Origin of the sequence: Bacillus sp. NTK074B (assembly GCF_017303375.1) — a bacterium.
GTDB lineage: Bacteria > Bacillota > Bacilli > Bacillales > Bacillaceae_B > Rossellomorea.
Window position 1 is genome coordinate 114,978 of record NZ_JAFKOH010000001.1, and the last position, 115,343, is coordinate 230,320.

123 protein-coding genes, 1 other RNA gene and 1 pseudogene (2 of these 125 cut by a window edge) are annotated in these 115,343 nt (G+C 42.2%); 19 read left to right on the plus strand and 106 right to left on the minus strand.

Annotated elements, in window-relative coordinates; genetic code table 11:
• Positions 1-1,780 carry the 3' portion of a methyl-accepting chemotaxis protein gene (locus JI667_RS00650; protein ID WP_368077867.1) on the plus strand. The gene continues 11 nt to the left of window position 1, outside the view, so 1,780 of the gene's 1,791 nt are visible here — the last part of the coding sequence; its start codon lies off the left edge, out of view; the stop codon is at positions 1,778-1,780.
• Positions 1,781-1,848: 68 nt separating this feature from the next.
• Here the strand turns inward: JI667_RS00650 and JI667_RS00655 are convergent, their stop codons facing one another.
• Positions 1,849-1,995, minus strand: coding sequence for a YjcZ family sporulation protein (locus JI667_RS00655; RefSeq protein WP_206849016.1), 147 nt, complete (start codon positions 1,993-1,995; stop codon positions 1,849-1,851).
• 166 nt (positions 1,996-2,161) lie between these two features.
• On the opposite strand from JI667_RS00655, the pseudogene JI667_RS00660 reads away from it, so the two are divergent.
• Positions 2,162-2,712 (plus strand): annotated as a pseudogene (locus JI667_RS00660) (DUF502 domain-containing protein).
• 337 nt (positions 2,713-3,049) lie between these two features.
• On the opposite strand, the gene JI667_RS00665 reads toward JI667_RS00660, so the two are convergent.
• From JI667_RS00665 to rsgA, 4 genes are all read right to left on the minus strand, one after another.
• The gene (locus JI667_RS00665) at positions 3,050-3,550 is read right to left on the minus strand and encodes a PTS sugar transporter subunit IIA (protein WP_206850465.1); all 501 of its coding nucleotides are present in this window, start codon (positions 3,548-3,550) and stop codon (positions 3,050-3,052) included.
• Between the two features lie 107 nt (positions 3,551-3,657).
• Positions 3,658-4,080 (minus strand): peptide-methionine (R)-S-oxide reductase MsrB, encoded by a 423-nt coding sequence (msrB, locus tag JI667_RS00670; protein ID WP_206849025.1) that lies wholly within the window; start codon positions 4,078-4,080, stop codon positions 3,658-3,660.
• On the minus strand, positions 4,077-4,619 hold the full coding sequence (gene msrA / locus JI667_RS00675) for a peptide-methionine (S)-S-oxide reductase MsrA (RefSeq protein WP_206849028.1): 543 nt from the start codon (positions 4,617-4,619) through the stop codon (positions 4,077-4,079). Before msrA ends, msrB begins: the two co-directional genes overlap by 4 nt.
• Before the next feature lie 179 nt (positions 4,620-4,798).
• Positions 4,799-5,827 carry a ribosome small subunit-dependent GTPase A gene (rsgA, locus tag JI667_RS00680; protein ID WP_244668158.1) on the minus strand — a complete coding sequence of 343 codons (1,029 nt, stop codon included), beginning with the start codon at positions 5,825-5,827 and terminating at the stop codon, positions 4,799-4,801.
• Between the two features lie 323 nt (positions 5,828-6,150).
• On the opposite strand from rsgA, the gene JI667_RS00685 reads away from it, so the two are divergent.
• The gene (locus JI667_RS00685) at positions 6,151-6,891 is read left to right on the plus strand and encodes a DUF4397 domain-containing protein (RefSeq protein ID WP_206849030.1); all 741 of its coding nucleotides are present in this window, start codon (positions 6,151-6,153) and stop codon (positions 6,889-6,891) included.
• A gap of 360 nt (positions 6,892-7,251) precedes the next feature.
• Here JI667_RS00685 and JI667_RS00690 read toward each other — a convergent pair whose 3' ends face one another.
• From JI667_RS00690 to JI667_RS00700, 3 genes are all read right to left on the minus strand, one after another.
• Complete coding sequence (locus JI667_RS00690) at positions 7,252-7,836, minus strand: YpmS family protein (RefSeq protein WP_206849032.1); 585 nt, start codon at positions 7,834-7,836, stop codon at positions 7,252-7,254.
• Positions 7,833-8,663, minus strand: coding sequence for an SGNH/GDSL hydrolase family protein (locus JI667_RS00695; protein ID WP_206849034.1), 831 nt, complete (start codon positions 8,661-8,663; stop codon positions 7,833-7,835). Before JI667_RS00695 ends, JI667_RS00690 begins: the two co-directional genes overlap by 4 nt.
• Before the next feature lie 96 nt (positions 8,664-8,759).
• Complete coding sequence (locus JI667_RS00700; RefSeq protein ID WP_206849036.1) at positions 8,760-9,737, minus strand: nucleoside hydrolase; 978 nt, start codon at positions 9,735-9,737, stop codon at positions 8,760-8,762.
• Between the two features lie 222 nt (positions 9,738-9,959).
• Between JI667_RS00700 and JI667_RS00705 the strand changes: the two genes are divergently transcribed.
• On the plus strand, positions 9,960-10,445 hold the full coding sequence (locus tag JI667_RS00705; RefSeq protein WP_206849038.1) for a PCYCGC motif-containing (lipo)protein: 486 nt from the start codon (positions 9,960-9,962) through the stop codon (positions 10,443-10,445).
• A gap of 84 nt (positions 10,446-10,529) precedes the next feature.
• On the opposite strand, the gene JI667_RS00710 is transcribed toward JI667_RS00705, so the two are convergent.
• The 3 genes from JI667_RS00710 to JI667_RS00720 form a co-directional block, all read right to left on the minus strand.
• Complete coding sequence (locus tag JI667_RS00710) at positions 10,530-11,372, minus strand: DegV family protein (RefSeq protein ID WP_206849040.1); 843 nt, start codon at positions 11,370-11,372, stop codon at positions 10,530-10,532.
• A gap of 185 nt (positions 11,373-11,557) precedes the next feature.
• Entirely contained in the window at positions 11,558-11,809 is a 252-nt protein-coding gene (locus JI667_RS00715; RefSeq protein ID WP_206849042.1) for a DUF2535 family protein, read from the minus strand.
• A 94-nt stretch (positions 11,810-11,903) separates the two neighbouring features.
• On the minus strand, positions 11,904-12,566 hold the full coding sequence (locus JI667_RS00720) for an SOS response-associated peptidase (RefSeq protein ID WP_206849043.1): 663 nt from the start codon (positions 12,564-12,566) through the stop codon (positions 11,904-11,906).
• A 179-nt stretch (positions 12,567-12,745) separates the two neighbouring features.
• On the opposite strand from JI667_RS00720, the gene trhA reads away from it, so the two are divergent.
• Entirely contained in the window at positions 12,746-13,384 is a 639-nt protein-coding gene (trhA, locus tag JI667_RS00725) for a PAQR family membrane homeostasis protein TrhA (protein ID WP_206849052.1), read from the plus strand.
• Between the two features lie 64 nt (positions 13,385-13,448).
• On the opposite strand, the gene JI667_RS00730 is transcribed toward trhA, so the two are convergent.
• The 13 genes from JI667_RS00730 to JI667_RS00790 form a co-directional block, all read right to left on the minus strand.
• Entirely contained in the window at positions 13,449-14,171 is a 723-nt protein-coding gene (locus JI667_RS00730; protein ID WP_244668172.1) for a lysophospholipid acyltransferase family protein, read from the minus strand.
• A gap of 208 nt (positions 14,172-14,379) precedes the next feature.
• Positions 14,380-14,865: a dihydrofolate reductase gene (locus JI667_RS00735; RefSeq protein WP_206849062.1), complete on the minus strand. Its 486-nt coding sequence runs from the start codon at positions 14,863-14,865 to the stop codon at positions 14,380-14,382.
• Complete coding sequence (locus JI667_RS00740; protein ID WP_206849064.1) at positions 14,862-15,656, minus strand: thymidylate synthase; 795 nt, start codon at positions 15,654-15,656, stop codon at positions 14,862-14,864. The genes JI667_RS00735 and JI667_RS00740 overlap by 4 nt, the downstream gene beginning before the upstream one ends.
• A 22-nt stretch (positions 15,657-15,678) precedes the next feature.
• Positions 15,679-16,368: an anthrax toxin lethal factor-related metalloendopeptidase gene (locus tag JI667_RS00745; protein ID WP_206849065.1), complete on the minus strand. Its 690-nt coding sequence runs from the start codon at positions 16,366-16,368 to the stop codon at positions 15,679-15,681.
• A gap of 168 nt (positions 16,369-16,536) precedes the next feature.
• The gene (locus JI667_RS00750) at positions 16,537-17,127 is read right to left on the minus strand and encodes a YpjP family protein (protein ID WP_206849067.1); all 591 of its coding nucleotides are present in this window, start codon (positions 17,125-17,127) and stop codon (positions 16,537-16,539) included.
• Between the two features lie 266 nt (positions 17,128-17,393).
• Positions 17,394-18,179, minus strand: a complete 786-nt coding sequence (locus tag JI667_RS00755; RefSeq protein ID WP_206849069.1) for a class I SAM-dependent methyltransferase — start codon at positions 18,177-18,179, stop codon at positions 17,394-17,396.
• Positions 18,180-18,278: 99 nt separating this feature from the next.
• Positions 18,279-18,713, minus strand: coding sequence for a BrxA/BrxB family bacilliredoxin (locus JI667_RS00760; protein WP_206849070.1), 435 nt, complete (start codon positions 18,711-18,713; stop codon positions 18,279-18,281).
• Positions 18,714-18,734: 21 nt separating this feature from the next.
• Positions 18,735-19,862, minus strand: coding sequence for a conserved virulence factor C family protein (locus tag JI667_RS00765; protein ID WP_206849072.1), 1,128 nt, complete (start codon positions 19,860-19,862; stop codon positions 18,735-18,737).
• A 78-nt stretch (positions 19,863-19,940) separates the two neighbouring features.
• Positions 19,941-21,827 (minus strand): ABC-F family ATP-binding cassette domain-containing protein, encoded by a 1,887-nt coding sequence (locus JI667_RS00770; protein ID WP_206849074.1) that lies wholly within the window; start codon positions 21,825-21,827, stop codon positions 19,941-19,943.
• Positions 21,824-22,468, minus strand: a complete 645-nt coding sequence (locus JI667_RS00775) for an HD domain-containing protein (protein WP_206849075.1) — start codon at positions 22,466-22,468, stop codon at positions 21,824-21,826. Before JI667_RS00775 ends, JI667_RS00770 begins: the two co-directional genes overlap by 4 nt.
• Positions 22,469-22,566: 98 nt before the next feature.
• Positions 22,567-23,418 carry a DegV family protein gene (locus JI667_RS00780; protein ID WP_211201146.1) on the minus strand — a complete coding sequence of 284 codons (852 nt, stop codon included), beginning with the start codon at positions 23,416-23,418 and terminating at the stop codon, positions 22,567-22,569.
• A 46-nt stretch (positions 23,419-23,464) separates the two neighbouring features.
• Positions 23,465-23,962 carry a hypothetical protein gene (locus tag JI667_RS00785; protein WP_206849077.1) on the minus strand — a complete coding sequence of 166 codons (498 nt, stop codon included), beginning with the start codon at positions 23,960-23,962 and terminating at the stop codon, positions 23,465-23,467.
• Positions 23,963-23,990: 28 nt separating this feature from the next.
• Complete coding sequence (locus tag JI667_RS00790; protein WP_206849081.1) at positions 23,991-25,682, minus strand: formate--tetrahydrofolate ligase; 1,692 nt, start codon at positions 25,680-25,682, stop codon at positions 23,991-23,993.
• A gap of 206 nt (positions 25,683-25,888) precedes the next feature.
• Here JI667_RS00790 and JI667_RS00795 point away from each other — a divergent pair, with 206 nt between their 5' ends.
• Positions 25,889-27,019 (plus strand): MGDG synthase family glycosyltransferase, encoded by a 1,131-nt coding sequence (locus tag JI667_RS00795; protein ID WP_206849082.1) that lies wholly within the window; start codon positions 25,889-25,891, stop codon positions 27,017-27,019.
• A 193-nt stretch (positions 27,020-27,212) separates the two neighbouring features.
• On the opposite strand, the gene JI667_RS00800 is transcribed toward JI667_RS00795, so the two are convergent.
• Positions 27,213-27,887: a class I SAM-dependent methyltransferase gene (locus tag JI667_RS00800; protein ID WP_206849084.1), complete on the minus strand. Its 675-nt coding sequence runs from the start codon at positions 27,885-27,887 to the stop codon at positions 27,213-27,215.
• A gap of 203 nt (positions 27,888-28,090) precedes the next feature.
• Here JI667_RS00800 and JI667_RS00805 point away from each other — a divergent pair, with 203 nt between their 5' ends.
• Positions 28,091-28,309, plus strand: coding sequence for a DUF3892 domain-containing protein (locus JI667_RS00805; RefSeq protein ID WP_206849087.1), 219 nt, complete (start codon positions 28,091-28,093; stop codon positions 28,307-28,309).
• Between the two features lie 90 nt (positions 28,310-28,399).
• Here JI667_RS00805 and mntR read toward each other — a convergent pair whose 3' ends face one another.
• Complete coding sequence (gene mntR, locus JI667_RS00810; protein ID WP_206849090.1) at positions 28,400-28,816, minus strand: transcriptional regulator MntR; 417 nt, start codon at positions 28,814-28,816, stop codon at positions 28,400-28,402.
• Positions 28,817-29,101: 285 nt separating this feature from the next.
• Here mntR and cspD point away from each other — a divergent pair, with 285 nt between their 5' ends.
• Positions 29,102-29,302 (plus strand): cold-shock protein, encoded by a 201-nt coding sequence (cspD, locus tag JI667_RS00815; protein WP_206849099.1) that lies wholly within the window; start codon positions 29,102-29,104, stop codon positions 29,300-29,302.
• Between the two features lie 51 nt (positions 29,303-29,353).
• On the opposite strand, the gene JI667_RS00820 is transcribed toward cspD, so the two are convergent.
• Together JI667_RS00820 and JI667_RS00825 are read right to left on the minus strand one after the other, a co-directional pair.
• Positions 29,354-29,551, minus strand: a complete 198-nt coding sequence (locus JI667_RS00820; protein WP_206849101.1) for a zinc-finger domain-containing protein — start codon at positions 29,549-29,551, stop codon at positions 29,354-29,356.
• Positions 29,552-29,615: 64 nt separating this feature from the next.
• The gene (locus tag JI667_RS00825) at positions 29,616-30,314 is read right to left on the minus strand and encodes a reverse transcriptase-like protein (RefSeq protein WP_306465432.1); all 699 of its coding nucleotides are present in this window, start codon (positions 30,312-30,314) and stop codon (positions 29,616-29,618) included.
• Positions 30,315-30,368: 54 nt separating this feature from the next.
• Here JI667_RS00825 and JI667_RS00830 point away from each other — a divergent pair, with 54 nt between their 5' ends.
• Positions 30,369-31,049, plus strand: coding sequence for a queuosine precursor transporter (locus JI667_RS00830; RefSeq protein WP_206849111.1), 681 nt, complete (start codon positions 30,369-30,371; stop codon positions 31,047-31,049).
• 156 nt (positions 31,050-31,205) lie between these two features.
• Complete coding sequence (locus tag JI667_RS00835) at positions 31,206-31,592, plus strand: reverse transcriptase-like protein (protein WP_206849112.1); 387 nt, start codon at positions 31,206-31,208, stop codon at positions 31,590-31,592.
• 195 nt (positions 31,593-31,787) lie between these two features.
• On the opposite strand, the gene JI667_RS00840 is transcribed toward JI667_RS00835, so the two are convergent.
• From JI667_RS00840 to JI667_RS00875, 8 genes are all read right to left on the minus strand, one after another.
• The gene (locus JI667_RS00840) at positions 31,788-32,054 is read right to left on the minus strand and encodes a DUF6123 family protein (protein ID WP_206849113.1); all 267 of its coding nucleotides are present in this window, start codon (positions 32,052-32,054) and stop codon (positions 31,788-31,790) included.
• 34 nt (positions 32,055-32,088) lie between these two features.
• On the minus strand, positions 32,089-32,577 hold the full coding sequence (locus JI667_RS00845) for a divergent PAP2 family protein (RefSeq protein WP_206849114.1): 489 nt from the start codon (positions 32,575-32,577) through the stop codon (positions 32,089-32,091).
• 303 nt (positions 32,578-32,880) lie between these two features.
• Positions 32,881-33,780: a 5'-3' exonuclease gene (locus tag JI667_RS00850; protein WP_206849115.1), complete on the minus strand. Its 900-nt coding sequence runs from the start codon at positions 33,778-33,780 to the stop codon at positions 32,881-32,883.
• A 109-nt stretch (positions 33,781-33,889) separates the two neighbouring features.
• Positions 33,890-34,714 (minus strand): sulfurtransferase, encoded by an 825-nt coding sequence (locus JI667_RS00855; RefSeq protein WP_206850470.1) that lies wholly within the window; start codon positions 34,712-34,714, stop codon positions 33,890-33,892.
• Between the two features lie 204 nt (positions 34,715-34,918).
• Positions 34,919-38,536, minus strand: coding sequence for a dynamin family protein (locus JI667_RS00860; protein ID WP_206849124.1), 3,618 nt, complete (start codon positions 38,534-38,536; stop codon positions 34,919-34,921).
• 186 nt (positions 38,537-38,722) lie between these two features.
• Positions 38,723-38,893, minus strand: coding sequence for a hypothetical protein (locus tag JI667_RS00865; RefSeq protein ID WP_206849126.1), 171 nt, complete (start codon positions 38,891-38,893; stop codon positions 38,723-38,725).
• Positions 38,894-38,973: 80 nt separating this feature from the next.
• Positions 38,974-39,537, minus strand: a complete 564-nt coding sequence (locus tag JI667_RS00870; RefSeq protein WP_206850471.1) for an isoprenylcysteine carboxyl methyltransferase family protein — start codon at positions 39,535-39,537, stop codon at positions 38,974-38,976.
• A 2-nt stretch (positions 39,538-39,539) separates the two neighbouring features.
• Positions 39,540-40,610, minus strand: a complete 1,071-nt coding sequence (locus JI667_RS00875) for a type III polyketide synthase (protein ID WP_206849127.1) — start codon at positions 40,608-40,610, stop codon at positions 39,540-39,542.
• Positions 40,611-40,799: 189 nt separating this feature from the next.
• Between JI667_RS00875 and JI667_RS00880 the strand changes: the two genes are divergently transcribed.
• On the plus strand, positions 40,800-41,249 hold the full coding sequence (locus tag JI667_RS00880) for a chemotaxis protein CheX (protein ID WP_206849129.1): 450 nt from the start codon (positions 40,800-40,802) through the stop codon (positions 41,247-41,249).
• Between the two features lie 56 nt (positions 41,250-41,305).
• Here JI667_RS00880 and JI667_RS00885 read toward each other — a convergent pair whose 3' ends face one another.
• Positions 41,306-42,076 (minus strand): SDR family NAD(P)-dependent oxidoreductase, encoded by a 771-nt coding sequence (locus JI667_RS00885; protein ID WP_206849131.1) that lies wholly within the window; start codon positions 42,074-42,076, stop codon positions 41,306-41,308.
• 586 nt (positions 42,077-42,662) lie between these two features.
• Between JI667_RS00885 and JI667_RS00890 the strand changes: the two genes are divergently transcribed.
• Positions 42,663-43,139, plus strand: coding sequence for a cytochrome c oxidase subunit II (locus JI667_RS00890; RefSeq protein ID WP_206849132.1), 477 nt, complete (start codon positions 42,663-42,665; stop codon positions 43,137-43,139).
• Complete coding sequence (locus JI667_RS00895; protein WP_206849134.1) at positions 43,140-44,786, plus strand: b(o/a)3-type cytochrome-c oxidase subunit 1; 1,647 nt, start codon at positions 43,140-43,142, stop codon at positions 44,784-44,786.
• A 315-nt stretch (positions 44,787-45,101) separates the two neighbouring features.
• On the opposite strand, the gene JI667_RS00900 is transcribed toward JI667_RS00895, so the two are convergent.
• The 11 genes from JI667_RS00900 to JI667_RS00950 form a co-directional block, all read right to left on the minus strand.
• Positions 45,102-45,569 (minus strand): GyrI-like domain-containing protein, encoded by a 468-nt coding sequence (locus JI667_RS00900; protein WP_206849136.1) that lies wholly within the window; start codon positions 45,567-45,569, stop codon positions 45,102-45,104.
• 22 nt (positions 45,570-45,591) lie between these two features.
• Positions 45,592-47,106 (minus strand): carboxypeptidase M32, encoded by a 1,515-nt coding sequence (locus JI667_RS00905; RefSeq protein ID WP_206849138.1) that lies wholly within the window; start codon positions 47,104-47,106, stop codon positions 45,592-45,594.
• 202 nt (positions 47,107-47,308) lie between these two features.
• Entirely contained in the window at positions 47,309-49,234 is a 1,926-nt protein-coding gene (locus JI667_RS00910; RefSeq protein WP_206849140.1) for an ATP-dependent DNA helicase, read from the minus strand.
• A 192-nt stretch (positions 49,235-49,426) separates the two neighbouring features.
• Complete coding sequence (locus tag JI667_RS00915; RefSeq protein ID WP_206849142.1) at positions 49,427-49,594, minus strand: hypothetical protein; 168 nt, start codon at positions 49,592-49,594, stop codon at positions 49,427-49,429.
• 96 nt (positions 49,595-49,690) lie between these two features.
• Complete coding sequence (locus JI667_RS00920) at positions 49,691-50,827, minus strand: THUMP domain-containing class I SAM-dependent RNA methyltransferase (protein ID WP_206849144.1); 1,137 nt, start codon at positions 50,825-50,827, stop codon at positions 49,691-49,693.
• A gap of 150 nt (positions 50,828-50,977) precedes the next feature.
• An RNA gene (rnpB, locus tag JI667_RS00925) (RNase P RNA component class B) lies at positions 50,978-51,366 on the minus strand.
• Positions 51,367-51,426: 60 nt separating this feature from the next.
• Complete coding sequence (gene gpsB / locus JI667_RS00930) at positions 51,427-51,735, minus strand: cell division regulator GpsB (protein ID WP_206849149.1); 309 nt, start codon at positions 51,733-51,735, stop codon at positions 51,427-51,429.
• Between the two features lie 104 nt (positions 51,736-51,839).
• Positions 51,840-52,397: a DUF1273 domain-containing protein gene (locus JI667_RS00935; RefSeq protein ID WP_206849150.1), complete on the minus strand. Its 558-nt coding sequence runs from the start codon at positions 52,395-52,397 to the stop codon at positions 51,840-51,842.
• A gap of 309 nt (positions 52,398-52,706) precedes the next feature.
• Positions 52,707-53,009: a CotD family spore coat protein gene (locus tag JI667_RS00940; RefSeq protein ID WP_206849151.1), complete on the minus strand. Its 303-nt coding sequence runs from the start codon at positions 53,007-53,009 to the stop codon at positions 52,707-52,709.
• 339 nt (positions 53,010-53,348) lie between these two features.
• Positions 53,349-54,620 carry a ribonuclease H-like domain-containing protein gene (locus tag JI667_RS00945; protein WP_206849152.1) on the minus strand — a complete coding sequence of 424 codons (1,272 nt, stop codon included), beginning with the start codon at positions 54,618-54,620 and terminating at the stop codon, positions 53,349-53,351.
• Positions 54,621-54,638: 18 nt separating this feature from the next.
• Entirely contained in the window at positions 54,639-56,903 is a 2,265-nt protein-coding gene (locus JI667_RS00950; RefSeq protein WP_206849162.1) for a DEAD/DEAH box helicase, read from the minus strand.
• A 348-nt stretch (positions 56,904-57,251) separates the two neighbouring features.
• Here JI667_RS00950 and JI667_RS00955 point away from each other — a divergent pair, with 348 nt between their 5' ends.
• A complete protein-coding gene (locus JI667_RS00955; RefSeq protein WP_206849164.1) occupies positions 57,252-57,704 on the plus strand; it encodes an Hsp20/alpha crystallin family protein in 453 nt (150 codons plus the stop codon).
• Positions 57,705-57,742: 38 nt separating this feature from the next.
• On the opposite strand, the gene JI667_RS00960 is transcribed toward JI667_RS00955, so the two are convergent.
• Positions 57,743-58,240, minus strand: a complete 498-nt coding sequence (locus JI667_RS00960; RefSeq protein ID WP_206849167.1) for a YppG family protein — start codon at positions 58,238-58,240, stop codon at positions 57,743-57,745.
• A gap of 162 nt (positions 58,241-58,402) precedes the next feature.
• On the opposite strand from JI667_RS00960, the gene yppF reads away from it, so the two are divergent.
• Positions 58,403-58,633 (plus strand): YppF family protein, encoded by a 231-nt coding sequence (gene yppF, locus JI667_RS00965; RefSeq protein ID WP_206849175.1) that lies wholly within the window; start codon positions 58,403-58,405, stop codon positions 58,631-58,633.
• 26 nt (positions 58,634-58,659) lie between these two features.
• Here yppF and JI667_RS00970 read toward each other — a convergent pair whose 3' ends face one another.
• The 3 genes from JI667_RS00970 to JI667_RS00980 all read right to left on the minus strand — a co-directional run bounded on the left by JI667_RS00970 (position 58,660) and on the right by JI667_RS00980 (position 61,514).
• Positions 58,660-59,016, minus strand: a complete 357-nt coding sequence (locus tag JI667_RS00970; protein ID WP_206849177.1) for a YppE family protein — start codon at positions 59,014-59,016, stop codon at positions 58,660-58,662.
• Between the two features lie 70 nt (positions 59,017-59,086).
• Positions 59,087-59,341 carry a hypothetical protein gene (locus JI667_RS00975; RefSeq protein WP_206849179.1) on the minus strand — a complete coding sequence of 85 codons (255 nt, stop codon included), beginning with the start codon at positions 59,339-59,341 and terminating at the stop codon, positions 59,087-59,089.
• Between the two features lie 1,138 nt (positions 59,342-60,479).
• A complete protein-coding gene (locus tag JI667_RS00980) occupies positions 60,480-61,514 on the minus strand; it encodes a DUF2515 family protein (RefSeq protein WP_206849181.1) in 1,035 nt (344 codons plus the stop codon).
• A 114-nt stretch (positions 61,515-61,628) separates the two neighbouring features.
• Between JI667_RS00980 and recU the strand changes: the two genes are divergently transcribed.
• Both recU and JI667_RS00990 read left to right on the plus strand, forming a co-directional pair.
• Entirely contained in the window at positions 61,629-62,237 is a 609-nt protein-coding gene (recU, locus tag JI667_RS00985) for a Holliday junction resolvase RecU (protein ID WP_206849183.1), read from the plus strand.
• A 103-nt stretch (positions 62,238-62,340) separates the two neighbouring features.
• Entirely contained in the window at positions 62,341-65,064 is a 2,724-nt protein-coding gene (locus tag JI667_RS00990) for a transglycosylase domain-containing protein (RefSeq protein ID WP_206849185.1), read from the plus strand.
• 35 nt (positions 65,065-65,099) lie between these two features.
• Here JI667_RS00990 and JI667_RS00995 read toward each other — a convergent pair whose 3' ends face one another.
• The 19 genes from JI667_RS00995 to JI667_RS01085 form a co-directional block, all read right to left on the minus strand.
• Positions 65,100-65,615 (minus strand): YpoC family protein, encoded by a 516-nt coding sequence (locus JI667_RS00995; RefSeq protein ID WP_206849186.1) that lies wholly within the window; start codon positions 65,613-65,615, stop codon positions 65,100-65,102.
• On the minus strand, positions 65,612-66,268 hold the full coding sequence (gene nth, locus JI667_RS01000; protein WP_206849188.1) for an endonuclease III: 657 nt from the start codon (positions 66,266-66,268) through the stop codon (positions 65,612-65,614). The genes JI667_RS00995 and nth overlap by 4 nt, the downstream gene beginning before the upstream one ends.
• Positions 66,269-66,353: 85 nt before the next feature.
• Positions 66,354-67,064 carry a DnaD domain-containing protein gene (locus tag JI667_RS01005; RefSeq protein ID WP_206849190.1) on the minus strand — a complete coding sequence of 237 codons (711 nt, stop codon included), beginning with the start codon at positions 67,062-67,064 and terminating at the stop codon, positions 66,354-66,356.
• A gap of 149 nt (positions 67,065-67,213) precedes the next feature.
• Complete coding sequence (asnS, locus tag JI667_RS01010; protein ID WP_206849193.1) at positions 67,214-68,506, minus strand: asparagine--tRNA ligase; 1,293 nt, start codon at positions 68,504-68,506, stop codon at positions 67,214-67,216.
• Positions 68,507-68,647: 141 nt separating this feature from the next.
• Positions 68,648-69,838 (minus strand): pyridoxal phosphate-dependent aminotransferase, encoded by a 1,191-nt coding sequence (locus JI667_RS01015; protein WP_206849195.1) that lies wholly within the window; start codon positions 69,836-69,838, stop codon positions 68,648-68,650.
• A gap of 17 nt (positions 69,839-69,855) precedes the next feature.
• On the minus strand, positions 69,856-70,332 hold the full coding sequence (locus JI667_RS01020; protein ID WP_206849197.1) for a DUF5590 domain-containing protein: 477 nt from the start codon (positions 70,330-70,332) through the stop codon (positions 69,856-69,858).
• A 12-nt stretch (positions 70,333-70,344) separates the two neighbouring features.
• Positions 70,345-70,515: a YpmA family protein gene (locus JI667_RS01025; RefSeq protein ID WP_082051082.1), complete on the minus strand. Its 171-nt coding sequence runs from the start codon at positions 70,513-70,515 to the stop codon at positions 70,345-70,347.
• A 150-nt stretch (positions 70,516-70,665) separates the two neighbouring features.
• On the minus strand, positions 70,666-71,502 hold the full coding sequence (locus JI667_RS01030; protein WP_206849199.1) for a hypothetical protein: 837 nt from the start codon (positions 71,500-71,502) through the stop codon (positions 70,666-70,668).
• 76 nt (positions 71,503-71,578) lie between these two features.
• Complete coding sequence (gene dinG, locus JI667_RS01035; protein ID WP_206849201.1) at positions 71,579-74,371, minus strand: ATP-dependent DNA helicase DinG; 2,793 nt, start codon at positions 74,369-74,371, stop codon at positions 71,579-71,581.
• 108 nt (positions 74,372-74,479) lie between these two features.
• A complete protein-coding gene (gene panD, locus JI667_RS01040; RefSeq protein ID WP_206849203.1) occupies positions 74,480-74,863 on the minus strand; it encodes an aspartate 1-decarboxylase in 384 nt (127 codons plus the stop codon).
• Positions 74,856-75,725, minus strand: coding sequence for a pantoate--beta-alanine ligase (gene panC, locus JI667_RS01045; protein WP_206849206.1), 870 nt, complete (start codon positions 75,723-75,725; stop codon positions 74,856-74,858). Before panC ends, panD begins: the two co-directional genes overlap by 8 nt.
• Positions 75,722-76,561, minus strand: a complete 840-nt coding sequence (gene panB / locus JI667_RS01050) for a 3-methyl-2-oxobutanoate hydroxymethyltransferase (protein WP_206849208.1) — start codon at positions 76,559-76,561, stop codon at positions 75,722-75,724. The genes panC and panB overlap by 4 nt, the downstream gene beginning before the upstream one ends.
• 275 nt (positions 76,562-76,836) lie before the next feature.
• Positions 76,837-77,820 carry a biotin--[acetyl-CoA-carboxylase] ligase gene (locus JI667_RS01055; protein ID WP_206849217.1) on the minus strand — a complete coding sequence of 328 codons (984 nt, stop codon included), beginning with the start codon at positions 77,818-77,820 and terminating at the stop codon, positions 76,837-76,839.
• The gene (locus tag JI667_RS01060) at positions 77,805-79,001 is read right to left on the minus strand and encodes a CCA tRNA nucleotidyltransferase (protein WP_206849219.1); all 1,197 of its coding nucleotides are present in this window, start codon (positions 78,999-79,001) and stop codon (positions 77,805-77,807) included. The genes JI667_RS01055 and JI667_RS01060 overlap by 16 nt, the downstream gene beginning before the upstream one ends.
• Before the next feature lie 47 nt (positions 79,002-79,048).
• On the minus strand, positions 79,049-80,173 hold the full coding sequence (gene bshA, locus JI667_RS01065; RefSeq protein WP_206849229.1) for an N-acetyl-alpha-D-glucosaminyl L-malate synthase BshA: 1,125 nt from the start codon (positions 80,171-80,173) through the stop codon (positions 79,049-79,051).
• 4 nt (positions 80,174-80,177) lie between these two features.
• On the minus strand, positions 80,178-80,879 hold the full coding sequence (bshB1, locus tag JI667_RS01070) for a bacillithiol biosynthesis deacetylase BshB1 (protein WP_206849237.1): 702 nt from the start codon (positions 80,877-80,879) through the stop codon (positions 80,178-80,180).
• Between the two features lies 1 nt (position 80,880).
• The gene (gene mgsA / locus JI667_RS01075) at positions 80,881-81,288 is read right to left on the minus strand and encodes a methylglyoxal synthase (protein WP_206849239.1); all 408 of its coding nucleotides are present in this window, start codon (positions 81,286-81,288) and stop codon (positions 80,881-80,883) included.
• Between the two features lie 13 nt (positions 81,289-81,301).
• Positions 81,302-82,072 (minus strand): 4-hydroxy-tetrahydrodipicolinate reductase, encoded by a 771-nt coding sequence (dapB, locus tag JI667_RS01080; protein WP_206849241.1) that lies wholly within the window; start codon positions 82,070-82,072, stop codon positions 81,302-81,304.
• Positions 82,059-82,412, minus strand: a complete 354-nt coding sequence (locus JI667_RS01085) for a nucleotide pyrophosphohydrolase (protein ID WP_206849243.1) — start codon at positions 82,410-82,412, stop codon at positions 82,059-82,061. The genes dapB and JI667_RS01085 overlap by 14 nt, the downstream gene beginning before the upstream one ends.
• A 160-nt stretch (positions 82,413-82,572) precedes the next feature.
• Between JI667_RS01085 and JI667_RS01090 the strand changes: the two genes are divergently transcribed.
• Entirely contained in the window at positions 82,573-83,442 is an 870-nt protein-coding gene (locus tag JI667_RS01090) for a YitT family protein (protein WP_206849245.1), read from the plus strand.
• 67 nt (positions 83,443-83,509) lie between these two features.
• On the opposite strand, the gene JI667_RS01095 is transcribed toward JI667_RS01090, so the two are convergent.
• The 32 genes from JI667_RS01095 to JI667_RS24075 form a co-directional block, all read right to left on the minus strand.
• Positions 83,510-84,190 carry a zinc metallopeptidase gene (locus JI667_RS01095; RefSeq protein WP_206849248.1) on the minus strand — a complete coding sequence of 227 codons (681 nt, stop codon included), beginning with the start codon at positions 84,188-84,190 and terminating at the stop codon, positions 83,510-83,512.
• Between the two features lie 60 nt (positions 84,191-84,250).
• Complete coding sequence (gene ypjB, locus JI667_RS01100) at positions 84,251-85,042, minus strand: sporulation protein YpjB (protein WP_206849249.1); 792 nt, start codon at positions 85,040-85,042, stop codon at positions 84,251-84,253.
• A 63-nt stretch (positions 85,043-85,105) separates the two neighbouring features.
• Positions 85,106-85,705 (minus strand): DUF1405 domain-containing protein, encoded by a 600-nt coding sequence (locus JI667_RS01105; RefSeq protein WP_206849251.1) that lies wholly within the window; start codon positions 85,703-85,705, stop codon positions 85,106-85,108.
• Between the two features lie 60 nt (positions 85,706-85,765).
• Positions 85,766-86,536 carry a menaquinol-cytochrome c reductase cytochrome b/c subunit gene (locus JI667_RS01110; RefSeq protein ID WP_206849253.1) on the minus strand — a complete coding sequence of 257 codons (771 nt, stop codon included), beginning with the start codon at positions 86,534-86,536 and terminating at the stop codon, positions 85,766-85,768.
• Between the two features lie 35 nt (positions 86,537-86,571).
• On the minus strand, positions 86,572-87,246 hold the full coding sequence (gene qcrB / locus JI667_RS01115) for a menaquinol-cytochrome c reductase cytochrome b subunit (protein WP_032087896.1): 675 nt from the start codon (positions 87,244-87,246) through the stop codon (positions 86,572-86,574).
• 13 nt (positions 87,247-87,259) lie between these two features.
• Positions 87,260-87,769: a ubiquinol-cytochrome c reductase iron-sulfur subunit gene (locus tag JI667_RS01120; RefSeq protein WP_206849256.1), complete on the minus strand. Its 510-nt coding sequence runs from the start codon at positions 87,767-87,769 to the stop codon at positions 87,260-87,262.
• A 141-nt stretch (positions 87,770-87,910) separates the two neighbouring features.
• On the minus strand, positions 87,911-88,375 hold the full coding sequence (locus JI667_RS01125; protein ID WP_206849264.1) for a YpiF family protein: 465 nt from the start codon (positions 88,373-88,375) through the stop codon (positions 87,911-87,913).
• Between the two features lie 252 nt (positions 88,376-88,627).
• The gene (locus tag JI667_RS01130) at positions 88,628-89,167 is read right to left on the minus strand and encodes a ReoY family proteolytic degradation factor (RefSeq protein ID WP_206849266.1); all 540 of its coding nucleotides are present in this window, start codon (positions 89,165-89,167) and stop codon (positions 88,628-88,630) included.
• A gap of 123 nt (positions 89,168-89,290) precedes the next feature.
• Positions 89,291-90,550, minus strand: a complete 1,260-nt coding sequence (locus tag JI667_RS01135) for a tetratricopeptide repeat protein (protein ID WP_206849268.1) — start codon at positions 90,548-90,550, stop codon at positions 89,291-89,293.
• Positions 90,551-90,585: 35 nt separating this feature from the next.
• Entirely contained in the window at positions 90,586-91,485 is a 900-nt protein-coding gene (locus tag JI667_RS01140) for a hypothetical protein (RefSeq protein ID WP_206849270.1), read from the minus strand.
• A gap of 443 nt (positions 91,486-91,928) precedes the next feature.
• Positions 91,929-93,209 carry a 3-phosphoshikimate 1-carboxyvinyltransferase gene (gene aroA, locus JI667_RS01145; RefSeq protein ID WP_206850472.1) on the minus strand — a complete coding sequence of 427 codons (1,281 nt, stop codon included), beginning with the start codon at positions 93,207-93,209 and terminating at the stop codon, positions 91,929-91,931.
• A gap of 21 nt (positions 93,210-93,230) precedes the next feature.
• Positions 93,231-94,334, minus strand: a complete 1,104-nt coding sequence (locus JI667_RS01150; protein WP_206849272.1) for a prephenate dehydrogenase — start codon at positions 94,332-94,334, stop codon at positions 93,231-93,233.
• Positions 94,335-94,397: 63 nt separating this feature from the next.
• Positions 94,398-95,498: a histidinol-phosphate transaminase gene (gene hisC, locus JI667_RS01155; protein ID WP_206849275.1), complete on the minus strand. Its 1,101-nt coding sequence runs from the start codon at positions 95,496-95,498 to the stop codon at positions 94,398-94,400.
• 26 nt (positions 95,499-95,524) lie between these two features.
• Positions 95,525-95,899 (minus strand): chorismate mutase, encoded by a 375-nt coding sequence (gene aroH / locus JI667_RS01160; protein ID WP_206849276.1) that lies wholly within the window; start codon positions 95,897-95,899, stop codon positions 95,525-95,527.
• A 54-nt stretch (positions 95,900-95,953) separates the two neighbouring features.
• A complete protein-coding gene (aroB, locus tag JI667_RS01165) occupies positions 95,954-97,036 on the minus strand; it encodes a 3-dehydroquinate synthase (protein WP_206849278.1) in 1,083 nt (360 codons plus the stop codon).
• A 4-nt stretch (positions 97,037-97,040) separates the two neighbouring features.
• Complete coding sequence (gene aroC, locus JI667_RS01170; protein WP_206849289.1) at positions 97,041-98,213, minus strand: chorismate synthase; 1,173 nt, start codon at positions 98,211-98,213, stop codon at positions 97,041-97,043.
• A gap of 434 nt (positions 98,214-98,647) precedes the next feature.
• Positions 98,648-99,421 (minus strand): CheR family methyltransferase, encoded by a 774-nt coding sequence (locus JI667_RS01175; protein ID WP_206849291.1) that lies wholly within the window; start codon positions 99,419-99,421, stop codon positions 98,648-98,650.
• A 149-nt stretch (positions 99,422-99,570) separates the two neighbouring features.
• Complete coding sequence (gene ndk / locus JI667_RS01180; RefSeq protein WP_034758349.1) at positions 99,571-100,017, minus strand: nucleoside-diphosphate kinase; 447 nt, start codon at positions 100,015-100,017, stop codon at positions 99,571-99,573.
• A gap of 102 nt (positions 100,018-100,119) precedes the next feature.
• Entirely contained in the window at positions 100,120-101,082 is a 963-nt protein-coding gene (gene hepT, locus JI667_RS01185; protein ID WP_206849293.1) for a heptaprenyl diphosphate synthase component II, read from the minus strand.
• A gap of 27 nt (positions 101,083-101,109) precedes the next feature.
• Positions 101,110-101,805: a demethylmenaquinone methyltransferase gene (locus JI667_RS01190; RefSeq protein WP_206849295.1), complete on the minus strand. Its 696-nt coding sequence runs from the start codon at positions 101,803-101,805 to the stop codon at positions 101,110-101,112.
• A 6-nt stretch (positions 101,806-101,811) separates the two neighbouring features.
• Entirely contained in the window at positions 101,812-102,645 is an 834-nt protein-coding gene (locus JI667_RS01195; RefSeq protein WP_206849305.1) for a heptaprenyl diphosphate synthase component 1, read from the minus strand.
• A 196-nt stretch (positions 102,646-102,841) separates the two neighbouring features.
• Positions 102,842-103,063 (minus strand): trp RNA-binding attenuation protein MtrB, encoded by a 222-nt coding sequence (gene mtrB / locus JI667_RS01200; RefSeq protein WP_034758340.1) that lies wholly within the window; start codon positions 103,061-103,063, stop codon positions 102,842-102,844.
• 12 nt (positions 103,064-103,075) lie between these two features.
• On the minus strand, positions 103,076-103,642 hold the full coding sequence (gene folE / locus JI667_RS01205) for a GTP cyclohydrolase I FolE (protein WP_206849306.1): 567 nt from the start codon (positions 103,640-103,642) through the stop codon (positions 103,076-103,078).
• Positions 103,643-103,872: 230 nt separating this feature from the next.
• Positions 103,873-104,145, minus strand: coding sequence for an HU family DNA-binding protein (locus tag JI667_RS01210; RefSeq protein WP_034758336.1), 273 nt, complete (start codon positions 104,143-104,145; stop codon positions 103,873-103,875).
• Between the two features lie 618 nt (positions 104,146-104,763).
• The gene (gene spoIVA, locus JI667_RS01215; protein WP_206849316.1) at positions 104,764-106,242 is read right to left on the minus strand and encodes a stage IV sporulation protein A; all 1,479 of its coding nucleotides are present in this window, start codon (positions 106,240-106,242) and stop codon (positions 104,764-104,766) included.
• Between the two features lie 254 nt (positions 106,243-106,496).
• Complete coding sequence (locus JI667_RS01220; RefSeq protein WP_244668161.1) at positions 106,497-107,207, minus strand: hypothetical protein; 711 nt, start codon at positions 107,205-107,207, stop codon at positions 106,497-106,499.
• Between the two features lie 29 nt (positions 107,208-107,236).
• Positions 107,237-107,425 (minus strand): DUF2768 domain-containing protein, encoded by a 189-nt coding sequence (locus tag JI667_RS01225; RefSeq protein WP_206850475.1) that lies wholly within the window; start codon positions 107,423-107,425, stop codon positions 107,237-107,239.
• Positions 107,426-107,777: 352 nt separating this feature from the next.
• Positions 107,778-108,824, minus strand: coding sequence for an NAD(P)H-dependent glycerol-3-phosphate dehydrogenase (locus tag JI667_RS01230; protein ID WP_206849318.1), 1,047 nt, complete (start codon positions 108,822-108,824; stop codon positions 107,778-107,780).
• 17 nt (positions 108,825-108,841) lie between these two features.
• Positions 108,842-110,152 (minus strand): ribosome biogenesis GTPase Der, encoded by a 1,311-nt coding sequence (gene der, locus JI667_RS01235; protein ID WP_206849321.1) that lies wholly within the window; start codon positions 110,150-110,152, stop codon positions 108,842-108,844.
• A gap of 169 nt (positions 110,153-110,321) precedes the next feature.
• A complete protein-coding gene (locus tag JI667_RS01240) occupies positions 110,322-110,513 on the minus strand; it encodes a capping complex subunit for YIEGIA (RefSeq protein ID WP_206849328.1) in 192 nt (63 codons plus the stop codon).
• The gene (locus tag JI667_RS01245) at positions 110,510-111,406 is read right to left on the minus strand and encodes a YIEGIA family protein (RefSeq protein ID WP_206849330.1); all 897 of its coding nucleotides are present in this window, start codon (positions 111,404-111,406) and stop codon (positions 110,510-110,512) included. The genes JI667_RS01240 and JI667_RS01245 overlap by 4 nt, the downstream gene beginning before the upstream one ends.
• Positions 111,403-112,017, minus strand: a complete 615-nt coding sequence (locus tag JI667_RS24075; protein ID WP_422652898.1) for a YphA family membrane protein — start codon at positions 112,015-112,017, stop codon at positions 111,403-111,405. Before JI667_RS24075 ends, JI667_RS01245 begins: the two co-directional genes overlap by 4 nt.
• Before the next feature lie 107 nt (positions 112,018-112,124).
• On the opposite strand from JI667_RS24075, the gene JI667_RS01255 reads away from it, so the two are divergent.
• On the plus strand, positions 112,125-112,256 hold the full coding sequence (locus tag JI667_RS01255; RefSeq protein WP_206849334.1) for a YpzI family protein: 132 nt from the start codon (positions 112,125-112,127) through the stop codon (positions 112,254-112,256).
• A gap of 285 nt (positions 112,257-112,541) precedes the next feature.
• Here the strand turns inward: JI667_RS01255 and fni are convergent, their stop codons facing one another.
• From fni to JI667_RS01270, 3 genes are all read right to left on the minus strand, one after another.
• Positions 112,542-113,600, minus strand: coding sequence for a type 2 isopentenyl-diphosphate Delta-isomerase (gene fni / locus JI667_RS01260; protein WP_206849336.1), 1,059 nt, complete (start codon positions 113,598-113,600; stop codon positions 112,542-112,544).
• A 12-nt stretch (positions 113,601-113,612) separates the two neighbouring features.
• Complete coding sequence (gene rpsA, locus JI667_RS01265; protein WP_206850477.1) at positions 113,613-114,746, minus strand: 30S ribosomal protein S1; 1,134 nt, start codon at positions 114,744-114,746, stop codon at positions 113,613-113,615.
• Between the two features lie 119 nt (positions 114,747-114,865).
• On the minus strand, positions 114,866-115,343 hold the 3' portion of the coding sequence (locus JI667_RS01270) for a lysophospholipid acyltransferase family protein (RefSeq protein ID WP_206849339.1). Its footprint extends 104 nt past the window's final position; 478 of the gene's 582 nt are visible here — the last part of the coding sequence; the start codon falls outside the window, past its right edge; its stop codon occupies positions 114,866-114,868.

Consider the following 115,343-nt stretch of genomic DNA (forward strand, 5'->3'; position numbering starts at 1 on the left):
TAGAGAAAAATGGCTAAAAGCACCAAAAAGAAAAAAATTGGAGAAAGAAGGATCCAATAGGAATTTCGGTATCTTCTCCTATTTTCGTACCATAAGAGGAAAAGTGGTATTATCATTCGGGTTATTAACGATTGTATTATTAATCCTCTCAGCCACATCCTACTTCAATATGATGAAGTTGGAAAAAGAAATCGACACGCTGATCACATATGATATGAAAGTGGATACGAAGCTAAAGGACCTTTCCAAAGTATTGAATGATATCGAAATCGGGGAACAGGGCTACGTCATAACAGGAGCCACAGGGTTTCTGGCACCTTATCAAAATGGGCAAAGAGAAGTAGAAGGTCATCTGGAGGATTTGAATAAGCTCTTGAAAGATGATCCCGACCAGCTTGATAAGATGGGTAAGATACAAGCCCAATACGGATTCTGGATGCAATTTGTAGACCGGGTGATCGAAACCAGAAAAGATAGTGGACTTGAAAAGGCGGCCAAACTCGTTGAAACAGGCGTAGGCAAGAAATATCTGGATGGGATTCGTTCATACGTCGATATGATCGTCGTTGATCAGGAAAAAGATTTGAATGACCGGATCGACTCCCTCAATCAGCAGGTGTACATGTCTAAAATCGTCACCATCGGATTAGCGGCATTCGCCGTTCTGTTAGCGGTTTTCTTTGGAATCATTTTATCTCATACCATTAAAACCAATACAAAGAAAATTAGCACATCGATTTTAGAAATCGCGAATGCAGGCGGGGATTTGACGAAACGAATTAAAGTCAAATCCAAAGATGAGCTGGCTGGCCTTGCATCGGATACGAATCAGCTCATTGGCGGAATCGCCACCCTGGTGAAGCAGGTTTCTGAAATGGCCGAAAACGTTTCCGCAAGCAGTCAGGAGCTTCTTGCTTCCGCAGAAGAAACCTCACGCACGATCACTTCCATTGCAGAAACCAGCAGTGAAATTGCCGCTGGAAGTGAGCAGACCACCAATCGCATGTCATCGTCGTTAGAGAAGATGAATAGTCTTGAAGAAGCAGCACGCTTTTTATTTAATCAGGCGGAACTCGTAAGACAAACCGCACGTGATATGAGAGTCGTGGCGGAGAAAGGCGGAAAAACCGTCCAAGCTTCTTCAACTAAAATGATGCGTATCGAAGAAACCATGTCCAACACAAGTGAAACCGTTGAAGCACTGGGTCAGCGTTCATCACAAATCACCACCATCATCGGGACGATTACGGACATTGCCGAACAAACCAATCTTCTTGCACTGAACGCTGCCATTGAAGCAGCACGGGCCGGTGAACATGGACGAGGGTTTGCCGTTGTCGCGGATGAAGTCAGAAAGCTTGCTGAACAATCCCGACAGGCTGCCAAGGGAGTGACTGAAATCGTACACAGTATCCAAGAAGAAGTCAATATCATCATCAAGCAAAACTCAGACGGCGTAAAAGAAGTGATTGCGGGTGTAGAGATCACCAATGAAACCAATGCATCACTTGAAGATATATTAAGCCAAACAACAAAAACAACGGTTGTAGTGGATGAAATGGTGGACCACATCCAAGAAACCCTCTCTCTCAGCCAAGAAGTGGCCACTTCATTTGCCCATGTAAATGAAATCGCAGAATCCACCGCTTCTAATACAGAGACCACTGCGGCGGCTTCTGAAGAAGGGTCTGCTGCCATGGAACAAGTCACTGCAAGTGCGTCAGAACTTTCCCAACAAGCTGAAAAACTGAAAGAATTGATTTCAAGCTTTAAAATCTAATCCAAAAAGAGCTGCCGATTCGGCAGCTCTTTTTTTCATCATTATTTTCAAAGAATCGAAACTACAGATCAATTTCCGCAGTAACAAACGGCTCCAATAATAATCAACAGGATGAATAAAACAACGATCAACGCAAAGCCATTACCGCCACATCCAGCAACCGGATAAGCATACCCACCTTGATAACATGGATCACAACCGTAACCATAGTTCATACCTATCACTCCTCAGGGAATTTTATTTATTTACCTTATACTCTATGTCATATACCTAGAAAGTGTTTGTGCATTCGCCTATTTAATTCGGAGATACTCCTTTCCTCCATGAGCATCTTTCTTTATAAAGAGGAGAGTTTATAGAAAAGACAGGAGATATGGCTATATGAAATGGTTTTTCAAATCATTTATTAACGGGGTTCTGACGATTGTTCCAATCGCACTGGATGCCTACGTTGTATATAAAATGTTCTTACTTTTTGATGGATTGTCTGGAAATATCCTGAAGCCGTACCTGGATGAAAACTACATTCCCGGAATCGGGCTCTTTGCCACCATCATCCTGTTAACGATTCTTGGATGGCTGTCAACCAAATTTCTTACAGGGACCATTGTATGGATAGTGGATATCCTTCTACAAAAATCCCTCTAATCAAAACGATTTACTCGATCATCAAAGATACCATTCATTCTTTTCTCGGTGAAAAGAAGTCATTCTCAAAAGTGGCTTTCATCACAATGCCGGCACTTCAATGAAATGTCTTGGATTCATCACGACTGAAAACCTGGAAGACTTACATGATGAACTAAAAGATTCATGTAGCCGTTTATATTCCACAAACTTTTCAGGTGGCCGGTGTGACCTTCTTAATTCCGAAGATAGATATTGAAATCCTGGATATTAAATCAGAGGAAGCGATGAAATTCATACTATAAGGCGGAATGACGGCGAAGAGCGATAAATAGTGGTTGTATGGTTGTACAGGTTATGTCATTGCTGAGCTATAAAGGCAGTTTATCCCTACATTATGAAAGAGCTCAGTTATATTTGGGTTATTTCCATATTGAATTCCTGTCTTACATACCTACTATCTTTGCCATCCGGTCTATTTGCTTCGTTTTGGCAGGTTATTGCGTCTTTTTAAATTTTATTGCGTCTTTTTTGTGGTATTTGCGTCATTATCCATTAAGTGGAAGACGGATGCGATCTAAGAATAAAACTTCTTTTTCCATTAAAAAAGGACCGGCCATTTCGCCGGTCCTTCCGTATTGTTTATTTTGCAGAAATCTCAAATACGTCTTCCTGTCCTGCTGTGACACTATTTACCTCTTTTTTTAATAGGTCACCCATGTCATCCCCATTGGTGATGATGATAGGTGTGATCGTGCTCTTCGCTTTTTCCCTTACCAAATCTAAATCATACGTAATCAAAGGATCACCGATACTCACTTTTGAACCTTCCGAAATATGCGCCTCGAAACCTTCACCATTCATCGAAACGGTTTCAAGTCCGATATGAATCAGAATTTCAGCCCCGTTTTTCGCTTTGATTCCAACGGCATGTTTTGTAGGGAAGAGCTGCATAATCTCTCCGTCGACAGGAGAAACGACCTTTCCGATTGTCGGTTCAATGGCAATCCCATCCCCCATCATCCTTTGAGAGAATACAGGGTCCGGTACCTCTTCAAGGGATTTCACAGAACCCGATAATGGTGCGACGGCAGTGACCGTTTTAGGTGCTTCCTCTTTTTTCCCAAAAAGTTTCTTAAGCATCATTTTCACCTTCCTATTCATTTTTTATATACACATATGTAACTCATTGTAAACATGAGAAGTATATTTTAGCACATATGTGAATGCATTCACAGCAATTCATTATGTTAGAATAACTTCTTGTATGTCCCATACCCTTCTTCTTCCAATTTCTCAACCGGGATGAACCTGAGAGCGGCTGAATTGATACAGTAACGAAGTTTAGTCGGCCCGGGACCGTCATTAAATACGTGACCCAGATGTGAATCAGCTTCTTTGCTTCTTACTTCGGTACGTACCATAAAGTGACTTCGATCTTCCTTTTCTGAAACTTCCTCATCATCGATCGGTTTCGTGAAGCTGGGCCATCCACAACCGGCATCATACTTGTCCTTGGAACTGAAAAGAGGCTTCCCGGAAACGATATCCACATAGATCCCATCTTTGAATGTATTCCAGTATTCGTTCCGGAAAGGTGGTTCCGTGCCATTGTTTTGAGTGACATCATATTGTTCGGGTGTTAACTTTTTCTTCAATTCATCTTTACTCATTCTTTTCCCCCCCAGTGGTTTTCAATAAATGCAACTCTTCCGGATCCTCTGCTATATCGGTTATAATGTCCGGGATTCTTCTTATAATAATCCTGGTGGTATTCTTCTGCAGGATAAAATTCACTAGCAGGCAGTATCTCTGTGGCAATCGGATTGGAGAACTTCCCTGATTCCTCAAGCCCGTTCTTTGATTCCTCTGCCATCCTTTTCTGCTCTTCATCATGGTAGAAAATGACCGTTTTATATGATTGGCCCCTGTCAAAAAACTGACCGCCGGGATCAGTCGGGTCGATTTGCTGCCAGTACACTTCCAATAGCTTCTCATAAGGAAAAACAGCAGGGTCATATTCAATTTGAACCGCTTCATAATGACCTGTCGTTTCGTTGCACACTTCTTTATAAGTCGGATTTGGGACGTGTCCACCTGTGTAACCGGATGTCACACTACCGATTCCAGGCTGTTCATCAAACGGTTTCACCATACACCAAAAACATCCACCGGCAAACGTGGCTTTTTTATAGTTTAAGGTATCTGACATAAATCAACATCCTTTCTGAGATCATTCTCTTACACTATTCCCTTTGTATGAGATTTTAACGCATTCCTGTTCAAAAGGGAAAGTATTAAGCTTGCCAGATCGGTTTAATTGCCGCAAGCTATTTCTTTAAACCCATTTTGCACAAAAAAAGAGTGCCCTTAAATGGGCCACTCTTATAGTCAATATTTAAGCTTTCTTTGCTTTCCGATGTTTTTCCATTTTTTTCGTTCCAATGACTCCAACCGTTTGTTTCCCCGTCTTTCCATATATGCTATTTCTTTTTGGAGCTTCTGGAAATGTTCCAGCCTTTCTTCTGAAAGGGTCCCCTCTTTAATCGCCCCCTGTATCTTACAGCCCGGTTCATCTATATGGCGACAGTCAGTGAAACGGCAGTGAAGTGCTAATTCTTCTATATCATGGTATTGGGTGGATAAGCCTTCCTGCCCCTGCCACAATTGGATTTCTCTCATTCCCGGTGTATCGATGATCGAAGCTCCATTTTCTAATAAGAACAATTCACGATGAGTGGTTGTATGGCGACCTTTGTCATCGGACTCCCTAATTTCCTTCGTCTTCTGAACATCATATCCTACAAGAAGATTCGTCAGTGTGGATTTCCCTACACCTGAAGAGCCGACAAGTGCGACTGTTTTCCCTTCAGCCAAATAAGGCATGAGTTCTTCAACCCCGTCATGATTCACAGCACTTATTGTAACGACTTTCACACCAATTAATATGCTTTCTACTTGTTTTTTCTTATCTTCACTATCCGTGCACGTATCGGCCTTTGTCAAGACAATGACAGGGTTTGCCCCGCTTTCCCAACAGAGAAGCAAATACCGTTCCATCCTCTTACTGTTAAGATCATCATTTAATGATGATAGGATAAATACTGTATCGATATTTGTTGCGATAATTTGTTCTTCAGCTTCATTACCTGCTTTTTTCCTGGAGAATTTGCTCGTTCTAGGCAATACTTTTTCAATGATTGCTCCATCCCCGCTTAGGAGAACCCAGTCTCCTACGGCAGGCAGATCTTCACGCTGAACGGTTTCAAACCTGAGCTTCCCGGATATCTTGCATAAACCTTCACCCTTCTCGGTCATGACCATATAGGCTCCTCTTTGCTCAGTCACAACTCTCCCCAAAATGAAACCTTCTATTGTCATATGATTCATCAAATTAAATACTTTTTCTCTATTATTCAACTTATTTCCTCCCAAAATAAAAAATCCATTGCGTGGTTTCACACGTCAACGGATTTTTCGGGGTAGAAGAAATATAAAATCAAAGAATCCCGTTAAAAGTGAGTTGACGTGCAGAACCGAAATAATCCGTACTTCCTTTAGATAGAACAATTAATGATCGATTCATATGACATCACCCACTTTCTCTATTAGTACTTTCATTATCCAACATTTTCAATTGTTTGGCAAGTGATATTTCTGACTTTTTAAAAAAATAGGTACTTTCACCATTTTTTCCCCCCGGCATATTCTATTGTGTTAATACAGATAAAGGAGAGATACGGATGAGCCAACATGATTATTTAACGAAAGCGGCAATGTATGACTTATTATCCGGTTATTATAAATATACTGATCCATCCATGCACGTTCATTATTATCAAAAACACCTTAAATACATGAGACTTGCATTGCAGGCACAGAGAGCTGACATGACAACGTCGACCCAACCGTCTTACGTTAGGGTGCTGCATGCCGTCCCAGATGCTCCTAATGTAGATGTATATGTAAACGGGAACCGGGTATTACGGGATGTAGCCTTTAAAGATGTGAGCGATTATTTGACACTTCCTGCCGGTAAATACCATATTGATGTCTACCCGGCTGGAACGAGTGTGACGACGGTCATTAGTAAAAAGGTGAAAATTGATCCCGGAAAGATTTACACACTGGCAGCTGTGGGAACTCTTAATAAAATGCAATTACTGCCCTATCTGGATAACCCAACAGTTCCAAGCGGCGAAACAAAGGTGAAGTTCATTCACCTTTCCCCTGACGCCCCTGCCGTCGATATTGCGGTTAAGGGAGGGGATGTCATTTTCCCTGATATTTCTTTTAAACAAGCGACCGATTACCTCGGTCTAACCCCAATGACCGTAAATCTTGAAGCCAGGGTTGCCGGGAGTAAAAACAGTGTACTGAGTGTACCTAACGTTAAATTTGAGCAAAATCAAGCATACACCATTGTAGCTGTAGGATTGGCCAATGGAACACCGGAACTCGAAGCAATCCTTTTAAAAGGATAGATATTTCAAATGAAAGCACAAATGAAGAGGCTGGGACAAAAGGATTTCAGCTAAATAAAAATCCGAACGAGTGATTGGATGAAAGCCATACTCGTTCGGATTTTTAATTTTTAGTGCTAAAGCTTAATCCATGAAATAAGCAGGTTCTAACTGTAGCTGTTGATTGGAGTGCAAGACGAAGACTCCTTCGGGAAAAGCGGAATAGGTGAGACCCCGCAGGAGCGAAAGCTGCCTTTCGCCCCCCGGAAAGCGAAGTCTTGCACGGAAATTAACAGCGGTGTATCACGTGATATTCAAAATAATCATAGGCTTTGTTCGTATTAGAGCATATGGATTTAGTAATGTCCCAGCCTCTTTTTCTTATTGGGCACGGTCAACAGGAACCAGCAACCTGAACGAAATTTGATCTTCCTTCAGATTGAATTTATTTGCCCGCACCTTTATGTCACTTTTCAATTTCATATCCTTTAGAGAAACGTATATCAATTCATCATTAGGTTGTATTTTCACCCATTCAGGGAAATTATATGAATCCCTGATTACTTTCAGCACATAAGAAACGGGAAGATTCAGAGATCCCACAGAAATAGATTTCTGTTTCAGCAGGATGTCCCCATTCTCAAGAGCCTTCGGTTCGAAATCAAGCTTAAAGTCAAGATTTGATGTAAAGACAGGAACGGACCCCAGCAGTTCAACGTCATCTTTCAGTTGAACATCATAATCGACCGGCCCTCTCATTTCTTCCTGGATATAATGCTCAATGATCAGGTTTAAGTCATCTTTGTTGGTTTCCACATTGAATCCTACTTGTTGGTCTTCGTTTTTGGTGCTTTCAGGAAGTGCTTCATCCTTTACAGGCATAAAGATCATGGAGACGATGATGACGAACCCCAATAATACCGTGCCTAAAAGGACAAAAAACCCTACCTTCCATTTGTTCTTCATGACGGCTGCTCCTCTTCCTCAACAGAATCTCTTTTCTCTGTCAATGTAGCTAATGTTTTCCCTTTTGCAAGATCCGTAAACATCCGATCTGCGATCAATTTATACCCTTCATCATTCGGGTGAAAGTAATCTTCATATAACAATGTGTCTCCTGCATCAATAAATAAGTCCTCGATCTTAACGAATAATGTCCGATCATAATCGGTCAATACCCCAATGCTTGCTTCGTTCCAATTATGAATCACCTGGTTCACTTCATCTATATCCGAAAACCAGGTGTTAAAAGGATTATAAAGGCCGACCAGGACAATGCCTGCATCCTGATTATAGCTTCGGATCGTTTCGATAATTTCTTGTAACCGGAGTCGATACTGTCGCTTCTCCTCCTGGAACACTTCTAACTTCAGGTGTGAGAGGTTCTCACGAAAAATTTTCATAACATCGTTTCCACCGATGGTGATCATCACTAAGTCCGACTTTTCTATGGATGACTTTACATCTTCCTTCTTCAGTCTCTTCAATAATTGATCCGTCCGGTTTCCCCTTACTCCGTAGTTATGAAACTGGGCATCCTTTACACCGGCCATTGATTCAAGACTCTTTTCCAGATAAGGAACATACCCACCTTTTTTCGTACTGTCACCTACACCTTGGGTCAGGGAGTCCCCTATTGAAACCACCTTTAAGTTTTTAGGTATAAATGTTTCATTGGGACTTTCTTTCTCCCAGTTGGAGACTTCTCTTGTAATATGATCAGCAGCATCTTCTAACGAACATCCTGAAAGGAATAAAACAAAAGCGAGCATGAGTATGGATATTTTTTTCATATGCATCACCTCGCTTACTCTTTTATATATTATATCACGGTTGAACATCGGTAAAACATTTATTAACACTCATCCTTCAGTATGGTCCTTTCCCTTTCATCGGCTCGGTCCTGATTGCAAAGTCGCAAATACCTCTGAAATGAATTGACCGTAATGGAATTGCTTAGCGATTTTATGGACCGGCCAGGAAGCTTTATCCGGAGACTTCCTGAAATCACCGATGCTCTCCCCAAACGTACAGCCCGTATTGACAACAACACGTATTGGGACTTCCTCAAACACCATTTTCTCCCCATCTGCCAGTGCCCACATAGCCAGTAAATCATGAAGGGGACTGCCTGAAATATCGGGGTAGGTCTTTTTATAAAATTCATAATAATAATCGACCATCGGTTTGATGATTTGACCGACTTTATCATTGGATTTCACGTAGAAGTCATGAAGTCCATCGATCATGGCCGGAGTGAAGAGAGCATACATCGTGACATCCAAAGGAATAAGATGAATTTTCTTCGGAGCCAGTTGAATCAGGATATTCGCAGCATATGGGTCCCCGTAGAAATTGGCTTCTGCAATAGGGGTAACATTTCCCGGCACAAGGAAAGCCCCTCCCATCACATAAAATTCTTTCACCTTTTTCATAGTTTCAGGATATAAAATAAATGCAGTAGCAAGTGAGGTTAAACGTCCCGCGGAATAAATATAAATTTCTCCTGCATATTGATTGATGAGCTCCTTGATTTCATAGAAATTCTCACTGATGTCAGAAGAATCGAATTGAATCTCATCAGGTAAGATCGGTCCAAGACCAGCCACCCCATGAACTTCCGGATAGAACCGGGGCTGTGTTCCCGTCAAGGAAGAGACCGCTCCTCCTATGACTGGAATATCCGTTATCCCCGTAAGGCTTTGGAGGTATTTAACATTCTTCAGTGCAGCTTCTCTTGAAACATTTCCATAGTCCGATACAATCCCGACAATTTCTATCGTTTCGCTATAGTAAGCATACAAAATAGCGACAATATCATCGATTCCAAAATCTGAAATCACCAATACTTTCTTTTTATGAGACACCAACGCACACTTCCTTTCTCACGGATTCATGCATAATAAGCCAGGTATGATGTGAATCTTGTCGGTTACAGCAGATGGCGGCCTTTCCTACTATATTTTTATGATATGACCGATTCGGTTATGAGGTCGCAAGAATATTCATAAAATCAACAAGAACTGGTACGATCCCTCTTTTATGAAAATGGTACAATACTTTTATGATGAAAAGGAAAGGTGATGGATATGTCCAAAAATATGTTACTGTATTTCACACTTTTGATTGGTTTACTTGGAATTATTGCCGGCTGCTCTGATGATCGAAGCGAAGAAGCCCATCATAACCATACTGCGGATAATGGGGATATCCGGGAAGAAACAGCTTCTGTCGATATCCTTCCGACTTTTCTCGACGATAAGGATGACAATATGAAACTCATCTATTCTTCAGCAGCTAAAAATCCTGAACTTCTGAAGTATATCCCGTGTTATTGCGGCTGCGGTGATTCAGCCGGCCATGAAAGCAATCTTAATTGCTTCGTCTATAAGCTAGAGGGCAACAAAGTGGTCTGGGATGATCATGGTACAAGATGTGAACTTTGTTTGAAGATTGCAGCAGAGTCCGTTGTAAAGTATAAGAATGGTGAATCCATCAAACAAATCAGGACGTTTATTGATGAGCAATATAAAGAAGGTTATGCAAAACCTACCCCTACGCCGATGCCTTCCTGACTGACAGCAGGTTACTCCTGTTGTCTTTTTTTATCTCCACAACAAAAAGGACGAAAGGATGGATTTCCTTTCGCCCTTTTTTTATTAGTCTGTGTAATACATAAAACCAATCGCACCAACTCCTGTATGGGTGCTGATGATCGGAGTTGTCGGAGCAATTTCGATTTGATCATATCCGGTCTTTTCGATGATCTTGTTTTTCAGGTTTTGTGCAAGAGTAAGGCCATCCGCATGGACGAGTCCCACTCCCCGGATAGTCTTGCCTTTCACATCTTCAACAAACTGGGCAGTTAAGTACTTTACTACCTGTGAATGGCTTCTGACCTTCGCCACGGGAGTATACTCTGCTCCTTCCAAAGATGCAATCGGTTTGATATTAAGGAGGGAACCAATCATGGCACGCCCTTTTCCGATCCTTCCACCCTTCACAAGATTTTCAAGGGTGTCAACCACCACAAATAACTTCGTATTGGATCGAATGTCTTCGATCGCTTCAAGGATTTGTTGCATCGATTTGCCTTCCTTTGCAAGCTTGGCCGCCTCGATCACCTGAAAAGCCAGCCCTTTCGAAATAAAACGGGAATCCACCACTGTCACATCGGATGATGACATATCTGCAGCGGACTCTGCCGAACGAACGGTCCCGCTCATGTTACCTGTCATATGTATGGACAAAACGGAGGAACCGTCTTTTCCTAGTTCATCATAAAGTTCAACAAAGGACCCGGCAGGGGGTTGAGAACTTTTGGGCAGTTCCTTGGAAGACTTCATTTTTTCTATGAAGCTCAAAGGGGAAAGGTCCACTCTATCTAAGTAGGTTTCTCCATCAATTGAAATGGACAGAGGAACTACATGAATATCCAGCTCTTTTACAACTTCATCTGATAAATCAACTGTCGAGTCTGTTACAATCTTAATTTTGGTCAATTTTGCCACATCCTATCTCCCATATCATTAGTATTATATCGTTAAACGCTAAGGATTTAAATAGATAGTCAGCATTTAACTCATATGCAAACTCAATCGGCATTTCCCCGCTCAAAACCGTACTTACATAAAAAGGTCTGATCCTGCACAAACATTGTGCAATAGGATCAGAACCCCGGAAAAACTTATGCATTATTCTTTAACTCTTCTGATTGATAGATTTCTTCGTACTCTGACCATTTCGTCGTTCTCTTTAAATGTTCTCTAAAGCTGAAGATGGTCTTAGGCTCATTCTGGTTTATGACACTGGTAATGAATTGATTCAGCCTAAGATTTACCCTTAGGTAGAGCGGGCTATCTTTCTTCAATACAGGAACTTCTGAGATTTTGACCTTCCGTCCATACTTCGATTTGAACTCGATGGTTTTTGTCAGCAAAGTATCAATCCTCTTTTTCACCCGTTTATGCTTCTATTATACCCTATTTACCCTCGCGAGAATTGTCATATCGTGCAAAAATGCGAATATTTTTTCATATTTGAGGTGATACAGGGACGACGCATTCAGAACGATCGTTTTTAGGGGCGTTCACGATATCTGAAACCTGGTAACCCATCATCCTGTCATCAGGTAGGGACTTTAAAACAGAAGCCGCGTCTTTAAAGGAGTATTCTTCTGTATTGAGCCATTTCTCAATGGCTTCATCGTTAGTAAGCATTACTGGCATCCTATCATGAACGTTCCTTACGAGTGGATTGGCTTCGGTTGTCAGAATAGTGGAGGTTGTAACCTCCCCGTTGCGGTCCCATAATCCTGCAAACACAAATGGCCCCTCTCCTTTTAACTGGAACCTCACCGGCACCTTCCCTGACTCATTCTTCTTCCATTCATAAAAACCGTCTGCAAAAATCACCATTCTTTTTGAATGAACAAGTGTTTTAAAACTGGGCTTGTCAAGAAGCGTTTCACTACGGGCATTAATCAATGGTTTCCATTTAGAACGATCCGCCCAGTGGGGCACAAGCCCCCACGTTATTTCACCTGCTCTCCGACTCCCCTTATGGGAGATAAGGGATAGAATCCTCTGCGAAGGGGCAATATTGTATCTTGGCTGCCACTCTTCAATAAATTCGTCAATCAGGTATTGTTTCACCAATTCTTCTAAGGGAGTCGTCAAGGAAAATCTGCCACACATAGTGCCCACCTCTTTATAGTCTCTTTACATAGGAATATACAACATTCCATCGTAAAATCCAAATATAATACTTTAACCCTTTACTATGTTAATGATTGCACAATTATGAAAAGAAGATTATCATGGATATATGAATCACTCGTATAACATCCAATGATTTAAGAAAGGAAGGAACTTCTTTGACTTATGATTTCGATTTTTCCAATTGGAAAGAAGAAGTTGCGAACGCCATTACCCATGGTATCGGATTGATTTTGAGCATACCTGCTTTAGTCATGCTCATCATTTTTGCCGTACATGAAGGAACTGCCTGGCATATTGTGAGCTTTTCCATTTTCGGGGCTTCCATGATTCTCCTATACCTATTTTCAACACTTTTACATAGCTTTAAGCCTTCAAAGGTGAAGAATCTTTTTGCGATACTGGATCATTCTGCTATTTATGTGCTAATTGCAGGAACATACACACCCTTCATGCTCGTCAGTGTAAGAGGTGCGCTAGGATGGACATTGTTCGGAATCGTGTGGGGCCTCGCCATTGTAGGAATTATATTCAAGTGTTATTTCGTTCAACGCTATCAGGTGGTATCCACCCTCTTCTATCTGGTAATGGGCTGGCTCGTCATCATTGCGATTAAGCCGTTATATGCAAGTTTAACGGGAGCGGGATTCGGACTTCTGTTGACTGGGGGTATCATGTATTCTATCGGTGCCATCTTCTATGTGTGGAATAAACTCCCATACAATCATGCTATCTGGCACTTATTTGTCCTTGCAGGAAGCGGTTTTATGTACTTCTGTATCCTGTTCTACGTATAAAAAGGCATTTCATAAAAGAGTCCAGCCAGGTAGGTATCGACCCCACCTGGCTGGACTCTTTTTATTACGATACTCTTCTCATTTGGTCCAACGAAGCCTGTATAATTCCTTGAACCTCGATCGATAGTTCTTTTACATCTGTATCCCCTACATATTGAGCTGAAAGGGGTGAAAGGATTTCGACAAAGATGTCACAAGGTTTAATACCTCGAGGCTGATTCTCAAACATATCTGCCGTCCCCTGTATGACGACTGGCACAATCGGCACGCCGGCATACTTTGCCATCCGGATCCCACCTGTCTTAAAATCCTTCAGCTCTCCCCCTTTGTTTCGGGTCCCTTCAGGAAAAATAAGAAGGGAGTGACCTGCTTTCAACACCATTCCACCTTCCTTAATCGACTGGACCGCCTGCCTGCGATTACTACGATCAATGAAAATGCATGAAATCATGATCATCCAGTCACTTATGATTGGCAGTTTCTTCACTTCCATCTTAGATATGAATCCAAAGGGTTTCGGGATGGAACCCAACAGGACCGGAACGTCAAAGTCTCCCGCATGATTGGCGACGAACAGGACCGGACCTTCGGGAATGGATTCATGTCCACTAATATGTACGTTGCTCCCGGTTCGTTTCATGATGCCCCTGGACCATCTTTTAGGGAGGTCATGAATGATTTGATCCCGCATCCTGACTGACATAGAACTGTCCAGCTTTTTAACCTTTTGAAGTGTTGGGACACTATATAGAAGGTACAAACCCATATAAATCAATACATATATCATTCTGAACACTAGATAATCCTCCTTGATTTTCCTTTACTCTTATTCAACTGAGTTCACAAACCATCAAACCAATTCACCCTCCTGCACCACAACTTAAATGACAGAGCATCGTAAATCTTAGTTTGTATGAGAAAAGCAACAATCTTTGTGAAATCAGTCTTAAAAAAAGGTGAAGCTGATTGTTATGAGCTTCACCCTAAACTATCATCTATTTTCTTTTATATACTTTGAATTCATAGTCGTAAGGGTTTTTTTCATCCTTAATCCCTTTTTCTGAAGAAAGGCAAATGAATTCTTCCCATGGAATGGAGGGCATGGTCGTATCCCCTTCAAATTCATGGTGAATTTCAGTTACATAGAGTTTCTCTACAAGGGGGATGAACTGTTTATATATTTCTCTGCCACCCACTATAAAGATTTCGTCATCTCTTTCTTCTGACCATTTCACAACTTCTTCGACAGAATGCAGAACCATGCAGCCTTCCCGCTGGAAACTTGTGTTTCTTGTCAAAATAACATTATCACGATGTGGCAAGGGCTTACCGATGGAATCGAAAGTCTTTCTGCCCATTACAATCCCATGCCCATTTGTCGTCCGCTTGAAGAACTTCAGATCCTCGGGGAGTCTCCATGGCAGCCCATTATCTTTACCGATCAGTTGATTCTGATCCATTGCCCAAATAAATGAAATCATACACTCACGGCTCCTTTAATATGAGGGTGTGGATCATACCCTTCCAGTTTGAAGTCTTCAAAGCTGAATCCGAAGATGTCTTTCACTTCAGGATTGATTGTCAGGGCCGGCAATGCTTTAGGCTCCCTTGAAAGTTGTAATTTTACTTGATCAAGGTGATTCTGATAGATATGCACGTCTCCGAATGTATGAACGAACTCTCCTGCTTCCAAATCACAAGCCTGAGCTACCATCATCGTTAATAGAGCATAAGAAGCAATGTTAAATGGAACACCAAGGAACACATCTGCAGAACGCTGATACAACTGGCAGGACAATTTTCCATCAGAAACGTAGAATTGGAACAGGCAGTGACAAGGCGGCAAAGCCATATGATTCACATCAGCTACATTCCATGCGCTGACGATCATTCGTCTTGAATCAGGATTATGCTTGATCGTATCGATGAGATTTGAAATCTGGTCGATGGTTTCTCCATTCCCACCAGACCATGATCGCCACTGATGCCCGTATACCGGTCCAAGCTCTCCCTTTTCATCGGCCCACTCATTCCATATGCGTACACCGTTGTCCTTTAGATATGCTACATTCGTATCTCCTTTTAAGAACCAGAGAAGTTCATGGATGATGGATTTCACATGCAGTTTTTTCGTTGTAACGAGAGGGAATCCCTCCTGCAAGTCGAATCGCATCTGGTAACCGAACGTACTGATTGTTCCCGTACCTGTCCGGTCCTCCTTCTTTGTACCCTTTTCCAGTACATGTTTGCACAAGTCTAAATACTGCTTCACCTTGACCACACCTTTTATAAGTTTATAATTCTTTGAAAAATTGATATGTTGCGGGTGCCTTTTCCTTTAGTAAATTCCTAGTTTCAGAATTCAAATAATACATAGCAAATGTTTCAGCAAAATATTCTTCTTTGTATTGATTGAAGTAGGGATCATCCGGGAATAAAAGGGATGCCTCCCTCTTCCATATGGGCAGGAATTCAAGCTTATAATATAGATCTGATAGGACATAACTGTCAATGCTGTGGGCAGTCTCATGAAGCTCCAAGTTATATGAGTTGTGCCCCTGTCCCTTTTTACTATGACCAATCTTAACCAATACAAGCTTGGAACCACCTATTCCGGGGAGATCATCCCACGTAATACTTTTATTAGTGTACCCTCTGGGGGTGACTCCTTTCAAGTGACTTGTCGTAGAAAAATCGGTTAATTTGTTTTGGAACAGCCTTATTTTTATATCTTTCGATTCTGCAGACTCCAACAACGGTGTCGGAATATGGTCCAGTCTCTTGATCATATCAACGGCATCTTGTTTATTATACGGTGATTCTGGTAAAAGAATCATATTTTCCAACTGCTTGCCCGATTGAAGGTGTATATACGTTTTAAGGGGAGAGTGTTTTAAGAGGGTACCGTTGTAATCGGCTTGTGTGTGGGTCCAGAGAATCAGAAGAGTGATTGGAATCAGTAGGATAATGAAGGTTCGTTTCACTATAATCCTCCCTCCCTCCCTTCCTTTCAGGAAATATCCCTCGTCCTATTCTTTACTATTTTACCATAATGATAGATGGGGTTATAGGAAAGGTTGTTTCCAATATTAAAACGTCGACATAAAAAAACAAGCACGTTCAACCACGTACTTGCTTTGTTTAAATTTAGGTCAGGACACACTCATCCATTGAGGAGGGGTATTTTTATCCCAGTAAATGCTTCCCAGTTCATGGTGTGCATGGAATTTGTCGTGCGCCGTATGATAGTGAAAATTGAAATAGTAACCATCCTTTGGAGGATGATCTTTTCTTACATGAAATCGAATGATGTCTTCACCTGAGCGCTCGTCATATATATGAAAAATCTTTTCGGTTTTGGCATATTGAGGTACTTCTGAAATGGTAAGTGACGTTAAGTCTTCTTCTGGAAATTGTGCTGCTGTATCTTCTATCGCTCTTTCGATATTAGGAAGGATCAATGATCTGAACTCGTCTTCAATGAACGGCTTGATCTTTGTCCCAAACTTTTCATATGCATTTTTTTCAGCTTGTACCAGCATAGTCTCTAAAAATTCATCATGGGTTAGGACCGGTTCTTCTTCTCCTGACTCCTCGGGAGTCGCTTCAACGGAAGAAGGCTTGCCATTATTCTTCGCAAGGGCATGATTTTCTTCATTCAGAAAGGGTTGTGAAGGAGATACAAGTCCGAATGTCAGAATGGATAGTAGTACAAAAAACGATTTCTTGAGCCAAATCGACATAGATAACGTCCTTTCCTATGTATTACGTCTATTATTATACTACTTCTTACGAATAAAAAGTGAAAAAGGTTTCATTTTTTTGTAGGATATTAAAATCTTTCTGTGGTAGTATATTAATGAGGATACTTTGTAAGGAGGATAACTAAATGGATACTGGAATTATGATCAATATCGGATACATACTTCTGTTAGGTTATTTTATTGTACTGGGATTCACTGATTAATACTTATGAGATTAGACAGGCAATGGATGCCTGTCTATTTTATTAGGTCTTCTTTAAGTCAATCAACCCAAAATGAAACTTGGCGGATGGCCTTTTCAATACTTCGAAACCCATCTCTTCAAAAAGAGGGGACTGATAGTGTTCTTTTAATACTACACGATTTTTGGCCACCCTCTTCGCTTCTTCAATCCCTTCTTTTGTAACTCCTGTATAACTTGCCCATTGTCTGATAGGGTTGATTCCATGAGAATCGGCCAACGCTTCTTCAAACATCGGATCCAAATAAACGACATCGAAAGCGTCGTCGGGAATCTTCTTTAATTCTTCCTGAAATTGTCCGTTGAGGACGGTGATTCGATTCATCGCGCTATTTAATGCTTGAAGTGGAGATACCCATTCCTTCAATCCATGTGTGAGGATATGCGAAATATACTTATTGGCTTCAATGCCGGTTACATTCCCCGCTTCCCCAACAATATGACTGGCGATGATACTATCTGAAGCAAGCCCCAGTGTACAGTCGAGAAAGGTCATCCCTTCTTTCAGTCCGGCCGCTTCAATGAGTGGATCTGTCTCTCCCCGCATGAGCCTTTTGATTCGGAATGAGGCTGAATTAGGGTGAAAAAAGAATGGCTCGCCTTTCCCTTCCCTCGTATGCAGCTCCAACCGTTCTTTGCCGATGACGAGACAATCCTGGTCGGTGTTCTCCATATGGGAACGAATCGATCTTTTCTTTCGCGGGACATAAGGAATGGAAAGAGTATTCGCTGCCTGCTGCGCTTTTTCTATTACGCTCTGATTTGCTCTTCCACAAGTCGTGACAAACACTTGTTGATTCTCCTTTGATCTTACATTATTTTCATTTCCTTAACTATCATTATAAAGGAGCGGGCGAAAGAGTCACCCGCTCCCAATTAAACTATTCAATTAGCAGTGTTCGTTAAATGCGGTCACCAGATTCGAAATGATAGAGGAAATATCGTGGTCTTCGATTTCTTCTCTAGGAATAAAGTGAACGACTTTGTTTCCTTTCAGCAGAGCCATGGACGGTGAAGAGGGTTCATACACCTCGAAATATTCCCTCATCTTGGCAGTCGCTTCCTTATCCTGACCGGCGAATACCGTGACAAGATCATCCGGGGTTTTCTCATTATTCATGACGGATTGGGTTGCAGCTGGTCTTGCAAGGCCGGCTGCACATCCACAAACAGAGTTTACGACAACAAGGGTCGTCCCTTCTGCTTTCTCCATATAATTTGTGACTTCTTCTTCAGTGCCAAGCTCCTTGAATCCGGCTTGTGTCAGTTCCTGCCTCATTGGCGTAACCAACTGTCTCATATATTCTTCATATGCCATAGACATGTATCATCATTCCTTTCCTTTTTATTGGTTCCGTGCCTCAGTCATTTGTTTCCAAACAGACCCTTTTGCTTCTTCGCCGCCTTCGATTCGTTCAATCGCCATTTTGACCTGAAGCTTCACTTCAAATTCAGGATCATTTTCCACCTCTTTTAAACCAGGAAGGGCAGAGGAATCCCCGACCTCATATAGGAACATTGCGGCGCGCCATCTAACCAGTTTGCTCTTATCTTTCAATGCCTGAATCATTTCCGGGATGGCATCCTTAAATCCTAAATCAGAGAGGCAATCACCAGCCGTTCTCCTCACCGTTACCGATTTATCGTGCAGTCCCTTGTACAGTAATGGAAGGACTTTTACATTTTCTATCATTCCCAGGTACACAACAGCCAATCGGCGGATGGATACTTTCTCATCTCCAAGAGCTTTCTCTAATAGAGGTAAATCATCCAAAGTCGGATCCTCCATTGAATCAAGCTTTTGATATCTTGTTTGCCAATCAGGTGCTGCAAAATCCGAGACGTTCACCTTCTGCTTTCTCTTGTATATGATCGGCCCTTTTGAGTCGGTCGCTTCTTGTGCATCACTGACTATAGCTGCAAGCCTTTCAGAAGGGTATGCCGCAACAAGTTCTTCCGTCACATTATGACCAATCTCGTCCAAGTCTCCGTACCTGATGCCGTAATCCTTCCACTTCCGGAGAAGGACGACATTATCCCCTTCTTTTTGAGCATTACCGATCGCTTCAAGGAAAGGCGCTGGAAGTGAAAACCGCTTTTCTTGTTCACCGTCTGTCACTTTGACCTGCATTGGGACCCCTTTGAACATTTGTACACTGACATTCACTTCACCGAAGTGTTCTTCCATGGGAGATTCACTTTCCTGCTTGCTGGCATCTTCACCGAATGCTTCCCTTACCTTTGGCAGAAGCTCTTGCCAATCAAATTTAGCGTTTCTTTCAACAGCTAAGAAATCCGAAACATGGTAGACTCCCTTTATTCCGTCAATGGACAAAATGTCTTTAATGACAGGAGGTGCTCCCTCAGCTTCATCCTTTTTATAATTATTGCTCTTCCCGGCTTTCAATTCCTGATCAAGAAGAACTTTCATCGTATTGGGACTTGGAGTTGGTTCAATCGATAATATCTTCAAGCTTTTTACCCCTTTCAATTAACAATTCATATACTGTTCATTCTAACACAGTATGTGCGATGCCTTAAATGAAGTGGCCTATTCAGCAAATTCAGCTAGGTATGTCCACCTTTCAATGAGCTTTTCCAAATCCTCATTGAGCTTTTCACTCTCGTTCATCAGCTCTTGTGCCCGCTCGAAGTTGCTGCCGACACTTTGTAATTCTGCATTTGCTTCTTCAATTCTTTTTTCGATATCGGACATCTTATCATCGATTTCATCCCACTCTCTTTTCTCCATATAAGAGAGTCGTTTTTTCTCTTTTTCTTTGCCTTCTTTAACAGGTAAGGACTCCGCCTTCTTCTCTGTCTCCTGCTTCTTACTCTTCAGTTCATTTTTTTCCAGATATTCCGTGTATTCTCCGTAGTATAAATCGATCTCCGCTTCTCCATTAAAAACCAGCAATTGTTCTGCCGTTTTATCCAAAAAATATCGATCATGGGAAACGGTAATCACTACTCCGGTGAATTCATTGATATAATCTTCCAGTACTGTAAGGGTTTCTGTATCTAAATCGTTCGTAGGTTCATCAAGTAACAGTACATTGGGTTTTGACATTAAGAGCTTCAACAAAAAAAGCCTTCTTTTCTCCCCGCCGGAAAGCTTACGGATCAACGTCCCATGGGTGCTCATAGGGAATAGGAACCTCTCCAGCATCGATGTTACAGAGATCTGTTCTCCCTTATCCGTTGTAATATACTCTCCTGCTTCCCTAATATACTCAATCATACGCATATTCTCATCAAGCTCTTCATGACCTTGGGTATAGTAGGCAACCTTAACGGTCTGCCCTTTCGACAACCCGCCTTCAGTGAGCACATCGGTGCCTGCAAGGAGATTGAGGAACGTAGATTTTCCGCTCCCGTTTTTCCCCACTATCCCGATGCGGTCTTTAGGCTTGATGAGAAAGGAGAAATTGTCCAGTATTATTTTGTCTTCAAACCGTTTGGATGCGTTTTTGAACTCATAGACCTGTTTTCCTAAACGATTTCCACCAATCGCCATATCAACCTGTCCGTTAGATGGGCCGGAATTCATCGTATCCTCAAGGTGTTCAAATCGTTGGATACGGGCCTTTTGTTTAGTGGATCGGGCTTTTGCTCCCCTTCTCATCCACGCGAGCTCCCGGCGATATAGATTCTGCTGCTTTTCGGATAATTGGCGCTCGGTCTCTTCCCTGGAGGCTTTTGCCTCGATAAATGAAGCATAATTCCCTTTATAGGCATACAGGCTGCCCCCATCCAGTTCAAAGATTCGATTCGTGACTTTATCAAGGAAATAACGATCATGGGTTACGAGCATGACAGATCCATTATACTTCCCTAAATAATCCTCAAGCCATTTGATGGACTGATAATCCAGATGGTTGGTAGGTTCATCCAAGATTAATAAATCAGGAGTCTCAATGAGGACACCTGCAAGTGCCACTCTCTTTTTTTGACCCCCGGATAATTCTTTCATTTTCTTACCGAAATCCTGGATGCCAAGCTTGGTTAAAATGGCCTTCGCATTTGCACTTGCATCCCATGCGTTAAGGATATCCATTTGTTTTTGCGCTTCAAATAAGTCCTCTTGCACCCGGGTATCTTCGGGATTTCCCTCCATATCCATAAGAGCCATTTCATAATTCCTCATAGCTCCGATGATTTTCGCTTCACCCCGGAAAACTTGCTGAAGCACGGTCAATTCTCCGTCAAAGGCAGGTTCCTGTTGAAGGTACGAAATATGATAGTCGTTCGGCATTGTGAGTTCCCCTGTATCACATTCTTCCATGCCGGCAATCAGTTTCAATAAACTTGACTTACCCGTACCGTTCACTCCGATCAGTCCGACTCTTTCCTTTTCTGTAATAGAAAAGGATATATCTTTGAACAGAGTTTTCTCTCCATAGGTTTTAGAAAGATTCTCAGCTGTAAACATTCTCATTCTTGACCAGTCCATTCTCTATTAAATTGCTCTAGAAACCGCAGCAAGAAATCATGGCGTTCTTCGGCCAATGCCCTACCTGTTTCTGTGCACATCAAGTCTTTCAATTTCAATAATTTTTCATAAAAATGATGGATGCTCGAACTATCACCATTTCTGTATTCATCGATGCTCATATTCGTTCTTTCCTCAAAATCAGGATTATAGATCGATCTGCCTTTTCTGCCTCCATAAGCAAATGTTCTGGCGATACCTATGGCACCAAGCGCATCCAGGCGATCAGCATCCCTTACGATTTTTGCTTCTATGGAAGTCAGCTCGGCTTCATGACCACCTTTATATGAGATGGAAAAAATGATGGATTTCAGTTGTGAACTCTCGCTTTCACTAAGTGGAAGTCGTGATAGGAGATGATCGAGCTTTTTCTTACCTTCCATTTCTTCTATGAATTTCTCGTCCGGCACATCGTGAAGCAATGATGCCAATTCAATGATATATGTATCGGAAACCTGCTCTCCCCTGGCAATTCTTAGAGCCTGTTTCCTTACTCGCTCCAAATGGTACCAATCGTGTCCCGTTGCCTCACCAAGGTACTCGTGCTTCAAATATTCTATGATATGGTCCAGCTCTTTTCGATCCATATTTCCACCCTTTCCTCCATTGTACCAAAGATGTATTATTATCAGAATAAAAAGGAGTGGATGCTTGATTCTTCACATCACTCCTTTGTCCATTCGAATCATTCGTTCTCCGCAACAAACCAGCTTATCCCTATCGTGTTTTCACCAGCATGTACGCCGATCACAGCACCGAGTGGGTATGCACCAAATTCAATTCCTGGATACTTGGATTGCAACTCTACCATCCACTCTGTCGCCTCTTCACGATTTAACCCATGCAATATAGATACTTTCCTTACGCCTTTCTCTGCAATAGCCATCTCCAAACGTTGACTCATACTGGAAAGGCCTTTCTTTATGCTTCTTACTTTGTCCTTTACATGGAGTTTCCCCTCTTCAATGGAAAGCATGGGTTTTATTTTCAGTACGCTTCCCAGGAAGAATGAGAGACCGCCCATCCGTCCACTTTTATGAAGCTGTTCAAGACTTCCCACCATCACGAAGGTTTCGCAATCGGTGATTTTATCTTCAATGGCATCTTTAATCTGATTCGGATCCTTTCCTTCCCTAAGTAACCGCTGCCCATAGTGAATCAATTCCGATAAAGGGTTGGAAAGAATTTTCGAATCAATACAGATGATATTTGGTATCGTGTCCTTTAATAATTCCGCTGCCTGATGGGCAGATGAGTAGGTTCCGCTGAAATGGGATGAAACATGGATGGAAATGATATAATCATATTCCCCTGATAGCTGTTCAAATAACTCCTTAAAGGTGCCGATCGAAGGCTGGGAGGTTTTGACCTCCGCCTTCGAATCTCTAAGTTTTGCAAACAAGTCTTCGGGTGACAGGTCTATTCCGTCCTGATACTCCCTCTCCCCGAAGATGATGCTCATTGGTACCACAAAGATATCATATTTTCCACTGTCCGGAACATAAGCAGTGCTATCCGTTACCCAGGCTATCCTCATTATTAAAATCCCCTTTTTTCTGTATATATATGAGCTCTTTTACCCTCTAGAAGTCCTTTCGGTCAAGCTGTTTCAACGTTTCTACAGTGAATGCTATCATTTGCAGAACATCATCTACCATTTCCTCGGTTATCACCCGGTCAAAGGTTAGGACCCCCTCGTATGTAGTTGGGTTCTTAGAGGAATTCACTTCTTTCCATTCCCATTGTTTATCTTTTCCCCAAGCTTCCATGAGGAGATGGCGATTATGAAGAATTATTTCCTCCCCTTTGTAAACAACTTGGATGTCCGCACCTGCAGTGTTCTTTTTGGTCATCTGATGCCTTTCTGCAAGGAAATGTCCCATATCCGCCCTCATATGAAACTCTACAACACAAGATTTCTTAGATGGTAACGAATAATGGATTTGATAGCATCTTTCATATCGGGCGAAATCAAACAAGTCCTTGCGATCCACTATTTGAATTTCCCCTGTCAGATCAAGATCGTATACCGCTCCTTCAAAGACTACTTTTAAGTTATCAAAAGCTGTCGGGTCAAACATATTCTCCTCTCCTTCCTCTTACCAATCGTTAGAATAGACCGATTGCCCGTCCTTCTTCATCCACATCCATTCCATAGGCTGCCGGTTTCTTTGGAAGCCCAGGCATCGTCATTACTTCCCCTGTCAGTGCCACGATGAATCCAGCTCCGATTTTCGGCTTCAGCTCACGTATCGTAATGATAAAATCCTCAGGTCGTCCAACTTTTGCCGGATCATCGGAAAGGGAATATTGGGTTTTGGCCATACAGATAGGGAGTACGCCCCAGTCAAGGCCTTCAAACTCGTCCAGCTGTTTTTTCGCTTTGACGGTATAGTCTACCCCGCTTGCACCATATACCTTTTTCGCAATGGTATCAATTTTTGAATGCAGGGAATCAGACAGCTCATAGAGGGGGGTGAATTCTTTCTTGTTACTCTCTATTTCATGTAATACCTTCTGTGCTAAATCGATTCCCCCCTCTCCACCTTTAGCCCAGACATCGGTCAGTGAAACCGCAACCCCCTGGTTTTCACACCAGTTGATCAGGGAGGCGATTTCCATATCACTGTCTGTCACAAACCGGTTGACAGCAACGACAAACGGAAGATTGAAGTGTTCCAATGTTTCCATATGCTTTTTCAAGTTGGATAAACCTTTCAGGAGGGCTTCTAAATCTTCTGAATGGAGTTCTCCCTTAGGTTGCCCCCCGTGCATTTTCAAAGCCCGTATGGTTGCAACAAGAACAACGGCATCAGGAGCTATGTCTGCAGCCCTGGTTTTGATGTTCAGGAATTTCTCCGCTCCCAAGTCGGCACCGAACCCGGATTCAGTGACTACATAATCGGCCATTTTCATAGCTGTTTTCGTAGCCATGATGCTGTTACAACCGTGGGCAATATTCGCAAAAGGACCTCCGTGAATAAGGGCAGGGGAATGCTCCATCGTCTGTACGAGGTTAGGCTTCAATGCATCCTTCAGCAACAACGTCAATGCACCTTCCACTCCAAGATCCTCCACCGTTATAGGTTGTTTTGACGTGTTATAGGCAACCACCATCTGACCCAGTCTTCTTTTTAATTCTCCCAGACTCTCCGATAAACACAGTACGGCCATTATCTCAGACGCCACAGAGATATCAAATCCGTCTTCCCTTGGAACCCCTTGTACAGGGCCTCCTAATCCTACAATGATTTGACGAAGAGCACGATCATTCATATCGATGGCCCGCTTCCATACCACTCTTCTTTGGTCGATATTTAATTCATTTCCTTGATGAATATGATTGTCCACTAACGCAGCCAGTGCATTATTGGCTGTGGAAATGGCATGTATATCACCTGTAAAGTGCAGGTTAATATCCTCCATTGGAAGCACTTGTGAATAACCGCCACCCGTTGCGCCGCCTTTTATCCCCATCGTCGGGCCAAGGGAAGGCTCCCTCATGGCGATGATGGTTTTCTTATTTAGTTGGTTCAAGGCATCCCCAAGTCCCACTGTCACCGTAGACTTCCCTTCACCCGCAGGTGTTGGATTAATGGAGGTGACAAGGATTAATTTTCCTTGGGAATGGTCTTTCAATTTATGTATCGCTTCAAAGGAAATTTTCCCTTTGTATTTTCCATAAAGTTCAATGTCATCTTCTACAAGTCCTATTCTTTCTGCGATTTCCAGGATGGGCTTGAGAGTGGATCCCTGAGCAATCTCAATATCCGATTTCACTTTCTTCTTCGTTGTTGTCATGTTCCTTCACCCTCTAATATTTATATTTAGCGTTAACGGCATATCCTGTGCGGCTAGTTATTCTTTACAAAAAATCATGTTTAACCATAAACAACCTTTACAATCACTTTGTAATCTTATCCTATAGTGTTTCTTTATTTTACACTATAAATGAATTCTTTTGTTCGAATCTCACCACCATTTTGCCTTTGATTGGAGGAAAAAACTTGAGACAAGAGAAGCCCGTTCTCATACTGACTGCACACTTTGGTGAAGGTCATATCCAAGCGGCAGAGACTCTTGCTGACGCTTTCGAACAACAAGGCAGGAACTCATACATCTGTGACTTATATGGAGAAGCCTACCCTGCCGTTCATTCATTGGCTCAACATTTGTTGAAAAAAGGATATTCTAGATTCGGCACTCCATTTTATAAAGCGTTTTATTATGGGACAGACAAACTCTCTTCCAAGGGATTAAGTTATTTTTATCAACACTTAGGCAAAAAAAGGCTGTTAAGATTGATTGAAACCTATTTACCATCTTTAATTGTAACGACATTCCCACTACATGCAGCACCATATTTACGTCTTCGACCTTCCTTTAACATACCTACATATACCGTTATCACCGATTACTGTGCACACCCGTTATGGATACATCCAATGATTGAGAAATATTACGTGGCAAGCGAGCATGTAAAGAGGACCTTGCTCCTTTACGGAGTAGACCACAAGAAGATCGTCGTCAGCGGTTTACCCATCAGATCAACATTCCAGCATAGGTATGAAATGGATTATAAAGAATTCGGTCTATCACCGGCCCGTAAAACCGTCACCTTGATGGGGGGTGGTCTTGGTTTGATTCCTAATATTGGACCTATACTGACATCCCTAGCCCGAAATCATGACCTACAGATTGTTGTCGTGTGTGGGAGGAATGATCAGCTTTTTTCCCGTTTAAAAACGTTTGTGACATTCCCCAATGTTCATATCTACGGGTATGTATCCCGGATAGAAAAACTTTACTCGTTAACAGATTGCCTGGTTACAAAGTCAGGGGCACTATCCCTAACGGAAGCAGCGTCTTATAAACTCCCGATCATCCTATTCAAACCGGCACCAGGGCAGGAGAATGAAAATGCCAACTACTTCCTTCAAAGGGGGGCAGCCCTAACGTATACATCCAACAAGGATTTCAAGGAGAATATCTACCGTTGTTTATACGATAAAAATATCAGAGATTCATTATCTAAAAATGTATATTCTGTTTATAAAGATCATGCCGGCCCCTTCATCATAGGTGATATCCTTCTTCATGAACAAAAAAAGAGTTATGCAATAGAAAGGAGAATGTGACGTGGAGTCATCAACAAATCTTTATCAGGACTGGCCCGGGTTCATTGGCATCCCTGGATCCATCCCACCAGAAACGTTATGCAGGCTGGTTTCATCATCCTACGCAGTTTAAACGAATCAAAACAGAAAAGGCAAATAAACTGAATAAAAAAGAAGTTGATCGACCCGAACTTTACTGGATCGATCAACTTCTTTATTTTTGGAACATAAACAGTGACGTAAATGTCAAAGCCTGCTTCAATTCATTTGAAAGAGTGTCTGCAACTGTTGGGTTCACACCTTTTTTGTAGATCCATTCTTCACCAATTTTCTTCCATCCTATGTCATCCGCCAGCTTCTCCAACTCCCATGGCATCATTGTATTACAAATCACCTCTTCACCATGAAGACGTGCATATGCATTTTCCCTCGGGTGAGCTGTTGGGCCCAAGAGGCCGATACAAATGTATCCATCTTCCGGAAGCACACGCCCTATCTCCTTCAGTGTGTGCAATGGGTTTTCCGTCCATTCTATTGAATTGATCGCCATGACAGCATCAAATTGACCATCATCAAATGGAAGTGAGCGAAGATCTCCCTGTACGAATGATAACGTTTCCCTCTCTTGCTTTCTCGCAATGTCTACCATATTTTGAGAAAAATCCAAGCCTGTCACAACGAATCCTTTATTATATAGAAGGTATGAGCCATATCCGTCGCCGCAGCCTAAATCTGCAACGGTTTTCACATTTTCTGTATACTCACTAAAGAAAGGGATGACAGCCTTTCTGCTTCCACTTGTCCACATTTCAACACTCTTTGAATGCCAATGATCTGCATTATTCTCCCAGCGGGTTTTGGCACTTGTATGCCATTCTGAACTTTTCATACGTACACCTCAATATTTTTTGTCTATTTATCTATATTCTCAATCCACAACTGAAATCCTTCTTTTTTCTACTCGATAAAATTCGCCAAAATGGATAAATAATAATATTATGTAAACTTATCTGTTCATTCATGTTCTGCTTATGCTTTCCTTCTGATTTGTTCATACTAAGCTTATAGAATGAATATGAAAGGTGAGGTCATATGGAAGGAATATCGAAAGTGCAGCGAAATTATCATGGAGACATCATAAGTTTCCAAACTAGTTCAGGCAGAATTATTTCCTATCGAAAAGCTGTACTGGAAGCCTCTGAAGGATTACTTCAGGGAGTGACTTTATATGAAAATGAATGGGGCGAAACGGAATTAACCAGTATGATGGTCGATGACGGAAGTTTTAATGATTATCCTACCATTTTTTAATTCAGATACCGCCTAAAAAGGCCTCTCATGATTGAAAGGCCTTTTGTTCATGACTGTCTATTCGTCTTGTAAGGACGTGAAGAATGGATTTTACTCACTTCTGTTTTGAATCGTTCTCAGCCCTTCTACCCTGTCCTTTTCTTCTTCGAAAAATTGTACTAGATCTCCAATACGGTCTATGGAATCCCAGCTAAGATGATGTTCGATTCCTTCCACATCTTCATAAATATGTTCTTCTTTCACACCAATCACACGAAGGAATTGTTCTAAAAGTTCATGTCTGTATACTAAACGCTTTCCTACTTTATTTCCTTTTGGAGTCAGAACCAGTCCCCGATATTTCTCGTAAATGAGGTAATCATCCTTATCTAACTTCTGCACCATTTTGGTAACTGAGGAGGGGTGGACAGATAAAGCTTCTGCAATATCCGATACTCTGGCATAACCTTTATTCTCAATTAACATGTAAATCTGTTCTATATAATCTTCCATACTTGGTGTAGGCATTCTTTACCCTCCAAATTCCCATAAATATCATTAAAAGTTTACTATAACTACAGAGTGAATACAACCCAGTCCCACCAGACGTCTTGTATCCATAAGGCACGGCCAAATACAATTCCTTTAAGATAAATGACAAATGTTGACTCGAAAAACTTCATATTGTATAGTAAAGACATCATTGAAATGGATGATTTTCATGCTTACTCTTAAGCCCTGAGGATCCATCATTTCATGAAAACTATTTTCCACAGGCACAGATGTGCCCGAACGATTTAGGAGGATTCTAACATGCAAAACGGTAAAGTAAAATGGTTTAACAACGAAAAAGGCTTTGGATTCATCGAAGTTGAAGGCGGAGAAGATGTATTCGTTCACTTCTCAGCGATTCAAGGTGAAGGGTTCAAATCATTAGAAGAAGGTCAAGAAGTTTCTTTTGAAGTTGTTGAAGGAAACCGCGGACCACAGGCAGCAAACGTAGTTAAATTATAATTGTACAAAACAATAGATCAAACATAAAAGGCAGCCATTCCTGGCTGCCTTTTATGTTTGATGCGCATCCTTCCTCTTCAATCGTTCTCCGTACTGTCGAATTTGTTCGCCAATGGTGCATTGTTCTATGCAAAAGCGGTGTGCATAGGTTTTGCCGTACTCTTTACGAAAATGTGCTTTAAGTAAGCAATCGTTACAATAGGTGTCAACAAGTTCATCCACTCTATCCACCACTTCTTTTCGATTCATGAAATCACTCCTAGAATTATAACAGTGTTCGTTTTATTTATAGAGTATATAATACACGGTGAAATTATTCTAACCGTTTGTTACTGTGAACCTTTGTACCCTGCAATGCCTGGTTGGCGAGCTTGTCGGCTTCTTTATTGTCTTTCCTGCCCAGGATAATGAGCTCGGGTTTCAGACCAAGCCTAAGGATACGTGCTTCAATCCTGTCAAGCCACCTGTTTAACCCTTCTTCATAACTTGGCCATTCTCCCTCCAACTGTTTCATCACCACTTGGGAATCCCCCTTAATTATACAAGGAACATTTTTCACCCCGATTTCTTCTAGGAGATCAAGGGCAATATGTAATGCTGCGTATTCTGCTTCATTATTGTTTTCGATATCCTTTAGGAGTTCATTTCTCCTGATTCGAAAAGATTCCCCGCCTTTATCATAATAGATGACAATTCCGGCACCTGCATAATTCGTTTCCTTATCATACCCACCGTCAAAGAACACTACGATGTTTTCTGGTTCTTTCTCCAACTCCTGATTCAATCTGAGGAACTCTTTCCTTGTCCATGTACTCCCCATTTCATCTACAATTTCAAGTTCAATAACTCTTCCTGTTTTCATAAGATCCTCCACATGAATCATGGTTTCTTTCCGTGGAAAATAATTGGATTCAAACCATAAATTTGAAGCCATTTTACTCTTATATTTAAATTTGATTTTCATTTCCATCGTCATCCACTCCGTTTTCTCCATTTTATTGTTCAAAATCATTTTTCTTTGTATAATGAGGACTATTGTTTCATTCACGATTAGGAGGACTTTTTTATGTTTAATATATGGTTTGGTTTTGTTTTTGTACTCATCACATTCTCATGTTTACTGATCATGTATAGAATGTTTGGACGAACCGGACTCTTTGTCTGGATTGGGATTTCCACCATTCTTGCAAATCTGCAGGTCGTAAAGACAATCGAAATCTTCGGGATGACCGCCACGTTAGGAAATGCGATGTATGGTACCGCGTTTTTAGTGACAGATATCCTGAATGAAAAGTACGGGAAGAAGGATGCTCAAAAAGCCGTATGGCTTGGATTCTTCACATTGATCGTTATGACTATTATTATGCAACTGGCACTCCAATTTCAACCACATCCTGATGACTTCGCACAGGAATCCCTGGCGACGATTTTTGGCATCATCCCACGAATTGCCCTTGGGAGCCTGGCTGCTTACCTGGTCAGTCAGTTAACAGATGTATATATCTTCACTTATCTAAAGGAGAAATTCCCGACAGACGCACAGTTTTGGATTCGAAACAATGGGAGTACGATGGTGAGTCAGCTATTGGATACACTTGTTTTTACCAGCATTGCTTTCCTGGGGGAATATCCAATGGATGTTTGGTTTGAAATATTTATTACAACCTATCTCCTCAAATGGATCATTTCCCTCATGGATACCCCATTTGGATACATCGCTAAACGATTTCCCAAAAATATCGACTAGCCGCAGGGAAACGTCCAGTTCCAATATACACTGGACGTTACATATGTTCTGTAATGCATACTGAGAGAGCATGATGAATATTCCTCTAAACAACATCCTGAATAGTATATATGCTACTATATGTTTATAAAATGAACTCGGATGAGGTGAAGAAAAGTGATAGAAGTGAATATTGATGGGGCAAGCGCAGGGAACCCGGGTCCAAGTGGGGCAGGAATATTTATTAAGAACAACGGGGTAGTAGAAAAACACTCCATTCCTTTAGGAGTGATGGATAATCACGAAGCCGAATTCCATGCTTGCAGGATTGCACTTGAAATGTGTTTGGAGAAGCAAGCAGATACTGTTTGGCTTCGAAGTGATTCTCAAGCTGTAGTTCAAGGGATTGAGAAAGAGTTTGTACGGAACAGTCAATATAAACCTTTGCTCCAAGAAATATTGAATCTCACAAGACAAATGAACCTTTTCTTTGTCAAATGGGTACCAAGTAAGGAAAATAAAGCAGCGGATGAATTGGCTCGCAAAGCCATCCATCTTAATTAAAGGGGAATTGTTTCCCTGATCGGGATAGCTCTTGTATGGTCTTTCAATTCGCCATTGAAATCCTTCCCCTTCCCTTAAAGTGAAACAGAAGAGCCTTTATAAGGCCCTTCTATTTCTTTAATCCATTCTAAAGACCACCGGAGGAGCTCTCCGGTGGTCTATTTTTGACGCAGATCAAATCTTTTGTTTCAATCCCTATGCCAAACCCTGCCTCTCCATCCATCTCAATGCTTCTTTTCTGGAAGAAATCTGTTGGGAGTGTAGTCTTTCCAGTATAGACATATAGAAACTGCTGTCAAATTGTTTTTGCGCTTTTAATGTGATTTCTATGGCACTGTTGACCAGTTCATCCGGGGCATCTGTATATTTCTTCCCGAAATAGATGAAGCCGATTGCGTCTTCATGGAATTTAAAGCCTTTGTTTTCCAAGTCTATGAGAAAATCTTCTGTTGTCTTTTTCACGTTTCCCCTCACCTTATCACCACTTTGTCTTACCTTATCTTACAGAAAATCTTTTCTTTTGCCTATCCTTTTTGGTAAACAAGAAGGCAATGAAGCCAAATAGGGATCCGAGTAATGCCCCGCCCACCACTTCCTGGGGCTGATGTCCGAGCATTTCCTTCAGTCTCTTCGGTTTTTTTTCTTCAAATTCCACTGTTTCCTTTTCATGCGCTTTCCGGACGAGCTCATCCAGGCTATTTACTTTAAGGGTCAACTCACCGGTTTGCCTGCGGATCCCCTGGGCATCGTACATGACAATCAGACCGAATATGAAAGAAAGAGCGAAGTCGACCGTTCTAACCCCTCTCTTCAACGCAATAAATGTCGTCAAAGATGACACTCCAGCGCTATGTGAACTCGGCATTCCCCCTGTCTGGAAAAACAGCTCAGGCTTCCATTCCTTCTTCTTCCAAAAGTGCAGCGGGATCTTTAATCCCTGGGCAATGGCTATACTGATCAATGCAGTTACAATTCCTTTATTCACCCTTACACCTCCCATAACTATAGTTTGTCCCAAATATCTCTCTGTACATAGGGATATTTGAATGTAACATTGACAAAATAATAAAGATCTCTAGAGAAGGGTTTTTAAGATGGCTAAGGGAACAATCAAAACAAAGGGAAGAAGGCTAAAAACGTAAACCCGCAAGGAATTTCCCAGGATGCTGAATTCGCGATGGAGCCGAAGAGCTCATTAGAAAATGCAACTAAAAGAAAAACTCAAAATAATTCATAACACAAAAAGTGTCAGGGATTATTTCGAAATCCCTGACACTTTTATAAATGGTCAGCTGGAAGCCACCATTACATTTGAACCTACCAAAAACCTTCTAAGAACCTTCAATTCAAGGTCGTCCACGAGTGAGAGCGTATCTTGTGATACGTTATTCCACCTGGCTTCCTCAACGGAAACAGATAGTGGGACCTCACAATGAATTTCGGCCAACTTTCTTGAAACATGCAGCATGTCCAGGTCTTCTTCAATTTTCTTCCGTTGAGAAGGGGTCAACTCGTTCAGATTGGCTAGAATTCCTGATATATCATTATACTGTTGTATTAGCTTCATTGCCGTTTTCTCTCCAATTCCTTTAACGCCTGGATACCCGTCACTTGTATCTCCCATCAATGCTTTGACATCGATGAATTGTTGCGGGGTAATCCCTTTTTCTTCTTCAAAAATGGCTTTCGTATACGTTTGATAATTCCCAAAACCTTTTTTCAGCAGCATGATATCAATGTTATCATCAAGAAGCTGAAGAAGATCCTGATCGCCACTTAATACAGAAACTTTTCGTTCGGACTGATGAAGCTTTGCAAGCGTCCCGATACAATCGTCTGCTTCATAGCCGACCAAGCCCACGTTGGAGAGATTGAACCCTTCAGCCACCTCTTTTGCAAGATCGAATTGAGGAATCAATTCAACCGGAGGTGCATTACGGTTCGATTTGTAATCATTGAATACTTCATTGCGGAAAGTCTGGCTCCCCATATCCCAGCAAACAATGATATGGGTGGGTTTCACATGGTCAGCGGCCATCAGTAAATGCTTCATGAATCCCTGCACACCATTGGTTGGCAGTCCTTTCGAGTTCATCATGAATTGGCCCGTTACGGCTGTAGCAAAAAAAGATCGAAATAATAATGCCATACCATCTATCAATAATAAGTGCTCGTTTTTATTTTCCAAATCATTCACTCCTTCTCACTTCGTTCCGTTCACTTTTTAAAGTATAACATACACGCATAAATAGCTAATTGGAAATGTGATGAACCTTTTCCAATTAGCTATTTTATGATTATTCTTTCTCCACCTTGTGATCTTCATAAGAAACCCAATCACTGTAGCTTCCCACATAAAGCTTCACATTGGTAAATCCGGCTTCCTTAAGAGTGATGAAATTAGGTGTGGCTGTTACACCCGATCCACAATACACGATAATAGGGTCTTCTTTCTTCAGCTCTTTGAAACGCTCATTTTGCTCGTTTCCACCAAGGAAATACCCTTCCTTTACCCCATCTGTCCAAGGATGGTTGACGGCACCAGGTATATGTCCTGGTATACGGTCAATCGGCTCTTCAAAACCACTGTAACGTTCCCTGCTCCGTGAGTCGATCAAAGGCGTGTTTCTTTCCCCATTAGCAATTTCCTTTACTTCTTCCAATGTAGCTATAATGTCTTCCTTGAAGTTGGGACGATAGCATTTTGAAGGGTACAGAGGCACAGTTGATTCCCTTTCCCCTTTCGCCTCTTTCCAAGCCGCAAATCCACCATTTAGAAGATAAACATTCTCGTGTCCGATATAATGGAATAACCACCAGCATCTCCCAGAGAAAGCCCCCTCCTTTTCATCGTAGATCACGATGGTTGTTTGATTGTCGATCCCCGCATCTTCGACTTTACGAAGGAAATTTTTCATATTCGGGATGGGATGGCGTCCCCCGTGTTTTTTCACATACCCTGATAAATCCTTTTCAAGGTCGAAAAAGACAGCACCCGGTATATGGCTATGATTGTAGCGCTCCCGCCCTTTTCCTGGACTTCCTAAAGTAAAACGACAATCTATGACTCGTACATCCCTGTCATGAATATGATCCCTAAGCCAATCCACTTCAACGAGCACACTCATGATCTTATCCCCCTCTTCTTCATCAATTTCAATACTTCCTCCTTCGGTTCCCAGCAGGAAAATTGATAGGTGGTTTTCGTTTCAAAGCCAAGTCTTGAGCAATAATAGGTGGTCCTACCATCCGACTTCATACCTCGAACGTGAATACAGGTGGCACAGCAGTGATAAGGATTCATAGAGATTGTCCCCCTCGCTTCTTTATGCTTTTTCGAGCTGTTCTAAATCCGATTTCAGCTGATTCAGGTCCTGAACGTTCTCAAGGGCCTCAAAATTGGACGTGATCTGTTCTATCACTTGACTACTCACTTCTTCTTTAAGTGCCTGGAACTCTCCATCGAGGTACGTTTTCCCCCATGTGTCTAGGCGTGACTGTTCCCGATCCAGATAATGGTCTGCAGGTTCTTGAAGTAATGATTCCAGTTTATCCTGAATCATCTTTTTACCGCCTTTTTCAAAGAAATGCTTCGGATTCTTAAAGGTTGAAAAGGCTTCTTCGTACGATTTTAGCTCCATTTGGCTAAAGGCACTCTCAAATTCGATGGAACTCTCATTTTTGTATTCCAGTGGAGATATGACAAGATCACCCTCTACCTGCTGGATCTTAGCCTCCAAGCTCTCCCATTGATCCTGGATCTGCTTTTGAATGAACTGCTGAATCCGAAGCGATGTAGCCCGCATTTCCTGTGCCAGATCAAAACCGATACTCGATAGAAATTCTTTCAACCCTTCTTGAATCGCCATTGATTGAGTCGGGAATTGCAGGAATAGTCCTGAATGGAAAGCTTCTTTATAAAAATCCGGCAACCTGAAAAATACTCTTTGTTTTACATAATAGACGAGCTCTTTCGATTCCTGCTGCATTTCAACTGTAAGGGGCTCAACAGATTGTGAGTCGATAATGCTGAGAACTTCTTTTTTTCTCTCCAAGAGCTCATCTTTCCTTGCTTGTTTAAAAGTCTTATCACTCGTAGCTGAATGATGATATTGTCTAAAACGCTGCAGCCCTCTATTCCATTCACCGAGAGCGGAATCTATGCTCATACTCACTAAATCATTCTGTATGAACGCATTAAATTCCTCCTTGAATTCAGTAATGCCGGACTTATGAACATCTGTCTCTTTAAGCGCCTGAAGGGACGATACTCCGAAAATCCTTGGAAAACGGATCCCATATTGCATCAGTTGCTCTTCCACATATTCTATGACATCATCTTTTTCTTCCTCATCACTGGCAAGATCGATGGCGTTGACGACAAAGAACATTTTATCCAATTCAAATGTGTCCTTCACCCGGCCCAGTTGGATAAGGAACTCCCTGTCCGCTCTGGCAAATGCATGATTATAATAGGTCACAAACAGGATCGCATCCGCATTCTTGATATATTCGAAGGCGACACCCGTATGTCGTGCATTGATAGAATCGGCTCCCGGTGTATCGACGAGGGTGATACCCTGTCTTGTTACGGCACAATCGTAATAGAGATCGATAGACTCCACAAAGCAAGCCTTCTCCTCGTCTGCTACATATCCTCTATATTCATCAAGGTCCACCTTTCGTGTCTTGCCGAGACTTTCCTTAAAGGTAGGGAACCCCTTGAGAAAGGCTAGAAGGAATGATAGGTGAACATTCTCTTTCCCGCTCCCTTCACTGGTTAACGCAGGAATCATTTCCACTGCTTCATCCAGGGATGATGCACTCTGATTAAAAAACGATAGGGAATGATTGATGTCAGAATACAATTGTTCATAGGTTTTGATCTGTACATCGGCCGTTTCGTGCTCATTATCCGCTGAAACCGGGTTAATTCGATTGATGGAAGCCGTCGTCGGATTAGGGCTCACCGGAAGTACTTTACGTCCTAAAAGGGCGTTGGCAAACGATGATTTCCCGGCACTGAATGCACCGAACAAAGCGATCGTAAAGGATTGATTCGAAAGCCGGTACCTCTTGCCTTCCAACAGATCTGCCATTTTCTTAAAGCCTTTGTACTTTCTGAAAACACCCGCCATCATGTCTAATCGGTCAATGACCTCTTCCATAGAGGTAGACGTTTCCAGCTCATTCACAGAGGCTCTTGTATTCATTTCCGGTTCACCTTTCACTTCCTGCTTCTGTTCCAGAACTTCATCTGAGGCAAGAAGATAATCTTCCTCCTGCTTTTTCCATTTACCGGTCCATTGTGAAACGACCGAATCAGCCCGTTTTTGTTCGATCTCCACATTCATTAACTTTCGAAGTTGTGCCATTTTCTCATCCTGAAGTATGTTCCATTGGTAAACGATACCGGTTTTCTCTTGCAGCTCCTTCAATTCACCTTCCATAAATGATTGTTCGTTGGTGGATGAGTCCTTGATTTCAACTAACAATGTTTCAATGAGCCCATCGGTGTCATTTCTTGCCTTCTTCTTTAATGCTTCAGAAAGATCTTCACAGTATTGTAGGACATAGTCACTTGTGACACCCGCCCCTTGTTTAACTAAATCTTCCAGGAAACGGTCATCTACTTCAAGACTCAATCGATCCCATTCCAGATGAAGATTAGATGAGGGTAGATATTCTTTAATCATGTTTTTACCAAGGGTTTTCAGATGCCATTCCAATTGGGATTCTATCCGGGTGTTGATGTCTTCTACAAATTTTTGGAGCCTTATGGCCTTTTCCTCTTCAGTCTTCTGTTTTGAGAATAGAAAACCGACTTTAAAGTCCGGTTGTCTGCTTTCCAAGTAGCCTTTCGCTAATTCCCTTGTTTCAAAAGGCATTAAGTACGCATTCTTGAGAACTTCCCTTCTCTCTTTCTCGAATTGATCTTTAATGGCTTTAATATCATTTTTGGCTAATGCTTCTATCAGCTTTTTCTCTTTTTGAAGGAGGTCATCTTTATTTCGCCATTCTTCATCTGTAAGAATATACTGGGCTTTATCCTCAATTTTGACGAGCTCTTCTTCATACCATTTCTCATGTTCAGACTTCAATTGTGAAATAGCCGATTTCGCCGAGTCTTCCATCAATTCAGTCTTTCTTTCAACTTGCTCTTCAATCAATTTCTCTAGTTTTTCAAGATCATTGTGGGGATGACCGGGCATTTTCAAGCTTGTAAAAAAGAGGGCATCCGGTATTACGCCCCACGTGGCAAAAGAGTTCTTTACACTTTCCTGAAAATCGGTGAATGCTAATTCTTCCTCCTGATGCTTATCGATTTGATTAACGATTAGATACAATTTAACACCATGACGAATCATTTCCTTGGTAAACTCAAAATTCACCTGTGATTGGACATGATTATAATCCATTACATAGAAAACGGCATCAGCCAGGTGGATGGCGGATTCCGTTGACAGCCTGTGGGCATCATCCGTACTATCGACACCCGGTGTATCCAAGACAGACACACCTTCAGGCATTTCACTTCTCTTTCGTCCAATTTCCACAGAGTATACATCTTCACCGTTTTTGCAAAAATCCTTAATGGCATCAAAATCATAAGGAGCCTCAAAATACAAAGGCCGGGATTGATGATAATGGATTTTCGCGAAATCGGTTGGTGAATGATGGACCTTCACTAAATTCGCGCTGGTCGGGATTGGACTGGAAGGAAGGATATCTTCTCCCATCAGCCGGTTAATCATGGTGGATTTACCTGAAGAAAAATGGCCGCAGAATGCCAGGATCAATTCGTGCTTGTTCAACTTCTCAGCCAATCGTTCCACCTTGGCTGCCCGCTCTTCATCCCCACTTTGAAGAAAGATATCGTGATAGGCTGCCAGTTCTTGTAACGCAATATGTAAATGGGTGCTCTTATGTTCAGTCTGACTCATAGTCCATTTCCTTTCTGCTTTAAAAAGAATGATAACGTTTTTATTCTATCGCATTTTAATCAAATTCTCTATGAAATCATGTCTGAAAGGGAGAGTGGCGGTTGATAACAGTATATGCGAAGGTTTTAAAAGTGGAAAAGACAAAAATAAAAGGCCCTCTTCCGTAAAGAAGAAGACCCGTTCTATTTATCGTGTCGTTTCTGTTGCAATCAGGTTTGAGTGAGCAAAAGCTTTAGAGTTTGTCTGGTATGAAGATATTTTCTTCCCCTGTACCGGATTCTTCATAACATTGGATAAAACATACTTCATCATGAAGCCATACGCTACTGCAGTAAATAATATCAAAAACCATACCATTTGAATCCCGCCTTCTTGAGAATAATTTTCATCTTCAATTAGAATCTTATCAAAATTGATAATCATTTTCAATAAGAAAATCATTTTTCTTTTTTGAACAGCGGAATCCAACCTTTTGTCCTGACGTGGGCATTTTCGTAATCCGTTTCTTCCTTCAAAGCGCGCTCCTCTACAGGTATTCGGATTGAAAGAATGAATTGATTCAATAGTGCAAAGATGAAGAGTGTCCAATAAGCGTTGAATAGGAGAGGCACAATCAGAAATTCCAATGTCACGATCAGGTAGTTTGGGTGTTTCAAATGTTTATATGGTCCTTTTGCCACAACTTCAGCTTTAGGGAGAACAATGATTTTGGTATTCCAATACTTCCCTAGAGAAGCAATCGCCCACACTCTCCCCATCTGAGTCAAAATAAAACCACCAAGTAAAAATGGCCAATATCGGTTGACTCCCGAATGAAATACCCCTCCTTCAATGAGCAGGGAAATGAAAAATGCGATGTGGATGGCCACCATCATACGATAATGGGACTGTCCGTATTCCTTCGCCCCCTGAGACTTCATCCATTTTTCATTCGATTTCGCAATATAAAGCTCTACAAATCGTTGAATCAATAATACGGTAAAAAAAAGGATAAAATACAGCATCATTCCCACCTCAACAATAACAGCTCTGAACTGAATCCCGGACCCAGAGCAGTGCCTAAGCCAATGTCACCGCGTTCACAGCCTTTATCCATAAATTCTTTCAGGACATAAAGAATCGTCACTGAGGACATATTCCCATACTCCTTAAGGACTTTCATGGATTCAATGGTCATACTTTCATCCATCCCTAATGCATCCCGGTAGGCTTCAATCACTTTCTTCCCACCTGGATGGGCGACAAAATGCTTTATATCTTCGAGCCCAACCTCATTAGCTCCAATGAACCCCTCTACGTTCGGACGCAGCCAATTTTTCACCAGTGTGGGAATATCCTTGGAGAAAACAACATACAGTCCATTCTCCTTGACCTCCCACCCCATGACATCCAGTGAATCCTCAAGAAGCGTCGACTGAGTAGCAAGGATTGTTGGCAATGGCTGTGACAATTCTTTTATTGCCAGGCTCTCGTCACCACACACAAGGGCGCACGCCACTCCGTCTGCAAAAAGAGACGTTCCGATCAAATTGCTCTTTGAACGATCACCGTGTTGAAAGGTCAGCGAGCACAGTTCGATAGATAGAACCAGAACATTTGACTTTGGAAAAGCCAGGCAATATTCGTACGCCCGTGACAAACCGCTTGCTCCACCAGCACACCCCAACCCCCAAATCGGTATTCGTTTTACATGAGGAGAAAAAGGGAGCCTGTTCATAATTCTTGCTTCGAGACTTGGTGTTGAAAGACCCGATGTCGATATGGTAATGATGGCATCTATGTCTTCCAATGTGAGATTTTGATTTGATAACATCTTCTTGACTACTTTAGTACCCATTTCAACGGAATGGTGGATAAATTCATCGTTTTTTTCTTGAAAGGAATGCTCCCTGGAAAACCATTCCAGATCCTTCACAAAATAGCGACTCTCTATTTCACCGTTTTGAAACACATTGATTAAGCGGCTAATATCCCTAAAACTAGAAGAAAATAATTGTTTCGCAAATTCTGCCGCTTCGTTCTGCGTAATTTTCACTGGGGGGATTTCAGTTTCTACTGAGAGTATCTTTGGCATAGATGTCCACTCCTTACACTTCCATATAAGGATAGCCTTTCCAAAATTCTTAAAAACATGTATGCAGAGTAACACTTAAAAAACCAATCTGTAAAATAGTTCTTTAGTATGAAATAAATGCTAAAATACCATCCTTTCATCCTGTTCGTTATGGTATGATGATAGTGACAAAATACTGGAGGAAACGACATGATTTTAGCGAAAAGTGTCACAGATATACTCAATAGTTCAGTAGAATCGATTAAAGGGGTCATTCCTTTGAACATTGACGTTCTTAAACCTTCCTTGTTAACAGAACCATTCAGCCAGCATAAGATCGGTGTGCTCATCGGGTTTACGGGGGATGTCAGAGGCCGAATGATCATTGATGGAGAAGTGGAGAGCTTTCAACGTTTAGGTGCTTCCATGTTCGGAATGCCTTTGGAGGGTGAAATGCTTGAATCATTCTCAGGTGAGTTAGGGAATATGATCGCAGGAAACCTGGCTACACTCCTGGCACAAACCGGACACTCATTGGATATTACCCCCCCTACCGTCATAGTCGGTCAATCAAAGATGTATGGATTTGATAAAGCTTTAAAGCTCCCCATTACGATTGAAAAAGCAGGAGACTTCCTGGTCGTATTGATGATTGAATAGAGGTCATCAGAAAAAGGCTGACCTTCATTTAAGGTCAGCCTTTTGTCTCGAAATCGTTAAAATCCATGAATCGTCATCCCGCCGTCCACAAAAAGGGTTTGGCCGGTAACATAGTTGGAGGCGTCGGTTGAGAGGAATACCGCAGGTCCAACCAGTTCTTCCAGTTCGCCAATCCTTTTTAATGGAGTGACACTCAGTATGTCCTGCACATACTCTTCGTTTTGAAGCAGTTCCTCGGTTAACGGTGTTTTGAAATACCACGGTCCGATGCTATTGACATTAATATTATATTTTCCCCATTCCATTGCCAATACCTTCGTCATTTGAATCATGGCTGCTTTCGTGGAGGCATAAACGACTCCGGTCCTGAGGGCTACATGGCCAGCAACGGATGCAATATTTATGATTTTTCCCCTATTCCTTTGTTTCATGTGTTTCCCGACTTCCTGGCTCATCATAAAAGCGGATTTTAGATTGGTATCCATGATCTTCTGCCATTCATCATCGGTAACCTCCAAGGCTGTCGAGCGGATATTCATACCGGCATTATTAATTAATATATCAATGGACATGTCTTTATCTTCTATGTAGGCTACAGCTTTTTGAATCTCTTCCCGTAATGTCACATCCGTCTGGATGATATAAGCCTTTCTCCCCAATTCCTCGATGATTTCAGCTGTTTCTTCTAAATCCCGCCTGGTTCTTGATAATAGAACCACATCAGCTCCTGCTTCTGCCAACCCAATACTGAGGGCTCGTCCGATTCCGCGGCCTGCACCTGTTACAACAGCCAATTTGTTTTTTAATGAGAATGAAGGTAAATACATTTCCCCACCACCTTATCTATTATTTGAATCTTCTTTATATTAACACAGACCCGGTCTTCCCCAAAGGTTTACCTCTCATTGGTGACCTTTTTTGCCTTGGTGATAATGAACCTGGATATGAATCTCCGCTTCGACAGGCAGTCGACATTGAGGACAAATCGTTTTATCGGAAAAGATTTGGCAGCATTGTTTACAATAATACTTTTGCACTTGATCGTCTCCTCCCCTCTCCATTCCTACACTTTATGCATGAAAGATTCATAAATGAACCCTATAAAATGCCCATTTATTCAATCACTTCACAATTTCTTCACAATCTCACTCCCATGTGTGACTTTTATCACAGATTAAAAGAGATGTCCCCACTTAAGATAGAAGTATCAAAGCAATCGTCCATTGACAGGAAGGAATGAGGGGAATGGGAAAACCGGAATTACGTCAAAAATCAGAGCTGAAACTGAAGCAATCCAATACTTTAAAGGGTACTTTTACCTCCGTTTTACTTTTAGGCGGTTTTTTAGTCCTTACATGGGTTGGGGTATTCATATTATTTCTGAGTCGTTTTTAATTTGAAGGAGTGATCTACATGCAAATGCATCGCTACGAGAAATGGTGGTTAACGTTAGGAACAGGGTCTCTTATTTTATTTTTAATCATATTGGGAATCAGTGCTTTTCATCAAGGACATCAGCCTCCAAGCGCGAAGGCATACGTCAACCCGGAGCAAGTGGACAAAATCGCTCCGTTCAATAATCCTGGATTAAAAAAGGTGGAAGGAAAAGCTTCGGAATATGAGTTGGTGTTTGTTGCATCGGCTTTTAACTATACTCCCGGGGAGATCGAGATCCCAAAAGGGTCTACACTGAAGATCACTGCCACAACCAAAGATGTCATCCATGGGTTTGAAGTGGCAGGAACGAATATCAATATGATGCTTGAACCGGGATTTGTAAGTGAATACACGACAACCCTTGATAAAGCAGGAGAGTACCTCATTGTCTGTAATGAATATTGCGGAGTAGGGCATCACACGATGAAATCTATGATAAAGGTGGTGGAGTAAATGAAACCATTTATGAGAATCGATAAAAGAGATGCAACACTCGCCATGGCTCATATCTATGTTGGATTCTTCGCCTTGGCACTTGGCGGGTTGGCAGGGTTATTACAGGTTTTAGTACGTTCAGGTCGTTTCACTTTACCCGCCGGAATCGGATATTATCAAGTATTGACGGTTCACGGGGTACTATTAGGATTAGTACTTACGACATTCTTTATCCTGGGATTCCAGCATGCGGCCATTTCACGGACGTCAGGTGCCTATTCCAAAAAATCCCGTATGATGGGGTGGGCAGGATTCTGGGTCATGCTCCTAGGTACGATCATGGCTTCCGTTATGATTCTATTAAATGAAGCCACGGTTCTTTATACATTCTATGCTCCTTTGCAGGCACATTGGATTTTCTACTTGGGATTGACATTCGTGGTTGCAGGAAGCTGGTTTGGCGGAGCTGGGATGATCATGAAATACGTGAGCTGGAGAAAGGAACATCCTGGAGAACCGAGCCCATTGTTAACTTTCATGGCCATCGTCAATACAGTCTTATGGATCGTTGCAACCATAGGGGTGGCAGGAACGGTTTTATTCCAACTCCTCCCATGGTCCCTGGGCTTGGTGGACAGAGTCGACGTTCTGGTCAGTCGCACGTTGTTCTGGTATTTCGGTCACCCGCTCGTCTATTTCTGGCTGCTTCCGGCTTATATGGCATGGTATGTGATCATTCCCAAAATCATCGGTGGAAAAATCTTTTCCGATTCGTTGGCAAGACTATCATTTATCTTGTTCCTTCTCTTCTCTATTCCAGTAGGTTTCCACCATCAATTAGTGGAACCGGGTATTGATGCAGGCTGGAAATATCTGCAGGTGATCTTGACGTTTATGGTCGTGATTCCATCCCTCATGACGGCCTTCTCTTTATTTGCGACTTTTGAAATATATGGGCGCTCTAAAGGGGCTAGAGGTCTGTTCGGGTGGTTCAAAAAACTGCCCTGGGGGGATGCACGATTTACTGTGCCATTTATAGGTATGGTTGCTTTCATTCCTGCAGGAGCTGGAGGCTTAATCAATGCCTCCAACCAGATGAATCAAGTTGTTCATAATACAATATGGGTGACAGGACATTTCCACTTAACACTTGCCACGTCTGTTGTTTTAACGTTCTTTGGTATCTCTTACTGGCTGGTGCCTCATTTAACAGGACGTGTCTTGACCAAAGCGATGAACAAACTGGCCATCGTCCAAGCCATCGTCTGGGCGGCAGGAATGAGTATCATGTCAGGTGCCATGCATGCGGTTGGTTTACTGGGTGCCCCAAGAAGGTCTTCTTACTCTACCTATGGTGATGCACCGCAGGCATTGGATTGGATCCCCTACCAAATCGCACAGGCTGTTGGCGGTACTATCCTTTTCATGGGGATTATTCTGGTTCTATACATCTTTATCAACCTTGCATTCTTCGCACCAAAAGGAGAGGAAGAATTTCCTGTCGGGGAACAAGCAGAAGCAGCCGATAGAACCCCAATGGCCCTTGAGAACTGGAAAATATGGTTAACCATATTAGCAGCCCTCATTCTCGTTGCCTACTCTGTGCCATTCATCGACATGATCCAAAATGCCCCACCCGCATCTAAAGGATACCGCATGTGGTAAGAAAAGCGGAGGCGGCTTGGGTAGGCACGACAAGCATAAGATAAGTGGACCGGAAAGGCGCTCTTTGCCTTTTTGGTCCACTTATCTTATGACCTCGAGGGCCTAGTCGCCGGAGTTGGACATCAAGAAAAGCGGAGGCGGCTTGATTAGAGGCGACAAGCATAAGCCAAACAGGCCGGAAAGGCGCTCTTTGCCTTTTTGGCCTGTTTCACTTATGACCTCGAGCCTCTAGTCGCCGGAGCTGGACATCAAGAAAAGCGGAGGCGGCTCCTACATGAGGCCATAAGTAAAGAGGCTGCGTTGGCAGCCTCTTTACTATTTTTCTTTAATTGGGACAAAAAGCTCTAATTTTCGTTCATCTTCCGTTTCATTGATTTCCCTATCCTGTGATAGATATTTCTCGACACTCAGTCTGGAATAATCTTTTTCGTACCCGTTTTCTTTGATCCAGTTAAAGATGGCGAAATAAGCTTGCTCCACTTCCGTCGATGCCCCGTTATAAAGGGCATGGGCATATTCACCGGCTGGGAGTGACAGTTCAACCAATCCCGGTGGAAGCTTCTCCACCCGATCAACCTCTACGGTGCAGTAATACGTAAAATCAGTTGCTCTGTCATGAAAAGGTGCATATATACATTCATCTCCATTGATATGATGAATGGATGGGATCATCTGTTGAAACTTTGTGAATAGCCTCGGAATCTCTGAACCTCTTCCGTATGGTCCGGTCCAACCTATTCCAACCAGCAATTTATCCTCTAGTGACGAAATATTGATTTCCATGATTTTGCCTCCAATGTATTTGTTAATTCAAGGAATAAACCTTTGAATATTTGTCCGTTAGATAATCGGCCAAGTATTGGGCATTAAGCCCTTCTCCAGTCACTTCCCTGATGATATCAAGGGGTTTTTTCAACTTGCCCCACTGGTGCACATTCGTCGTCAACCATTCTCTTACTGGAGTAAGGTTTCCGCTTTCCAACAGTTCTTCATAATGAGGAATATCCTTTAACATGGCGCGCTTTAACTGTGCAGCATACATATATCCCAATGCGTATGAAGGAAAGTAACCAAAGCTTCCGCCTGCCCAATGAACATCCTGCAGCACTCCTTCACCGTTATGGGAAGGGCGTATTCCTAGATACTCTTCATATTTTCGATTCCAAATTTCAGGGAGATCCTTCACTTCGATTTCGTCATTAAATAGTCCTTTTTCAATTTCATATCGAATAATGATATGTAAAGCATATGTTAGCTCATCTGCTTCGATCCGGATTAAAGAAGGCTTCGATTCATTGATCGCTCTGTAGAAATCATTTAATTCAACGGAATCAAACTGCCCCGTCGAATATTCCTTCAACAACGAATAATTTTGTTTCCAGAAAGCATGGTCTCTTCCTACAAAATTTTCATAAAACAACGATTGGGATTCATGAATCCCCATTGATGTTCCAGTACATAGAGGGGTTCCCACCAAATCTTTTGAAATGTTTTGTTCATAGAGCGCATGGCCACCTTCATGGATTGTACCGAAGACAGCTGTTCTCCAATCACTTTCGTCATATTTAGTAGTTACCCTCACATCACCAGGGTTTAAACCAATCGCAAATGGATGGACTGTTTCGTCCAATCTGCCTGAGTTAAAATCGTATCCCATTTGTTCAAGGATTTTCATACTGAACTCTTTTTGTTTATCCTTAGGAAAGTGTTCGAAAAGGAAATCGGTTTGTGGTTTATTTTCCGCTTCGGAAATCTTATGTACAAGTGGAACGATTTGATCCCTTAGATCGCCAAATACCCTGTCCAACACATTTACTGTTACACCTGGCTCATACATATCCAGCAATGTATCATACTTATTTTCTTCATATCCCCAATAAGCGATGAAGCGTTTTGTGAATGCCACAAGCTTTTCTAAGTAAGGCTTGAACATCTCGAAATCCGCTTTTTCTTTCGCTTCTTCCCAAATGCCCTCGGCTTTCGATTGTAACACCACATATTCCCTGTATTCAGAAGCAGGAATCTTTTTATTGCGGTCATATTCTTTTTGACACTCTTCCAGCAGTTTCTGTGTCATATCATCCAATTGATCCATCACTGGGGAGAGTTTCGCCAGGTAAGCGGCCATTTCACTTGAAGTGGACATTTCAAATAGTTCTGATGAGAGCATTCCGATAACTTCCGATCGCTGCTCCACTCCATTTTTCGGAGCACCCGTCCTTAAGTCCCAGAACATTAATCCAAGTGCTTCATTATATGCAGACATTTTTTTCACATAATCATGAAATTGATTTTTTGTCTCTGTTACTGATTCTTTCATTTCAAAAAGCCCCCTTTTTTTACATACAATTCATTTTATCATATTTTTCTGGAAACTTGGGTTTAGAAACGTTGGGGATGTATAAAATGTCCTTGTAGATAAGGTGTTTAGGACATTACTTCGTGAACTTCGACCCATTTATTATCGACCAAGCTTAAACGAATCAAAAAGCCGCCCATCCTAGGCGGCTCCATTTCAATCTCTATGCATTCAGAACTTCAATACCGACTGGTAAAACCGATTCTACCAATCCTTTGTAGGTTGTTTCATTTTCATTCATTAATACATGGATGCTTCCCTTGTCTTCACTCGTACGTATCAAGCGCCCGATTCCTTGTCTTAAACGAAGAACCATGTAGGGAATATCGACTTCTTCCATTGCATCAGCGGCATGGTTCCGTTTGGCATCAAATACCGGGTCCTTGGGCGGGAATGGAAGCGAGTGGATAATGACCTGTGAAAGGGACTCTCCAGGTACGTCCAGCCCTTCCCATAAGTGATAGGAACAAAGAACCGTAGATGTTTCCTGCTGGAACTGTTCTACAGTATCACTGATTTCTCTGTCACCTTCATAAATCACATCCCAGGCTTGATCTTCCTGCTGAAGTTGATAAGACCTGAAATCATTCATTTCATCCTTGGAAGAGAAGAGGATTAACGATTTCCCTTGGCTCCTCTTAAGTTTATCAAATGCATACTGATTTTTTGCGCTTGCCCCGGCATCCAGTGAAGGAAGATAGGCTTTCATCATCTCTTCGTACTCATAAGGTGATTCTACTGAAAATTTTTCATAATTTTCGATCCCCAATGATTGGGAAACATATGAGAAATCTTTATTATAAGACAGAGTAGCCGAAGAGAAAATGAATGGAATATTTTGAGAAAATACTTGTTCTTTCAAAATTTCCTCTACTAATCTCGGCATCACGACAAAGGTGTGTTCTTCTTCTGACGTTTCCAACCAGTAGATTCCTTTTTCATCATCTAAAAATAGTTTCAGGGAATATTGGATTTGTTCCAGATATTCTTCCACTACCTTTAGTAAATAATCATCCATGACATACATTTCAGATTCAAAAACGAGCTCATTCAATAGACTTTCGATTTTCTCAGTAAGTGACCTGCCCTGCTGTAGTATCGCTCCAGAGCGGACAATATACTGTCTTTCGGATCCAATCTCTGCTTTGGATTCCTTTTCTAACAAATCGAACCACTTTTCATTTTCCAACATGATGTCTTCAATGATATACAGTGTTTCCTCCCTCATATCCGATGATGATAGCTTTTCAAGAAGACTTTCTAGTGTCTCCATTCTCATCCTGTACGTCATCGCTTTTTGAGAAGCAAATTCCAACAGATGTCCCTCATCAAATACGACCGAGCTAGCTTCTGGAAGCAGTGGAAGCTGTCCTTCCCGTCTTCTGCTCTCCTTTGTCCAAATATGCTCCATGTAAAAATCATGGGAACAAATGATCAAGTCAGCCGCATTCCGGTAATGTTCACGATGAAGGGTTAGTCCACACCGATGGCGATAGACGCACGACATGCAATCCTGAAGGGAGTCCCAGCCTACATGATTCCATTCTTCATCTGACAAACCGGCATATTCTTTACGGTCCCCATAATGGGTGAATCTTCTCATGGAGGAGTTATCATGAACAAATTCCGGCAATTCTTCCCACATATCCTGATAGACTTCATCATTCGAAACGTTCTCTTCTAATTTTTTAATGCAAAGATACTGCTCCCTCGATTTTGCCAGTCGAACATCTATGTCTAGGTCTAGGGCGCTTTCAAGCTTCTTTATGTCCCCTTCTTTTTTGACAATTTGTTCTATGAGCGTTTCGTCTGCACAGGCGATGATCGCAGGCTTCCCTGTATACCTGGCGTAGGATAAAGCATACAGAAGATAAACCAGGGTTTTCCCTGTCCCAACTCCTGCTTCCGCAAACATGACCTGTTTGTTTTTATACGCTTGATTGAGCTGAAAGGCCATAAAGACTTGTTCATCTCGTAAATCAAATCCCTTTTCAGGCAATAAATCATAAAAAACATCACCGACCCAATCGGATAATGCTTCATAAAAGGATTGCTCTTTCGTAAGTTCAAATGGTAATTTTCTTCTCATATGGACCTCCTGCTTAACACAATATTTCTAATTTACTAGAATTTTTTTCTATTGAAAAGGGAAAATGGATAAATAATCTCAACATCCCTTTCATATAACGAAATAATCCTTACACAAAAAGAAAAGAGACTCTCCATACAAAGGGTGAGTCTACCACTTGTATGGATGTCCCTAGTCTCCTAAAGAAAGCACTCAGTCGTATATTCTCTTTTTTCTAAGCAATTCATATTGAAATGCCTGATCCAGATCTTTCGCAGCTTCATGCAGGTCCGCTCCCGCTCCTTCTTCACCCGAAATAGAAGAAATGGAACTTTGTAAAGCTTGATAGATTTTGTGGAAATCGATGGAAGAATGGTCCATCCTATTCACTCCCCTGAAAATGATAGAACTATTATACGCAGGAAGTGAAAAGGTTATTCTGAACTTCTTCATCTATTTTAATTCATACAGGAAAAATCATTTTCTCGGTGGACGCGGCCCCCAATATTGATAATAGTCTGTCCTTATGAATCCATTGAACAATTTACGTTTCTTTGTAGCTTGCTTCCCGTAGCACTGTTCAAAGTTCTCATGGGAAGTCAGCATGTATACAGACCAAGTATCCAGCTTTTCAAAGGCTTTTCCCATTTCCTGATACATATGCTCCACCTCTTTACGTTCACCTAAACGTTCACCATATGGAGGGTTTCCAACAATGATCCCGTATTCTAATTCAGAAGTGAAGTCCCTGACTTGCATCTGTTTGAATTTCACCAGATCCCCAAGCCCTGCTTCTAATGCATTCTCTTTGGAAACTTCGATCATTCTGTGATCGATATCCGTACCGAGTATTTCAAGTGGCTGGTCATAGTTAGCCAAATCCTCTGCTTCCAGACGTGTTTTCTCCCAAATATCATCAGGCATGATTGGCCATTCCTCGGACAAGAACTCACGGTTGAAGCCAGGAGCGATATTCTGTCCAATCAGTGCAGCTTCAATCGCAATCGTCCCTGACCCGCAAAACGGATCAACAAACGGACGATCAGGATTCCAGGTTGTTAATTGAATCAATGCCGCTGCCAGGGTTTCCTTTAAAGGGGCTTCACCTTGTCCGATTCGATACCCTCTTTTATGAAGACCCTGTCCACTTGTATCCAGTGTGATGCTTGCCACGTCTTTATGGATGGCCACCTCAATTTTATAGAGAGGGCCGGTTTCCTCCAGCCATGATGTTCTCTTGTAAGCAGTACGAAGACGTTCCACGATCGCTTTCTTGACGATTGCCTGGCAGTCAGGCACGCTGTACAGCTTTGATTTAACTGATTTACCCTGTACGGGAAACTCTGCATCTACAGGGAGGAAATCCTCCCAGGGAAGCTTCTTTGTATTCTCAAATAGCTCATCAAAAGAATAGGCTTTAAATTCTCCCACAAGGATCTTGATCCTGTCGGCTGTTCTCAACCACATATTAGCCCGTGCAATCGCCGTTTCATCACCCTTGAAGAAGACTTTTCCGTTTTCAACCTGACACTCGTACCCCAGATCCTTCACTTCCTTGGCAACAATTGATTCCAAGCCCATCGCTGCCGTTGCGATCAATGTATATGTACCCATAAAGTCACCCCGCTCATAAATATCACACTACCACTAGTATGTACCTTTACTCCTAAAATAAAAAGGACTGATACAAAAGAGCAGTGTATTACCTGCATGTATCAGTCACTTGCATTATTTAATCCGTATTGCTCTTATCCCGTAATAGTGTCCTGTAAGCCATGTTTTGTTCCATTGTACTGCAGGCGACTATTTGTCTCGTACTCAGGCGGTAATCATCTATCTACAAAGGAAATTCCTTTGTCCCTCTCTTCGTTCAATTCCTCTGAGAGGATTCCCCTACCTAATTTGGGTTTCTCGCTCGTGGGGTTTACCTCGTTCCACTCCTGCCATTTCTAACAGGACTTCGTCACTGTGGCACTTTCAAAGTAGTCACACCATATCTCAGGAAATGAGACGTAGGTGTTTTCCCTGCCGTCAGCTCGGGTTGAGCTGCCCTAGCTTATGAATTGGCTAGGCACGAACACTACGTGCATCTCAGCACCGTGCGAGCATGGACTTTCCTCTACAACTTAACGTTGCAGCGATTACCCAAACACCATTAAGGATCAGCAATACCTAATTATACGGGATTTCACCCAGAAATTCAACTGGAAAAATCAGTCGTATAATTTATTTCCAAATACGTGCTTTTCTAAATTAGACAGACGTTTTAAAATATCGAAATTGGTTGTTCCTGTCTGCTGTGGTGGAGCCTGTGTACGTTGCTTTGCAGCACCTTCTGCCTGTTTTTTCAAACGAAGATTTTCCTGCTGAAGATCTTCTATCTCTTGATGAAAGGTTTCATAATCTTTAATAATCAAGTCTAAGAATTTATCCACGTCTTCTGGCTTGTATCCCCGCATTCCACTCTTGAATTCTTTCTCGAGAATATCCTTTGCCGTTAATTTCACTTTATCTGAGATCATTCTATTCACCTCTATATTTATCACTATCATTTTTTCAAAAAACCATCATTTTGTCAATCTATTTCAAATGAATTCAGTGGTATAATGGGTGGAATCCAGCTTACTCAGTCTGTTTTCCACTGCTCTTCTTCTACGATCCATTGAAGATCCTGAAAACTGATTGCCCTTAAATCAAAAAAGGGATCGGTCTCTTTCTTCCTCTTCGCTTCATCATAGAAGTATTTGGGAGAACCATCTTTTTCTTCATCATATAGAATGATACAAGAGTGACTTTTTTGTAAGAACAATTGATTCTTATTTCGGAACTGCTGCGGATTCTGATAAGGATGCTTTGATATCGTTTCGACAAAATCAGCTTGAGACAGAATCAGTTCGTAATATTCCTTGTTCTTATCATTCCAGTTTTCTTCCTGTGAAATAAATGGGGTCAGAACAGCCAATTTCAGCTCAGGATAATCTTCCTGAAGTTCAAAAACAACCTCCGCCCCCCAGAGTTCAACACCAAGCTGCCCGCTGATGAGCACCCACTCAAGTCCTGCATCCAATAGGGATAACAGTTCTTTCTTCAATGCTTGCTTTATGTAATAAACGGCTTTGTCATCCTGCTTGAAAATTCCCAATTCAAAGGATTTATATCCAGTTACACATGCAACATTCCCCAAATTGAAAACCCCTTTACTCCGGGTAAATCCGGTACCTTTCCTCACTTAGTGTACCCCAATTCTTTACTGTCTATTGTATCATATTTCATTTGTTTCGAAAGACCGGGAAATCATCCAGGTTGACTCCCCTCCATTATAAAAGGCTGTTTTCGTATACATTGTTGCTTTTGGATTAACAGCCTCATAAAAAAAGGAGAGATGCTCCTTAAAGAACGCTCCCTCTCGTTTGTGACAAGGTGCAAAAGCACAGTATCACTACAAGCCGAGTCCAGTCTTATAGATGCATCCCTTTTAAGTTCATGAATTATATTATCTTCCCATACCATATGGTCCGAATGGTGGTCTTGGCCGAGGTCCGAATCCTGGTCCTCCAGGGCCTTGAGGTCCTCCTGGTCCGCCACCACAATTAAACTGTTGGTGGGAAACACTGTCTACTTGTGATTGTGTTTGCGGGAAATAATGTTTATGTTGATACATAACATTATTCACGTTTGTTGTGTGGGTCGGGTGGATATGAGGTACCTCATAAGTCGTCATGTTGTGATTTACACAACATTTAGTCGGGTGTACAACTGCAGGTAGTACTTGATTAGGTCTTGGTCTGCAATACATACTAACGCTCTCCTTTCATCGCTTAGTTGTTACAATAATAACGTATGAAACAGAGAGGGTACATGTACTAATGAAAATACCTATTTTTAGGAAGTTATTTTACAATACTTACATAAAACTATATAAACTTTGTGAATAATTGGTAAAAACAAAGGCTGTTAAACCAATGACGACAAAGAACAAAATTAAGATGGCGCGGTTCATTTTCATCATTCCTTCTTCATTTTAAATATTTTCAACACAATTTATTATTTTACAACTACTTTAGAAAATTCTCAATATAAAAATAAGAAGATGGAACCACTTTTACACTTAATAATTTCATTCTTTGTCACACAGTCATGTTTGTTTTAATTTTCTCTCCAATTTCCTCTCAATCCGATCCATGCGGTGAGTCAGATTTTCAGAAAGTACGACGTCCTTCTTACTGGCTTCCGCCGTGTTCCCAATCAAGGATGATAGCTGTACACACATGTCTAAAGCACGATTCAAGTCCTTTGTCTTATGCTCATATAATTTAGCTAATTCGATCATGGCTTTTTTACGGTTTGAAAGGGGTGAACCTTCCAGGACCCCTTCCCACAGGTTAATCGCTTTGTCCGCTTGTTTTTCTCTTTTATATTGCAGGGCAAGCTGATGCATAGCCTCATAATTTGGCTTTTCATCTTCTTTAATGAGTTCTTCGTAACGCTCTTTGGCAATTCTTCTGTTACCGGTATACTCCAGCCACCTGCCGACTTCAAATCTCTCTTCCCCGGTTGCCTGGTCATGGACGTTCAGAAGTTGGAAAGTCAAGTGAGTATAGAGAGTTATGAGCGATAGGATGTCCAATTCATTATGGGTCATGACCTTAAGGATACCTTCCGGGTCTTTACGATCGATATAATCAAAATAAATCATAGGCGCCAGGTACCCCGGAACATCATCGGTTCTATGAAATCCAAGAATGTTTCGCTCCACGTTGACGAGTTTTACAGATTCCAGCTTGTGCTTGAAGAGCCTTCTGGAGCCATGGTATAAATCAAAATGCCCAAATGCGGGCAGTTTAGGTACATGATCTTTAATGAGAGTATGCCTTGTTTTAACCTGTGGCCAATCAAAGGCTTTCCCATTGTATGTTACTAACGTGTTGTAATCCACATTGCTTAAGAAGCTATGATATAAAGGAATTTCACTCCCTGGTTGTGGAAGGAAGTGTTGTGTGACGATGACTTCCGTTTCTGTTACTTTCCCATGTCCCAAAAGGAAGATCGTATTTCCGACCCCTCCTCCCAGCCCTGTAGTTTCAGTATCGAAAAAGAACATTTCATCATGACTGAGCCCTTTGGAAGACAAGGGATGATCTCCAGTGAACCCCTGCCACGCTTTGACTGCCCTAACAAAATCCTTGAATGCATAATCTCCATGCCTGTGCTCTATAGGGTAACGCTTCTCCCTCACTAGGCAGAAGTCATCATCTATAAAATAAAGTTCAGTCCCATTCTCTTTCCACACATCTATAAATGGCAGGTCCAACACATTCCCGTCAGATGGCTTTTGCCTCTCAGCATCCACCTTTTCTTCACGGATAATATGCTTTTTCATTCTCGTTAATTTATTTTTCAATGACATGCTTGTATCCCCCTTCCATTATTGAAGGAAAAGATGAAGAAGCTTTAATGAATCCAGTTTGGCCGTGTCCAGAGAATGCTCCATTCCTATACAGGAAGGGCAGCCGTTTTGACAGGGACACCGTTCAATCATGGCAGATGCTTCAAGGAGAATCTCCTCAAACTGTTCATATACTTTTTCACTGAGTCCGATTCCGCCCGGGTAGCGGTCGTATATAAAGATGGTCGGCTTTTCATTATGGGCAGCCTTGATTTGCGGGACAACGAAAATATCGCTTGGGTCGCACATGACAAATAGCGGGATGATGGATTTCAGGCTTTGGGATGCCCCGATAAGCCCTTCTTCAAGTCGTTCCTGACTGAAGGAGTCGGCATCTTTTAATGAAATCCAGCTGGAGCTCGTATGCAGTTCCTCTTCAGGCAGATGAATGGGACCAGATCCAATATTTTCGTGTGTATCAAATTTAATTTTCTTGAAAATCGTTGCCATCGCTTGAACGGTCACATCACCATATGCTACGTCAAACATCTCTGATTCTCTCGCTTTGTCTGTTTCCAGTACCCTCAATTGTACAGCCAGGTTCGCATCTGTAAAGTAGTCCACATCTACTTCCCTTACAAATGCCTTCTTTTCTTCCCAGTCCAGCTTCTCTACTTGAAACTGAACACCCTGATGTAAATAAATCGCTTCATCATGCAACAACGTCATCGCTGAGAATCGATCCATTTCCCCAATGACTTTCACGGCAGAGATATCCGTTTGATCTATGATGATGACATTCTCCTGTGAAGCTGAACGAAGGCTTATATTATGAGCGGGAAACACATCGTTCATCCAATACCATTTATCTCCATTTTTATGAACGACTCTTTCTTCTACCAAAAATTCCAATATATCATCTATTTCATGCATTCCAAATTGTTCTCCCTCTCTAAAAGGCAGTTCATAGGCAGCACATTTAATATGGTCTATGAGAATGATTAAATTATCGGGATTGATCCTTGCCGTTTCCGGAGTTTGCTCAAAGAAATAAGCTGGATGCTCGATAATGAATTGGTCAAGGGGACTTGAACTTGCCACCATAATGACGAGAGACTCTCCATGACGTCTGCCTGCTCTCCCCGCCTGTTGCCAGGCACTTGCGATCGTCCCGGGATAACCCGTCATAATGCAGACTTGCAATTGACCGATATCCACCCCTAATTCAAGGGCGTTTGTACTGACTACCCCATATATTTCACCATTTCTCAAACCTTTTTCTATTTCTCTCCGCTGTGTCGGAAGATATCCTCCCCGATAGCCCCGGATTGATTTCGCCCCTAATTGACTTTTTACTAATTCTTGTAGATAGGTCAGGATAATTTCCACCCGGACTCTACTTCTCGCAAAAATGATGGTTTGCACTTTATTTTTTAATAGCTCGCCTGCGATCCTTCGCACTTCAAGGGTTGCGCTTCGGCGGATATTCAGAGGTTTATTGACGATAGGGGGATTATAGAATACGAAGTGTTTCTTTGCACTTGGTGCCCCATTATTGTCTATTAATTTCATTTCTGCACCGGTTAAATGCTCAGCAAGTTCCTTTGGATTGGAGATTGTTGCCGATGTACAGATAAATACGGGTGATGCACCGTAAAATTCACAAATACGCTTCAATCTTCTGATCACATTACTAACATGGGATCCAAACACACCTCTATAAATATGAAGTTCATCGATAACGACATATTTAAGATTTTCAAATAGGGACACCCATTTCGTATGATGTGGGAGAATCGCTGAATGCAGCATATCGGGATTCGTAATGACGATATGCCCGGCTTTTCTAACCTTTTGACGGATATTGGCAGAAGTGTCCCCGTCGTATGTATAGCTATTGATTGAAACCTCTGCCTCTCTTATAATCTCGTTTAACTCACTCTTTTGATCCTGGGCAAGGGCCTTGGTAGGAAAGATGTAAAGAGCCCGTGAATCCGGATTGTCCATGATGGTTTGAAGCACAGGAAGATTATAACAAAGCGTTTTTCCAGATGCGGTTGGCGTGACGGCTGTAAAGCTATGGCCCTCCATTGCAAGCTGAAAAGCTGAACTTTGATGGGTGTATAGTTTTCCGACCCCTCTTTTATGCAATGCATTTTTTATTTTTTCATCTATTTCATTTGGCAAATCTACCAACTGTGCCGGTTTCTCATCGATGGTATGCCAATGAACAATTTGTTTATTGAAATTCTCGTCTTTTTTAAAAAGTTCAATCAATTGTTGAAGGTTGTTTTTCTTAAACATTCGGATCACCTCTCTTACTCATTTTACCGAATCTATGTTCGAAACTAAAGTAAAAAACCCAACTTTCCAGATTCATCCTTATTAAGGTTCTTTTCTCTACATTTGTTTATTCTGAAACTTAGGATATGCCAGTGCTCTATCTATCAAAATGTGCTGGATGGTTGATTGGAGCGGTAACTTTCCTATTATTTGTAAAAGACTTACGAACACAACTTTTTAACATAAGGAATCAGTAGAAAGAAAAGAAGCTTTACTCCCCTTTTATCCTCCGGTGTGCAGGACAATTGCACATTTTAATCAATGAGCCATACACTAGTATGAATACGTTTGCCTGAAAGGAGCATATCAATGTCCAACGATTCTTCAAACAAAAAAGGTTTCGGTGACCTGATGAATTCCATGAATGAATTTTTTCATGAAAGACCAATGAAAGGAATGTTACAAAGTATTGATGAGTTCTTTACATCTTCTGCTAATCCTTTTGGTTCATTCCCTGTTAAAATGACTGAAACCGATGACCATTATGTTGTTACTGCAGAACTTCCCGGTGTGAATAAAGAGCAGATACAACTGGATGTGTTCCCTCAGTACATCACGATATCAGTGACCAATAACCAAATATATTCAGAAGAAAATGAAAAGCACCAGACAATCAGAAGAAAGCAATCCATGAGCAAAAGCAGTAGAACCATTCCATTTCCAACGGTCGTTAATGAAAAGAATGTAAAAGCTTCTTATAAAGATGGCTTATTATCAGTAAAGGTGAACAAGGAATCCGGGAAGCGAATACAAATTGAATAAATGAAAAAGGAGCTGCAGAAGTGCAGCTCCTTTTTGATCTAGAATTTAAATATTCCGCCTAACCCTTTTACCAGAGAAGACACCTGATTGATAGCACCCATCATTTGGCCAGTTGTATTCATCATTTTATTAAAGTCCAACGAGCCATCCTGGGACTTAAAGGAGTTCATGATACCGCTAACCCCACCTGAAGATGTTTTCGCCATAAAAGATGCCTTCGGATAAGGATTAGCGTAGTTTTGTTGTTCCATTGCCTTCATTTGGTATGGATTGTATTCCTTCTGTTGAAGAGGATTATCAAAATATGGATTCATCTGCTGTGACTGATTCATCTGCTGATATTGGTTCATCTGACCTCCGGCACCGGAATATGGACCATCAGGCTGTGGTAAGTAATTGGGTTGATAAGGACCATAATTCGGTGGTCTCATCCCCTGTACAGGATAGTTCATCATCGGCCCTATATTCTGAGGCTGAGAATGGTAATACGGATATGGTTGATATCGCATCTGTCTCGAATAAGGTGAAGAATTCATACTTAGCCCCCCTACTTTTAGTGGTTACTATACCTTATGTATCATCGTAAAAAATGGTGAAAGAACCCATAAAGATCTTTCGACAACACTTAAGAAGAATGTCGGAAGTTACACTATTCTTACAACTTAAAGAAAGGGTTTTCTATGATAGGATAAATGTAGATGGAAAGCTATCGTCTTATGAAATATAAGGAATGGGAGGAATTAAGGGTGGACCTTAATCAATTGCTGAAAAGATATGAGAACAGTAAACAGTATCAAGCAACCGATCAACAAGAACTTCTTACATTGGCCAAAAGGCTTTATATTTCAAATGAGATTTCCTTTCTGCACTACAAAGAGTTAACAAAGCAGATCAATACAGTAGAAGAAATTTCCATTTCAACTCCATAAGAAAGAGGCTGCCATGCGGCAGCCTCTTATTTTTCTACCAGTTCATCCAGCTGAGTACCCAGAACGTACGATACAGATTGGTAATGACTGATAAACCTGTTATAACTCGACTCCGGGAAAAAACAATGAACCGAGAGCATCTCGATATTGTCGAAAGTGTTCATAACCTGAGGCAAATGAAGGTGCTTAGGCTTGGAGTCTTTAATCCAGCCAAGGGACTCCTCTTTCCAACGATCATTCTTCTCTTTCACTTCATCTGCAAAAGGCTTCACTTCAGTGTAAAAGTCTCCTTTTTCACCCGATTCTCGCCTCGTTTTATATTCACTCATCATCTTCTCGACCAGCAAGAGAAGATCTTCCGTTACTTGTTTCAATTCCTTCAAACAAAGCCCTCCATGCTAAAAATAAACAAAAAATAAAAGTAGCACTCTGCTACTTTCTTATAAAGTCAGTTTAAGACGTCTTAAAAGATAATTCAAGTTTTTGTAAGACATAAGACTTTTCTCTATTATTTTTCAGAACCGTTTTCATACCTGTTTTCCTTTCAACAGCACCCAACCGCCCGTCCATCTTCTGTATCTGATCCGACAGCCCTCTCAATCCTTCCTGCTCTTCAACGGAAATTCGGTCATGCAGACTTTGCTCCAGTTGATTAAGGCTTTCTTCGATTTCCGCCAACTTTAACATAATATCTTGTTTTGGAAGCATGTGAATCCTCCCACCTTTTTTTTGGATTAATACAGGTATTCTCCGTGCAAATCCTTTTCCCTCCTCCCCTGACAAAACTAGAAGCGTTTCGCCAAAGAAAGTGCAAATAGGACATCTGTCATTATAAGTTTCGACAGTACCTGAATAAAACAAAGAAAAACTCAAAATACTATGAGTGGAGGTGTCAGCAATGAAAAATCAAAAGAACAAACAAACTAAAAAACAACCAGCCGAAACAAAAGCATCAAAAGGCAACCCAAAACTCGAAGGCGAAAACAGACCAGCGACATAAGAAAGCAGAGGCGGCTCGTTCAGACCCGACAAGCACAACTGGAAAATCCCAAAAGGCGTTTTTTGCCTTATGGGATTTTTCAGTTGTGACCTCGAGGGTCTAGCCGACGTAGCTGGACTAAATTAGAAAGCGGAGGGGCTTTGCTAAGAGGCGACAAGCATAAGGCGAGAACACCGGAAAGGCGCCCTTTGCCTTTTTGGTGTTCTTGACTTATGACCTCGAGCCTCTAAGCCCCGTAGCTGGACTAATCAAAAGCGGAGGGGCTTCGCTAAGAGGCGACAAGCATAAGGCGAGAACACCAAAAAGGCGCCCTTTGCCTTTTTGGTGTTCTTGACTTATGACCTCGAGCCTCTAAGCCCCGTAGCTGGACTAATCAAAAGCGGAGGCGGCTTGTTCAGACCCGACAAGCATAAGGCGAACCACCCAGAAAGGCGTTATTTGCGTTTTTGGGTAGTTTGACTTTTGCCCTCGAGGGTCTAGGCGCCTGAGCTAATAAATAGACGGAAAAATTCCGCTTAATCATTATTATTATAAAAAGAAGGCTGAAATAGACGGGGAAATTCCGCCTATTTGTTCAAATAATAAAAAAATGGGTGATCTTTCTGTTCGTAAGCGGAAAATCTCCGCTTATTTATGCCCAAAACAGGTTCCAGTTTGAAAATAACAGGAAAATTTCCGCTTATTAAAGGGTAAGACTTCTTATATAAAAGATTAAACTCAACCGTATCACATTTAATCAAATAGATTCTTTATCCCTAATTAACGAAACTCGCCAATTCACACTGCGGCGAGTTCTACTTTTTTATATAACGTCAACTAGAAAAAGGACTTCAAAACTTTATGTCACTATGCCCGCCTCTTTTTTTCCTTTCCCCAGGGCCAAATCCATTTGAAAGCTCCTTTTACAGCAGCCAAATTCCTCAGCTGTCTCTGCTTATTCACAAACCAGTCTGTCAGCATGATATCACTTGGAAGCGATTGATGATTGTACCATTCATCTTTGATCTCTGTGCTCATAGACCAATCATGGAGTTCACTCCACTCATGAGAAATGACATTGTAAGATTGATGTAGATCGGGTGTAGCAGTCCCATGGACATCCTGGCAGAATGTCTCATAATCCACCCGGGAACCAGTATGTTCAACATTTAAAGCGAACTCAAGAAAATCTTGATGATAGTCGGGGTGAAATAAAATTTCAAATAAAAGATTACCCAGCTTGATTCTATTCCCGACCTTTCGAAAACCATGTACGCTTGCCCCAAAGAGCTCTCCATTTAACGTAGGGAATAGGACAGAACTGAAGTGCAAGTGATCCTCAAGAAAGAAAAGAGCTGTACCGAACACCTTTCCCCTGTATGGATCTTGTTCAATAACCGGCCCCTGTATGAGGTGCTGCTCATTAATGATGAGAGACTGAACCAACCGCTTCTCGTCACCCTCTTCCCAAAATTTGTTCCACTCTTCTTCCATAAACTTCGAAACACGAAAGTACCCGGATAAGTGAAACATTTTCTTCTTATAGATCGTCGAATAATGATAGAGAAGGAGTTGTGGAAAGGCATCCTGAAAAATACTCCAATTCGCCCTTTCATATGTTTGAAAAAGGAGATTGCATGTATCATCACTTAAAATTTTCGGGAATATATCTCCCTTTAGGTCAGTCATATTCCACCCTGCATTCCGTGATACCATAGAAGCGAGAAAAGACCACTTTACCTCAGGGTGCAGGTGAAAGAATGTTTGATAAGCATTCGTGCGCGTTATATTATCCTTATTGTATGTATTCACAAGATGATTTACATCATCGATCCATTCATTTTTACGTTTAGGTTCAGGTATATAGGGTAATAAGCGATAAGTATTGCCGAAGTTTTTCATCCTTTTATCCCCCTTTCTTCCCTAGTCCTATAGTGAGGAGATTTGTAAACAATTATTCACACAAAATGGAGTGGTTTCTGTTATGATATAGATTAGTCTGTGAGGTGGATTACCATGAAATTCCATTATCCGAATGGAAAGAAATATGTGGAAGCTACATTACCCTCAAAAAAAATCAAGGCAAAACCGAACCAAATATCTTATAGCAACAGAGGAATGACACTGGAAGAAGATATCAACGAAACGAACCAATATTATCTGACGTTTCAGAAAGCAGTCATTCATAAGAAACCGACACCTGTTCAGATTGTCGATGTTCACTACCCATCAAGGAGTGCCGCGGTCATTAAGGAAGCTTATTTTAAACAGCCGTCAACGACGGACTTTAACGGGGTCTACAAAGGCAGGTATATTGATTTTGAAGCGAAGGAAACGAAAAACAAGACATCCTTCCCTCTTAAGAATTTCCATGAGCACCAGATCCTTCATATGGAAAACGTCCATAAGCAGGAGGGCATTACCTTCGTACTCATAAGGTTTTCATTATCAGAAGAAGTGTTCCTTCTCCCCTATGAAGCATTGCGCATTTATTGGGACCGCATGACAGGTGGCGGCAGAAAGTCAATCAAGCGGGAAGAAATGGAAGAGACAGGTTTTCCCATCCCCTTCGGTCTCCATCCAAGGGTCGATTATTTAAAAATAGTCCATCAGTTATATTTTTAGTTTAAGAAAAATGAGTTAATCTATAATTTATCTCATTATGAGTAGTATATTTTTAATCTTAGACAATACTAAAAACACAGAAGATTGAAAGTGAGGAAACAATATGGCTGGTCAATATAAGTCAAGGGAAGAAAAACGCCTGGCCCAACAGAAGTCAAAATCCAATAAGAGCAAGAAAAAAGGCTCTTTGGTTAAGCGCGTCATTATATCATTATTTATTATCGGTATCGTCGGGATGCTTGCGGGTGCAGGGCTATTCGCCTATTATGCATCAAGTGCCCCAAAGCTTGATGAAAAATTACTGAAGGATCCGATCGCATCGGAAATTTATGATATGAACGGAGACCTGATCACCTCTGTCGGAAAGGAAAACCGGGAATATGCAAACTTTGAGGATATCCCTCAAGTCATGCAGGACGCGGTCATTGCAACGGAGGATAACCGTTTCTACAAACATAACGGGCTTGATTTGATCCGTTTGGGAGGGGCCGTCATTGCCAATGTGACCGGCGGTTTCGGTTCCGAAGGTGCTTCCACGATCACACAGCAGGTCATTAAAGGCTCCTTCTTGAGTCCTGAAAAAACCCTCAAGAGGAAAGCCCAGGAAGCGTGGCTTGCCTTGAAGCTCGAGCAGGAATATACCAAAGAAGAAATCTTTGAGATGTACTTCAATAAGGTATATATGTCCGGTGGAATCAATGGTATGGCGACGGCAGCGGATTACTACTATGGGAAAGACATTAAAGATATCAAGCTGAATGAAGCTGCCTTAATTGCCGGACTTCCACAAAGTCCAAACAACTATAACCCATTCAAGCATCCTGAAAGTGCCGAAAAGAGACGGAATATTGTTCTTTCCTTAATGGCTCAGCACGGAAAAATTACTGAAAAAGAAAAAGAAGAAGCCCAGGCCATTCCTATCACCAAAGGATTAGTGTCTGCAGAGGACATAGAAGAGAAAAACAGGGATAAGTATCCGGCCTTCGTAGATGCGGTCATTGATGAAGTGCAAAAAATGGGAGACTATAACTTATACTCTGACGGATTAAAAGTTTATACGACGGTCGACCCGAATGCCCAAAAGCGGTTGGAAGAGATTCTTGCAGGTGAAAACACAAGCTTCACCTATCCTGATGCTGCCGAAGAACCGATGCAGGCCGGGGTCACCCTCCTTGATACGAAAACAGGGGAAATACGGGCGATCGGTGGTGGACGTGAGCAGGATCCAAACGTGAAACGTGGATTCAATTTCGCCATTGACTCCAAGCGTCAGCCGGGATCCACCATCAAGCCCCTGCTTGATTATGCTCCTGCCATTGAACATTTAAAATGGTCCACGTACCATATTTTAAAAGACGAACCTTATGAATACTCAAACGGAACGGAAATCAATAACTATGACGGACAATTTAAAGGGCCGATCACCATCCGCGAAGGTTTATGGGATTCCCGTAATATCACGGCACTGAAAGCCTTCCAGGCAGTGGGTGCTGACAAGGCGGCGGACTTCGTAAACGGTCTTGGACTGAAGTTCGATCATTATTATGAATCAGCTTCAATCGGCGGTGTTTCACCTGGTGTGAACTCTGTTCAAATGGCCGGTGCGTATGCTGCGTTCGGTAATGAAGGCGTATATAATAAGCCACATACTGTTACGAAAGTCGTCCTGCGCGACGGTGAAACTGAGATCAAGAATGACAACAAGCCTAAGCCTGCCATGAAAGGCTACACGGCCTACATGATTTCCGACATGCTGAAAAGCGTCATCGACCACCCGCAGGGAACGGGTAAATTTGCGAAAGTTCCTGGATTACCGATGGCAGGGAAATCAGGTACAACGAATTATTCTCAGAAAGAACGCGATAAATATGGAATTGCTAAAACAGATGCACCTGATTCATGGTTTGTAGGATACACGACCAATTACACGGCAGCCGTTTGGACAGGGTACAAAACACAATCCATTCCGCTTTCACCGAGTGATCGTCATGTCGCTCAATACATAGTCAGCGACCTGATGAGCTATGTGCATGATGGTGTCGATACACCTGATTTCAAAAAGCCTGACAGCGTTGTAGAATCGAAAGTGGAAATCGGAAGCGACCCTGCAAGACTGCCAAGTGACTATACACCGGATGATAGAATTATCACAGAATTATTTGTCAAAGGCACGGAACCTTCCAAGGTTTCCAAAGAGTTCGATAAGATTGATGCACCTTCCAAACTGAAAGGTAAATTCAATAAAAAGGATAAGACCATCACCCTTTCATGGGATTACGGCAAAGAAAAAGACGTACAGTTCGAAGTTTCCGTATCCATTAATGGTGAAGGGAAACAAGTTCTGACCACTACTGATAAAAAAGGTTTAAATGTAGAAAACATTCAATCCGAAGGTACCTTCAGCTTCGAAGTAGTCGCCATTTCCGATGACCAACGAAGTAATCCTGCATCCGTGAACGTAGAGGTAAAATCGGATAAAAAGGATGAAGGAAATACGGAAGAAGACAATGAAGGAAACAATAGTAACGACCAAGGCAACGGTAACGACCAGGACCAGGGTAATGGTAACGGTCAGGATAACGGCAATGAGGACAACTCTGGAAATGATGGTGGAAATACCGGTGGAGATGATGGTACCACCCCGCCACCTGAAGGAGATGGAACCGGTGACGGAGGAGCTGGCGGTGACACTGGAACCGGAGATGAAGGCACTGGTGATGGAGGCACCGGCGGCACTGGAACTGGAGACGGGACTGGGAGTGGTACCGGAACAGGTGATGGTACCGGTACACCAGCCACTCAATCAGAACCGAGAAGAAACCAATAATTAAAATAAGGCAACGAGAGGATTCTCTCGTTGCCTTATTTATTTGCGGATTGATTCAATGCCAGATACTTGGCGTACTGTTTATGTTGTTCCTCAAAAAGCTGAGCCAGCTGTATATAAGAATGATAAAGTGCCGGATTATCCCTAATGAAGGTTAACCGTTCAACGACATTAACAGGCTTCAAGGAAAATCGTTCAACTGTAGACTGCCAATTGTCCAAATTTACCGGCTGTTTATTCGTCCAATACAAAAGTAAATAAAACCCACCAATGCTTTTTCTCATTGACTCCAACACGTTTTTTGAACGGCTTCTGAACAACGCTTTAATATGATCCTCTTCCTTTTTCCAATCCCTGATGATGTCTTTTGCAAACGCACCTTGAACCATCCAGGGCACAGGATTTACGTTCTCCCCATTATAATAAAGGATCTCAAATGCGAAAAGAGGATTACAAGGCTTGATTTGCGACTCATTGAACTTCAATTTATCATCGGTAAAGAAAAAAGGATCTCTTAATTCCCTTGGGATGTTGAATACTGTTGTACTCATATGTCGCCCTTTTTCTTCAATCTTTTTTGCCCTTCCCTGCACAGGTCTACCAATGGACAAACCTCGCACTGAGGAGATTGCGCTTTACAATGATAGCGGCCGAAGAAGATTAAGCGATGATGAGTTTCGGACCATTCTTCCCTGGGAATTTTCTTCATCAACGTTTTTTCAACCTCCAGGACGCTGTCTTTCCACCTGCAAATCCCGAGCCGCTTACTCACCCGTTCAACATGTGTATCAACCGCCAAAGCAGGGATTCCAAAGGCAACAGAAACCACTACGTTCGCCGTTTTCCTGCCGACACCGGGAAGCTTCACTAACTCTTCGTGACTCTCTGGTACTTCCCCTCCATACTCTGTTAGGAGAATCTCACACAATCTTCGGATATTTTTTGCTTTGTTACGATACAAACCGATAGAGCGTATGTCCTGCTCGAGTTCTTCCAACGTGACATCGAGATAGTCCTCCGGCTGTTTATATTTCTCAAATAAATTCCTGGTGACTTTATTGACAAGAACATCCGTACACTGTGCCGAAAGAAGGACCGCAATCACGAGCTCGAATGGGTTGTCATGACGAAGTTCACAGTGAGCGTCCGGGAACATTTCCCTCATTTCATCCAGGCATATTTGTATCTGTTTTTTATTTAACATGTTATCTACTACCTCCAGCAAAAGGAATGATATGTATCAAATGAAAAGGGACTGACCCGGGCAGGTGCAGTCCCCTTTGAACACTTTATTGCTCAAGCCAATTGTAAAATGGAACGGATTTCCGTTTAGGGGAAGACGCTGACTCATTGGGAGCAGCCTGCTTCTGATGGGATCTGAAGCGCTGACTTTGACTTCGGGCGTCTTCAATGGTTTTCACGCCGTTCTTCTTCCACTCGAATAGAATCCGGTCGATATACCGGAAGTTCAACTTCCCTGAAATGACGGCTTCCCTCAAAGCTGCTTTAATGATAATCGCATTATGATCATCCTGATCCAGCCACATAGCAAGAGTTTCGCATTCCAATGGAGAAAGAGGACGACCAAATTCCTGTTCGAATGTTGTATAAATGTCCGCTTCTTCTTCCATTGATTGCTGCATTTGTTTCATCTTTGAATCCTGTATGACGAATTCCGCCAGCTTTTCCCAAAGGGGATTCAGGGAGTACTTCTCAAATAGAATGCCATCTGACGATGAACCTTCTTCAATCGATAAAAACTGCTGTTGAATGAGTTTCCGTAATAGGGATGAACAATATTCACCGGAAATGCTCATCGGCATGGAAAGTTCTTCAGGGGTCGGAAAGTAGTTGCCCTTTTCCAAATGGCCATAAATATGCAGAAGCAGAACAAATTCTGATTCATTTAATCCCAGTGTATGGTAATTTGATAATAATAATTGCGGAATGTTCAGTGTCCCCTCTTCTATCCAGGACACCATTAAATGTTTATAATCCATATTCAGCACACCTCACTCAATAGTATATCATGATTCAATATATGTGGACATGGTTACGGATTAGAAGAAAGATGGAAAAAACCAGATCATAAACAAAAGAACCGGCGAGAATTGCCTTAGCAATTCCGCCAGCTCTAGGTTTGGTTTTATTATGGGTATAAACGGTTCAATAGACGCGGGAATGGGATGGTTTCCCTTACATGTTCTACTCCGCTGATCCAGGCTACTGTCCTTTCGAGACCAAGACCGAATCCGGAATGAGGAACGGACCCATATTCCCTTAGCTCAAGGTACCACTTGTATGCGTCTGTAGCAAGCTCATGCTCTTCAATGCGCTGCTTCATTAACTCTGCGTCATGGATACGTTCTGAACCACCTATGATCTCTCCATACCCTTCAGGAGCGATCAAGTCTGCACATAGTACTACATCATCACGATCCGGATCCGGCTGCATATAGAAAGGCTTTAGAGAAGTCGGATAATGGGTGATGAATACCGGCTTGTCGTAGCTTTCAGCAATGGCTGTCTCATGAGGGGCACCGAAGTCATCTCCCCATTCGATGTCATCAAAGCCTTTTTCATGTAATAATTTCAGTGCATCGTCATAGGTGATGCGAGGGAACGGGGCTTTGATCTGCTCCAGCTTAGATGTATCTCTTCCCAGGCGATCTAATTCAAGCTTACAATGATCCAGTACGGATTGGACGATGTAAGACACATACTGCTCCTGAACTTCCAGGTTATCCTTGAAATCGTAGAATGCCATTTCAGGCTCGATCATCCAGAATTCGATTAGATGACGACGGGTCTTCGACTTTTCCGCCCTGAATGTAGGTCCGAATGAGAATACTTTCCCGAGTGCCATGGCTGCAGCTTCCATATAAAGCTGACCACTTTGGGAAAGATACGCGTCTTCCTCGAAATATTTCGTGGCAAATAATTCTGTCGTTCCTTCAGGTGCACTTCCTGTGAGGATTGGTGGATCCACCTTTACAAATCCTTCTTGATTGAAGAATTCATATGTAGCCCGAATGATTTCATTACGCACTTTCATCACGGCATGCTGCTTGCGTGAACGAAGCCAAAGGTGACGATGGTCCATAAGGAATTCGGTTCCATGCTCCTTCGGAGTGATCGGATAATCCAAAGCTTCATGGATGACTTCTACACTTTTCACCTGCAGTTCGTATCCAAAAGGAGAACGAGAATCTTCAGAAACTGTACCTGTTACATATAGTGATGTCTCTTGTGTTAATGATTTTGCTTTTTGAAAGATTTCTTCTTCCACTTCACTTTTGACGACGACACCTTGAATGAATCCTGTTCCGTCACGAAGCTGGAGAAAGGCAATTTTTCCACTTGAACGTTTGTTGGCGAGCCATGCTCCGATGGTTACTTCTTCCCCAACGAACTTACTTACTTGAGATATAGTAGTTTTCACGATTTTTTCCCTCCAAAAAAACTAAGACGCTTATGTATCGTCCTTTATTATACATTTACCGTTATCCTGTCGCAATAGATAGAGTAAAACGAGATGATTTTAAGGAAAAAGCAGACCGGTATACGGTCTGCAAACCTGGTATTATTTACTTTTGCTGACAACAAATTCGTGCATACGTTCGATTGCGTTCTCGAGGGCTGAAAGGCTTGTGGCATATGAAAGACGGATATTGTTTTCAGATCCGAAACCTGAGCCGGGGATGACTGCTACCTTTGCCTCTTCCAGAAGGGCTTTCGTGAATTCATCCACATTGATATATCCTGTGTTCTTGGCGGCTTCCGATACATTCGGGAAAAGATAGAAAGCACCTTGAGGCTTCAAACAATGAAATCCAGGGATATTGTTCACCTTATCAAACACAATGTTCAATCGCTCTTGGAAAGAGTTTCTCATATCCTCTACCGGCTTTTGACCCCCTGCATAGGCAGCGACAGCGCCAAATTGTGAGGTTGTAGTAGGATTTGATGTAGAATGACTCGCAAGATTGGTCATGGCCTTTATAACCCCTTCGTTACCTGCCGCATACCCGATTCTCCACCCGGTCATGGAGTGGGATTTAGATACTCCGTTAATCACGATGGTTAGTTCTTTTAGTTCAGGGGACAATTCAGCAATGGAAGTATGTGTGTTTCCACCATAAACCAGCTTTTCATATATTTCATCTGACACGATCATAATGCCCTTATCTAAGCAAACATTCCCGATATCTTGAAGCTCCTCACGGGAATATAGCATACCTGTAGGATTACTTGGTGTGTTGAGAATGACGGCCTTTGTTTTTGATGTGATTGCTTCCTTCAGCTGTTGTGGAGTAATTTTGTAGGCATTCTCCTCTTTCCCTTCCACAAACACCGGAACCCCTCCGGCAAGCTTCACTTGCTCAGGGTAGCTGACCCAGTAGGGAGTAGGGATGATGACTTCATCCCCATCGTTTAACAGGACTTGGAACAATGTATAAAGGGCATGCTTCGCACCACTGGTCACGATGATTTCGGATGATGTATACGTCAGCTTTTGATCTGTTTCGAATTTGTGGATGATGGCTTCTTTCAATTTCGCCATACCGCCTGATGGAGTATATTTGGTATGACCTTCCGTCATGGACTCATATGCAGCCTGAATGATATGTTCCGGTGTATTAAAGTCTGGTTCACCTGCACCCAACCCGATGACATCGATTCCCTGTGACTTCATCTCTTTCGCTTTAGCCGTGATTGCTAATGTCGTTGATGGTGTTAATGCACTGACTCTATCAGCTAATGTGAATTTCATTGACGTTTTCCCCCTGATCATAAATTTTCAATTTTCCTCCACCACTCTCCGGTAGAAAACAGCAGATAATAATAGTTTAAATTATCTTGTTGATCTAAGTAGGTCATTTCCCATACGGGACCGACCGACTCGTATCCTAAGCGGACTGATAATAATTCTTTCGGTTTCTTTTCATCTTTTAGTTTATTGATTGCCTGATCTTTTGTAATGCCATCAGCCCATTTTTTCTCAACAATATCCCCTTTCTTTTTGGGAACCCATGCAATCAGCTTTTCCTTTGTGTTATTTTCACCGGTTACGACCACATAGGATTTAGATCCATTATAGAAGCTTGTGTTTTCTACTTTAACAATAGCCGTTTCGTCTGCGACCCGTTTTAAGGCCATATCTGCCTCTTGATCGAGTGGGTCTCGGGAAATTTGATATATTAGGACTGAAGAGGTTACTCCAATGACGATGAATAATACTACTACAATGGTTATCACTTTTTTCATTACAATCACTCTTTATGTACGATAAATTGTTAAAACTGCTTGATTTTGATCTTCCGGATCTAAAGCTAAACCAAACATATAATCATCTTTTTTTAACGTTCTATTTAGTGTATCAACCACTTTGTATAGGTTATCCGTATACTCGATACGGACGGTGGAAAGAATTTCAATTCGACTTTCCATGTTGCTCCTCCTTTTATCTCCTGCCTTACTTAAATGTAAAAAACCCTACACATATTATAACAACATAACGGGCCACCATGGTAGGGGGTTATCATAAAAAACGATCATGATTTCGCACACGGAAGGCTGAATTGTCAGCCTCCTATGAGTTCACCCTTCATCCTTGAAAACGCCATCTTCTTGATCGAACGTGAGGACCTCATAATTTCTCTTGTTAAATTTCACTGCAATCAACCCATGTTGCCCTGTTAAGTAGAGATCAATCCACGCTTCGTTGATCGCCTCAAGCATATCACCATTAAGAAGTCTTTCTTTCGAGCGGTAAACAACGGCGGTTTGTGGATCAACATGCTCCAGAAGACGGTGAGACATGCTTTCTGATTTAGAATGAACCGGTATTTTAACGATGTTGACATTTTTCAGGGGTTTCATTAGCAGCACCCCTTCAGAATGAGAAGATTGAGAGCTCAGCCAGAGAAAACGATGGTGAAAAAAGGTGATGGAAAAGTCCAGCCCTTCTCCTATCTCATTTCCGTCATGAACAGCCCTCATGGCTAATTCATCAGAAAAAGTGTAGGTCTGGTCCTCTTGAATGGTATGAAGGATTGGTAAGAATTGTTGAGGTATATACGGTTCAAGGGATTCTCCTGCCACAATTTCTTTTATGCTGAATTTTTTCACCAATTCATCCATCATTTTTTCATCTACTTCACTTTTCTCCGTGATGATTAAACCCTTTATGTTGTCTATATGAATTTGATTGAAATAATAATAAAGTTGATTGCGGTCCCGAAAACTTCCTGTATTGATCATATAATGATCCCCCGAAGCCAAGTGAAGTACAGCGACCTCCCCTTTCTGAACAGGGAGGAAACTAATCGCATACTCTTCTTGTGTCACATGTAAATCCACCTTGGGGACTTTCATTCCATAAGCATTCGAAATGACCAGGAGAAAAGACACCATTACTGATATAATCACTCTCATTCACAATCCTCCAGTTCCACACCTACTCTTTAGGTTGTGTTAAAGAAGAGATTTTATCACTGAAGTTTAAATGGATTCAGAGCCACTCATCGATCAAAGAGACCAAATCATATAGATCTCCTTCTTTGACTTCCATAGAAGGAATCGACTGTAAAAACGCTTTTCCGTACCTTGTGGTCATGACTCTACGGTCGTACACAATTACGATACCACGATCACTGCTCCTCCTGATCAGCCTTCCCACCCCTTGTTTAAAGCGGATAATAGCTTCAGGCAAAGAGTGTGAGGAAAAGGGATTCTTCCCTTGAGCTATGAGGATGTCCGATTTCGCCTGATTGACCGGATCATCCGGCGGGGAAAACGGAAGTCTCACCATGGCTAGACAGGACAAGTCCTCTCCTGGAATGTCCACTCCTTCCCAAAAACTGCTCGTACCAAATAAAATCGCCTTATCGAAGCGTTGGAAGTTCTTCGTCAGCCGGGTACGGCTACCTGAAGTGATTCCCTGGGCCATCAGTACATATTCTTCTAACAAGCCACTTTCTTTCATCAGCTCATACGTTTTCCTTAACATATCGTAGGAAGTGAATAAAATGAGCATACGTCCTTTAGTCGCCTGTGCCACCCCTATTAGATGGGAGCTAATGGCTTCAATGTATTCTTCATTTTGAACCTGCTGGATTTCTGGTACATCCACAGGGACGAAAAGCCTTGAAACCTCATTATAATCAAAAGGAGAGGTAAGCTGAAGCTGTTTTACACTCTTTCCGTTCAGGCCAATCTCATTCAAGAAATAATTGAAAGATCCACTGACGGTCAACGTGGCGGATGTCAGAACCACACTTTTCTTTTTGGCGAAAATCTCACACTGTAGATCCCGGTCGACGGTAATAGGCTGCGATTGTATAGAAAGACTATTTGGCAATGATCTTGTATCTCCATCCAGCCAGAGAACGTGGTTGTCCATCTTATTTAAGAACACGGTTTGAACATTCGTTCTCAATTCTGTCCAATCCACTAAAAAGCTGAAGAATTCTTCAATCAAGGCTTTTTCTTTATCAAGGAGTTTGATTTTCTTTTCCTTGATGGCATCCAACGCCTGTTGGAACTCTCTTTCTATATACTTCATCCCTGAAATGACACGTTCCATTGACATAACGACCGGCTGCCAGTAACTGCTCTTTTTCATTTCATCGGTAATGCGCAGCTGGATTTTTTGTATCCCCGTTCTCTTTTTTGCCTTCTTATAGAAAACACTCGTCAATACAGACATGGCTTCTTCCAAGTCCATATAAAACTGTCCGATTTTCGCATCCAATTCAAAGGCATGTGTATTAAAACCTACCCCGTGACTGGTGAGAAGCTGATCCAGCCGGTAAAATAGTTGCTTCTGGTCCAGCGTCCCTAATTGGGAAGTGTTAAACTTAATGGAGAGATAATCCATGACTACCCCAAGATGTTGTCGTGCTGACTTTTCCAAATGATGGGCTTCATCGATCACTAAATAATCATAAGGAGGCAACATACTGCTCTCCCTCACCATATCCATCAGAAGCATAGAATGGTTCGTGATGATGATATCGGCTTCCTGTGCATTTTTCCGGGCAGTAAGATAGAAATCCTTCCCTACCCATGGATCCTTCGTGTGAGCCAGGTGCCAGCCATCATGTTTTAAACGATTCCAGAACAACTGCCCTCCGGAAGTGAGGTTCAGTTCATCCATGTCCCCGGACTCGGTCCGAGTCAGCCATACCAGGATCTGCATCTTTGTCAGGATCACATCGTATTGTGACTCATCTTCCCTGAGAGACTGCTCGAATTTGAACAAGTTGATGTAATGATTCTTTCCCTTCAAGAGAACGGTTCTGAATGGGGTTGGGCTGATTTTCTCCAATAACTTAATTTCTTTATGGAGTAATTGCTCTTGTAATTGAATCGTATATGTACTGATGACCACTTTTTCCTTGTTACTCTTGGCAAACATGACGGCGGGCCATAAGTAACCAAGTGATTTCCCAACCCCGGTGCCAGCTTCGATGACCACATGCTTCGAATCATGAAATGCACACTTGATCTCATTCATCATTTCCATTTGCTGCTCTCTTTTTTCGTAAAAAGGGACATGTTTTACCAGCTGTTCGTTTATATCGGGTTCAATAAAGTGATGATCTTCATCGGGTGTCACTGAGTGATTTTTCTTTCGCAGGGCCAGACCACGATAAACCTCTAATTCTTCAGAAAGATCCTCTACACGTTTTTGTTTCTCTGTCACAATGCTGTCAAACAACAAATCAAGATCACTCTTTAAGTGTTTCGAAAGCTTGTGAAGCCTTTCAAGGGTGACCAATGGCAGCTTTGAAAGTTCTTCGATAAAATAGAGAAGAATTTCAGCTGTCACATAAGCATCGCTATCAGCCTGATGGGGCCTTACATGGCTTAACTCCAATGAATTGGAAAGCTCCGTCAGTTTAAAGCTGTCCGCGGATGGCAAAACCACCTTCGCTAATTCCACAGTATCAAAGGCAGGTCCCGTAAATGGGTTGTATCCCGATTCTTCCAATTCTGCCTGAAGAAAGGATAGATCAAATTGAACGTTATGGGCCACAAAGATACCATGGTCCAAAAGCTCAAGAATTTTAGGTGCAATTTCATGAAAGGCTGGCGCATCCTTCACCATTTCATCGTTGATCCCGGTTAATTCCTCAATAAACACAGGAATGGGTTTTCCAGGTGATACAAATGACGTGAATTGATCTATGATCTTTCCGCCTTCAATAATGACCGCTGATAGTTGAATGATTTTTTCTCCCTTTTTCGGAGAATTTCCTGTTGTTTCCAAGTCGATGACAACCAATTTAAATGGGTACATGTTATTCACTGCCTTTATTTAGATCCTACTCTTATGATTTTCTAAATAAGTGTACCATAAACAAAAAAGCAAGTCTCCTATTCCAACATTAGAAGACTCGCCTATCTCTTATAGTATTGTGGCTTCCGGTTCTGTTCCAATCATGTCAATCACACGGTTATTTTCTCCCATGATGGCCACTTTCGGGATATGGTCATGAACCATTTCCTCAGCTACCAGTTTATACGAAATGATGATGACGATATCACCTTTTTGTACGAGTCTTGCAGCCGCTCCATTCAAACATATGACGCCGCTTCCTCTTTCTCCCGGTATGATATAGGTCTCCAGGCGGGCACCGTTATTGTTGTTGACGATCTGTACCTTTTCATTAGCCATCATTCCTACTGCATCCAGGATATTCTGATCGATGGTAATGCTTCCCACATAATCAAGATTGGCTTCCGTTACAGTCGCTCTATGAATTTTTCCGCTCATCATCGTTCTAAACATTTGAATCCTCCTCCGAATCTACACTGATGATTATATTATCTATTAACCTGGCTTGTTGAAATTGGACAGCCAAAGCTATGATGATGTCACCTTCCAGTCGTTCCAGTGCTTCAAGCTCCGGATAGGAATGCACTTCCACATAATCGATGGTGCCTGAAGTACGCTCTTGAATATCATCTGAAATCTTCCCTGTAATGACAGAAGGGTTTCTCTCTCCGCCTTCAATACTCTTTCTTGCTTCTTTCAAACTTTGATAGAGAAAAGGAGCTTCTACTCTTTCTTCAGGAGATAGATAGACATTTCTCGAGCTCCTGGCAAGCCCGTCCTCTTCCCGAACGGTAGGGATCCTGACGATTTCCACGGGAAAGAAGTAATCACTTACCAGCCCTTCTACGACCGCAACTTGCTGGGCGTCCTTCTGGCCGAAGTAAGCCCTTGTAGGCTGCACGAGATGAAATAATTTTGTCAGGACGGTAACCACTCCATCAAAATGACCTTCCCGTTTCCGTCCGCACAGTACATCAACACGCTCTTTCACGCTCATTGTCACTGACTGCTTTCCCCTGTAAACGTCAGCCACTTCAGGAATGAAAAGGATATCAACCCCGGCTCCCCTTGCTAACTCTGTATCTCTCTCAACATTGCGGGGATAACGGTCAAAATCTTCGTTCGGGCCAAACTGGAGTGGATTTACAAAGATACTCATTACGACGATTTCATTGTTATCCCTTGCTTCTTTTGTCAAGATCAAGTGCCCCTCATGGAGAAATCCCATCGTAGGAACGAACCCGATTGTTTTACCAGTATTCTTCAAATGTTCTATATGCAGTTTCAAATCACCAATAGATGTTATGACGTTCATTTTTTCAACCCGCCATAAAGGGAATGGAGTTCTTCATCCCGCATCGTAAAGGAATGCTCATCTGTCGGAAAGCTGTTACTCTTCACTTCTTCTATATAACTTGTTAAACTGTTATGAATGACTTCAGATGCATTTCCAAATTGTTTGACAAACTTAGGCACCCGGTTTACCCCATAAGTGACAAGGTCATGAAAGACCAGCACTTGTCCATCTGTTTCCACTCCGGCACCGATTCCTATCGTCGGTATCGTTAACGCTTCAGAGATCTTCTGTGCGATTTGCCTCGGTACACATTCGAGCACGAGGGCAAAGGCACCGGCCTTTTCACATTTAATGCTGTCGTCAATCAATTTCCTTGCAGTGTCTGCTGTTTTCCCTTGTACTTTATACCCTCCAAGGACTCCTACAGATTGAGGAGTCAATCCTAGATGGGCCACCACGGGAATTCCCGCACCGGTCAGGTCTTGAATTCGGTCGATGACATGGTCTCCCCCCTCCACCTTGACGGCATGTGCTCCTCCCAGTTGGAGAATCTCTGCAGCCGATTTAAGGGTTTCTTCTCTTGACAAGTGGTACGACATAAACGGCATATCAGTCACGATGAAGGTGTTTGTTGCCCCTCTTCTTACTGCTTTGGTGTGGTGAATCATATCATCGATCGTCACGGGTACTGTCGAATCATATCCTAAAACGACCATCCCCAGACTGTCTCCCACCAGAATGACATCGATTCCCGCTTCTTCTGCTAATTTGGCACTTGGATAATCGTACGCAGTGACCATGGAAATCTTCTCTTTTTCATTCTTCATCTTAAGAAAATCTGTTGTTTGTTTCATGTGATCCTCCTTCTTTTCAGTCAGAGGTGACGAAACGTTCATGAAAGCACTTTCATTACAAATCTAAAAAAACCTCCTGTTAAAATGACAGAAGGATCATAAGTGTTTGATATCATGGTTTCGACCCTCTGTCCCAGTCCACAATGGATCAAGGCAGAAATAGTATTCTATACATGCTTCATTTTACAGGTGCAGTTCTTACGATACTGCCCAATGAGATTATATCACAAAACAGCGGGATGGAAGTACAGGTTTTGACTCCATCCCGTAGGATTTTATATATTCACTTCAATATCGGCAGAGTATATCTGATGGATGGCGCCACCGGCATCCTCGATCTTCAGGACTCCATCCTCCGTAATTCCGAGCGCCTTGCCTTCAATGGTTCCATTAATGGTCCTTGCCCGGATTTTCTTCCCTATACTGATGGCGTAGCTCTCCCATAAAAGCTTGATGGGGGTGAAACCTTCTTTCATATATAGGTAATATAAAGTCTCTAAACGTTCGAGAAGCCTCTGAACCAATTCAGATCTTGACAGGCTTTTTCCTTGTTCGATGGAAAGAGACGTTGCTATTCTTTGAATGTCATCAGGAAAATGTTCCTTTGTCTGATTGACATTCATCCCGATCCCGATAATGATCGAATTGATTTTATCCGATTCGGCTTGAAGCTCTGTAAGGATTCCTGTTACTTTTCTGCCATCTATGAGTATATCATTCGGCCATTTGATTTGTGGGTGCAGGTCAGACACTTCCTCGATTGCCTGTACAACAGCCACAGCCGCGATCAGTGTGAACTGAGGGGCCTTTTGAGGCGGCAGGAGAGGCTTTAAAATCAGGCTCATCCATATACCTGTTCCTTTTGACGAGTGCCATTCCCTCATCAATCTGCCTCTTCCTGCTGTCTGTTCATCTGCGATGACTAGAGTACCTTCTTCCGCTCCATCACTTGCAAGAGTATGTGCGATCCGCTGCGTGCTAGGGACAGATTCTTCATAATGGATGACATTCCCTAACGTAGAAGTTTGAAGACCTAAACGGATTTTACTCTCAGTGACACCGTCGGGGGTTTCAATGATCCGATATCCCTTTTTTCTAACGGCTTCCAGAACGAAGCCTTCTTTACGGAGCTCTTCAATATGCTTCCATATAGCGGTCCTTGAACAGCCTGCAATATCCGCAAGGGCCTGCCCTGATAAAAATTCCCGATCAGACTCGAATAGTGCTTGAAGGACTTTTTTTCTTATAGTCGATTGCATGTTTCTAGCCACCTCCTTATCTCTTCTTTATCATTGGGTACTGTTTCATTAACAATTGCCGCTTCAATTTCAGATAATAGTTCTTTGATCCAGGGACCTCCCTGTTTAACCGTCCATTTCATCAGATCATTACCGGTTACTTCCAGTTTCTGTTTGGATGTAATCACCAGTTGATGGAATTGCTTCTTTAATTCTTCTAATGAAACATCACCTGAAGGGTCCAAACACCCGTACACTGTTTCTACATTAAGCGCGGCATCAAGACCAGCACGATACAGTAAATGCTTTGTCCATCCGGTAGCTTTTCTTTCCTTAAGAATGCCTAATTCTTTAGAACGGGTCTTGATTATTTTGGTAGGAAGTCTCCAACTCTTCAAAAATCCTTGACTATTGTCATCTCCCACATAAGTGAGTAAGAGCAGCCATGCCTGATGTTGGTCTAACCTATCCAAACGGGGAATTTCCAAAATTTCCAGTAGCCCTGCATGTATTTCGCTTAACCCAGGGAGCTCCCTATACAGGTTTGTATGGACAAGAAGTTTCAGCCCCTCTTGCTTCCACTTGCCTCCCAGAATCTTTTCAAATTCCGACACCTTTCTTTCCACTGCTATATGCTCCAGAAGAGGGGAGTGCTCGCACAGGGCGGATAATGTTGAGTCCTCGACTGCGAATCCTAATTGACTGACGAACCGGACAGCCCTCATCATGCGCAACGCATCCTCAGAAAATCTCGCTGCGGGTGAACCCACGGTCCTGATCAGCCCGTTATGTATATCTTCTTTACCATAGAATGGATCTATTACTTGGCCACTACCATCCATGGCCATACTATTCATGGTAAAGTCCCGCCGTTTTAAATCACCTTCAAGGGAACGGATGAATTCCACTTTGTCCGGCCTTCTGTAATCGGTATAGGACGATTCGGTTCTAAATGTGGTGACCTCATACTCCCTGCCGTCCTCTATGACAAGGACTGTTCCATGATCAATACCAATGTCAAACGTTTTCTGGAAAATCCCTTTTACTTCCTCAGGATAGGCAGATGTGGCGATATCTACATCGTTAATTGTCCTGTCTAAATAATAATCCCTGACGGACCCTCCGACAAAGTAGGCTCTGAAGCCAGCCTCTTCAAGTTTTGTTAAAACGGGAACCGCTTGTTGAAATATAGTTGGTAACATTTATAACACCTGCTTTATTGGTATCCCGATAATGGATACCCGACTCTTTATAAAAGCTGTTTATATATTCTTTCATATTGCTCGACAATTTTGCTGGAGTGGAATTTGGTCCTGGCCGTATGAAGGGCATTCATTGATAATGTTTTATGGAGTTGATCATCTTTCAACAATTGCAGTGCTCTCGCTGCTACCTGTTTGACGTTTCCGATTTCACAAATAAATCCGTTGTACCCATCCTCGATAACTTCAGGAATTCCACCTACATTTGTTCCAATACTCGGAACACCGCAAGCCATTGCCTCGAGAGCAACTAGGCCAAAGCTCTCTTTTTCTGACAGTAAAAGCTTGATATCACTGATTGAGTAGAGTTCTTCCAGGTTATCTTGTTTTCCAAGGAACAGGACCCGATCTTCTAGTCCAAGTTCTCTTACTTGTTTACATATGATTGTCATTTCAGGTCCGTCCCCTACAAGAAGGAGCTTGGCAGGGATCTCCTCTTGGATCATGTGGAAAGAGGCGACCACATCGGTCACCCTTTTTACACCGCGGAAGTTCGAGACATGGATGATGACTTTTTCATGATCCCTGATTCCATATTCGCTTCTAAGATGACGTGAATCTACTTTTTTGTAAACTCTCTCATCTATAAAATTATAAACCGTCTGTATTTCTTTATCCGGTTGGATCAAATCGTTGGTTTGTTTCACCAGGGCTGAAGAAACCGCCGTCACGATATCCGACTTCTCAATGCCAAAACGAATGGCACCGGTCAAAGATGGATCATACCCAAGCACAGTAATATCGGTACCATGCAGAGTGGTGACGATTTTCACATCCTTCCCTGACATTTGTTTCCCTAATATAGCACAGACCGCATGGGGGATGGCATAATGCACATGCAGAATGTCCAGGTTTTCACGCTCCGTTATTTCAGCCATTTTATTCGCCAGTGCTAAATCATATGGGGGATATTGAAAGACTGAATACTGACTTACTTCCACTTGATGAAAATAGATGTTGTGATACATCTTGTTCAATCTGAATGGAATACTCGAGGTGATAAAATGGATTTCATGGCCCTTCTCAGCCAGTAATTTGCCGAGTTCCGTTGCGACGACACCGGAACCACCCACAGTAGGATAGCAGGTTATTCCTATTTTCAACTTCTTCATACAATTAATCTCCTAACAAATCGTGATGCAGGATGAGCGTATGATAAGAAAAGAATCCTTCAGCATAGCGAATACCCGCTTCTTTTCCCATCATTCTCTCCCTTGCTTCCACCGCTTCGATGTATCCATCTGTCAAAGGAGTGGATACTCCGTCGGTCCCTTGAGTAAATTGGCTCCTATATGCTTGTAGACTGTTTATCTTTGTTTGCATATATGGTTCGATATTGATCACAAATTGAGGTTTATGGAACCCGTTGATCATATAAAAATACAAGTGTCCGGCCTTGTGAGCGGGAGGGCCAGGCTGGAACTTCCGTATTCCCGCAGAGAAAAATGCCTCTTTAACCAGTCGGGAAGCATTTCCGTGGTCCGGATGGCGGTCTTGATTATATGGAGCAAAGATCGCTTTCGGTTGATACGCTCTGATTACGTCAACAACTTTTCCTATGTTTTCTTCGGTTATGTATATTCCCCTGTCAGGTATATCCAGTGTCACTCTTTCACATACACCCAGGATGTCAGCTGCTTTCAAAGCCTCGCCTTTCCTCAAGGATACCGAACCATTCGAGGATAGCTCTGCTTTTGTCAGATCGCAAATGACAACTTTTTTTCCTTCAGCTGCATATTTCGCAAGTGTCCCCCCCATGCCGATTTCCACATCATCGGCATGGGCCCCGAATGCCAGGATATCTATTTGTTCACTCACATTATACCTCCTTATCCCTCACGATACTCCGCCACTCTATGTCTCCATTTTCGAGACCTCTGACCAGCACTTCAGCCGTACCCATGTTGGTGGCTAGAGGAACGGCATATACATCGCACAACCTGATCAATGCCGACACATCCGGTTCATGGGGCTGGGCTGTCAGGGGGTCTCTGAAGAAAAGGATTAAATCCATTTTATTGTTGGCGATATAAGAGCCTATTTCCTGATCTCCACCAAGCGGACCCGAACGAAACCGATGAATGGATAATCCTGTTTCTTCCCCGATCCTTTTTCCAGTCGTACCCGTAGCAAAAAGGGAATGTTTTTCTATGATCGACTTGTATGCCAGTACAAATCGAATGAGATCATCTTTTTTCTTATCATGAGCAATTAGCGCAATATTCATTAACTCTCACCCTTTAGTCTAAAATATTTTCAAGGCCATACACCAGTGTATCCAGTTTCATGACCGTCTCTACAGACACCTTCACACCCGACATAAAACTACTACGGTTGAAGGAATCATGACGGATCGTCAATGTCTGTCCCTCTGCGCCTAACATCACCTGCTGATGGGCTATGAGTCCTGGAAGCCGAATACTGTGGATATGCATGCCATCTATCTCCGCCCCCCTTGCACCGGGATGCGTCTCCTTCTCATCAGGATGCCCCTGATTCTTGGTTTCCCTCACTTCTTTGATCATCTCAGCGGTTTTCAAAGCCGTACCCGATGGTGCATCAAGCTTCTGATCATGATGCAGTTCAATAATTTCTACATCATTGAAGTATTTTGCTGCCATCTGGGAGAACTTCATCATGAGCACGGCACCAATGGCAAAGTTTGGGGCAATGATACATCCCAGGGATTTTGATTCTGACAGCTCTTTCAGTTCTTCCAATTCCCCTGCAGAAAAACCTGTTGTGCCCACAACGGGTCTCACACCATATTCCAATGCGGTTTTTGTATGATGATATCCTACTTCCGGTGTCGTTAAGTCGATTAATACATGGGGAACTTGATCTCCAAAACATGTTTCAATATCTGCAAACACCGGTACATCCAGATCCACTTCCAACTTGTGATCAATCACACTGATGAGTGAAAAATGTTCAGTGTCCTTCACCAGTTCCACAGCTTCCTTCCCCATTCTCCCTCTTGGTCCTGCAATCGTGACATTAATTTTCTCCATCTTCGCCCCCACCTTCGATCCTTGTCCAGCGATCTTTATCTCTTGTATTAAACTTGTGCATCACTCGGTTGTGCGCATCTTCAAGGCTGATATCCAATGAATTGGCCAAGCAGATGACCACAAACAAAAGATCCCCCAGCTCTTCTTCTATTGTGTTTTCTTCTTCCGTGCTTTTTTTAGGTTTTTCTCCATGGTAATGGTTCACTTCCCTCGCTAACTCACCAAGTTCCTCAGAGAGGCGCGCCACCATGGCCAATGGACTAAAATACCCTTCTTTAAATTGACTTATGTATTGATCTACTTCTATTTGTAATTGATTCATCGTTTTATCTTTATCCATTAGAAGCCTCACTCCTTCATTATCTCCTATCATGTTAGCTAAATCCTTCCCTTTTGACAAATATTACGTTTGAATTAAAAGTCTTCGTTGCCAGTTTGTTTTTCTTCTTATATAATGTCTCTGTCAACGAGATAATACTAATAAAAGGAGGGAATCACGGATGTTGGGACTGCGTGTAAAAAATATTCTGTTCATCTTATTGGGTTCCGCTATATTTGCTTTTGGTCTTGTACACTTTAACATTCAAAATAAGCTTGCAGAAGGTGGGTTTACGGGAATAACGCTTATTTTTTATTTCTTATTCGATATTGATCCGTCGTACTCCAACCTTGCCTTAAATATACCCCTATTCTTCCTGGGATGGAAGCTGCTCGGAAAGAAAGCCTTCTATTACACAGTAATTGGAACGGTAGCACTGTCAGTGTTCCTATGGATTTTCCAGAGATATCAAATGACCATCGACCTGGAAGGCGATCTGTTTCTTGCTGCCTTGTTTGCAGGTGTATTCATTGGAATTGGCCTTGGTATCATATTCAGATACGGAGGCACGACAGGCGGGGTCGATATTATCGCGAGACTCGCACATAAATACATAGGATGGAGCATGGGGAAAACAATGTTCATGTTTGATGCCGTCGTCATCGGCGTCTCTCTTATTACGTATTTGGAATACAGGGAAGCGATGTATACACTCGTTGCTGTTTTCGTTGCGGCAAGGGTCATAGACTTCATGCAGGAGGGGGCATATGCAGCCAGGGGTGCTATGATTATCTCCGAAAGCCACGAAGAAATCGCCAGTGTCATAAATGAGAAAATGGATCGCGGAGTAACTGTTTTACGCGGACATGGATCTTTCACGAAACAGGACCGTGAAGTTCTTTACTGCGTCGTTGGAAAAAATGAAATTGTTAGGCTTAAGAATATCATCACAAGCGTCGATCCTCACGCTTTCGTATCCGTCACCGTTGTACATGACGTCCTTGGGGAAGGGTTCACCCTTGACGCCGACAAGAACCCCATCCTTGACTAGACAGCGATCTTCCGTTTTAAAAAAGCAGCCGGACTCAGAAAGAGTCCGGCTGCTTGATTATCTTATCTTAATCGTCACCATTCATTCCTGTGAAGATTAATACAAGTCTTAATAGTTCAATAATAGCCACCGCTGCCGCAGCTACATACGTCATGGCTGCTGCATTTAATACTTTTCTGGCATGGCGCTCCTCTTCGTTACGGATCAATCCAAGTGAAACGATTTGATTCATTGCCCGGGAAGAGGCATTAAACTCTACCGGGAGAGTAATCAACTGAAACACAACCCCTGCAGCCATCAAAATGATACCGAGAAGGAACATCCCGGATAATTGAGTAAATATTCCAATCATCAAGAAGATCCAGGACATATTGGACCCAATATTTGCAACCGGTACGAGAGCATGACGGAAGCGAAGGAACGCATAGCTCTCGGCATCCTGAATCGCGTGACCCACTTCATGGGCTGCAACGGCGGCTCCCGCTACAGAATGTCCGTGGTAGTTATCAGGTGATAACGCAACCGTTTTGGTCATCGGATTGTAGTGATCACTCAAAAAACCTCTGCCTTCCACTACTTTCACATTGTGCAATCCGTTTTCATCGAGAATTCTCCTCGCCATTTCCCTTCCTGTCATACCGGAAGTGGTAGCTACTTTAGAATATTTCTTAAACGTACTCTTTACACGCATCTGAGCCCCAATCGGAATAAGAGCAATCAGTAAAAAGTAAATCAAAAATCCTGCCATTATCGCATTAACCTCCAGATGTATAGATTACCTAAATTTTATAGCGACATAAGCAAGCTGTCAATTTTTTTGCCGTTCTGACTTTTTCACTTCACCCTGCCCCTTATATTTTCTCCAACCTACATAAGATAATGTAGAAACAATGATACTTCCCGTAGAGATGATGACCCACCATATGGAAGGATCCGCTTCATCCTCTGTCATATTCTCAAAGAGCTTATGAAGATCGGTTTCCAAAGCTGTTAATTCACTCATTGACTCCTCACCTTCCATCACATCCTGACGATAGTGGTCCAGGTAAGAAATTCTTGTATCCAAAATTTGAGCCCGCTCAACTGGGATGTCTAATTTGATACTTGGCTGAATGATATTATATTTTGATAAAAATACATTCAATGTCATCTGGTAGTCCTCGGCGTTTCCCTTTTCGGCAGCAATCTTCACCCCGTTGAAAGCTTCCATGATCGGGTCTTCCATTTCAACCCATAACGGCTGATGCTGACTGTTTAAAGCATCCATCACCAGTCGAAACTTTGTAACGGCGTTCACTTTTTGTTCCTGATCAAGTGACGTTTGATTGATACTTTCCAACGCGAGATTATGTGAGATGGTGAGAATTCTAAGCTCATCCATCGAAAAGGACCGCTCGGCACTCATAGATGCAAATTCATCCGAGAAATATACCAATAGATGTTTGGCTTCTTCATATCGGCCGGCCTTTGTCATCTGTAAGGCCTGATCTGAAATATCATCAAGCTCGTTCATCGGAGACGTTGACTCTAACGCAATGAATGGTTGAGGCACTAAAATGAGAAATAAAAAAGCTGTGATAAAAAATCGAATGAATTTCATACTTGTCCCCCCTAAAACTACTAATAAAGTTTATGAAAGGGAGGACAAGAGTAGACCACTAAATCAAGACAACTTATAGTGGATATGTAATCGATTCGTTTTTTGAGTGAAATAATATGCGATTGCAACAGACATGATACTCAACCAAAATGTAAAGTATCCAATATTCTGAATATACATATACAATTTCGAATATACCGGAAACTGCATGTATACGTAGTCGATGATATCATTATGTATGGTCCATACGGTACCGAAGACAATATGCCATAGTTTCACTCTGTAAAAGGAAGAATACAGAATACCTTGGATGGCCATAGCGCCATGTGATGCCATGAGCATATATCCCTGCCATGGCAAGTCCCCCGAAACCCAAAGTGTCAACAAATTCATCACTACTGCCCAAACTCCATATTTGAATAGTGTGATAATCGCTAGAACTTCGAAAATCGGCCAATTTCGATTCATTAAAAATGCGATCAAGACAAAGCAAAAAAACAAACTGGCTGTTGGACTGTCAGGTACAAATAGTAAAAATTGGGGAGGCGTATTGCGTAATTGAGGAATATACCATATGTATCCATAAATGGTGCCGAGAACATTCACAATGAGCAGCAGCCATAAAAACAACCTATTCCTTAAAATCGTCATGATCCAGAGCATGAATGACACCCCACTTTCAAGTTAAAAAAAAGGGCCAACATAAGCCGGCCCTTTCAACAATTATTCTTCTAAACCAGAGATAAACTCAGAAAGTTTCTTTAACTCTTCGTCTGTCCCTTTAAATAGACCAGCTGGCATTCCAGGCGGTTTACCGTTTTTAGCGATTTTCGCAATCTCTTCAGGTGCAAGACCTGTTCCGATTAAGGAAGGACCTGCTCCCCCTTGCAGATTTTCACCATGACAGTTGATACAACCATTTTTCTGGTCAGAGAAGATTTTGTATCCTTCAGATTCTTTATCGATATCCACTTCCGCACGGATCTTCCCTTGTTCCTTAGCTGCTTCCCAGTCATGAGTCGCAACGGATTCCCAAGTCAGGAAGTACGTAGCTGCAAGTGCCAATAACATGAATCCTACGGCAAGTGGACGTTTTGTTGGACGACGTTCAGGGCCTTTGTCGATGAATGGAGCAAGTAAAAGTGCTCCAAACGCAATCCCAGGAATGACGAACGCTCCGATAACATTATAAGGTCCAGATGCATATGTGTACTTAAGTAATTGGTATAAGAATAAGAAATACCAGTCAGGTAACGGAATATATCCAGTATCCGTCGGATCGGCAATACGCTCTAACGGCGATGGATGAGCAACCGTTAAACATAGGTAACCGATAAGGAAAACAGCACCTACCAGCCACTCTTTTAATAAGAAGTTTGGCCAGAAAGCTTCTGTTTTACCAGGGAACTCCGAATAGTCTTTCGGTATATTCGGCTTTCTGCTTGCAGGAACCCGGGAGTCCCCTACAAACTTCATCCCTTTTCCTCGATGCATAGTGTCCCCCTCCTTTTATTAGGTTAATAAAAAACTTATAGTGGTCCAGAAATACCTTGTTTACGGATCATCAGGAAGTGAGCCCCCATCAATCCAAGTAAAGCGGCAGGCAAGAAGAAGACGTGAATAGCGAAGAATCGAGTCAGAGTCTGTGCCCCAACGATATGAGCATCACCCGCTAATAACATTTTCACTTGATCTCCGATAAACGGAGTCGCTCCTGCAATTTCAAGACCTACTTTCGTCGCGAATAGCGCTTTCATATCCCATGGCAGTAAATAGCCAGTGAAGCCAAGCCCCAACATAACGAAGAAAATAAGAACCCCAACAACCCAGTTCAATTCACGAGGTTTTTTGTATGCACCTTGGAAGAAAACGCGTAGTGTATGTAAAAACATCATTACGATAACCAAACTAGCTCCCCAGTGATGCATTCCACGGACAATTTGTCCGAATGCCACTTCATTTTGCAGATAATACACAGATTCCCAAGCGTTTTTAATATCAGGAACATAGTACATCGTTAAGAACATTCCTGATAGAATTTGGATTACGGTTACAAAGAAAGTCAACCCTCCGAAGCAGTAAACAAACGCGGAAAAATGATGCGCAGGGTTTACATGTTCGGGTACTTCGTGATCCGCAATATCGCGCCACAAAGGCGTAATGTCTAAACGCTCGTCAACCCAATCATAGATCTTGTTCAGCACAGATTACGCCCCCTTACTTAACAAATTTATTTGGTTCTGGTTGTCCAAGATATAAAATCCCGTCTTTTTCTTTTGTTGGATAGGAATCCAACGGTGCTGTCGGTGGTGTTCCAGGTACATTCTTACCATTTTTGTGGTACATCCCACCATGACATGGGCAATAGAACATTTCTTCATGATCCGGATTCCCATTCCAGTTTACTGTACAACCGAGGTGTTTACAAACCGGTGAAAGAGCAATGATTTTGCCTTCTTTGTTTTTATAAACCCAAGCGGTCTGTGTTACTTCTGATGTGTACCACGCATCTTTTTGCTCGTAAGAGAAATCGACACGTACTGGTTCATTCGTTAATTCTGAAACCTTTTGCTTAGTCGCTCTAAAATCTCCCGCAGCTTCCGTTTTCAAAACAGGATCCACTGCAAAGCGAACCATCGGCATTAACATTCCCGCCGCCATGAAACCGCCTACACCCGTAAGTGTATAGTTAAGGAATTGACGTCTAGATACACGATGTTTGCTCATCCTTTTCCCCCCTCTATCGTAAGGTAAGTCCGTCGGACATTATTTCGCACAAATATAAAACTAGGACATAACTATGATATATTAAACTCTATACAAGGTCAATAACTCTCTAATCTAAAAGATGGAAACAATGTGAAGTTTTTATGAATTTTTTTGCCATTTTTGTACAATGATATTCAACAATTGTTTTACCTGATCTTCCATGATGGAATGTTTGTACTGTTCATCCAGATTCTCAAGTGGGATGGATGGCACCCATATCAATCGGTCACCGAGTTGATCTTCGACTTTTTTCCATCCGCTGTCAGAGGTCAGAAAGAAGATATGCTTCACTCCACTGTTGCCTAAATCCTCTGACCATTGGGATAACCTTGATATTTCGCTATCCGTTAAAGAGGACATTCTGTAAGTAAATGACGGTGTCATCATCATTCTACCCTTAAACTGCCTTTCAAGGTGCAGGGTGAGTAGATTGATAAATTCCGATTGCGCTGCTGAGACCCTTATATCCTTTCCGAAATCAACGGGAACCACCGGGATGACGGCCGTATCTATGTATGCCTTTTCAAGCTCAAACACTTCAATATCTTTTACGTTCCAATTCATGAATAACCCTCACTTTTTTCATTTTCACTCCCCATCATATCATTTTAGATCGCTGCTTTTAAAGCGATTTCACTTTTCTTTTATTCTCATGAATCACTATACTTCCTACATTCAATTTCTGACCGGCGGAAATAGCACTCAGATAAGTGTACGTAAAGAGCCTCTATACTAGTATGCTCCATTGTCAACCTTCCTATATAAAAGAACATAAAAAAGTCGAATGAAGAGATACATTTCCCTTCATTCGACTATTCATGTAAGGCTATTCAATTCTCTGGTCAACTTCTTGAAGGCGTTTTTGTCCCCACTGTCCAGCGCCTGATCGATTGCTTTCAATAATCGATCTTTCCTGAATGTCTGCAAGCTGTCCTTCAGGAACTGTTCCGCTACCATTCTGTCTTTTTCATTGATCAACAGGTATTTCGGCATAAACGGGTTATCTTCCAGTACGGCTGCAAATTGGTAACTTGAATTTGCCTTACTGAAGTTCAACTGGATGTAAATATCTTCATCTTTATTCAAACGGATATCATGGAACGACTTCTCTGCATCCGTTGTCATGATGTTTTCTTTGTAGAAGCGGAATGGAACATCTTCTACACAGTGGGTGGACATTACCAGTCCTCGTGGACAGTACTGAGATTCTTCGACAAAATGCACTTTCTTCATCAACTGGTCATGACTCATCAGATAATTTAAAATCCACACACATTCTCTTCGTTTCAATTGATAACGGTTTAAAAACCAGCGGATAAATTCTTTCTTCTCGTTGACAGAAACAGGGGTGGTCATGGTTTTCCCTCCTCTGCAGAATCCTTTTTAAAGGTCCGTTTTTCTTTTTAATAACCAGTCACGTTCACCGGTCTTCCTCATATTCATATTCTCCACTCACTCCCGTAAGCCCACAGCCGTCGATCAGTCTTGTAATCTTTCTATAAGGTCCTGCCATTCGTCATTTGAAGGATCCATTTCGATCAGGTGTTTATATACTTCTACTGCTTCACCCCTGAGTCCTTCTTCTACTAGAAATTGTCCGAACTCTAGTAAAAACTCTTGATGATTCTTAAAATAAGTATATGCAGTACGGTATTGTTTTAATGCATGTTTATATTGTTCAAGCCCTTCATATGCCTTTGCAAGATCCCAGTAGATCTGAGGTTCTTCTTCCCCTTCGACCTTTAACATCTGGGCTATTTCCAGGACATCTTCAAACCGGTCCTGTGTAAAAAATAATTTATTAATGAGAAGAGCTGCTTCAACATAACCGGGATCCAGGGCCAAAGCTTCACGGAGGAACGCTTCCGCTTCTTTTTCAAATCCAAGCTTCAGGGAAATCCTTCCACCGAATAGGTTCAGCTCTTTGTTGAACTCATCCTGCTTCACACCCTCTTTTACGATTTCCAGGCTCTCTTGCAGCATCTCTTCACGTTCATATGATTTCGCTAATAACAGATACACTGAATGGTATTCAGGATCCAGCTCCTTAACGGAAACAAATTTTTCAATTGCCTTCTCGTAATATCCTGCCTGATAAGCTGTGAAGGCATAACCGAACAGGGTATTAATTTCAAGATGGTCATCGAGTGCTTTTTCATAATGCGTTAAAGCTTCCTCAAATGCTCCGCCCACACTATATGCTTCAGCCAATCTTTGATGAATGTTCGTCCCACCAAGCTCGGTCGTCCCCTTCTGGATGAGGGACTGATAATGTCTGATCGCTTCGAGGAACCTCCCTGTTTCAGAATATAATTCACCCAAACCGAAATCGATGACAGGCTCCTCAGGTAATCGCTTCTTGGCTTGGAGCAGTTTTTGTTCACTTACTTCAAACAAGCCCTGCATTTGGTATAAATCCGCCAACAGAAGCAGTGCCCTTGGATAGACGGGATCTGCTTCTTCCAATTCTGCGAGCGTCTCGATGGCTACTTCTTCATTATCCATTTCCACCATTACTTCCGCCAGTTCAACGAGAAGCTCTCCTTCCCCCGGATAATATTGAAGCAGATTCTCGTAAAGCTCTTTCGCTTCTTCCAAAAATCCCAAATGATGCAATTCTTCGGCAAGGCTGAATTTCTCTTCATGGCTCCCGAATTTCAGCACCTGACTATATTGCTTCTTTGCTTCTTCTAAATTCCCTTCTTCCAAAGAAGATAACATTTGTTCAGCGTATGACATGGTCAATCCCTTTCTATAGAAAAACTTGAGATCATTTAAGTAAAATATCCTGGTGTTTGAATGATTAATTCTCCACCCGCGCCAGGATAAAAATGACCCCTGCTATTTACGTAATGATATTTCCCCTTATTCATAGTACATTTTAGCACAAGCTCATCATAATGAAATGATAATGGCTCAGTATCTGTATCACTTGGCATCATATAGAGGTTATAACTTATTTCTCCACCCACCAAAAAACTTCCTCTAAGAGGATATATTCCAATTTTCTTCAATATGCTTAATTCCAGCGGGACTTTAGATGGGATTTCATGGGGAATATGGGGAATACCCTCATTTCCCATCGATTGCTGCCATATTTTAAGATGCTTCATTTTGGTTTTCATGTCTATGTTTGTCGTAAAAAAAGGGACAAAAGTAATAGGGTAATCATACAGTAAGCCTTTGATCCATCCCCAGGGAATGTCTTTAAACTTCCCTGCTTCATCCATTTCGATCCAGATGACTGGAACTCTTTGGCGTTTGCAGGACCGTATAATATTCGGGGTAATCAGGTTAGCGGATATTCTTAAGCCGATCGTGTAATCAAGGGGGCTGTTTATCATTGAGGCTTTTCTAATCTTTAATTCTGTTAAGAATTCATACTCATACTTTATCGAGAAAGCCGTTAAAACCGTTGTACATCCTTTATTAATCAATTCGTTCAGATAATAGTTCTTGATCGTGGTAAAATTTCCGCTTCCTTCAGGTACATCTAAATCACACATAACGTGCCCTGGTGTCATCAGGAATGGTGCAATATCCATTTTCATATACCGATAATAACGGAAACTGTCCCTGATGGATGAAACCCTTCCATCTTCAACCAAGAAAGAGGTCCTAGTAAGTTTTGTATCCTTAAGGCAATTCGCATTTTCGATGATATATGTGCTCATTCCGTCATCACCCTCCCATATAGACAAGCTATGATGAGTTGGATGATTTCATGCGGGTCTGACTAAAAAGAAGACTGTTTTAGCAAAGGTAGTTGCTATTATTTACAGACCACAATGTGCGAATGCTCTGTCATGTAGTGTGTGGCGCAGGTGGGTGAAGAAAATTGCTTCGCTTTCTACGGACGTACGGCCGAGCCTCCTCAGCAAAAACCGCTTCCGGGTACTCGGCACGCCCGCTTTGCATATACGTCCGTTGAGACCCCGCAGGCGCAAGCGCAGCCGAGGAAGCTCACCACCAGCACAGGGGAAAGCGAGCATCTGTAACGGAAATCAACCGCCACTCGATACATCCAACAGCAACAATGGATACGAAACCAGCCCACAAGAAAGAGATGGTTGGACTGTATAATGTCCATCCACCTCTCAAATGACCGGTAGTATCATTACTTCAACAGTTGTTTGATATGTTCAAAAAAGTTCGGATAGGAAATTTTTACTGCCTCCGCGTCTTCGAGCAATACGTCTGAATCAGTGATGAGAGAGGCGACGGCCAGAGTCATACCAATACGGTGGTCTCCCCATGAATGAACCTTCCCTCCATGCAATGGGGTTTTCCCAGCAATGATCATCCCATCGTGCGTTCCTTGTATACTTGCTCCAAGCTTTCCTAGTTCTTTCACAACAGCATCAATTCGGTTGGTTTCCTTCACTTTTAATTCCTCTGCGTCCTTTATGATGGTCTTTCCGCTAGCTTGAGTGGCCAATAGGGCGATAATAGGAATTTCATCGATCAATGTCGGGATCAGGTCCCCTCCAATCTCAATTCCTGAAAGAGCCGAATGTTGAACAAGAATATCCCCGACCGGCTCCCCTTCCCGTGAGTGCTCCTCGACCTCAATGGATGCCCCCATTTTTTTCATGACTTCCACAATCCCGATGCGCGTTTCGTTAAGACCGACATTCTTTAATAATACCCTGCTTTCAGGGACAATGGCAGCCGCCACCATAAAAAAAGCTGCAGAGGAAATATCACCGGGAACATTGATCTTTGCCCCCTTCAACACTTGCCCTCCCTCAACTTTGATCGTATTTCCGTACTTCTCAATCTTCCCGCCAAATTCAATAATCATCTTTTCAGTATGGTTACGTGTCTGCTCGGGCTCGACTATTTCTGTCGTGCCTTCAGCCTGCAAGCCGGCAAGTATAAGAGCTGACTTAACCTGGGCACTGGCAACAGGCAATCTGTAATGAATTCCTCTTAAATTCCCGCCCCTTATGGATAGCGGAGTGAAATTGGCATCAGAACGGCCGTCTATGTGTGTTCCGAATAGCTTCAATGGTTCTGTCACCCTACTCATTGGCCGTTTGGCAATAGAGGAATCACCTATCAGGACTGTGTGAAATGGCCTTCCCGCAAGAATCCCCATTATGAGACGGGTGGTCGTTCCCGAATTACCCGCATCCAGAATATCCACAGGCTCTTCCAGGTGGTCCCAGCCCTTACCATGGACGATTACCGCTTCCTCTGTGATCTCAACCTCCACTCCTAATTTTCGAAAGCATGAAATGGTACTTAAACAATCCTCTCCCATCAGAAAGTTATGTATGACCGTTTTGCCTTCTGCCACTGATCCAAACATGATGGATCGGTGGGAAATCGATTTATCTCCCGGTACTTGAATCTCACCTTTTAGCCCACAGTTTGGATTGGACAATTTTTTCATCGTTTCCATCCTTGTCACCCTCTATCCTAGGAATAATTCATAGTTTGTCTTCTCTTTCAAACAATGTAAAGCCCTCTCCCTATCTTCCGATGTTTGAAAGCTGATCACCAATACTCCGTATATATCTTCCCGCGTTTCCATGATTCTGATATTCGTTAAGCTTATTTTTTTCTGCGCCAGGTAGCCAGTCACTTCTGAAATAACCCCCGGATAATCAGGGACATCCACAAATAGATCGTAGAACGACGGTATGGCTCCTTTTTCCAAAATGGGGAGGTCATCACGGAAGTTCTTTGCATCATTAAAGTAGTCGTAAATTCTTTGTTCGTCATTCATTTCCACTAAAGACGCTACTTCCTCCATTTCAAGCTTCCACTCTTCAAGGAGGGAAAGTAAGACTCCTCTGTTTTGAATGGTGATATCTTTCCACATTGTCGGGTTCGATGATGCAATACGCGTAATATCACGAAAGCCTCCAGCTGCGAGCCTCCTTAAATAAGGATGTGAAGCGGAAGAAACCTTTGCCCGATGAACGAGGGAAGCCGCAATGATATGTGGAAAGTGGCTGATAATGCCCGTCAGTTCATCATGTTCACCTGGTTCCACAATCAAAAATTTAGCATGCGTTCCTTTTAGCCACTCTTGAAGCTCCCTCACATTTTCCCCAGCTGTACCTGAACCGGGAGTGAGCATATAAAAGGCGTTTTCAAATAAGATCTCTTTCGCAGCTGCCACCCCACTCTTATGGGAACCAGCCATAGGGTGCCCTCCGATAAATTGAATTCCTTTTCTGGTCAGCAATTCCGATTTTTTCATGATCGGTTCTTTGGTACTGCCTGTATCTGTAATCAATACGTCTTCTTTCAATGAAAACGCCTCAAATTGCTCAATGATTTTTTCTGTCTGAAATACAGGGGTAGAGAGAATAATGAGATCCGCTTGCTCGGCAGCATGTTGTAGAGATTGAGACATTTCATCAATGAACCCTAAAGATCTACCCAATCTTAGTTCTTTATGATTTACATCATGGCCAATGATCTTGGCATTTGGATGTTCTTTTTTTATACAAAGGGCAAGAGATCCCCCAATCAACCCCATGCCTATGATCAGCACTGTTCCATTCATCGTTGTCCCTCCAATATCCTATTTAAAAAAAGCCGGAATGGGCTAACCCCACCCGACCTTTTATCATACGCGCTTTTGAAGGGTAAGAAACTCCTTCATTTTATCGATGACTTCTTCATTTTGTTCATGTGATCCAACCGTCACCCTTACAGAATGAGGGAAACCTAAGGCTTCTCCCGACCTCACGATATATCCCTTGCTCATTAAGTATTGAAATACTTCATCTCCACTCACTCCGAAGTCGATCAATACGAAGTTCGCCTGGGAAGGTACATAATCGAGTCCCTCTTCCTCACAGAATCGGTAGTACTGCTCCAGTCCTTTCCGGTTATGGATTCTGCACTCCTCAATGAATGCCTGATCTTCAATGGCAGCTGAAGCGGCTCCTTGAGCCAGTGTATTATTATTGAAAGGTTCTCGGATCGGCTCCAGCTTCCCGATTACTTCTTCGCTCCCAATCCCGAATCCCACCCTGAATCCGGCTAATCCGTATGCTTTCGAAAACGTACGTGTGATCAATAATTGAGGATAGGATTTCAATAATTCCAATGAATCATAATAATCATCCGCCACTACATACTCATAATAGGCCTCATCGAGAACAACAAGGACATGCGGAGGGACAGCATTCAAAAACGAAATGAGTTCCCCGTTTCGAATATATTCCCCTGTTGGATTATTTGGTGAACATAACCAGACCACAGCAGTGGTGTCATCAATCTCTTCAAGCATCTTGACTAATTGATGCCTGCCCGAAGGATCCAGTGGAACCTCACGGATTTCTGCTCCTTCTACAATGGCATTGTGCTTATATTGAGGGAACGTAGGGGTTGCCATCACAGTGTTCTTCCCTTCGCCCAATAATGCCCTGGAAATGATTTCTATGACTTCATCCGATCCGTTCCCGAACAATAACTGTCCAGGCTCCACAGATAAGTGTGCTGCTACTTTAAGACGCAGTTCCTTTGCATAACCGTCAGGATAGATTGCATGAGAAAGTGCATTCGTTTTAAGGAACGTTTCCACATTCATTGAGCAACCGAATGGATTTTCATTCGAAGCAAGCTTCACGACTTTCTCAAGGTTGAATAACTCTTTTACATCATCCATCGTTTTTCCTGGTTGGTAGGCTTTTAAGTTTTGAATCTGGGATTTCCACTTCATGTTTAACTTCCTTTCAGTCGTTTTCATTATGACGGCGAATCCTTTTTCAAGTCAGGACGGAGGCTGACTGCATTTTTCATATAAATATGTTGGACGTCACATTGAGGTTTCTGGGTATTATAATGAATCATTACCCTAATGCATAGAGGAAGTCCATGTGGCACCTCCAACTCTTGCATGCACATGACAGGGACATATTTCCACTCTTCAAACCCTCTTAATGCTTTGGCCGGAAATGCGCTTGTAATGTCATCTGTTGCAGAGATAAAAACAGACGCAACATGATCTGCCGTTATGTCATTATGTACTATCATTTCTTTTAAGAGACTTTCGGTTGAAAGGAGAATTTCCTTTTCACTATCCTGATCTGCTGTCGTTGCACCTCGAATTCCCCTGATCATACTGCCACTCTCCCTTTTCTCATGAAATTTTGTGATGATCCCCTTCAGGTGGGTTTACAGCTGTCGCATGAAATCATCCGCCCGTCTTAAATCCTTTTCTGCGACTTCTGCCATCAAAGGCTCTCCAATACCCTTCAATAACACGAAAACCGGCTTGCCGTTAAGGGACTTTTTATCACGTTTCATCCCTTCGTATAACATATCAAAAGAGATGCTTGTCGGAACCGTTAAGTTGTAACCAAGTGACTTGACCGACTGGATGAAAGAGTTCAAATCAAACACTAGTCCGGCATGCCGTTCACTAAGGAATAAGGCGAAAATCATCCCAATCATGACCGATTCACCATGGGTCCGATTTCCATATCCGCTTGCACTTTCAACTGCATGGCCATACGTATGACCGAAATTCAGGAAAGCACGGATATTTGACTCCCTCTCATCCTTTGATACAATCTCCCCCTTAACTTCTATTCCCTTCACAAGACATTCAGTCAAAAATTCTTTATCCAGAACCTCTGGCGATTTGAAGGATTGCATGATTTCGTTTAAGAACTCATAATCTGATAAAAAGGCATGCTTGATGACTTCAGCAAACCCGGACAGAACTTCCGTTTTCGGCAAACTGGAAAAGTAATGCAAATCAAAAAATACACCTTCCGGCTGATAAAAATGCCCCACCATATTCTTCCCAAGGGGATGGTTGATTGCCACTTTCCCCCCTACCGCACTGTCATGGGCGAGAATTGTTGTCGGTACACCGATAAATGGGATCCCCCTCATATAAGAAGATGCTACAAATCCTGCAAGGTCCCCGATAGCACCACCACCGAAGGCGACAAGGAGAGACTTACGGTCCACGTGATGTCGTAGACCATGTGTGACCGCCTCATCATATGTAGGAAAGCTTTTTGCTCTTTCCCCTTTAGGTGCTAGGTAAGTGGTTACGTCAAAGGACTGATCCAGCACCTCTGTGAAGGAACTTCCGTGAAGCTTGTATACTGCTTCATCGGCGATGATCCATACTTTCGATACATCTGGAAAAGACTCCTTAATAAATGAAACAATTTCATCCGTCATCCCCACCCCAATCTTCACTTCATATGTTTTAGAAGCAGTTTGAATGGTTACCTGTTTCATATCTTTAGTACTCCTTTGAGTCTTGGCGTTGTCTGGCAATATCTTGGCGAAGTCTCTCAAACTGATCACTGTTGAATTGATCCACAATGGCAGAAGCGAGTTCCCAAGCGACAACAGCTTCCGCTACTACGCTTGCAGCCGGTACGGCACAGCTGTCCGATCTCTCAATGCTTGCCTTGAATGGTTCTTTCGTTTCAATATCCACGCTTTGCAACGGCTTGTACAATGTAGGGATCGGCTTCATGACTCCTTTGACAGAGATCGGCATCCCCGTTGTCATTCCGCCTTCAAATCCGCCTAAACGATTCGTTTTCCGGAAGTACCCATTTTCCTCACTCCAAGCTATTTCATCATGGACTTCACTCCCGGGTTTTCTGGCCATTTCAAAGCCTAAACCGAATTCGACACCTTTGAAGGCATTGATGCTCATGACAGCCATGGCGATTTTCGCATCTAGTTTTCGATCGTAGTGAACATAGCTGCCTACTCCAGCCGGCATCCCTTCTACGATTACTTCGACAACTCCCCCAATGGAATCACCATTTTGCTTCGCTTCATCGATCAGATTCATCATTTTCTTTGCCGCTTCTTCATCCAGGCAGCGGACAGGCGATTCTTCAGTGATTTTCCTCAATTCATTGACTGAATCATAATGAAGCTTCTCAGCTTTGATGCCCCCGATTTCAAGAACATGACCGACAACTTCAATATCCAATAGTCTCAATAATTTCTTGGCAACAGCCCCTGCCGCCACTCTTACTGTCGTCTCCCTTGCCGAAGAGCGTTCAAGAACATTTCTCAGATCTCTATGTCCGTATTTCATTCCTCCCACGAGATCCGCGTGTCCCGGTCTTGGTCTTGAGATCTTTCTTTTCACCTCTTCTTCTCCACCCTCATCAAGAGGCTCGATCCCCATTACCTTCGTCCAATGAGTCCAGTCTTTATTTTCTACAACCAGGCCTAAAGGCGATCCAAGCGTAGACCCGTGTCTCACTCCGCCAACAATGGATGCTTGATCCTTTTCAATCTGCATTCTTCGTCCACGGCCATACCCTTTTTGTCTCCTGGCCAGGTTTTCATTTATATCTTCTGCCTCCAGTGGCATCCCAGCTGGAAGCCCTTCAATGATCGTTGTTAACTGTGGTCCATGTGATTCTCCGGATGTTAAGTACCTCATTTACTTTCCCCCTTCAACTCGCTAAAGAATTATGTACCAATATAACATAGATTTTATATTCATTCCTAGTCCTTATGTTTAAAAAATGTTCTAATATTCTATTTTCCTAAACGAAACTCTTCTCTATCTCATACAAGCGAGCGTGGTTGATTTCCGCTCCAGGTACTCGCCTTTTTGTGGGGGACAGCCGATGAGCCACCTTTGTCTCAATATCCAGCTGCGCGGCTACCACTTGAGGTCCTGTCCAGCTATTCCTGCAGGAGTCCAACACCTGTAGCGAAAATCGACTGTGGTTCATTACATTTTATCAGCATCAACTTTATTCCTTTTAGAATAAAAAACGATGCAAATTCTGCAATGTAATTGAATTCTCTTCTTTGAGTCGTCAAGAGTGAAGAAGTTATTCAAGATTTGCAGATTGACATCGTCATTGCTTATATTTTTTTGTAGAAAAATGTATCTTCTGTTTCGAAGCCGTATTGTGAGGGGTTGAAGATTTGCTCAGTACTACCTACAAAGAGGACGCCACCAGGCTTCAGTGCGGCATTGAACTTTTTATAGAGGAGGTTTTTCGCATCTTCTGTAAAATAAATCAGCACATTTCTGCATACGATCAAGTCGTATTTACCTTCAAATGGATCAGAGAGAAGGTTTTGCTGCTTAAAGGTTACGGTTCGTTTCACCTCATCCTTCAGTTTAAACAGCGGTCCTTCTTGGGTGAAAAAAATTTTTTTCATTTCTACCGGAATTTCAGTTAGCGACCTTTCCGGGTAGACCCCAATCCTGGCCCGTTGAAGGGCATTTTTGTCTATGTCTGTCGCCGTGATTGATCCGTTTGAAAGCGGGATAAACTTTGACAGCATCATGGAAAGTGTGTAGGGTTCTTCACCTGTGGAACACGCAGCGCTCCACACTTTAAATGATGCATTCCCTTTTAAAAGCCTCGGCAGAATTTTATTCTCCAATACTTCCCAACGCTTATAGTTGCGATAAAATTCTGAAACATTAATGGTCATCCGATCCAAAAATTCTTCCATTTGTTCGCTATCCCTGTTCAAGGCACTGAAGAATTCCTGAAAACTGCCGTATCCCTTTTTTTCAAAAAGGGCGGTTAACCTTCTCTTCATTTGAGCTTCTTTGTAAAGGGACAGATCGATTCCCGTCTTTCGTTTGATTCCTTGAATAAACTCACTATAGTCATTTGCCATAAGGATCCACACTCTCTCTGCTATGTATAAGGGTTTAACGCTATTATAGTATGTATATCGAACATTTTATTAAAAAGTTAAACCCAGGTCCATAGAAAAAAGCAAGCCGATACAAGTCGGCTTGCCTCTAAATGGAAAGGGTAAAGATATTAGTATACCCACTCATTCATTAACTTTGAATATTCAACCAGCTCTTCTTCTTTGAAAAACAAGCCGATTTCCCTTACAGCGCTTTCAGCAGAGTCGGATCCGTGGATGATATTCTTACCAACCGTCAAACCGAAATCACCGCGGATTGTACCAAGAGCAGCATCCTTTGGGTTCGTTGCCCCCATCATTCCACGAGCTGTCGTGATGACGTTTTCCCCTTGCCACACCATCGCAAATACGGGTCCAGAAGTAATGAAGTCAACCAATTCCCCAAAGAACGGTCTTTCTTTGTGTTCGCCGTAATGCTCTTCAGCAAGCTCGTTTGAAATGCTCATAAGCTTGGCACCGACTAATTGAAAGCCCTTTTTTTCAAAACGTGATACGATATCACCGATTAACCCTCTTTGTACGCCGTCCGGCTTTACCATTAAAAATGTCTTTTCCATCTTCCCCACTCCTAAATATGTATGTATGGAATCCATAAGGGCATCCCACGAAAATAGTAACACTGATTGGGGGTTTTGGCAACGTTTCCATTTTAAATTTTCTTAATATTTTCTCTTCCCTATAAAGTTTGCGATATTTTTAAGCGTCTTTTTTACCCGGTTATAGGGAAGATGATCCAGATCTTTCAATGCACGATCCAGATACATCCTGCTGAGGTCATGGGATCGTTCGATGGCATCAGTAGCCAGGATGGAAGAAATGATCTCTTTCATTTCTTCTGCCGTCGTATATTCCGTTACTTTTTCAATCTTGGATTTCAATTCCGGGATTTCCATGGCGTATAGGATAGGGAGTGTAATATTCCCCTGCCATAAGTCACTCCCAGCAGGTTTTCCCAATTCTTCCTCACTTGCAGTAAGATCTAATATATCATCGGTGATCTGAAAGCTCATTCCTACATTATAACCAAAGCGGTACAGACGCCTGTGGATTTCCTCGGGAGCACCTGACGAAATGGCACCAAGCTGGCAACTTACAGCAATAAGCAAAGCAGTCTTCCTTTTGATACGCAGGAGGTAATTCCGCAGATTTTGATCAAAACGATATTTATCCTCAATTTGTGCAATTTCTCCCTTACATAATTCCACCAGTGTGTGTGATAGAATCTGATGTGCTTCAGGGACTTTTATATGCGTCATATATTCAAGGGCCCGGGCAAAGATATAATCGCCTGTATACATTGCAATACGATTATCCCATTGGGCTTTAATAGTAGGTTTTCCCCTTCTCAGTTCTGCATCATCGATGACATCGTCATGCACGAGGGAAGCCATATGCATCAGCTCTAATGCTACCGCCACATTCTTCACACTATTAATGTCGTATTGTCCAAATTTTGCAGACAGCAAGACAAAAACCGGCCGAATCCTCTTCCCTCCTGCTTGAAGAAGGTGCAGAGATGCCTCTTGGAGAAGCTCTGACTCGGACTCAATCGCCACTTCCAGTTCCTTTTCTATTTCATCTATATCCGTTTTCAGAAACGAATACATCCTGTTTAGCTTCATAGTTAATCCACCTAATTTACGAATTTCTTACTTTATGCCGGAATGCATAGCGGCAACCCCGCCACTATATGGCTTCACATGTATATCTTTAAAGCCAGCTTTTCTGAACATTTCAGCAAGCTCCTTCATACCCGGGAAGTCCCTTGCAGATTCCTGCAGCCAAGAATATTCGTTAAAGCTCTTGGCAAAGATCTTTCCGAACAGGGGCATCACGAAACGGAAATATGCATAATACATCTGTTTGAATCCAAACATGGTCGGTTGAGAAGTTTCAAGACAAACCGCCATCCCACCAGGCTTCAGGACCCTGTTCATTTCCTTCAGTACGTGGAGATAGTCAGGCACATTTCGTAAGCCGAAGCCTATAGTTACATAATCGAACGTGTTATCGTCGAACGGAAGCTCCATTGCGTTCCCATGAATCAGTTCGATATTGTTTGTATGTTTAACCTTTTCTTGGCCGATTGAAAGCATATTTTGACTGAAATCAAGGCCAACCACTTGGCCTGAATCACCGACTTCTTTACCTATTGCCAATGTCCAGTCCGCGGTCCCACAGCAAACGTCAAGAGCTTTGGAACCAGGCTTCACACTCATATGCTTCATGGCATCTTTTCTCCACTTCTTATGCTGTTGGAAACTGATTACCGAATTCATCTTATCATAGTTGGAATAAATTTTTTCAAATACTCCATGGACTTTTTGTTCTTTCGACTGCTGCATGTCGTTTTACCCTTCTTCCGCGTATAGTTTGGTCATAGGTTCAGGTTCCACATAAGGTAAAAGCTCTACAATAAGCTTTTTAAAATAGGGCGTGACAGGCTCGATGGTCTCTATCTGTGATTGGACACTTCTCTTCGTCCGTTCAATGAGTTCATCAATTTGGGTGAGCAAATGTCCAGTCTGATCCTTAGTTAAATGTAAGGACGATTCCTTTTGGTCTGTGTGATTCGACAACGCGGAAAATGCGTTGATGAAGCTTGTATTCTGCGAATGTCTGAGACTGACTTTCTCCTGTACAAGTTTTTTGTAGAGAAGTGCCTCTTCCACGATCTCAATCCATTGATCATCTTCAAAGAAACGAAAAAAGTTAGAAATGATCGCCGATTCTCTTGTCTTCAATTTCTTCAGAAGTTCATCGAGGTTCTTAAATTCATCCTTATATATGGAAATTTTACTTTCATTTATTTCTTTAATCGCTTTCGCTAAATTCGAGATGAGTTCTACATCATCCGTTTCGGCAAGGATCTTATAATAAAGACTGCTAAAGTAAACACCTGCAAGTACCGTCAGCTGCCTTTCCTTCAACGGGTCACGCTCAGATATTGTAACCTTCTCATGGGTATCAAGGGCTATCTGCAATAACATGGCAGTCGAAATCCACTGTACAACTTCTTTACTGATCGCGCGTCCTTCGTTAACGAAAGGCATGAGCAGAAAATAAATCCTGTCCCGGTCAATATGCGGTTGATCGATGTATTCTTTCAGATAAGAGTGATGCAACTGCTCTTCTATGTATTGATGAATGATATTCGCTTGATGGTTACAATCAATGAATTTCATACCCTTTAATCCCCATTTCTACTATGTATCAGTCTAAAAATTTCAGCAATAGATATTATACCATAAATTCCTTAACAATAGGGAGCTCGAGTATCACCGGTAAGCTGATTATAACAAAGGGGACGACTACAAAGCCGAAACTTCTTAGTACGTCCCACCAACATTCTTCTCTATCAGCTAATAGCAGAATAGATGATTATTTCTTGTTATCACTTTCAACTTCGCCGTAACTGGTGACGATGGTTGCTTTCCCTCTTACTTTGATTGCAGATGTGTGGTCTGTAAATTGGGCAATCATGACTTCACCTTTGTCCAATTTCTCTGAATGATGGAATCGGGTGTCGGTGCCCCTTGTAAGTCCGATCACATTCACACCATCTTCAATGGCTTTAATGACAATATAATCATTTGAATTCATCAGTCGTCACTCCTAATTCTTTATAAAAGAAAGAACTTCGCTGCGTGCCTGAGAGTCTTCTTTGAACGTCCCTCTTACAGCTGTCGTCACTGTACTTGAGCCCGGCTTCTTCACACCCCTCATTGTCATACACATATGTTCCGCTTCAACGACCACCATGGCACCGTGAGGCAGGAGGGTTTCCATGATGGTATCCGCCACCGTGGAAGTGATTCTTTCTTGAAGCTGAGGGCGTTTAGCTACAGACTCAACGGCTCTTGCAAGTTTACTTAATCCGGCCACACGGCCATCTCTTGGAATATAAGCCACATGTGCTTTCCCGTAAAAAGGAACCAGATGATGCTCACACATTGAGTAAAATGGAATATCCTTCACAAGCACAAGCTCTTCATGTTCTTCGCTGAATATGGTTTCAAAGTATTCTTTCGGATCATGATCGAGCCCAGAGAAAACTTCTGCGTACATTTTCGCCACGCGCTTAGGCGTATCTAATAAACCTTCTCTATTAGGATTCTCTCCAATAGCTTCTAAAATTAATCGAACTGCTTCTTCTATTTGGCCGTGATTGACTTGTGCCATAACGTTGTCCTCCTAAAATAACTTAAAGAAATAGTAACATTGTTAATATTAGCACAAGCCTATAATGTCATCAAAGACTAGTGCTTTAGAAGTTTTATAATCATTTAAAACAATTGATAAAAGAAGAAACCTTCATACATAATTTTGAGAAGAACATTTCATACTATAAATGAAGAAACAAAAAAGGCCGCATAATTATGCGACCTTTTCGTTACGCTCAAAGTATGTAATTATTTTACAGCTTCTTTAAGCGCTTTACCTGGTTTGAAAGCAGGTACTTTGCTAGCTGAGATTTCGATCTCTTCACCTGTTTGTGGGTTGCGACCTTTACGGGCTGCACGCTCACGTACTTCGAAGTTACCGAATCCGATTAATTGTACTTTATCACCGTTTGCAAGTGAATTTTGAATTGTATCGAAAACAGCGTCAACCGCTTTAGTAGCGTCCTTCTTAGATAGCTCAGCAGCTTCTGCAACAGCATTGATTAGTTCTGTCTTATTCATGCCATTCACCTCCTCCCAAGGAAATGTCTCAGTCATGATTCATTTACTTTAATATCATTAGTAAACAACTTTAGCGAATTCTATACATAAAGTATAGAAAAAATGCTTGAAAACGTTGCTGAATCAATATTCAACAACAATTCTGTTAAAAGATTATCACAATAGATTGACCTTAGCAAGAACAAATCAAGAAATAATGGGAATCTTTTCTTATTTGAAACATAAATGTAATAGAATCACCCGTTAGCCCTTTATCCTTGCACTCTATTCAACCTATCACTTCTTTCGAATGACTGCAACTGATACCCTCTCTTCTTCATGTACTCTATCTAACTTCCCAACCTTGGAATCCCTTAAACATCACTACCCTGATTTCCAACCCTAATGCATAGGAACAATTTGTATTGACAATCCGGCAAACCTATACATATCAAGCCTTTCACCCTTATTCACAAGTGCAGGAACCTGATTCGTTCCAATTTAAAAATAATAAATATACATTCTGAATTGGGGTAATTCTAATCGATTCCCAGAAAAAACCATTCAGTTCCTGATAAATGAAGAGGGACACAATAGAGTCCCAATAAAAAAAGACCCTCCTAAGAAGGTCAAGATCATTTATAATATGATGGCGATCAATCCACCCGATCCTTCGTTGATGATTCTTTCCAGCGTATCTTTGAGTTTATATCTGGCATTTTCAGGCATCAGGGATAGTTTCGCCTGTATTCCTTCTCTTACGATGGAACTTAAACTTCTGCCGAAAATGTCGGAATTCCAAATGGATAATGGATCATCTTCAAAATCCTGCATCAGATAACGCACCAGTTCTTCGCTTTGCTTTTCTGTTCCGATGATCGGCTCGAACTTTGACTGTACATCCACTTTGATCATGTGAATCGATGGAGCAACGGCTTTTAAGCTGACCCCGAATCTGGCACCCTGCCTGATGATTTCCGGTTCATCGAGGCTCATATCATTCAATGAAGGAGCCGCTATACCATACCCTGTCTGCTTAACCATTCTTAACGCGTCGGAGATTTGGTCATATTCCGCTTTCGCATGGGCGAAATCCTGCATTAATTCCAGAAGGTGATCTTTCCCTCGAATTTCCACCCCTACAATTTCTTTCAGGACTTCATCATACAGTTCATCAGGGGCGTACAAGTCGATTTCAGCAATCCCCTGACCCATATCAATACCGGCAAGTCCCGCCCGTTCGATATGATCGTATTCACTGAAGTAATGGACAACACGATCCACATCTCGGAGCCGTTTTATATCTTTAACCGTTTCCTTCACGGCTTCCTGATAGTTTTGTCTTAGCCAATGCTCTTCTTTTAGTACCATTACCCAGCTTGGGAGATTGACATTCACCTCAAGTACCGGGAATTCAAATAGCGCTTCTCTCAGGACATTCAGTACATCAGAGTCCCTCATACTCTCTACACTCATGGCGAGGACAGGGATGTCATATTTATCTTGAAGCTTCACTCTTAAATCTTCCGTTTCAGGTGCATGTGGTCTTGCTGAGTTGATGACCATGATGAAAGGTTTGCCTACTTCTTTCAGCTCTTCAATGACCCTTTCTTCTGCCTCAATGTAGTCCCCTCTGCCAATTTCTCCTATGGAGCCGTCTGTGGTCACAACAACTCCGATCGTAGAGTGTTCCTGGATGACTTTCCGCGTGCCGATCTCGGCTGCTTCATGGAATGGAATAGGCTCTTCATACCATGGCGTATTGATCATCCGCGGTCCATTTTCATCCTCGTATCCCTTTGCGCCAGGGACCGTATATCCTACACAATCTACCAATCTAATATTCACTTCGAGTCCTTCATCTACGTGAACAGAGATGGCTTGATTCGGAACAAATTTAGGTTCAGTCGTCATGATGGTCCTTCCCGCTGCACTTTGCGGTAACTCATCCTGCGCTCTTGCACGCTCTGATTCGCTTGCGATGTTAGGAAGGACGACAAGTTCCATGAACTTCTTGATGAATGTTGATTTTCCTGTTCTTACTGCTCCTACCACACCTAAATAGATATCTCCGCCAGTTCTTTCGGCAATGTCTTTAAATAGATCGACTCTTTCCAAGAGATTCCCTCCCATCTTATATTCCAGGGATGTTTCATCCGTGTATTCTGTGTCTCACATTCTATAGTTATGATGTTGTCCCACTGACTTATGACTATTAATATGCTTTTTTTCCCCCCTTATGATTAAAAGTGAAAAATTTATTATGTCTTAAGCATTTATGATCATTTGTTTTGATGAAATAACCCTATAAAGGATGACATAAAAATAATAACCCTTCCCTTACAATATATTTTGCAAGAAAAGGGTTATGCCTATTTTGTCATAAAGACAGGTTCGTTATTTTCATCTACCGTGTAAGGTAATGAGTACGCAGGGACAAAAAAGGAGCCTTCCACTAGCAGTTTCCTTATATCCTCCCCTTTATTGAACCGTTGATCTTTGGGTTTGAGTTTTTCAAATAGGTCCATGGAATAATCCACAAAAATGTCTCCATCCCCATTAATGACAAGGGGAAGATTTTTATTTGAATATGGGCTGTTCACGTACACTTCACTCTCATACCCAAGCTCCTTATAATTCAATGTATAGACATTATTTGCTACTTCCTCTTTAAATGGCGGATAATCCTGAGCCTGAATCCTGATTTTCAACTCCCTGATTTGTTCTGCCATTCGAAGATCGAATATCTTCACCTTCGGATCTTCTTCCACATCTACGAGGACATATTGAAATATCCCTCCGTTTTCAAACGCATTCCCAGGGATTTCAGGTAAGTATTGTGGTGATAATTTTCTGAAATCAATCGGATATTTCTGATAAATCGGAGTCTCCTGATCTCTCGTCTTGATCGGAAGCAGGCCGCCTTTATCTTTCTGATAGGTTTCTACTGCATCTTGTACAGCCTTCACCTGGGTTTCATATGGAATCTGATTCTGACTCAACTCTTCGTCCGGATACAAACAACCGGAAAGCAGACTCATCGTTACAATGAGAAGAAATGCTGTTATACCTATGCGCTTCAATCTAAAACGTCCTTTCAATCGGGCGGATCCTAGTTGGTGGGTCCGCTGAATACTATATAAACCATCATGAGGCCACCAGCGATCATCAGTATGTAAGCCATGAAAGCTGTAATAAAACGCAGGAATTTCTGCTTAATCTTGTACCTGCTGAAATAAATCGATAATATGGCAAAAAACATGAACCCCATCGATGCAAATGAAATCCACATCTTCGTCATTGAATCCAAAGTACATCCCTCCTGTTATCGAATGTATTATATCATAAGATTTTCACTAAAGAATAGAAAAGAATGGTTGTTCATGAATCTGCTACAAACCATGTAGTTCATCACTATGTGCATAAACAAAAAAATCTCCTTGAGCGTTTAAACAAAATCGTTAAAACACTCGAAGGAGTTCTTAATAAGGGAGACCTACCCATCCATAGGCAAAGCTAAAGCTGTAGCTGTATATATTCATGACAGTGTATGCAGAAGCATCAACGTTCGCATCCTCGAATGCCCATAATCGGAGGATTTATTCTGCTTTTATCATAAATCCCTTTTGGATGTCTTCCCTTTCATTTCAAAATCAGTTTAACCGTTCACCAAGAATATTTACCAGATCTTCCATTTCATTGGTTTTCACTCGACCCATTAAATGGTCCACCGCTTCTTTCGCTTCAACTTTATTGAAAAGGACATCATAAAGCGCGTCTGTTATCGGCATCTTCACTTCGAATTTTCTTGCCAGTTGGTGTGCCGCTTTTGTCGTCCTTACGCCTTCTACAACCATTCCCATGTTGGCAAGGACCTCATCAAGATTATGGCCCTTCCCTAGCATATTACCGGCTCTCCAGTTTCTAGAGTGAACACTTGTACACGTAACGATAAGATCGCCTATACCGGTCAGGCCTGAAAATGTTAATGGATTTGCCCCCATTTTCGTTCCAAGGCGAGCTATTTCTGCAAGTCCGCGAGTGATCAGGGCCGCTTTGGCATTATCTCCGTAGCCCAGTCCATCAGTAATTCCTGCAGCGAGGGCGATGATGTTCTTTAACGCACCTCCAATTTCAACCCCGAGAATATCAGGATTCGTATACACACGGAAATTCATGTTCATGAACAGGTCCTGAACTTCTTCAGCAGCCTTCATATCCTTTGAAGATACGGTCACAGTCGTGGGGTGCCTTAAGCTCACTTCTTCAGCATGACTCGGTCCTGATAATACCACTACTGTATGTAGATTCCCGGGTGCCATTTCATCCTCGATCAATTCCGAAATCCTGAGGAGGGAATCGGGCTCGATTCCTTTACTCACATGTACTACAGTCAACGGTTCACTTTGAACCTCTTGAATTTGTCCGAGAACGGAACGGATCGCTTTCGTAGGAACGGCAAGAATGATGGTGTCCACCCCAACGAGTGATTCCCCAAGATCGTGATAACCTATTATGGACTCTGGAAGTTCGATTCCTTTCAGATACTTTTGATTGGTATGCTGAGTGTTGATTTCCTTGATCTGCTCTTTCTTGTGGCCCCATAACCTGACTTCCAATCCATTATCAGCAAGAACCATCGCGAGAGCCGTACCCCAGCTTCCCGCTCCGACAACCGTTACGTTTTTTGAACTTTTCATTTTTTACACCCACCTTATTATTTTCTAGCTCGGGCAATAATACGAATAGGAGTTCCTTCAAATCCAAATGCATCCCGTATTCTGTTTTCCAAGAATCGTTCATAAGAGAAGTGCATCAATTCTGGATCATTGACAAAAACGACGAATGTAGGTGGCTTTACAGCTACTTGTGTCGCGTAATAAATTCTGAGTCTCTTACCATTATCCGTCGGTGTCGGATTCATTGCAACCGCATCCATGACCACTTCGTTCAACACGCTTGATTGAACACGCATGGCGTGATTTTCACTTGCCGTATTAATGATCGGCAGCAAGGTATGAATACGTTTCTTTGTTTTCGCAGAAAGAAAAACGATAGGAGCATAGTCAAGGAATTGAAAATGCTCACGGATATTCTTTTCCCATTTGTTCATGGTTTTCTCGTCTTTTTCTACGGCATCCCACTTATTCACAACAATCACCACTGCACGGCCGGCATCGTGGGCATACCCTGCGATTTTCTTATCCTGCTCAATAATGCCCTCTTCACCGTCGATGACGGATAGGACGACATCTGAACGCTCAATTGCTCTCAGGGCTCTCAGAACGCTATATTTTTCAGTGGTTTCATACACTTTCCCTTTTTTCCTCATACCAGCTGTGTCAATGATGACATAATCTTGCCCATCATACGTATAGGAAGAATCAATCGCATCCCTTGTGGTTCCCGCAACATTACTTACAATGACACGGTCTTCCCCCAATAAGGCGTTGACTAATGAAGATTTCCCAACATTTGGACGACCGATCAAAGAAAATTTTATCACATCTTCAGCATAGTCCTCTTCCTCTTCATGCTTGAAGTTCTTAACAACTTCGTCGAGAAGATCTCCCAAACCAAGACCATGTGAACCTGAAATTGGATATGGCTCTCCAAATCCCAGGGAATAAAAATCATAAATCATTTCTCTCATTTCCGGGTTATCGATTTTATTTATCCCCAGAACGACCGGTTTTTTGGAGCGATAAAGGATCTTGGCTACAATTTCATCCGCTGCCGTTACTCCTTCACGACCATTCGTTAAGAATACGATGACGTCAGCTTCATCTATGGCAATTTCAGCCTGCTGTCTGATTTGATCCAGGAAAGGTTCATTCCCTAGTTCAATCCCACCTGTATCGATGATATTAAATTCATGCGTAAGCCACTCTGCAGAACTATATATACGGTCTCTTGTTACACCAGGTACGTCTTCAACTATTGATATTCTTTCTCCAACAATTCTATTAAAGATCGTGGACTTCCCAACGTTCGGACGCCCTACGATTGCTACTACTGGTTTTGTCACATTATTCACCCTTTCTGTAAGAAGTTGTCCTCTCTTACATTTCCTCTTTTTAAGCCTTTTCAGGTCTAGCATTGACTATGCATAAGAAGGACTGGCCCTTAAGGTATTGTTTCCTTATGGGACAGTCCCCTAACTTTACTATTTTATCAGTAAAAGAATAAACTGGCAATCAATGTTTTACAATGATGAAAAGTCCCTCATCAATTTCATGTGCAATCCCATCGAGAATAGCCTCTAAGTTCGCACAAATTTTTTGTAATTCCTCGTCTGTCTTGCAATAAAAGACACTTGTACCAGTTGGCACTTTTTCAGGTGTGGTCGTCACGGTTGCCAGGATAAATTTCTGTATGGTTGTACTCATTTTAATTTACTCCCCTCCTGATTCGCTTTCGACTCAGACGGCATCCTGATGGCATTCTCCAGGGTCGGAACCTGCCCAAGAATGGCAATCGCTTTCTCTACGTCCTTTCTCTGAGGCAGGACAAAAACCCCGACTCTTCCATCATCTAAATCTCTCTTGGCAAGAGGTGTTAATGCAGGAGTCCCCGAGTCTTTAAAGATTCCCAGGGAGGTGGACATATCATGGAGAATGGCCTGCCGTTGACCAAGATTGGCAAGTGTCGACCTTGCATCGAAAGATTTTGGTGAAAGGATAAAACCCATCCCATATCGTAAAATCTCTTCCTGTCTGACTTTAAGACCGATGTTCATGATATAAATGTTATCTACATACAGACCGGCACCATCAAAATGAGGCTTTACATATTCAATATCAACTATATCCTTCAACCGGCCACCTGCCATCAATTTATGAGCAAGGACCATACAAATCACACTAATTCCTATGGCTGCATATATGTTTAAAACAATATACGCAATCGTTGCCAGAAGTGAGGTAAAGATGACTAAGTAATTTCTACTTTCAAATGCGATGGCAATTCCCTCAATATAGGTGGCACCTCTTGGGACCAGCTCGTAAGCATCCAACTCCGTCAACGTGTTTCTTTCCATATTTCTTACATCACGAAATTGAGATGCCGCAACCGTAAGAAACGTAATCGCAGTGAAGTTCTCTTCCAATAATGCTGGAATTGCGATGGTGCCTAAGCCCGCTGCAATAAACCCAAGGGCGATATGTATGATCTTCCCGTGCAGATACGTTGGATATTGGCGATAGTCCGTGCGGAGCATATAAATTCTCGTCAAAGTTCCTACAACCACGCCAAAGATCACCGGATACACATAGACATTCATAGATTCTTCATTTCCCCCTTATTTGTTTCAGTCTTGAAGTAAACGAACTGATTTAACTCTTCTACTGCCTTCAATGCCAGCAGCAGCCCTATGGATAAGGCAACTATATCCAGATACTCAGGACCACCTAACGAATAAGAAAATCCAACTTTGTATAATGGGATGCCCAGGAAAAAATCACCAATCACACTGCTTCCACCTATTGCAATGATACGAAGCTGGTAAAGGGAAGAATGACTGTAAAAAAAGAAACTTACCAACACAAAGGATAGTGAAATGATAAAATCCCGATCCACAAACATGAGGACAGGGTCATAAATAGAAAGTAAACCAATTCCCCCATAAATCATTCCCATCGTCATGACAACGACCAACATATATAACTTTTGCTTCAAGCTTAATTTTCTTATGTAAAGAATACAAATAAGTGCAAGTACAATAATAGGAAGTGCCACTTCGAAAGGTCCTATCTTCAACCCATATGGAAAAACACAAATCAGCACTAAACATATAAAAGATAGCTGAAAACGGTCAGGATGAGACTTTCTAAGTAAAAACGTTGTATAAGTCCATATCCCCCAAAGCAACCACAAATAGAAAACTCCATCCATAAACAATCTCCCCCTCTATTATCTACATTATGGAAAATCTTTATGTATCTCATTCATGTATGAATAAACTTTTCAAAGAAAAAATAAAAAAGGGAGGTGTTTTTCAAATGGGTAAAGATCGCCAAGAAAAAAAACTTAAACAAAGTAAACGAGTCGAATCAGACCGAGACCAAGGCTCACACTACAACGGAGCCACCAGCCTCGAAGGACCAGAAAGACCTAAAAATCGACAGAGGTAACACTAAAAGCGGAGGCGGCTTGGGCTGGCCCGACAAGCATAAGGCAAACAAACCGGAAAGGCGTTCTTTGCCTTTTTGGATTGTTTGCCTTATGACCTCGAGGGACTAGCCGCCGTAGCTGGACAACACTTAAAGGGAATGCCGCTTGGGAAGGACGGACAAGAATACAGGCTAAAAGGTACAAAATTTATTATTCCAGCCGAAATGGTAAGAAATCCGGCTGCTTTGAGAAACATGGAAACAGCAAAAAAAGAACGAATTCTCAAATCCGAGAATTCGTTCTTTTTACACATTTAACGTTCTATTACTGTAACTTTCAGGATTCAATCCTCTACTTTCAAGCCAGTGATACACGTGGCCCGATAGTACCATTGGTACGCTATGAAGATCTTCTATCCGTCTGCAACCAAGAGCACACATTAGAAACTGAATATCCGTATGCATCTGATTCACTTCATGAATGGTATCCTCAAGACCCGATTCCAGGAGCTGCTTGAGAATGACGCCGGCCACCCCTACAGCAGATGCTCCCAAACCTAGAGACTTAACGATGTCTAAGCTATTCTGGATACCGCCGGAAGCAAGGATAGGCTTATCCGACGAAGCATAGCATTCAGCAAGGGATATTGCAGTAGGGATTCCCCAGTCATCGAAGAAACTCAACATACGTTCCCGGCGTTGATTTTCAATTTTCGAGAAGTTTGTTCCACCAAAGCCCCCTACGTCGATGGCTGAGATACTTGAGTGGGTTAAGGATTCTGCCGTTTCTTTACTAATCCCAAAACCTGTCTCTTTCACAATGACAGGGACACATATACTTTCAGAAATCTCCTGTATTCTATCCAAGGCACCCCTGAAGTCACGGTCCCCTTCTGGCATGGTCAATTCTTGAATCACATTTAAATGAATCTGTAATGCGTCAGCTCTGATCATCTCAACGGCATCTTTGGCCTGTTGGACGGTAGCCTCACTTCCTAAATTCCCAAACACCATTCCATCGGGGTTATGTTTCCTGACAATCTCATACGTCCTTCGTTCAGCAGGATCCTTAAGTGCCGACATTTGAGAGCCTACTGCGATGGCCATACCCGTTTCCCTGGAAAGGATCGAAAGTTCTTCGTTTATTTTTGAAGTAGCATCTCCACCGCCGCCCGTCATAGCATTTATGAAAATTGGCGAACTCCATGTAAGTTCGCCAATTTGAGTCTGCAGATGAATGTCATCTACTGCTATATTCGGTAAGCTTGGGTGGACAAAAGCCACTTCATCGAAACCGGTCCTTCGCTGCTGACCGGTCGATAAAGCATAATTGATATGATCTTGCTTTCTTTGAGCTCTCGTCACAATTCATCACCATTACTTAAGATCTTTTAGTTTGTCTCCAATCATTTCACCCAATTGGAAGCCGGTACTTTCTTCCGGCATTTCATAGTCCGTGACTTCTTCCTCTTTTTCTTCAAGGGCCTTGATGCTTAATGACAGGCGTTGTTCGTTTTCGTTAACGTCAAGCACCTTCACTTTCACATCCTGATTCTCCCCGAGCACTTCGTGTGGAGTACCGATATGCTTGTGTGAGATTTGAGAGATGTGAACTAGTCCTTCAACGCCAGGCAATACTTCAACAAATGCACCGTAAGATACCAAACGTTTTACAACTCCATCCAATACGCTTCCTTTAGGTGCCTTTTCAGAGATATTACTCCATGGTCCCGGCAGTGTTTCTTTGATGGATAAAGAGATGCGTTCGTTGTCCCGATCGACGCTCAGCACCTTCACCTGCACCTTCTGTCCTTCTGTTACAACGTCGGAAGGCTTTTCTACATGTTCGTGGGATAGCTGTGAAATATGAACAAGTCCATCTACTCCCCCGATATCAACGAATGCACCAAAGTCGGTGATGCGTTGTACAGTCCCTTCCAGTACGGCCCCTGATTCAATATCAGTTAGAAGCTGTTTCTTTTGCTGCTGCTTTTCTGCTTCTACTACAGCCCGATGGGAAAGGATTAAGCGGTTCTTATCTTGATCCAATTCAACAATCTTGAAGGTTAACGTTTTATCTTTATAGTCTGAAAAATCTTCGACATAATAATCTTCCACTAAAGATGCGGGTACGAATCCCCTGACACCAAGGTCGACGACAAGACCGCCTTTAACGACATCTTTCACTTCTGCTTCGAAGACATCGCCATTTTCAAAGCGGACCTTCATTTCTTCCCATGCCTTTTCGGCGTCCACTTTACGCTTGGAAAGAACAAGTAGTTCTTCTTCCACTTTTGTCACGATTAACTCAAGTACATCCCCTTCACTGACTACATCAGAAGCTTTTTCGATATGAAGGCTTGAGAGCTCACTGATTGGAATGATGCCATCCACTTTACTATCCTGAACGTCGACTAAGACTTGTTTCTCTTCCACCTTAGTGACTGTCCCTTTTACTTTTTCACCAATTTCAAGATTCTTCACTTCAATTCCATTCATGTCTTCCATTATGTACTCCTCCTTAATCCATGACTGCAAAGATTTTGATTATTGCAAGACTTCACAATTTAAAATATTCTTTCTACTAACTTCTAATAAATACTACTTTTTGTCAAGCGGGAAACCTTATATTATTGATGCTCGTGTATAAGATTTTCGATATGCTTCATGATAATTTCCGTCGTCTTCTCCGCGTTTATTCTTTCTTCACGAATACTTCCCATATCGATCGGGGGCCCGAATACAACCTTCAATTTCTTGAACGGCTTGTATGGTCCAATGATGGCACAGGGAACCACGTAAGCTTCAGACCGAAGCGCAAAGAAACCGGCACCTGCCAATCCCTTTCCAATTTGTCCTGTCTTACTCCTAGTACCCTCTGGAAACAATCCTAAAACATCTCCCTCTTTCAGAACCTGCAACCCTTTTCGCAGTGCTTCCCTGTCACTCATACCTCTCTTCACAGGGAATGCCCGTAGGTCAGGCAATAATTTACCTAATACAGGTACATTGAACAGTTCTTCTTTTGCCATAAACGACACAGGTCTTGGAGCTGAAATCCCTACAACAGGGGGATCAAGATTATCGATGTGATTCGTACAAAGCAAG

What these genes read in the sequence shown, in the direction of transcription:
- JI667_RS00655 (WP_206849016.1), bottom strand. Translation starts at nt 1,995, where the DNA reads ATGAACTATGGTTACGGTTGTGATCCATGTTATCAAGGTGGGTATGCT.
- JI667_RS00665 (WP_206850465.1), bottom strand. Translation starts at nt 3,550, where the DNA reads ATGCTTAAGAAACTTTTTGGGAAAAAAGAGGAAGCACCTAAAACGGTC.
- msrB (WP_206849025.1), bottom strand. Translation starts at nt 4,080, where the DNA reads ATGAGTAAAGATGAATTGAAGAAAAAGTTAACACCCGAACAATATGAT.
- msrA (WP_206849028.1), bottom strand. Translation starts at nt 4,619, where the DNA reads ATGTCAGATACCTTAAACTATAAAAAAGCCACGTTTGCCGGTGGATGT.
- JI667_RS00685 (WP_206849030.1), top strand. Translation starts at nt 6,151, where the DNA reads ATGAGCCAACATGATTATTTAACGAAAGCGGCAATGTATGACTTATTA.
- JI667_RS00690 (WP_206849032.1), bottom strand. Translation starts at nt 7,836, where the DNA reads ATGAAGAACAAATGGAAGGTAGGGTTTTTTGTCCTTTTAGGCACGGTA.
- JI667_RS00695 (WP_206849034.1), bottom strand. Translation starts at nt 8,663, where the DNA reads ATGAAAAAAATATCCATACTCATGCTCGCTTTTGTTTTATTCCTTTCA.
- JI667_RS00705 (WP_206849038.1), top strand. Translation starts at nt 9,960, where the DNA reads ATGTCCAAAAATATGTTACTGTATTTCACACTTTTGATTGGTTTACTT.
- JI667_RS00720 (WP_206849043.1), bottom strand. Translation starts at nt 12,566, where the DNA reads ATGTGTGGCAGATTTTCCTTGACGACTCCCTTAGAAGAATTGGTGAAA.
- JI667_RS00730 (WP_244668172.1), bottom strand. Translation starts at nt 14,171, where the DNA reads ATGATATATGTATTGATTTATATGGGTTTGTACCTTCTATATAGTGTC.
- JI667_RS00735 (WP_206849062.1), bottom strand. Translation starts at nt 14,865, where the DNA reads ATGATTTCATTTATTTGGGCAATGGATCAGAATCAACTGATCGGTAAA.
- JI667_RS00750 (WP_206849067.1), bottom strand. Translation starts at nt 17,127, where the DNA reads ATGTCGATTTGGCTCAAGAAATCGTTTTTTGTACTACTATCCATTCTG.
- JI667_RS00760 (WP_206849070.1), bottom strand. Translation starts at nt 18,713, where the DNA reads ATGTCTATGGCATATGAAGAATATATGAGACAGTTGGTTACGCCAATG.
- JI667_RS00770 (WP_206849074.1), bottom strand. Translation starts at nt 21,827, where the DNA reads ATGAGAATGTTTACAGCTGAGAATCTTTCTAAAACCTATGGAGAGAAA.
- JI667_RS00775 (WP_206849075.1), bottom strand. Translation starts at nt 22,468, where the DNA reads ATGGATCGAAAAGAGCTGGACCATATCATAGAATATTTGAAGCACGAG.
- JI667_RS00780 (WP_211201146.1), bottom strand. Translation starts at nt 23,418, where the DNA reads ATGAGGATAGCCTGGGTAACGGATAGCACTGCTTATGTTCCGGACAGT.
- JI667_RS00785 (WP_206849077.1), bottom strand. Translation starts at nt 23,962, where the DNA reads ATGTTTGACCCGACAGCTTTTGATAACTTAAAAGTAGTCTTTGAAGGA.
- JI667_RS00790 (WP_206849081.1), bottom strand. Translation starts at nt 25,682, where the DNA reads ATGACAACAACGAAGAAGAAAGTGAAATCGGATATTGAGATTGCTCAG.
- JI667_RS00800 (WP_206849084.1), bottom strand. Translation starts at nt 27,887, where the DNA reads ATGAAAAGTTCAGAATGGCATACAAGTGCCAAAACCCGCTGGGAGAAT.
- JI667_RS00805 (WP_206849087.1), top strand. Translation starts at nt 28,091, where the DNA reads ATGGAAGGAATATCGAAAGTGCAGCGAAATTATCATGGAGACATCATA.
- mntR (WP_206849090.1), bottom strand. Translation starts at nt 28,816, where the DNA reads ATGCCTACACCAAGTATGGAAGATTATATAGAACAGATTTACATGTTA.
- cspD (WP_206849099.1), top strand. Translation starts at nt 29,102, where the DNA reads ATGCAAAACGGTAAAGTAAAATGGTTTAACAACGAAAAAGGCTTTGGA.
- JI667_RS00820 (WP_206849101.1), bottom strand. Translation starts at nt 29,551, where the DNA reads ATGAATCGAAAAGAAGTGGTGGATAGAGTGGATGAACTTGTTGACACC.
- JI667_RS00825 (WP_306465432.1), bottom strand. Translation starts at nt 30,314, where the DNA reads ATGATTTTGAACAATAAAATGGAGAAAACGGAGTGGATGACGATGGAA.
- JI667_RS00830 (WP_206849111.1), top strand. Translation starts at nt 30,369, where the DNA reads ATGTTTAATATATGGTTTGGTTTTGTTTTTGTACTCATCACATTCTCA.
- JI667_RS00860 (WP_206849124.1), bottom strand. Translation starts at nt 38,536, where the DNA reads ATGAGTCAGACTGAACATAAGAGCACCCATTTACATATTGCGTTACAA.
- JI667_RS00865 (WP_206849126.1), bottom strand. Translation starts at nt 38,893, where the DNA reads ATGGTATGGTTTTTGATATTATTTACTGCAGTAGCGTATGGCTTCATG.
- JI667_RS00875 (WP_206849127.1), bottom strand. Translation starts at nt 40,610, where the DNA reads ATGCCAAAGATACTCTCAGTAGAAACTGAAATCCCCCCAGTGAAAATT.
- JI667_RS00880 (WP_206849129.1), top strand. Translation starts at nt 40,800, where the DNA reads ATGATTTTAGCGAAAAGTGTCACAGATATACTCAATAGTTCAGTAGAA.
- JI667_RS00885 (WP_206849131.1), bottom strand. Translation starts at nt 42,076, where the DNA reads ATGTATTTACCTTCATTCTCATTAAAAAACAAATTGGCTGTTGTAACA.
- JI667_RS00890 (WP_206849132.1), top strand. Translation starts at nt 42,663, where the DNA reads ATGCAAATGCATCGCTACGAGAAATGGTGGTTAACGTTAGGAACAGGG.
- JI667_RS00895 (WP_206849134.1), top strand. Translation starts at nt 43,140, where the DNA reads ATGAAACCATTTATGAGAATCGATAAAAGAGATGCAACACTCGCCATG.
- JI667_RS00900 (WP_206849136.1), bottom strand. Translation starts at nt 45,569, where the DNA reads ATGGAAATCAATATTTCGTCACTAGAGGATAAATTGCTGGTTGGAATA.
- JI667_RS00905 (WP_206849138.1), bottom strand. Translation starts at nt 47,106, where the DNA reads ATGAAAGAATCAGTAACAGAGACAAAAAATCAATTTCATGATTATGTG.
- JI667_RS00910 (WP_206849140.1), bottom strand. Translation starts at nt 49,234, where the DNA reads ATGAGAAGAAAATTACCATTTGAACTTACGAAAGAGCAATCCTTTTAT.
- JI667_RS00915 (WP_206849142.1), bottom strand. Translation starts at nt 49,594, where the DNA reads ATGGACCATTCTTCCATCGATTTCCACAAAATCTATCAAGCTTTACAA.
- JI667_RS00920 (WP_206849144.1), bottom strand. Translation starts at nt 50,827, where the DNA reads ATGGGTACATATACATTGATCGCAACGGCAGCGATGGGCTTGGAATCA.
- gpsB (WP_206849149.1), bottom strand. Translation starts at nt 51,735, where the DNA reads ATGATCTCAGATAAAGTGAAATTAACGGCAAAGGATATTCTCGAGAAA.
- JI667_RS00940 (WP_206849151.1), bottom strand. Translation starts at nt 53,009, where the DNA reads ATGTATTGCAGACCAAGACCTAATCAAGTACTACCTGCAGTTGTACAC.
- JI667_RS00945 (WP_206849152.1), bottom strand. Translation starts at nt 54,620, where the DNA reads ATGTCATTGAAAAATAAATTAACGAGAATGAAAAAGCATATTATCCGT.
- JI667_RS00950 (WP_206849162.1), bottom strand. Translation starts at nt 56,903, where the DNA reads ATGTTTAAGAAAAACAACCTTCAACAATTGATTGAACTTTTTAAAAAA.
- JI667_RS00955 (WP_206849164.1), top strand. Translation starts at nt 57,252, where the DNA reads ATGTCCAACGATTCTTCAAACAAAAAAGGTTTCGGTGACCTGATGAAT.
- JI667_RS00960 (WP_206849167.1), bottom strand. Translation starts at nt 58,240, where the DNA reads ATGAATTCTTCACCTTATTCGAGACAGATGCGATATCAACCATATCCG.
- yppF (WP_206849175.1), top strand. Translation starts at nt 58,403, where the DNA reads ATGGAAAGCTATCGTCTTATGAAATATAAGGAATGGGAGGAATTAAGG.
- JI667_RS00975 (WP_206849179.1), bottom strand. Translation starts at nt 59,341, where the DNA reads ATGCTTCCAAAACAAGATATTATGTTAAAGTTGGCGGAAATCGAAGAA.
- JI667_RS00980 (WP_206849181.1), bottom strand. Translation starts at nt 61,514, where the DNA reads ATGAAAAACTTCGGCAATACTTATCGCTTATTACCCTATATACCTGAA.
- recU (WP_206849183.1), top strand. Translation starts at nt 61,629, where the DNA reads ATGAAATTCCATTATCCGAATGGAAAGAAATATGTGGAAGCTACATTA.
- JI667_RS00990 (WP_206849185.1), top strand. Translation starts at nt 62,341, where the DNA reads ATGGCTGGTCAATATAAGTCAAGGGAAGAAAAACGCCTGGCCCAACAG.
- JI667_RS00995 (WP_206849186.1), bottom strand. Translation starts at nt 65,615, where the DNA reads ATGAGTACAACAGTATTCAACATCCCAAGGGAATTAAGAGATCCTTTT.
- nth (WP_206849188.1), bottom strand. Translation starts at nt 66,268, where the DNA reads ATGTTAAATAAAAAACAGATACAAATATGCCTGGATGAAATGAGGGAA.
- JI667_RS01005 (WP_206849190.1), bottom strand. Translation starts at nt 67,064, where the DNA reads ATGGATTATAAACATTTAATGGTGTCCTGGATAGAAGAGGGGACACTG.
- JI667_RS01015 (WP_206849195.1), bottom strand. Translation starts at nt 69,838, where the DNA reads ATGAAATTCACATTAGCTGATAGAGTCAGTGCATTAACACCATCAACG.
- JI667_RS01020 (WP_206849197.1), bottom strand. Translation starts at nt 70,332, where the DNA reads ATGAAAAAAGTGATAACCATTGTAGTAGTATTATTCATCGTCATTGGA.
- JI667_RS01025 (WP_082051082.1), bottom strand. Translation starts at nt 70,515, where the DNA reads ATGGAAAGTCGAATTGAAATTCTTTCCACCGTCCGTATCGAGTATACG.
- JI667_RS01030 (WP_206849199.1), bottom strand. Translation starts at nt 71,502, where the DNA reads ATGAGAGTGATTATATCAGTAATGGTGTCTTTTCTCCTGGTCATTTCG.
- dinG (WP_206849201.1), bottom strand. Translation starts at nt 74,371, where the DNA reads ATGTACCCATTTAAATTGGTTGTCATCGACTTGGAAACAACAGGAAAT.
- panD (WP_206849203.1), bottom strand. Translation starts at nt 74,863, where the DNA reads ATGTTTAGAACGATGATGAGCGGAAAAATTCATAGAGCGACTGTAACG.
- panC (WP_206849206.1), bottom strand. Translation starts at nt 75,725, where the DNA reads ATGAACGTCATAACATCTATTGGTGATTTGAAACTGCATATAGAACAT.
- panB (WP_206849208.1), bottom strand. Translation starts at nt 76,561, where the DNA reads ATGAAACAAACAACAGATTTTCTTAAGATGAAGAATGAAAAAGAGAAG.
- JI667_RS01055 (WP_206849217.1), bottom strand. Translation starts at nt 77,820, where the DNA reads ATGCAATCGACTATAAGAAAAAAAGTCCTTCAAGCACTATTCGAGTCT.
- JI667_RS01060 (WP_206849219.1), bottom strand. Translation starts at nt 79,001, where the DNA reads ATGTTACCAACTATATTTCAACAAGCGGTTCCCGTTTTAACAAAACTT.
- bshA (WP_206849229.1), bottom strand. Translation starts at nt 80,173, where the DNA reads ATGAAGAAGTTGAAAATAGGAATAACCTGCTATCCTACTGTGGGTGGT.
- mgsA (WP_206849239.1), bottom strand. Translation starts at nt 81,288, where the DNA reads ATGAATATTGCGCTAATTGCTCATGATAAGAAAAAAGATGATCTCATT.
- dapB (WP_206849241.1), bottom strand. Translation starts at nt 82,072, where the DNA reads ATGGAGAAAATTAATGTCACGATTGCAGGACCAAGAGGGAGAATGGGG.
- JI667_RS01085 (WP_206849243.1), bottom strand. Translation starts at nt 82,412, where the DNA reads ATGGATAAAGATAAAACGATGAATCAATTACAAATAGAAGTAGATCAA.
- JI667_RS01090 (WP_206849245.1), top strand. Translation starts at nt 82,573, where the DNA reads ATGTTGGGACTGCGTGTAAAAAATATTCTGTTCATCTTATTGGGTTCC.
- JI667_RS01095 (WP_206849248.1), bottom strand. Translation starts at nt 84,190, where the DNA reads ATGGCAGGATTTTTGATTTACTTTTTACTGATTGCTCTTATTCCGATT.
- ypjB (WP_206849249.1), bottom strand. Translation starts at nt 85,042, where the DNA reads ATGAAATTCATTCGATTTTTTATCACAGCTTTTTTATTTCTCATTTTA.
- JI667_RS01105 (WP_206849251.1), bottom strand. Translation starts at nt 85,705, where the DNA reads ATGCTCTGGATCATGACGATTTTAAGGAATAGGTTGTTTTTATGGCTG.
- JI667_RS01110 (WP_206849253.1), bottom strand. Translation starts at nt 86,536, where the DNA reads ATGCATCGAGGAAAAGGGATGAAGTTTGTAGGGGACTCCCGGGTTCCT.
- JI667_RS01120 (WP_206849256.1), bottom strand. Translation starts at nt 87,769, where the DNA reads ATGAGCAAACATCGTGTATCTAGACGTCAATTCCTTAACTATACACTT.
- JI667_RS01125 (WP_206849264.1), bottom strand. Translation starts at nt 88,375, where the DNA reads ATGAATTGGAACGTAAAAGATATTGAAGTGTTTGAGCTTGAAAAGGCA.
- JI667_RS01130 (WP_206849266.1), bottom strand. Translation starts at nt 89,167, where the DNA reads ATGACCACCCCTGTTTCTGTCAACGAGAAGAAAGAATTTATCCGCTGG.
- JI667_RS01135 (WP_206849268.1), bottom strand. Translation starts at nt 90,550, where the DNA reads ATGTCATACGCTGAACAAATGTTATCTTCTTTGGAAGAAGGGAATTTA.
- JI667_RS01140 (WP_206849270.1), bottom strand. Translation starts at nt 91,485, where the DNA reads ATGAGCACATATATCATCGAAAATGCGAATTGCCTTAAGGATACAAAA.
- aroA (WP_206850472.1), bottom strand. Translation starts at nt 93,209, where the DNA reads ATGAAAAAATTGTCCAATCCAAACTGTGGGCTAAAAGGTGAGATTCAA.
- JI667_RS01150 (WP_206849272.1), bottom strand. Translation starts at nt 94,334, where the DNA reads ATGAATGGAACAGTGCTGATCATAGGCATGGGGTTGATTGGGGGATCT.
- hisC (WP_206849275.1), bottom strand. Translation starts at nt 95,498, where the DNA reads ATGAAGTGGAAATCCCAGATTCAAAACTTAAAAGCCTACCAACCAGGA.
- aroH (WP_206849276.1), bottom strand. Translation starts at nt 95,899, where the DNA reads ATGATCAGGGGAATTCGAGGTGCAACGACAGCAGATCAGGATAGTGAA.
- aroB (WP_206849278.1), bottom strand. Translation starts at nt 97,036, where the DNA reads ATGAAACAGGTAACCATTCAAACTGCTTCTAAAACATATGAAGTGAAG.
- aroC (WP_206849289.1), bottom strand. Translation starts at nt 98,213, where the DNA reads ATGAGGTACTTAACATCCGGAGAATCACATGGACCACAGTTAACAACG.
- JI667_RS01175 (WP_206849291.1), bottom strand. Translation starts at nt 99,421, where the DNA reads ATGGCAAATGACTATAGTGAGTTTATTCAAGGAATCAAACGAAAGACG.
- ndk (WP_034758349.1), bottom strand. Translation starts at nt 100,017, where the DNA reads ATGGAAAAGACATTTTTAATGGTAAAGCCGGACGGCGTACAAAGAGGG.
- hepT (WP_206849293.1), bottom strand. Translation starts at nt 101,082, where the DNA reads ATGAAGCTAAACAGGATGTATTCGTTTCTGAAAACGGATATAGATGAA.
- JI667_RS01190 (WP_206849295.1), bottom strand. Translation starts at nt 101,805, where the DNA reads ATGCAGCAGTCGAAAGAACAAAAAGTCCATGGAGTATTTGAAAAAATT.
- JI667_RS01195 (WP_206849305.1), bottom strand. Translation starts at nt 102,645, where the DNA reads ATGAAATTCATTGATTGTAACCATCAAGCGAATATCATTCATCAATAC.
- mtrB (WP_034758340.1), bottom strand. Translation starts at nt 103,063, where the DNA reads ATGAATTCAAATGATTATATTGTCATTAAAGCCATTGAAGATGGTGTG.
- folE (WP_206849306.1), bottom strand. Translation starts at nt 103,642, where the DNA reads ATGGCACAAGTCAATCACGGCCAAATAGAAGAAGCAGTTCGATTAATT.
- JI667_RS01210 (WP_034758336.1), bottom strand. Translation starts at nt 104,145, where the DNA reads ATGAATAAGACAGAACTAATCAATGCTGTTGCAGAAGCTGCTGAGCTA.
- JI667_RS01225 (WP_206850475.1), bottom strand. Translation starts at nt 107,425, where the DNA reads ATGACGAAGATGTGGATTTCATTTGCATCGATGGGGTTCATGTTTTTT.
- JI667_RS01230 (WP_206849318.1), bottom strand. Translation starts at nt 108,824, where the DNA reads ATGAAAAGTTCAAAAAACGTAACGGTTGTCGGAGCGGGAAGCTGGGGT.
- JI667_RS01240 (WP_206849328.1), bottom strand. Translation starts at nt 110,513, where the DNA reads ATGAGTACAACCATACAGAAATTTATCCTGGCAACCGTGACGACCACA.
- JI667_RS01245 (WP_206849330.1), bottom strand. Translation starts at nt 111,406, where the DNA reads ATGAATGTCTATGTGTATCCGGTGATCTTTGGCGTGGTTGTAGGAACT.
- JI667_RS24075 (WP_422652898.1), bottom strand. Translation starts at nt 112,017, where the DNA reads ATGGATGGAGTTTTCTATTTGTGGTTGCTTTGGGGGATATGGACTTAT.
- JI667_RS01255 (WP_206849334.1), top strand. Translation starts at nt 112,125, where the DNA reads ATGGGTAAAGATCGCCAAGAAAAAAAACTTAAACAAAGTAAACGAGTC.